We start from the raw sequence: 111,983 nt of genomic DNA, 5'->3' as shown, positions 1-111,983 counted from the left end.
GGAGTGCGTCGCCGGCAACATCCTCGTGCGTCAGCGCGGGACCAAATTCTATCCGGGTCGCAACGTGGGTATCGGCACCGACCATACCCTGTTCGCGCTCGTCGACGGTCGCGTGACCTTCGCGGTCGGCAAACTCGGTCGAAAGTTCTGTTCGGTCGAAATGGCGATTGCGGCCGAATAACATCGGGTAACTAGCCGGGTTGCCCACCAGGGTGACCCGGGTTCCGGCAACGGAACCGAACCAACAAGGGAGGCGGGTCATCCCGGCTCCCTTTTTTATTGCTCCCTCGGCCTCTGCTGTCTCGGGCGCGTCATGGTGACGTGCCAGCGCAGCGGAGCGATCATGCGAGGAGAGCGCCGATGTTCGCCCGGACGAGAAGACTGACGTTACGCCCCGGCTGGCCCGAGGATGCAGCGGTGCTGGCCAAGCTGGTCGCGCCTGGGGCGGTCGCGCCGCCCGGATCGAGCGATGGTGCCGAAATGGTCGAGCTGCTGATCTGCGCGCACGAAGGCGGCACGCCGCGACTGATCGGCGCGATCGCGCTCGCCCCGCAGAGCGGGTCGCACGAGCTGGCCTTCTGGCTGATCCCCGATACGTGGGGCCGCGGCTATGCGACCGAGGCCGCGCAGGCGGTCGTCGAGATGGCGCGCCATGCACTGCCGATCCGCCGGCTCTCCGCGACGTGCGCCGCCGGCGACACGGCGTCCGCGCGCGTGCTCCGCAAGCTCGGCTTCCGCGACACCGGTGCTCGGCGCGCGGACGGACCGGTCGTCTTCGAATTGGAGGTTGATTGCCAACCCACGACGATGCCGATCGCCGCCTGAGCGGGTCGGCGGTCGGGCCGTTTCGGCTTGCCGCCGCATGTCATCGAAGTTGGTGGACAGGGCTGGAGGTGAGCCCATTCCATACCTCTCTCCGTAAGCCTCTGCAGTCGCTTGTACATTTCATGCAATGTGTACCAAGGTATATGCCACATTTATTGATCGTATCTCGTAGCCAGCTGGCGACTACAGAGAAGATGATTCGCTCTATCTTGTCCGCCTTTTCCTATCTTGAGAGGCGAGCCGTGGTAGCAAATCTCGGGTGGATCGCCGCTCACGATATCTGCCAACCAGTGAGCTGAAAATAGCCTCACATTGTCTAGCCGACACGATCTTACAGCCTTGGTTGTAGCGTAGGAGCCTTAGGATTTTGAGGCATGATCGTGTTCGGGCCGCCTTGAGCGGCAACACGGCGCTGCTGGTACCCGGCGGGGCTGTGCAGGCATCGCCGGTGTACGCACGGTGGTGGGTCGTCCGGCAGGCCTAGATAGCTCGACCATCATTAGGATTGGAGGACAACAATGGCCTAGCCAGATTGGACGATGTTTGCAGCTGCGGAACAGGCCATCGTTGACGCGTTGCGCGCCGACACGGGGCAAGAAACGACCGCTCCAAATGTTACACGGAGTATCTCGCACCCTGCAAGCGCGTCGAGATTTTTTCGGCTAGCGCTGCCGTCAACGGCTCGTAAGCAGGCGTTGATGCCTCCCGCTCCCATGCCACAATGCACCATTGGCCTATGGCAGATTGCCAGCCGCTCCACCGTTTAGCGGGCAAACTCCAGCGCAGCGCGCCGCTTCGGCGTTTCGCTAATCGGCTGGCCGGCGTACTCGCGGATGCCCCAAGCGCCAGATTTCCCGATGGCGCCAGTTGCCGAATACAGCGTCGTCGTGTCTTTCAGGATCGTCTTCATGTCCGTTAGGTAGCGCTTGTAGATGTCATACATCATCGAGCTGCGCTGCATCTGCGCCGCTGTGTCGGCGTTCGCATCTGGCGGGATGATATGCTGACCGCCCTCGTAGGTGATGTAGCGAAGCCCGTATTTGTCGGCAGCAGCTTTGTTTTCGGCGGCCTTCGCGACCGAGTTGGCACGAGCCGCCTCCAGAGAGACGAAGAGCGTGAACAGGTCGGTGACACCTGCGTTGGCGCCGCTGAAGAAGCTGTGCCCGAAATATGGAGCCGTCGCCAAAGCATCAACCCACTGTGCGGTGTCGCGGAAAGCCAGAAGATTGCGCGCTAACCACGGGTTGTCGCTTTGGGAACTTACGACCCGCACCAGTCGTGTCGGATCGTCCGCGAACGCTGCAGTGAGGATCTTGTGCATCCACACCGATTTCTCGGCATAGCGAAGGAAGTTGTTGGAGTATTTGTCTGTCGATAGACCCTCGGCGATACCTTCGTTGAGCGCTTGGGTCGCGACTGGGAATGCGAAGTTCCACACCTCGTTCGACAGCTCGATATAGGCGCGGTGCCCCGGGGCGAGCCGATCGTGGATCAGCTTGCCCATGTTGCGGACATAGGTTTCGTCGGCATTCCACGGCACTGTGAACCAAGGGTCCGAGCCCGCCGCGTTTGCCAAATCGATCATCTGCTCCAGAGGCACGCCGTCCCAGCCCGTCGGCGACAGCCATCCTGGAACCGCGCGGGTATCCCACGTGACGCTAGCGGGATTGCCGTTGGTGTTAGACCAATCCAGGTAACGTAGCACGGCGTAGGGCTTCAGGTCGTCGACAGCGCGCTTGTCGAACTCGCCGACGACCTCGAGGCCTGGCTCGCGACAGTCGAGGTTCCTAAATGGATCGGTCGCGTTGGCATCCTGCAGATAGACCATGATGTTGGGTCGCCCGGTCGGGTTCTTGACCCGATCGAATGCCGGCCACGTAAACGACACACGCTTGTTGGATGCCCCTGCCCGCACATCGCCGTCGAGCCTCACAGCACCACTACCTTCCCAGGTGCAGGTGACTGCGGTCGCTACGCCGGACAGGACGGTTTGCGGCGCGTTGAGGTACAGCACGCCGCCGCTCGAGGGATTGCCTTCCTTGGTCAGCTTCTCCGCCGCCATGTTGGTCCAGCCGGCGCTCGGATCACGCCAGCCGCCGGAGCGGAGCGCGAGGTTCGCAAAGGTGCGCTCGGTATTGTAATAGATGCTCGGCGCGACGTTGATCGCGAGTTCGAACGCCGGTTTCGTCGGGATTCTAGCGGGCGTCAGGACCGCCGCGGGCGTTGGGGTCGGCGTCGGAGTCGGCGATGGCGTCGGCGTTGGCGCAGGTGTGGGCGTAGGCGCAGGCGTCGGCGCCGGCGTGGGAGACGGCGTCGGGGTGGGAGCTGGCGTCGGCGCAGGAGTCGGCGTGACCGTCGCGACCGGAGTCGGCGTCGGTGCCGGCGTTGCAGTGCCCGAGGGAACGACCGTCACCGATCCCGTTGTAGCCGGAGTGGAGGCGCCACCGCCGCCGCCACCGCAGGCTGCCAGCAGCGTCGCTCCCGACAAAGCGAACCATGTTCGCATATTGTGCTTCGCTGCGCCGAGACTTGTTGCGTTCGCGACGCCGAACATGCTCTTGCGATTCACCCGTTTGCTCCCGAATTTGATGAGAGCAGTTTACCCGCGGGTGGTAATCAAACGATGAAGTTGGAGGTCGATTGGGATGACTTGCGAATTTAATCCAGTAATAACCAAATATAAATCTTCCCTAAACCTTAATTACGACGTCGGTAACCATTATGCAATATTGAGCACTAGGTGTTATACTGGCTAATGCGGCCTTTGGTGTTAATGGTTAGCAGATCATGCCGATGGCAGGACGATGTAGGCCGAGAACGGCACTTGGCTATTCCGCTTCGTCGACGGCGTGATGACCGAGGTCGCTGTCGAACGGTGGCTGATTGGGGCAGAAGCGGTGCCCTTCACCGCAACCGGGCCGCAGAACGACTGCGGCTATGTAGTTGAGTTCAGTCGAAAGGAGGTTATCGCGATGGGATCGGGCGCGTGGCGGACGGGGGGAGTGGCTCGCGAGCACCTCGCCACAGCATCCGCTCGCCGGCTTCTAGCGCCACCGCATCAGATGGACCGAAATCTATCGGGCTTATACGGGGCGGTATGACACCAGGCGCCGGCCGCCACCCGATCAGATATCTGCCGCAACTTGATGGCCTGCGCGCCGTCGCTGTGCTCCTGGTTGTCGCCAGCCACATTATTAGCCTAGCGATACCGGGCGTATCTGGCGTGACTCTGTTCTTCTTCATCAGCGGCTTCATCATCACGCGCATGATGCTCGCGGAGCCGACTGGCCGGCTTCTCCCGTTCTAGATTCGTCGGTTCTTTCGCTTGTTCCCGACGCTACTCGCCTATGTGCTCGCATCGCTTGCGGTGATGCCCGCGTTCGGACACCCGCCGGCATGGCTCGGGGCTGCCGCAGCGCTGCTTTTTTTGACGAACTACTCGCCATTTGCCCCAACCGGCTACTTCACCCTGACGTGGAGCCTGTCGGTCGAGGAACACTCGTATCTGTTGTTCCCGTTGACGATGCTGGTGCTCCGACAGCGAGCGCAGATCGCGATTGTGGTATGCATCGTCGCCTGTCTAGCGCTGCGCTTGTACTTTGCGGGCACCATCCCCGACGGCACAATTCAAGGCGCCTCGCACTTCCGGCTAGACTCGATCGCATGAAGATGCCTGCCGTCGATGATGATACATCGGCATCACGAGCCGCTCTACGGCCGAACGTTAAACTTCATGAGCAGCCGCACGGGTGTGATTATTGGCTATCGCAGTTGCAAGACGCTTTTGTGCATCAGCATCCCTTTGCAATTAGCAGGCAAGTTCGATGTGGCATCTGTTCGCAGGCTGGTCCTGTGCAGCTTGAAGCGGGCCGCGGCCGAGAGATGCAAGGACCGGATAGTCACGCACGGTGCGAGGCTAGGAGGCGACTAGCCAGAATGGCGTTCCGCACCGTAAGGAGGCAGCGATGTTGAAACTCGCGATCTTCGTAAGCGTGCCGTTCTTTCTAGGGCTGTTCGCCTTCTACGTGGCGATCAGCCCCAGCTGGCGCTTGCCTGTCGTCAAACGACTCGCCTTCGTGGGCGCATATTGCCTAGGCGTCACGTTCTTCAGTCCCTCAGTGCCGATCCATCTGGCACTCTGCAGCCTGACCGTGCCGCTGTTCGCGCATCGACGGGAAGAGATCCCGCCGGTCTACTTGTTCGCGCTCCTCGCGCTTCCGAGCTTGCAGCTTACGATGGGCATCGGCTCCATCCAGCTCTTGCCGATCACGGGGTTCAGCGCTCTGGGGATCGGCGCACTGGTCTGGGCAACCGTCAAGGGTGAGCGGGGAGATACTAAATCATATCTTGCTGGGATCTGTATCGCTGCCCTCTTCTGCATGATCGTGTTTGGCGCCGCACGGGGCACTTCCGCGACCAACTACCTCCGGGTGATCGTCAACACATCGCTGTCGTTCCTCATGCCGTTCTACATCGTTCGGCGGTGCGTGAAGTCGCCGAACGATGCCCGGCTGCTCATCGTCGGGCTCATAGCGGTGACGGCCGCTCTATCCGCGGTGGCGATCTACGAGGCCAAGGCCGCCTGGCCGCTATTCCGCGGGGTTTACGATCACTACGGCATCACTCTTAGCAGCGGCGCCAGCGTCAAGATGCGTGGCGGGTACCTGCGTTCTCCGGGTACCTTCATCGAGCCGACGTCGTTTGCGCTCTGGCTTGCGATCGGCACGGGCGCGTTGCTGGCTGCTCCGTGGCTCTTCCGTTCTAAATTGAATTATACGCTTCTGCGCATCTTCCTTTTGGCGGGACTATTTGCTCCGCAGTCACGTGGAGCGTTCATCGGATTGATCGTTTTCTTCGCTGTTCATCAGCTTGTGAACGGACGATCCGTGAATGTCGTCAAACCGGCTATTTTTGCCGGCGGAGCGGCGTTGATGTTTTACTGCCTCGCGCTTTTCGTACCGGCGATCGGCAACATGGTCGGCCTCAACAGCACGGGCGCCATTAATCGTGATTATCGTCAGGACCTGTTCTCGCGAGGAATCGAAGAGGCCAAACATCATCTGATCCTCGGGACCGACTACGGATCGGTCACCTATGCTCTTCGCGACCTGGTGCAGGGTGAGGGCATTGTCGATTTCGTCAACAGTTACTTGTCGACCCTACTCGTCACCGGTCTTGTTGGCTTGTTCCTCTTCGTTTTCGCCCTGTTTGCTCCGCTGCCTGCGATGTACCGGCTTGCTCGTTCGTCGAGCGCGCAGGATCGAGCGGCGCCGGCATTTGTTGTCGCCGCGCTTGGTTCAATAATCGTCATGATTGCCTTCACCGCTCTTGGAGGGCGGACCATCAGCGGCATCTGCATCTTGATCGGCCTCAGCGGCTCTCTCTTGAACGCGCGCCGAAGCCCAGTGGTTCGTTCCGACGAACGCACATTAGGTCGCCGCGCTGGCGTGGTGCCGATCGGGGGCCCGCCCAGCCCCGACAAGCCGATCGTGCATCACACCGCCTAGCGACGCCGGCGCTGTTTTTCGCAGAAGCAAGCGAAGCACTGATCCTCATCGATAGGTTTCTGGTTCCCGCAAGCACAGATGCGGTCATCAGCATATTCGTCATCGCTGACGCGGCCCGCGATCCAAATGGCCTTCAGCCTGCTGACCGCTTTCAGCGCCGCGCCGAGAAGTGGGTATGACCTCATGCCTCTGGCTTCATGAAGAAGCCAGCACACGTCAAGGCGCGCGCGGTGAAGCATGCGTCGGCGAATCGGAGGGAACGTTCGCCGTTGGATTGTGCAGGTTGCTGAGCTAGCAGGAGGCTCGGCAGGGTGACGCTGTACTAGCCCGCGATCGCAAGGGCGTGATCGGCGGCGGGTTCGATGCGAGATGGGGATACGATGAGCAGAGCTGATGCGGCCAATCCAGAGGCTGAGAAACTGCGGGATTTCCCACTGCTCGACTGGTTGCGCTTCGTCCTCGCGTCGACGGTTCTTCTCACCCACGAGGGCATCAAGTACGGACCGATCAATGGCGGGCTTGCCGTTGCCGTGTTTTTGGCCCTGAGCGGGTGGCTGATCGGTGGCATCCTTTTCAAAAGCGATCGCGGCGACTTGCCCCGTTTTTTCTACAATCGGGCAACGCGGATCTGGGCGCCATACTTAACGGCGATCGTCCTTCTGTACGGGGCTGCGGCGGTCCGTGAGGGGGTGGATGCAAACTGGCTCAAGTACCTGTTCTACGATGTGACCTTCACGCATTACAATTTCGCCGAATTTCCCCGTGCGTCGCTCGAGATGCCGTTGAAGGGCACAGGCAACGCCTTTTGGAGCCTGTCAGTCGAAGAGCAGTTCTATCTCGCGGCCCCACTTCTGATGCTATTTACCCGATGGGGGAAGCGACTGGAAACTTGGGCGATCATCGCGGTTGCGCTACTGGCGCTCCAATCGATGTGGGCGCCGATCGCCGTTGGCGTGTTTGCTGCCGGGCTCAACCAACGGCGTGCAATAGTAGCAACGAGCACAAGCCGCTGGTTGGCAGCTGCTGGCGCGCTTGCCGCCCTTGCGGGCATCTTCTGGCACGACGTCGAGCCGTTTCGTTCGTTGTTTTCTATCGGCGTCGTTTTGGCCTTGACTGCGCCAGGGCGCAGAGGGCGCTTGGGGAAGTTTCTTGGCGGCATCTCGTTCCCGCTCTATCTGAACCAGTGGATTGGCGGCTTCACCGTTAACGCTGTTTCCCGCTACCTCCTGCCAATCCCGAGTGCGGTCGTCGTGCCGCTGATCTTCATCGTCAGCGTTGGCGCAGCGGTCGCCACCTGGCTGGCTGTCGACTATCCAGTAATGCGCTATCGTGACGCTTGGTACACGCCCGGGCGCGGTCGCTCACTCGGGATTGCAGCTTACATCATCGTCGGCGTTGGCCTCACAGGCGGGATGATCCTCAAGGCAATAGCGCGCTGATCGGGAGTGTATTCGGAAGGGTCAACCCGGCCGGCGATCCAGATAGCGCAGACCATACGCCGTGCCCCGCGGAACAGCCTTAGCGGCGCGTGATAGATTGCGAGCGCAATTTCCTTTCCCCACGTCGCCAACGCCCGAGCACATGTCAATTGACGAAGATCAGCGGACGGCGATCTCATCTAGGACAGTCCGACGCTTGCGCGTCTCGGCGTCAATCGGTTGGCGAGCGTTACGCCCGCCGGGTTGCCATTCCTATTTGACTAGTCGACGATCGGTTCATCGGCACCTTAACCTTTTCACAAATATTTAAGGGCTACTCAAAATTGCGGATGCTTCGGCTTTCTCCCAATCGTACGCGGCAGCCAAATTGCCTGACCTAGTTCATCCTGATAAATAGCTGGGTCGGGATCCGCTGCCGTCGTCGTGCTTCAAGCAAGTCGTCAAGCTCGCTCAAGCGTTCCCGCGAGAGCTCTAGCTGCTGCGCTATCTCGAAGTCCGGCCACTCAGAGCTAGCGATTTATGCTCCGCGACACTCCGCGTCGCGGATGCGATCCTCGAACCACCTTTGCACAAGCTGCCGGGCGGCGGCGCTATCAAGCTCAGCGCATTTGATCATATCGAACGCTTCCCGTACCTTAGCGGCAAGGATCACGGCCAACTTCTCGGCACCACGGAGGCCACAGTCGCTCAAGGAGCGACGAACCGCGCGAAGTCTCAAGCGGGGCCGAACATCCTCAGGCCCCCGCAGACGCAGGTGATAGATGCCGTTTCTGATTTGAAGGTGCGGGACACGGCTTCCGCTCATGCGGCGCGTCCCGGCCAATGACACCACGTCACTTGGGTCGACCCAGCCGATACGATTCCCTCGGCTGAACGGGCGCTGCAAGGAAGCGTGTACCACGTTGTGTACCAACGCGATCGCAGCCAGGGAAGCAATTTCCCGAAGCCATTGTAAGAATTGGAGAAATCGGCAGTTTGGTGGACAGGGCTGGATTCGAACCAGCGTACGCTTGCACGGGCAGATTTACAGTCTGCTGCCTTTAACCACTCGGCCACCTGTCCAGATGGGCCGCTTTTCAGAGCGAGGCGGCTCCATGGCGAAGCGGGACGCGGCTGTCAACGCGGGTCGGCACGCTTGGCTTCGCTTGCGTACCGCCGACCGCCCCCGTAGCACCGCGATCGACATCGATCGTTCGGGAGGTTCCATGCGCCGTTCACTGTTCGTCGCCGCCGCGGCGGTCGCCCTGATGCCCGTCCACGCAGGCGCGCAGGACAAGGCGGCGGTCAACCGGATCATCGACGAAGGCACCAACCACAGCCAGGTGATGATCACCGCCCAACACCTGTCCGACGTGATCGGCCCGCGGCTCACCAATTCGCCGGGCATGCGCAAGGCCGAGGATTGGACCGCCGGCAAGTTCGGCGAGTGGGGACTGAAGAACGTCCACAAGGAAGGGTTCGCATTCGGCCGCGGCTGGACCATCGAGCGCGCGTCGGTGCGGATGCTGACGCCGCGCCCGGTGCAGCTGACCGCCATCCCGATCGCGTGGACCCCGCCCACCAACGGCGCGCTGGCCGCACCGATCGTCGTCGCGCCGATGAAGCGCGAACGCGATTTCGACAAGTGGCGCGGGCAGCTGCGCGGCAAGATCGTGCTGACGACGCTGCCGGTCGCGGCGGCCGACTCCACCGAGCCGGTGACCAAGCGCCTCTCCAGCGAGGATCTGGCGAAGCTCGACCAATTCCAGCAGCCGGTAAACGATCCCGATGCCGCGGATCGGCGGCTGAAGCGGCTCGATTTCGCGGCCAAGCTCGACGCGTTCCTAAAGGCGGAGGGCGCGGTGGCGATGGCGACGATGGCGTACCGCGACGGCAATCTCGTCAGCGGCGAAGGCTATCTGTTCGGCAAGCGCGAGACCGCCACCCTCCCCGCGGTGCAGATCGGCCAGGAGGATTATCTGCGGCTCGCCCGGCTCGCGAAATCCGGACCGGCGCCGACGCTGGAGATCTTCAGCGACGTGCGCTTCGACGACACCGACGAGCAGGCCTACAACATCGTCGCGGAGATCCCCGGCACCGATCCGAAGGCCGGCTATGTGATGGCCGGCGCGCACCTCGACAGCTGGGTTGCGGGCGACGGCGCCGCGGACAACGGCGCGGGCAGCGCGATGATCATGGAGGCCGCGCGGATCATCGCCGCGACCGGGGTCCGGCCCAAGCGCACCATCCGCTTCGCACTGTGGGCGGGCGAGGAACAGGGGCTGCTCGGGTCGATGGCCTATGTCGAAAAGCACCTCGCGACCCGCGGCGCGCCCGCCGCCGCCGGCAGCCCGCCGGAAAACGGCATGAAGCGCTTCTACGGCTGGACCAATCGCTGGCCAGTGACGCCGCAGCCCGGCTATGGCGATCTCGCCGCCTATTTCAACATCGACAACGGCTCGGGCAAGCTGCGCGGCCTCTATGCCGAGCGCAACCCGGCGGTGGTGCCGATCTTCCGCGAATGGCTGGCGCCGTTCGCCGCGATGGGCGCGTCGACCGTGGCGCTGCGGCCGACCGGCGGCACCGATCACGTCTTCATGCAGGCGATCGGCGTGCCTGGCTTCCAGTTCATCCAGGATCCGCTCGATTACGGCAGCCGGGTTCATCACAGCGGCGTCGACACCTTCGATCACCTGAAGGCCGACGACATGCGCCAGGGATCGATCGTGCTCGCCTCGGTACTGGTTTCGGCCGCCAATGCCGAAAAGGCCTTGCCGCGTCCGCCGCTGCCGACCAAGCCCGGGGTCACCGATCCCTTCGCATATCCGGACGACGACGACTGATGGCCAAACGAGGACACCGACCCAGCACCGGCACCGCCGGACGGCCACGCTTCTGGGGGCGCCATGCGGTCACCGCGGCGCTCGCCAACCCCGAACGGATCGTCCGCAAGGTCTGGGGCACGCGGGAGGCGCTGGCGGCGCTCGATCTGCCGCCGGTGCTCCCGGTGACATTCGCCGACGTCGCCGATCTCGGCCGGCTGGTCCCGGCCGACGCGCCGCACCAGGGGCTGGTGGCCGAGGTCGATCCGCTCGAGGACATGTGGCTGGGCGATCTGCTGGCGCAGGGTCGCGACGATCAGCGTCCGCTGGTGGTGCTCGATCAGGTCACCGATCCGCACAATGTTGGCGCGATCCTGCGCTCGGCCGCCGCCTTCGACGCGCTCGGCATCGTCACTCAGGATCGTCACTCGCCGCCCGAATCGGGCACCGTCGCGCGTGCCGCGTCGGGGGCGCTGGAGACCACGCCCTGGGTGCGGGTCGTCAACCTCGCCCGCGCGCTGGAGGAGATCGCCGAGGCGGGCTTCTGGCGGATCGGGCTCACCGGCCATGCGACGCAGACGCTCGCCGAGGCGATGGGCGCGCAGCGGATCGCGATCGTTCTCGGTGCCGAGGGCGAAGGGATGCGGCAGAATACCGAGACGCATTGCGACGAGCTCGCCAAGCTGCCGATCAGTGGCAAGGTCGAAAGCCTCAACGTATCCAACGCCGCCGCGGTCGCGCTCTATGCGGTGGCCGCGCGCGGCTGAGGAGCGCCGGCAGTGACCGCGTTCATCCTCGATCTGATCGCGGCGGGCGGCTATTTCGGCATCTTCCTGCTGATGGCGCTCGAGAATGTCGTCCCGCCGATCCCCTCGGAGGTGATCATGGGGCTGGGCGGCATGGCGGTGGCACGCGGCGACATGGCGCTGGTGCCGCTGGTGCTGATCGCGACCGCGGGCACCACCGCGGGCAATTGCTTCTGGTACGTGATCGGGCGGCGGCTCGGCTATCATCGGCTGCGCCCGTTCGTCGATCGCCACGGCCGCTGGCTGACGCTCGAATGGAGCGATGTCGAGCGGCTCCACCGCTTCTTCGAACGCAATGGCGGCTGGGTGATCTTCGTGTTCCGCTTCATGCCGACCTTCCGGACGATGATCTCGCTGCCCGCGGGGATGACGCGAATGCCGGTCTGGCGCTTTCTGGCCTGGACCTATGCGGGCAGCCTGATCTGGAACACCGTGCTCGCCTGGGCGGGGATCTGGTTCGGGTCGCGATTCGACCGGCTGCAGGATTATGTCGGCCCGGTGGTGATCGCGATCAGCGTCGCGATGGTCGTCGCCTATCTTTGGCGGGTCGCGACCTGGCGGCCGCGCGGGTGAGCGCTCACGCCCGCGGATGGGCGTTGCGGTAGACGTCGAGGATGTGCGCGGCATCGACCGCGGTATAGATCTGGGTGGAACTCAGCGAGGCATGGCCGAGCAGCTCCTGCAACATGCGCAGGTCCGCGCCACGGCCGAGCAGATGCGTCGCGAAGCTGTGGCGCAGCGCGTGCGGCGTGGTCCGCGCCGACAGCCCCAGCCGCGCCCGCGCCGCGCGCACCGATTTGCGGATCACGCCGGGCGACAGCGCCCCTCCCCTTGCCCCGCGGAACAGCGGCGCCAGGCGATCCGCCGGCCACGGCGACTGTGCGACATACGCCTCGATCGCGCTGCGGACCTGGGGCAGCAGCGGCACGACCCGGGTCTTGTCGCGCTTGCCGGTGACGACCAGCGTCGCGCCGAGCGGCAGCGCCCGCCCGGTCAGCGCGAGCGCCTCGCCGATCCGCAGGCCGGCGCCGTAGAGCAGCATCAGCAGCGCCCAGTCGCGCGCGCCGATCCACGGCTCCGCGGCGTCTTCCGCGACATCGTCCGCCAGCGCCACCGCCTCGTCGGGTGAGATCGGCCGCGGTAGCCCCTTCTTCACCCGCGGGCCGCGCAGCCGCGGCAGATCCGCCTCGGGCACGGCCCACGCCAGGAACGCCCGCACCGCCGACAGCTCACGCGCCGCCGACGCATTGGTCAGCCCTTCCCCGCGGCGCCGCGCCAAATAGGCGCGCAGGTCGGTCGCCGACACCGCCGCCAGCCCGTCGCGATCGGCCGCCCGCCGCGCGTCGCCCCAATGACCGGCAAGGAACGCGATCAGCCGCTCGGCCGTGGCACGATAGGCGCGTGCGGTGTGCACGGAACGCCGACGATCGCGCACCAGATGCTGGGCGAACAGGATGGGCAGCGGGGTCGTCACAGGGCCACGCTAGGGTCCTCGATCGCGAAAAGCGAGCGACCCCTCGGTTTCTACTTAACACCGATGGAATCTTGGATATGGTGGGATATGTTGCCGATATCCGCTCGCATGTTCGACACCGAAGAAGGTCGCCGGTTGGCCGCGCTTTATGCGCTCGACCTGCTCGATACGCCCCCGGAGGCAGAGTTCGACGCGATCGTCACGCTCGCCACGCATCTGCTCGGCAAGCAGGCCGCGGTGCTGTCGCTGATCGATCAGGGTCGCCACTGGATCAAGGCGCGCAGCGACACCGGCGCGATCGGAACGTCCGGGCTGCGCATCCTGTGCGATGATCTGATCCAGGGTCAGGAAATGACGATCATCGAGGATGCCGCGGCCGATCCGCGCTTTTATACCGACGCGCGGCTGATGGCCGACGGCATCCGCTTCTATGCGGGCGTGCCGCTCTACGCCCCAGGCGCCGACGGCAGCATCCAGCCGGTCGGCACGCTATGCGTCGCCGATCCGAACCCCGGACGGCTCGATCAGGACAGCATCGGCGCGCTGCAACGCCTCGCGATTCTTGCCCAATCGCTGCTCACCGCCCGCCTGGCCGCGCGCTCCGCGCTCGATCTGGCGACGCTCGCCAAACGCCAGGCGACCGACCTGCTGCGCAAGGACCAGACCTTCAGCCAGGCCGAGACGATGGCGAAGATCGGATCGTGGCGCTATGTGCCCGCCACTGGGGACATCCAGTGGTCGGAGGGCGTCTTCCAGATCCACGGTCTCCCGCCGGGGGACCGCGCGGCGATCGATGGGCTGCTGGCGCGCTACCCGCGCAACCTGCGCCGGCTGCTCTATCGCGCCGCTCGCGCCTCGCTGCGCACCGGCGAGCCGTTCGAGATCGAGGTCGATTTCGTCGATGCCGAGGGCGACCGTCGCCGCATCCGGGCGATCGGCGCGCCGGAGATCACCCTCGACAACCCGGTCGCGCTGATCGGGCTGTTACAGGATATCACCGACCGGCACCGGATGGAGGAACGGCTACGTCGCACCGCCGATCGCGACGACCTGACCGGCATCGCCAATCGCGCCGCGTTCGACCGCGTGCTCGGCGCCGCGATCGCCCAGCCGCTATGCAACCGCGCGCCGCTGATGCTCGCGGTCGTCGATCTCGATTGCTTCAAGGAGGTCAACGACACGCTAGGCCACCGCGCCGGTGACGACGTGCTCCGCGCGGTCGGGCGACGGCTTCGCGAACCCTGGTTGCGGGGCAGCTACGCGGCGCGGATCGGCGGCGACGAATTCGCGCTGATCGTCGATCATCCCGGGCTGCTCGCGGATCCGGCGGCGTTCGTCCAGCGCCTGGAACACGAACTCTGCGTGCCGGTGACCGCGGGCAAGATCACGATCGCGACATCGGGCACGGTCGGCACCGCGACGCTGACCGATCACGACAATGTCCGCGACTTCGTCCATGCGGCGGATACCGAGCTCTACGCCGCGAAGCGACGGCGGATCGGCAACCGCCGGCGCACCGATCGCCACAGCGGCCCCCCGCGGCGACAGGTCGCGGCGGAATAGCGGTTCACCCGGGCGCTCCTGCGCCCCATATGGACGGCAATGTCACGCGCCCGCGTCCTCGTCCTGAACTCCGCCCTCGGCCCGCTCGACTACCGCGTGCCCCATGGCATGGCGGTCGAGCCCGGATCGGTCGTGGTCGCGCCGCTCGGGCCGCGCCAGCTGCTCGGCGTCGTCTGGGAACCCGATTACATGCCCTCGGACGCGGAGGTCGGCGACAACCGCCTCCGCCCGCTGCTCGCCGTCGCCGACGTGCCGCCGCTCGGCGCCGCACTCCGCCGGTTGGTCGAATGGACCGCGGCCTATTACCTCGCGCCGCCCGCCAGCGTGGTGCGGATGAGCCTCGCCTCCACCTCGGCGCTGGAGGGCGCGCGCACCGTCACCGAATACCGGATCGGCGGCACGATCCCGGCGCGGCTCACCCCACAGCGCGAACAGGCGCTGGCGCGGATCGGCGATCGCCAGGGGCTGATCCGTGAACTGGCGACCGCGGCCGACGTGTCCGACGCGGTGATCCGCGGCCTGGTGAAATGCGGGGCGATCGAGGCGGTCGAGGTGGACATCGACAGCCCCTATCCCCGCCCGGACCCCGCGTTCGGCCCGCCGATGCTATCGGACCAGCAGCGCGACGCCGCCGACACGCTGGTCGCGGCGGTGGCGGCGCGCGCGTTCCAGCCGACCTTGCTCGACGGCGTCACCGGATCGGGCAAGACCGAGGTCTATTTCGAGGCGATCGCCGAGGCGATCCGCGCCGGCCGCCAGACCATCGTGCTGCTGCCCGAGATCGCGCTGACGGAGCCCTTCCTGAAGCGCTTCCACGATCGCTTCGGGTGCGAGCCGGTGGCGTGGCATTCGGGCTTGCGGTCGACCCAGCGCCGCCGCGCCTGGCGCGCCATCGCCAGCGGCGAGGCGCTGGTGACGGTCGGCGCACGGTCGGCGCTGTTCCTGCCCTACCGCAACCTCGGCCTGATCGTGGTCGACGAGGCGCACGAGACCAGCTTCAAGCAGGAGGACGGCGTGCATTACCACGCGCGCGACGTTGCGGTGATGCGCGGCAAGTTCGAAGCCTGCCCGGTGATCCTTGCCTCGGCCACCCCCGCGATCGAGACGCGCCAGCAGGTCGCGCTCGGTCGCTATGCCGAGCTGAAGCTGCCGGCACGGTTCGGCAGTGCGGAGCTGCCGACGATCGAGGCGATCGACCTGATCGAACATCCGCCCGAACGCGGCCGCTGGCTCGCGCCCAAGCTGGTCGCGGCGCTCGGCGAGACGCTGGAGCGCCGGGAGCAGGCGTTGCTGTTCCTCAACCGTCGCGGCTACGCACCGCTGACGCTGTGCCGGACCTGCGGACATCGTTTCCAATGCCCCAACTGCACGGCCTGGATGGTGGAGCACCGCCTCACCCGGCGGCTCGCCTGCCACCATTGCGGGCACATCGAGCCGGTCCCCCGGCTCTGCCCGGAGTGCAAGAACGAGGATACGCTGGTCGCCTGCGGCCCCGGCGTCGAGCGCATCGCCGACGAGGTCACCGCGCTGTTCCCCGCGGCCAAGGTGGCAGTGGTCACCTCCGACACGATCTGGTCCCCCGCCAAGGCCGCGGAGTTCGTCGGGCGGATGGAGGCGGGCGACATCGACATCGTCGTGGGCACGCAATTGGTGACGAAGGGATACCACTTTCCCAACCTCACGCTGGTCGGCGTGGTGGATGCCGATCTCGGGCTCGAAGGCGGCGACCTGCGCGCGGCGGAGCGGACCTTCCAGCAGATCCGCCAGGTATCGGGCCGCGCCGGCCGCGGCGAGAAGCCTGGCCACGTCTATATCCAGACCCACAGCCCCAAGGCGCAGGTGATGCGGGCGCTGATCACCGGCGACGCCGACGCGTTCTACGAAGCCGAAACCGACGCCCGCAAGGACGCCGGCGCGCCACCGTTCGGCCGCTACGCCGCGATCGTGGTGTCCTCGGAGGACCAGGCCTGCGCGAACGACACTGCCAAGCTGGTAGGACGCACCGCGCCGCTGGTCGACGGCATGGCCGTCTACGGCCCCGCCCCTGCCCCGCTCGCGATGCTACGCGGCAGACACCGCTACCGCCTGCTCGTTCACGCCCGCCGCGCGCTGGACGTGCAGGACGTGATCCGCGACTGGCTCGGCGCGCTGGACTGGCCTGCCAAGGTGCGGGTCACGGTGGATGTTGATCCGTATAGTTTTTTGTGATGATGGGTGCGGCGAGTTTGCCGACCGCCCCGATCTGTCGCCCCTTCGCCCAACCCAGCGTGTGCTCCCGCGAAGGCGGGAGCCCAGTACTGGGTACCCGCCTTTGCGGGGACACATGGGGGGTAGATGTTCCGCGGGAACTGATGCCAACGCTCCCTCGAAGCGAGGTGGGGTACGAACACCGCTACCCGACCCTCACCACCACCCCGGCGAAGGCCGGGGCCCAATTGGTAGACGCTCTTGGCTCAGCGTAGCACCATCCAAGCGGCGTGTCTGAACTGGGCCCCGGCCTTCGCCGGGGTGGCGCTTAGAGGGTTTCGCGGCTCCAGTAGGCAAGGACTCGGGCGGACGGTTAGCCCCGCCCTACTCCGCCTGTTCGGCCAGCACCGTCAGCCCGGCCGCGTTCACCTCGGCGAAGCCGCCCTGGATCGCGATCGTCTCGGGCGTGGAGTTCTGCGTGGCGTAGATCGACAACGCCCCGTCGCGCACCGTCGACATCACCGGCGCATGGCCCTCGAGCACACCGAAGTCGCCCTCGGTGCCCGGCACCACGACCATATACACCTCTTCCGAGCGCACCAGGCGCTCGGGGGTGACCAGCTCGAAGCGCAGCATTACGCCTCCTGCGCCATCTTCTCGGCCTTGGCGATCACCTCGTCGATGCCGCCGACCATGTAGAACGCGCTCTCCGGCAAGTGATCGTATTCGCCGTCGACTACCGCCTTGAACGACTTGACGGTATCCTCGACCGCGACGAACTTGCCGCTGATGCCGGTGAAGACCTCCGCGACGTGGAACGGCTGCGACAGGAACTTCTGGATCTTGCGCGCGCGCGTCACCGTCAGCTTATCTTCCTCCGACAGCTCGTCCATGCCCAGGATCGCGATGATGTCCTGGAGCGACTTGTAGCGCTGGAGCAGCGATTGGACCGCACGCGCGGTGTCGTAATGCTCCTGGCCAACGACCCGCGGTTCGAGCACGCGCGACGTCGAATCGAGCGGATCGACCGCCGGGTAGATGCCCAGCTCCGAAATCGCGCGATTAAGCACCGTGGTCGCGTCCAGATGGGCGAACGACGTCGCCGGCGCCGGATCGGTGAGATCGTCGGCGGGCACGTACACCGCCTGCACCGACGTGATCGACCCCTTGTTGGTCGAGGTGATCCGCTCCTGCAGCGCGCCCATGTCGGTCGACAGTGTGGGCTGATAGCCCACCGCCGACGGAATACGGCCGAGCAGCGCCGACACTTCGGCGCCAGCCTGAGTGAAGCGGAAGATGTTGTCGACGAAGAACAGCACGTCCTGGCCCTCGACGTCGCGGAAATATTCGGCGATCGTCAGGCCCGACAGCGCGACGCGGGCGCGCGCCCCCGGCGGCTCGTTCATCTGGCCGAACACCAGCGCGACCTTCGATCCCTCCGACTGCGGATTGCCGTCGGCATCCTTGGCGATGACGCCCGCGTCGAGGAACTCGTGGTACAGATCGTTGCCCTCGCGGGTCCGCTCGCCGACGCCGGCGAACACGCTGGTGCCGCCATGCCCCTTGGCGATGTTGTTGATCAACTCCTGGATCAGCACGGTCTTGCCGACCCCGGCGCCGCCGAACAGGCCGATCTTGCCGCCCTTCGCATAAGGCGCGAGCAGGTCGATGACCTTGATCCCGGTGACCAGGATCGAGCTTTCGGTCGACTGGTCGACGAACAGCGGCGCGCTGGCGTGGATCGGCGAGGTCGTCTCGGCATTCACCGGACCGCGCTCGTCGATCGGCTCGCCGATGACGTTGAGGATGCGGCCGAGCGTCATCGGGCCGACCGGCACGCGGATCTGCGAGCCCGTATCGCGGACGTTCTGCCCGCGGGTCAGCCCCTCGGTCGCGTCCATCGCGATGGTGCGGACGGTGTTCTCGCCCAGATGCTGCGCAACTTCGAGCACCAGGCGGTTGCCGTTGTTGTCGGTCTCGAGCGCCGACAGGATCGCCGGGAGATTGTCCGGAAAATGCACGTCGACCACCGCGCCGATCACCTGAGAGATCGTGCCGATGTTGTTGGTCATGCCCTCGGTCGGGCGGATGTCTTCAGCGGCGGTTGCCATTGCGGTTCTTCCTGCTTTTGGAATTTAGAGGGCTTCGGCGCCCGAGATGATTTCCACGAGTTCGGTCGTGATCGCGGCCTGGCGGGTGCGGTTGTACTCGATCGACAGGCGGTTGATCATGTCGCCCGCGTTGCGCGTGGCGTTGTCCATCGCGTTCATCCGGCTGCCCTGCTCCGACGCCGCATTCTCCAGCATCGCACGGAATATCTGGATCGCGACGTTGCGCGGCAACAGGTCGGCGAGGATGGTCTCCTCGTCGGGCTCGTATTCGACCGCGGCGACGTTGCCGCCCGCGGGCGCCGCGTCGACGGGAATCGCGACCGGAATGATCTGCATGCCGACCGGCACCTGCACCAGCGCCGAGACGAACTTGGCGTAGAACAGGTGGGCGATGTCGAACTCGCCCGCCTCGAACCGCGCGACGAGATCCTGGGCAAGGCCCTGCGCATCGCTGAACGCGACCTTCTTGATCCCGCCGAGCTCATAGTCGTTGGCGACCTGGGTCGGATAGAAGCGCCTGAGCACGCGCCCCTTCTTGCCCGCCAGATAGAAGCGCACGGTCTTGCCCGCGGCCTCCAGCTCTTCCGCCTTCTTGCGCGCCGCCCGGACGATGTTGGTGTTGAACGCCCCCGCCAGCCCGCGCTCGGAGGTCGCGACGACGATCAGGTGCACCTGGTCCTTGCCGGTGCCCGCCAGCAGCTTCGGGCTGCTTTCGCTGACCGTGACGGTCGAGGCGAGGCTCGCCATCACGCGCTCCAGCCGCTCCGCATAAGGGCGACCGGCGACCGCCGCCTCCTGCGCGCGGCGCAACTTGGCGGCGGCGACCATCTTCATCGCCTTGGTGATCTTCTGCGTCGACTTCACCGAGCCGATGCGGATCTTGAGGGCCTTCAGGGATGCCATCTTCTGCCTTTTCGTGCTCCTGCGCGGGCAGGAACCCAGGATAATCTAGCGAGCCGTCCGTGGCTCTGGGCTCCTGCTTTCGCAGGAGCACCGGATCGCCTTACGCGAAGGTCTTCGCGAACGAGTCGAGCGCGCCCTTCAGCTTGCCCTTCGCATCGTCGCCGAGATCGCGCGTGTCGCGGATCATGCCGAGCACGTCGCTGTGGTTCGCGCGCAGATCGGCGAGCATCGCGTCCTCGTAGCGCGTCACCGCGTCGACCGGCACGGTGTCGAGATACCCCTGCGTGCCCGCGAAGATCGACACCGCCTGCTCCTCGAACGGCATCGGCGCGAACTGCTTCTGCTTCAACAGCTCGGTCAGACGCGCGCCGCGGTTGAGCAGCTTCTGCGTCGAGGCGTCGAGGTCCGACCCGAACTGTGCGAACGCCGCCATCTCGCGGTACTGCGCCAGCTCCAGCTTGATCGAGCCCGAGACCTTCTTCATCGCCTTGGTCTGTGCGGCGGAACCGACGCGGCTCACCGACAGGCCGACGTTGATCGCCGGACGGATGCCGGCGAAGAACAGGTCGGTTTCGAGGAAGATCTGGCCGTCGGTGATCGAGATCACATTGGTCGGGATGTACGCCGAGACGTCGCCCGCCTGCGTCTCGATGATCGGCAGCGCGGTCAGCGAGCCCGAGCCATTGTCCTTGTTCATCTTCGCCGCGCGCTCCAGCAGGCGCGAGTGGAGATAGAACACGTCGCCCGGATAGGCTTCGCGGCCCGGCGGACGGCGCAGCAGCAGCGACATCTGGCGATACGCGACCGCCTGCTTGGACAGATCGTCGTACACGATCAGCGCGTGCATGCCGTTGTCGCGGAAATACTCGCCCATCGCACAGCCGGTATAGGGCGCGAGAAACTGCAGCGGAGCGGGCTCCGACGCGGTCGCCGCGACCACGATCGAATAATCCATCGCGCCGTTTTCGGTCAGCGTCTTGACGATCTGCGCGACGGTCGAGCGCTTCTGCCCGATCGCGACGTAGATGCAGTAGAGCTTCTTGCTCTCGTCATCCCCGGCGTTTGCCGCCTTCTGGTTGATGAACGCGTCGATCGCGACCGCCGACTTGCCGGTCTGGCGATCGCCGATGATCAGCTCGCGCTGGCCGCGGCCGACCGGCACCAATGCGTCGATCGCCTTCAGCCCGGTCTGCACCGGCTCGTGCACGGAGGTGCGCGGGATGATGCCGGGCGCCTTCACCTCGACGCGGCTGCGCTGATCGCTGACGATCGGGCCCTTGCCGTCGATCGGATTGCCGAGACCGTCGACGACGCGCCCGAGCAGACCCTTGCCAACGGGAACGTCGACGATCGTGCCGGTCCGTTTGACGACGTCGCCTTCCTTGATCTCCGAATCCGATCCGAAGATAACGACGCCGACGTTATCGGCCTCGAGGTTCAGCGCCATGCCTTGCACGCCGTTGGAGAACTCGACCATTTCGCCCGCCTGGACGTTGTCGAGCCCGTAGATGCGCGCGATGCCGTCACCGACGCTCAGCACCTGCCCGGTTTCGGAGACTTCCGCCTCCGAGCCGAAATTGGCGATCTGGTCCCTGATGACCTTCGAGATTTCTGCGGCGCGGATATCCATTGTCAGCCCTTCCCAACAGCGTCTGCTGTCAGCCTTTCATTGCGTGCGCGAGTGAGTTCAAACGGGTGCGGATCGACGAATCGATCATCTGGCTGCCGATACGGACGACGAGCCCGCCGAGCAGCTGCGGGTCCACCGACAGATCGACCGCGACGTCGCGGCCGACGCGGGTGCGAAGCTGCTGCTTCAGCGCCGCGACCTGATCGTCGTCGAGCGGATGCGCGGAGACTACCTCGGCGGTGGTCTCGCCGCGATGCTGAGCGGCGAGCGTTCGGAACGCGCGGACGATCTTGGGCAGATCGCCCAGCCGGCGGTTCTGCGCGAGCACGCCGAGGAAATTGCGCGTGGTCGGATCGATCCCGAGCGAGTCCGCGCTCGCCGACACCGCCTTCGCGGCATCGGTGCGCGAGACCAGCGGGCTGGTCGTCAGCGTCTTGAAATCGGGCGATTGCGCGAGCGCGTCACGCACCGTGGCGAGGCTCGCCTCGACCGCGTCGATGCTCTTCGATTCGCGGGCGAGCTCGAATAGCGCCAGCGCATACCTGCCGCCTAAGCTCGCTTGAATACCGCCGGATGTCTCCACGCGATCGAAGTCCTCGTTCTCAACGGTTGATCCCGGACCGGCGGAGACAGCGCCTCCAGCCGATCGCTTGCCCCATGCGAACAGGTGCGCAGCGAGTGCGCGTCCGATGGGTGCCGGGCGGTTAGCATCGGGGCCGGATCGATGCAAGCCGTGCGACCCCCACCCCCGGTTCGGACCCAGCCGCTTGGCGAACCCGCACCCGCGGGTTACTCGGCCGCCAGCGAACCAAGGAGACGACGACGTGGCGAACGGCAGCATGGAAACGATGACGATGGCCGATGGCGCCGCGGTCGCGGTGTATCACGTCCATCCCGCGGGCGAACGCCGCGGCGGGCTGGTGCTGGTGCAGGAGATCTTCGGGATCACCGATCACATCCGCGAACTGTGCGACGATTATGCCGGCGACGGCTACGAGGTGCTCGCTCCCGCATTGTTCGACCGCGAGCATCCGGGGTTCGAGGCCGATTATACCGGCGACGGTTTCGCCGAGGCAGTGCGGCTGGCCCGCGAGGCGCATCCCTTCGCGCTGTCGCTGGCCGATGTGCAGACCTGCATCGACGCGCTGGCGCCCGCCGGCCCGGTGTTCGTGGTCGGCTATTGCTACGGCGGTTCGGTCGCCTGGTTCGCGGCGACCCAGCTGACCGGCGTCGCCGCCGCCAGCGGCTATTATGGCAGCCTGATTCCCGGCGCCGCCGACCAGGAGCCGAAGGTTCCGGTGATCCTGCACTTCGGCCGCTACGACACCGGCATCCCGATGGAGGGCGTCGAACAGGTTGCAGCCAAGGACTGGCCGAACGCCACCGTTCATGTCTACGACGCCGGCCACGGCTTCAATTCGGACCGCCGCAAGGATTACCACGAACCGAGCGCCGACCTGGCGAAGGAACGCACCCTGGCACTGTTCCACGCGAACGGCGGGTGAGGCGGGAGGCGGGGCGGTCCTCCAGCCCCCCCCCCGTAATTCTATGCTACCCCGGCGAAGGCCGGGGCCCAGCTACACCGGCTCCCGCAACGACGGTCAGCGCGCAATTACCTTCTACCCCCGACTGGGCTCCGGCCGCCGGGGTACGAGGATGGGGCAAAGCTTACGCCCTCACTCCCCCTTCTCCTCACCCGCCGTATCAAGCGCCTTCAGCGCCTCGGCGACCGCGGCGGGATCCTTCAGCGTGTCGACCATCGCGAGCAGCTTCGCCGCCGGATTGTCAGGCGCGGCGTGCGGATCGAACGCGAGCGGGCGGAGATAGGTGCGCGCCGCCGCGGTGTCGCCCTCGGTCAGCTTCTGCCGTACCAGCAACATCCTCAGATAGCCGTCCTGCGGGATCAGCTCGAACGCGCGTTCGAGCCCCTTGGCGGCGCTGGCGGAGGGTGTCTGGTCCGCCATCTGGAAGCTCTGGTAGAACAGCACCAGCGGCGCGGCACCGTTCGGGTCGACCCGGTTCGCCTTGATGATCCAGCTCCGCGCCTCCGCCCAGACCTTCTTGTCGGTGGACTTGGCGGTCTCCGCGCGGCGTAGCCGGACCTGCGCCTTGTAGAGCAGCGCCTGCACCGATTTGGGATCGGTCGCCAGCGCGCGGTCCGCCGCGGCTTCGGCATTGTCGTCGCGCTTTGCGTCGAATGCCATCTCCGCGAGCCAGGATTGCGCCAGCGCATCCTCGGGCAGCCGCGCGACCGCCGCCGCCGCCTTGGCGTAGAGCGGCAGCGCGGTGGTGTCGTTCACCCCGCGAACCGACCGCTCGCGGAACGGCATCAGCGCGCGTGCCGCCGGGGGCAGCGAACTGACGGTGACGTTGATCGCGGGCAGCGTCGAATACGGGATCGCCACCGCCGGCAGCGTGTTCGCGCCCAGATAGCGGTCGAGCTCGCGATCGAGCTTCTTGAGGTCGCCGAACGCCTTGGTTGCCGCCTCGATCGGCGGCGTGCCGGTATTGATCAGCTTCAGATACTCGGTGAACTTGGCGTGCCGCGCGCTGTCGAACGTCACCCAATGCGTCATCAGCCAGCCGCGGCCGTACAGCGCCTCCCGCTCGACGTCCGACAGCTTGTACGGTCGCGGATCGAGCAGCCGCTGGATGCTGATCCCGGTGGTCTGGGTCAGGCCATAGGCACGGTGCTGCGCCGCGACCCCGATCATCGCCGACGTCTTGTCGAACCGGGTCGTCGAGACGAACTCCGCATAGCCTTCGCTGAACCAGCTCGGATAGGCGATCGTCGAATTGCCGAGCAGCAGGTGATGGCCATATTCATGGAACAGCACGAGCTGCGGCTGCAGGCTGCCGGCGTCGCCGCGCGCCGGGGTGAACGCCACCGATCCGCTCGCGCGCGGCACGTAGAAGCCGGCGATCCCCCGATCATTGCCGTAGAGCCGCTGGACCGCGTCGCTGTTCGGCAGGACGAACACGGTCAGCGGGTTGCTCGCCTGCCCGTCGACCTGCTCGAGCTTGTGGAGCCGGCGCACCAGCGCGTCGAACCGTTCCAGCCGGGTTGCGAGATCGCGGATCCCCGCCTCGCTGTCGTCGGCATAGACGATGAAGTGCGACGATCGCGCCTGACGCCATTCCGCCGACGCGGTACCGCTTGCCATCGCCGCAACTGCGGCCAGCATGCTCGTGCCTTTGGCGAACCATGACATCATCTATGCGACTCCCCCGCGTCAACTTGGCCGACGTCGGCGCGCTTTGTCAAAGACTTGTCGTTGCCGGACGAAGTATGCGCGTGGTTTGATCGCAAGTCCCGGGGTGCGGCCACGCAATCGGCGGGCTAGACGGGGCGAATGGAGACCCCTGCCCCCCTCGACGAGACCCCCGCCCCCCTTGACGAGAGCAGCGCCTGGGCTGCGTTCGCGGCGCGCGATCGGAATCAGGACGGGCGTTTCGTCGTCGCGGTGCGAACCACCGGCATCTATTGCAAGCCGAGCTGCCCGGCGCGGCACCCCCGGCGCGAGAACGTGGCGTTCCACGCCGATCCCGCCTCCGCCCGCGCCGCTGGCTTTCGCGCCTGCCTGCGCTGCAAGCCCGACGAGGTGGGGCGCGACCGGGTCGCGGTGGGGGCGGCGCTCGCGCTGCTGGCGACCGAGGACGCCCTGGTTGGGCTCGACGCGCTCGCCGCGCGGGTCGGCTATGCCCCGCATCATTTCCACCGGTTGTTCAAACGCGCGACCGGCGTGACCCCCGCCGCCTATGCCCGCGGCCTGCGCAGCGCGCGCGCTGCGGACGCCCTGTCGAAGGAGAGCAACGTGACCGACGCGATCTACCAAGCCGGCTATTCGGCGCCCAGCCGCTTCTACGCAGACGGCGCCCGGCGGCTCGGCATGGCGCCGAGCGCCTGGGCCAATGGCGGCGCCGGGGAGACGATCCGCTGGACCGTCGTCGACACCAGCCTCGGCGCGATGTTCGTCGCGGCGACCGCGCGGGGCCTGTGCCGCGTCTCGTTCGACGAGGACGAGGGCGCGCTACGGGCTCGTTTTCCTGCCGCCGAGATCGTCCCCGGCGACGCCGCGCTCGCCGATCTGGCGGCCAGTGTCGTCGCGGCGGTGGAGTCGCCCGATCGCGATCATGATCTGCCGCTGGACGTGCGCGGCACCGCCTTCCAGGAGGCGGTGTGGCAGGCGCTACGGACGATTCCGCGCGGCGAGACCCGCACCTACAGCGAACTCGCCGCGATCGCGGGCAATCCCGGCGCGGTCCGTGCCGCTGGATCGGCCTGCGGGCGCAACCCGGTCTCGATCGTCATCCCCTGCCACCGTGCACAACGGACCGACGGCACGCTGGGCGGCTACGCCTATGGGCTCGATCGCAAGCGAACGCTGCTGGCGCGCGAGGCTCAGTCCGCCGATCGGCAGGAATAAACCAGCTTCTCGTTGGGCAACGGCGGCAACGCCGCGCGGACCGCGGCCTGCTGCTGCGTCAGCCGGTCGAGCGGCACCGGATCGATCGTGCAGCTCTTGGGTGTCCCCGTCACCCGCAGCTTGCGCATCGCCTCCATCGCGGCGGCCGACAGCAGGTAGCGCGTATTCGAATAGGTCCGGGTCGCGGGATCGAACGACAGCAACGATACCGTCTGCTCGACATCGGGCACCAGGACCCGGTCCCACCGCCCGTTCGCCTGCAGATACTGCGTACGGTCGTTCATGCACCCCGCGCGGTTCCAGGTCAGCGGCACGTCGGTGGTGGGGGAGATGGTCACCCGGCTGCGCTCGGGCTGGAACACGCACAGCAGCCGCCCCGCGGGCAGGTCCTGCACGCGCACCGTCGACGCCGGCATGTCCGCGACCTTCACCTCGCCCGAAGGCCGCAACACGAACACCACGATCGCCGCGATCACCCCCACGACGCCAGCCACCGCCGCCCAGATCGCCCCGCGCCGCTCGCCGCGCGATTCGAGCAGCCCGGCGCCGCCGATCACCAGCGCTCCCGCTACCAGCAGCAACCCCGCTATCGCCATCACGTTCTCGCGCGCATGCTCCGCGGCATCGCGCGCCCGCGCGAGCGCATCCTCCCGGTCCGCCTGTGCCCGCGCCGCGGCATCGCGCCGCGCACCCGCGGCGTCGGCCTGTGCGCGCGCCTCCACCGCGGCATCGTCGCGCAGCCGTTCCTCGATCGAGGTGCAGGCGGTGCCGACCGTCGCGAACTCCTGCTTGGCCTCGCGCAGGAACGCCGCGACCTCGGTATCCGCGATCGCAAAGCCGAAGGTCGAGTCCCCTTCCTCGCCGCGAGTGATCGCCGAGTTGATCCCGATCACCCGACCGCAGCGATCGAGCAACGGCCCGCCGGAATTGCCACGCGCGATGCTGGCGGTATGGAGCAGCACCTCGATGCCGGTCAGGCTGCGCCGTCCCGAGAAGACGCCCTCGCTGCGCACCGGCGACATCGGACGGATGTAATCCGCGGCCGACCGCGCGGTGGCGAGATCGACGTTGCCCGGATAGCCGAGCGCCACCACTGCATCGCCCTCGGTCACCGGGCCGGTATAGAAGGCCGCGGCGGGTAGCCCCGCGCCCGCGAACTCGATCAGCGCCAGGTCGCGCTGCGAATCATACGCGATTACCTTGCCTTGGTACGATTTGGTGCCCTCCGACGGCACCACCCCGATCAGGACATTGTCGGGATAGCGTTCCGCCAGCTCCATCACGTGCGCGTTGGTGACGACGCGGTTCGGCGAGACGGCGACGCCGCTGCCATGCCCGAACCCGACCACCTTGTCGTCGACGACCGCGATCGTCACCACGCGCACGACGCCGCGCCCGGTCGCCGAGATATCGTCGGCGGCAGCAGGCACCGTCCACGCCAAAAGGGCCAGCGCCACGAGGAACCGCGGGATCATCCCGCCCCCATCGTCGAGGGCGCCGGGTTGGGCAAGCGGGTTCGGGTTCCAGCCCCCTTCACCTCCCAACATTTGGTTAGTCAAATCTCAAACTCTCACCCCTACCCCTCGACCGATCTTGAAAGGTGCCATGGCATGAGTGCGTTCGGACGTCGCAGTGGAGTGGGGAGCGGGCAGTCGAGCCGTCCGGCGTTCGGCGTCGCCCGCCCGATGCAGGGCGGCGGTGGCCAGCGGCCCGACGGCGACGCCGGCGGTTCGCAATTTCCGCCGATCGAATCGTTGCCGATGCCGGGCGAGACCCCCGCGCCGTCGCTCGACAATGGCAGCGGCATCATGGGCGTCACCACCGGCGACGCGATGCAGCGGCTCACCGAGCGGCAGAACGCCAGCGGCGATGCCGGCAACAGCCGCGTCGAGGGTTTCGAAAGCTCGATCCACAAGATCAAGGAACAGGTGCTTCCGCGCCTGCTCGAACGCGTCGACCCGGAGGCCGCGGCGACGCTCGGCAAGGACGAGCTCGCCGAGGAATTCCGCCCGATCATCGGCGAGGTGCTCGCCGAGCTGAAGCTGACGCTCAACCGCCGCGAACAGTTCGCGCTGGAAAAGGTGCTGGTCGACGAACTGCTCGGGCTCGGGCCGCTCGAGGAGCTGCTCGCCGATCCGTCGATTTCCGACATCATGGTCAACGGCCCCGAACAGACCTTCATCGAACGCAAGGGCAAACTCGAACTCGCGCAGATCCAGTTCCGCGACGAGGAGCATCTGTTCCAGATCGCGCAGCGCATCTGCAACTCGGTCGGCCGCCGCGTCGACCAGACCACCCCGCTCGCCGACGCCCGCCTGAAGGACGGCAGCCGCGTCAACGTCATCGTGCCCCCGCTGTCCCTGCGCGGCACCGCGATCTCGATCCGTAAATTCTCCGCCAAGCCGATCACGCTCGACATGATGGCGGGCGGCGGGTCGATGAGCCCGAAGATGGCGACCGCGCTGAAGATCGCGGGCGCCAGCCGCTTCAACATCGTCATTTCGGGCGGCACCGGCTCGGGCAAGACGACGATGCTCAACGCCCTGTCGAAGATGATCGACCCCGGCGAGCGCGTGCTGACGATCGAGGACGCCGCCGAACTCCGCCTGCAACAGCCGCATTGGTTGCCGCTCGAGACCCGCCCCGCCAATCTCGAGGGCCAGGGCGAGATCAGCATTCGCGATCTCGTCAAGAACGCACTGCGTATGCGCCCCGATCGCATCATCCTCGGCGAAATCCGCGGCAGCGAGTGTTTCGACATGCTCGCCGCCATGAACACCGGTCACGACGGATCGATGTGTACGCTCCACGCCAACTCCCCGCGCGAGGCGCTCGCGCGAATGGAGAACATGGTGATGATGTCGGACATCAAGGTGCCGAAGGAGGCGATCAGCCGCCAGATCGCGGATTCCGTCGAACTCATCGTCCAGGTCAAGCGCCTCCGCGACGGTTCGCGCCGCGTCACCAACGTCACCGAGGTGATCGGCATGGAAGGCGCGGTGATCGTTACGCAGGAACTCTTCAAGTTCGAATATCTGGACGAGAGCGCCGACGGCAAGATCATCGGCGAATATCGCGCAATGGGGCTGCGCCCCTACACGCTCGACAAGGCCAAGCAATACGGCTTCGACCAGGCGTATCTGGAAGCCTGTCTGTAGAGCCCGACGAGGTGGAGCAGACCCAGTCAGCCTCGTCGTCGTTCCGGAGCCGGCGGACTGTCCACGAAAACTCCTCCGTCACCCCGGGCGCGACCCGGGGTGCCGCTGCACGCTGGGCGATCGAGGCGATGCTCTCACGCGCCCACCCGCTCGCGCTGCTGCTGAGCTTCGCGGCGGTGCTGCGGATCGCCGCGGCGTTCACGCCCGGCTTCCATCATCCCGACGCGATCTATCAATATCTGGAGCCCGCCCACCGGCTGCTGACCGGCGAGGGGCTGATCACCTGGGAGTGGCGGCTCGGCATGCGCAGCTGGCTGCTGCCGACGCTGCTCGCCGCGCCGATGGCGCTCGGCCGCTGGATCGACGCCGCGGGAGACCTGCCGGTGCTGCTGCCGAAGCTCGCTGTCGCACTCGCCTCCTTGTCGATCGTCTGGTCGGCTTGGACGATCGCCGAGCGGCACTCCCGTCAAGCCGGGTGGCTGGCAGGGTTCGTCGCCGCCGGCTGGTTCGAATTCATTCATTTCGCCGCGCAGACGCTGGCCGAGCCGGTCGCGGTCGCCGCCTTTCTTCCCGCCGCCGCACTGCTGACCGCCACCGACCCGCGCCGCCGCGCACTGGTGACCGCCGGCGCGCTGCTCGCGCTCGCCGTCTGCCTGCGTCCGCATTATGCGCCGGCCGCGCTGGCGCTCGTGCTGACGGCACGGCGTGGCGATCTGCTGCGCGCGCTGCCGCCGTTGGTGATCGGCGGCCTGATCGTCGCCGCGATCGGCGGCGCGATCGACCTCTACAATCACGATGTGCCCTTCCTGTGGATGGTCGAGAACATCCGGCAGAACATCGTCGAACATCGTGCCGATGCGTTCGGCGTCGATCCGCCGCTCGCCTTCGTCACGTGGTATCTCACCATGTGGGGCTGGTTCGCGATCCCGATCGTGGTGGGCGTGCGCTTTGGATGGCGACGCTGCGTGCCGCTGCTGGTCGCCGCGGCGGTCAACCTCGTGCTGCACAGCCTGATCGGACACAAGGAATACCGCTTCGTTTTCCTGACCACCGCGTCGCTGGTGATCCTCTCGGCGATCGGCTGGGCGGAACTGCTGCGGCTCGCGGCGCTGCGCTGGCCCGACCGGCGCACGCTGGCAAGCGGGGCGGTGTTCGCCCTGTGGGGCTTGGGCTCGGTGGCGCTGGCGTTCAGCCCGGCAATGACCCGCGCCAAGGCCAATGGCCGGGCCGGAACCCTGTTGTTCGCCGATCTCCGCAACGATCGCGCGGCCTGCGGGGTCGCGGCGGTCGAGGGCGCGACCTTCGCCGACGTTCCCGGCGTCGCGTCGCTGCGGGACGGAGTGCCGTTGTCGGTGTTCGCCGCCTACGACCCGGCATATCGCGGCGGCGATGCTCGGCTTTCGCTGCGGCGGTGGAGCCCAGGCTTCAACCGCATCGTCACCAGCGTGAAGACCGCTTCCCTGCTCCCGCCCGGCTATCGAGCCACGCGCTGCGAGGCGTGGGACGGCACTCGACTCTGTGTCTATACGCGCCCCGGCCGCTGCGCGCCGTCAGCACGCTCGCCGTTCGCCGCCAATGCCGCGCTAGCGCGGTTGAACTTCTAGACCGACTTTGTTGCAGCGCGGTGGTCGCGGTGCAGCGAAGCCGCTAGGCGCAGACCATGTTCGCGTTGCTGCTCCTCGCCGCCGCCCTCCCCGCCGCCGGGCCCTCGAACGGCGTTGCGACGCTCGCCGTCGATGCCGAGGCGAGGTGGGTCCCATTCGATCTCACCCCCGGCAACCAGATCCGCTTCGCGATGACGCTCGACGGCAAGCCGATCGTCGCGGTGCTCGATACCGGTGTCAGCTATTCGGTGCTCGCGGCCGACTCCGCCGCCACCGATCGGGCACGTGTCACCAAGGGCGGCACCGCCACCGCGATCGGCGGCACGGTCGGGATCGGCTGGATGCAGACCACCGAACTCACCATCGGGGGGCTGACCCGCCGCGGTGGCCGCGTCGCGGTGGCGCCCCTCCCCGCAGTCGCGACCGGCAGCGCCGACGCGGTCGACATGCTCGTCGGCCGCGACGTCACCGGCGCGCAGGCGATCGACATCGACTATGCGGCGCGGCGCTTCCGCCTGCTGCCCTCGGGCCGCATGCCGTTCGTCGGCAAGGTCGCGCCGCTGTCGATCTCGGCACGGCGCCGGATCTACGAAAGCGCGATCGCGCTGGGTGGGCGCCGCCTAGCGCCGATCGTCGTCGATACCGGGGACGGCGCCGCGGTGACGCTGTCTGCCGCGTCGTGGCGTGCGACCGCGCCGCATCCGGGCGCGACCACCACCACGATCTCGTTCGGGCTTGCCGGATCTACCACCAGCACGCTGACGATCGTGCCGACGCTGACGATGGGCGACCTCAAGACCGGGCCCACCGAGTTGCGGGTGGAGAATGCCGGCGGCTTTTCCGACGGCATCGGGGTCGCGGGCCGGATCGGCTCGGGCTTCCTCCAGCGTTACCGCGTGCTGCTCGATCCCGCTGCGGGCCGCATGGTCCTGCAACCCGGCCCCGACGCCGATCGCCCGCCGCTTCGCTCGACCAGCGGCCTGCTGGTCCGCGTCGAACCCGATCGCCTCGATGTGCTGCACGTGATGCGCGGCAGCCCCGCGGCCGACACCGGCTGGAAGGCCGGCGAGCGGATCTGCGCGATCGACGGCGCTGCGGTCACCGCTGCCTATACCGGCAGCCCGCTCGCCGCCTGGTCGATCGGCACGCCGGGTCGCATCGTCGCGCTACGCCTTTGCGACGGCACCGCCCGCACCCTGACACTGCGGCATTTCTACTAAATGCCTCGGGCTATCGACCGCCTGCATCTTCCCCCCGTTCGTGCCGAGTAGAGATCGAGTAGCTCCTGCAAGGAGCGTATCGAGAACTCGTATCGAGGTACAGGTTACAAGCGCCGAACGGACGAAACCGAACGGACTCGCTCAGCCGGCGAGATGCACACCCAGGCTGAAGCAGATCGCCGCGGCGAGCAGCGCCGCCATCTGCACCGATCGCCAGTCCACCACCCCGACCCGGTCCGGATCGACACGACGTCGCCGGCGGCGTTCACCCAGCCCGGCGACAACCGCCACCGCGATCGAGGCGCCGGCGGCGACGAACGGCAACGCCATGGTCAGGCGAGCTTCTCGACCTTGTCCTGCAGTCGCGACAGCTCGCTCTTCAGCGCGGCGATTTCGTCGTCCTTGCTGCTGCCGCCGCTCGCCGAGGACGGCGCGGCGGGGGGCGTCGGCACCACGCCCGGCGCACCGGCGCCGCCGGGCTTGAATGCCTGGGTCGCCGCCTCGAACATCGCCATGTTGCGTTTGGCCATCTCCGCAAAGGGGGAATTCGCGAAGGCACCCTCGACCGCCGACTTGAACTGTTCCTGGTTGCGGCGGAAGCTGTCCATCGACGCCTCGAGATAGCCCGGCACCATCGCCTGCATCGAATCGCCGTACATCGAGATCAGCTGGCGCAGGAAATTGACCGGCAGCATCGTCTGACCGCGGCTCTCCTCCTCCATGATGATCTGGGTAAGGACGTTGTGCGTGATGTCGTCGTCGGACTTCGCGTCCACCACCTTGAAGTCGCGCCCCTCGCGGGTCATCGTAGCGAGGTGGTCCAGCGTGATGTAGGACGATGTTTCGGTATTGTAGAGCCGGCGGTTGGCGTATTTCTTGATGATGACGACCCCGTCACCGTTGATCTGCTTCTTCATATGGCCACCCCCAGCGTGAATGCTAACGATACTACAGGCTTTCATACCGCACCGCAACACGGCCCCAGGCCGCTGCCGCTGTTCCTCGACATGCTGCGCAGCGAAACCGCAGCATCGCCGGAGCGCTTGGCGGCGGCAATGGCGGGATTGCAGGCCTATCAATCGGCTCCACGCCTACCGGTCGAGCCGCCGCCCGCCGCGCCGCACCGCGCCAGCCGTGTCTGCTTGCGCGACTACGGCCTGCCCGGCGCGACCGGGCGCCACGTCGTCGTCGTACCGTCGCTGATCAACCCGCCCGACATCCTCGATCTGGGCCCCGATCGCTCCCTGCTGCGATGGCTCGCCGGACGCGGGCTCCACCCCTGGCTGGTCGACTGGGGCATGCCCGGCGACGCGGACCGCGGTCTCGATATCGTCGCGCATGTCGAACGGCTGCTGGTGCCGCTAATCGAAACGCTCGACGCGCCGCCCGCGCTGGTCGGCTATTGCCTAGGTGGAACTATTGCGCTCGCCGCCGCCTCGATCACCCCGGTCGCTGGGCTCGCCACGATCGCTGCGCCGTGGCGCTTCGCGGGCTATGGCGACGCGCGCCGGGCTATCGCGGCGATGTGGGCCAGCGCCCGGCCAGGGTGCGAGGCGTTGGGCGTGGTGCCGATGGAGGTGCTGCAGGCGGGCTTCTGGCAGCTCGACCCCGCGCGTACCGTTGCCAAGTACGAACGCTTCGCCACGCTCGATCCCGACAGCGACGCGGCACGCAGCTTCGTCCGGCTCGAGGATTGGGCGAACGCCGGCGCGCCGCTGCCCTTCGCCGCGGGCCGCTCGCTGTTCGAAGATCTCGTCGCCGCCGACCTGCCCGGCCGCGGCGAATGGCTCGTCGGTGGCCGCCCGGTCGATCCGGACGCGCTCGACTGCCCCGCGATCGAGTTCGTCTCGCGCACCGACCGGATCGTGCCCGCCGCCACCGCCGCCGGCCTCCGCGACCGCCGCGACCTGTCGATCGGCCATGTCGGGATGATCGTCGGCGGCCGCGCGCGTGACCAGCTATGGACGCCCCTAGCCGACTGGATCGATGCGCTCGCCTAGCCTATGGGAGCGCCAACCATTCAAGAAGGACCCGTGATGACCGACATCGTGATCACCGCCGCCAAGCGCACCCCGGTCGGCAGCTTCCTCGGCGCCTTCGCCGCGACCCCCGCGCACGAACTCGGCCGGATCGCGATCGAGGCGGCGCTGGCGCAGGCCGGCATCAGCGGCGACGAGGTGTCGGAGGTGATTCTCGGCCAGGTCCTGACCGCGGCGCAGGGCCAGAACCCCGCGCGCCAGGCGTCGATGGCCGCCGGCATCCCCAAGGAGGTTCCCGCCTGGGGCGTCAACCAGGTCTGCGGCTCCGGGCTGCGCGCCGTGGCGCTCGCCTGCCAGGCGGTCGCGACCGGCGACGCCACGATCGTCGTCGCCGGCGGTCAGGAATCGATGTCGCTCAGCGCCCATGCGCAGACGATGCGCGGCGGCCAGAAGATGGGCGACCTCGCGCTGGTCGATACGATGGTGAAGGACGGCCTGACCGACGTCTTCAACGGCTATCACATGGGCATCACCGCCGAGAACCTCGCCGAGCAGTATCAGGTGACCCGCGCCGATCAGGACGCCTTCTCGATCCGCTCGCAGAACCACGCCGAAGCCGCCCGCGCATCGGGCCGCTTCAAGGACGAGATCGCCCCGGTGACGATCAAGGGCCGCAAGGGCGACACCATCGTCGCCGACGATGAATATATCCGCGCCGGCGCGACGTTGGACAGCGTCTCCGGCGTGCGCCCGGCATTCAAGAAGGACGGCACCGTCACCGCCGCCAATGCCAGCGGCCTCAACGACGGCGCCGCCGCGCTGGTGATCATGAGCCGCGAGGAGGCCGAGCGCCGCGGCAGCCCGATCCTCGCCACGATCAAGAGCTGGGCCAGCGCGGGGGTCGACCCCTCGATCATGGGCATCGGCCCGGTCCCCGCCACCCGCCGCGCGCTCGAAAAGGCCGGCTGGACGATCGCCGATCTCGACCTGATCGAAGCCAACGAAGCCTTCGCCGCCCAGGCCCTTTCGGTCGGCAAGGAACTCGGCTGGGATGCCGACAAGGTCAACGTCAACGGCGGCGCGATCGCGATCGGCCACCCGATCGGCGCCAGCGGCGCGCGGGTGCTGACGACGCTGATCTACGAAATGCAGAAGCGCGACGCCAAGAAGGGCCTGGCGACGCTGTGCATCGGCGGAGGCATGGGCATCGCGATGTGCGTGGAGCGGTGAGCATGCAAAACGTCCGCCTTCGAATCTTGCGCATATGCATCGAAACAAAATATTTCTGCAAAGTCGCATGCTTGGCAGGTCCAAACGTGTGACATTTCCACGACAGAGCCCTCGAAAATGAACATCTGCTTAATGTTTTGCTTGCTCGTCGTTAGCCTCTGAACCCATTCTGGACCCCAGACCGGCCGCGAAGGCTGGCTTACGTTATTGGGGTATTCAATGAAGTTCACTACCTTGCTATCGGCGACGGCGCTGGCCGGATCGCTCTCCCTGGCGCCCGCTGCCTTCGCGCAGACCGCGCCTGCCGCTACGCCTACGCAGGGCGATGTCGCTGCTCAAGCAGCGACGCAGGACAGCACTGGCGCAACGGTCGCGACCTCGGACGCGCCAGGCACGTCGGACGCTAGCGACAATGGCGACGTCGTCATCACCGGGTCGCGCATCCGTCGACCCAACCTCGATTCAGGTGCACCGATCACCACCGTTTCGGGCGCAGAATTCTTTCAGACCGGCAAGATCTCGGTCGGCGACATTCTGAACGAACTTCCGCAGCTTGCCACCACCTTCAGCCAGCAGCAGTCGACGCGCTTCCTCGGTACGCGCGGCCTCAACTTGATCGATCTGCGTAACCTTGGCACTCAGCGCACGCTGGTGCTGGTCAACGGCCGTCGCCATGTCGCTGGCGACGTGCTGAACAGCGGTGTCTCGCCCGACATCAACACGCTGCCGACCGACCTCATCGAGAGCGTCGACGTGCTGACCGGCTACGGCTCGGCAGTGTACGGGTCGGACGCGATCGCGGGCGCGGTCAACTTCAAGCTGAAGCAGGATTTTCAGGGCTTCCAGGTTCGCGGTCAGTCAGGCGTCAGCCAGTATGGCGATGGCGGCAACCAGTATGTCTCCGCACTCGCCGGCACCAACTTCGCCGAGGGTCGCGGCAACATTGCCGTCAACCTGGAATACGCGCACCAGGGCGATTATTTCGCATCGGGCCGGCCCAAGCTCCGTCAGGCGAACGGCCTGGTCGTGGTTGACTCCGACACCGGCGCTACCTCCAGCGACGGCAATCCCGACCGCGTGTATCTGAAGGACATCCGCTCCTCGACGATCTCGCTCGGTGGCCTGTACAATGTCGCAAGCCCCTCGGGTGCCTGCGGTCGCGACGCCACCGGCGCGGCCTACAACTGCATCTACTTCTTCCAGCCCGACGGCTCGTTGGTCCCGCAGACGGGCCAGCGCGTGGGCCTCGCGCCGAACGGCAGCTTCCTGGGCGGCAACGGCTATTCGGGACGTGAGGGCGCGCTGGCGACGCTGTCGCCGAACCTCGAGCGCATCTCCGCGAACGTCCTCGGCCACTTCGAGGTTTCGAATGCCTTCGTGCCGTTCTTCGAAGCCAAGTACGTCAAGTCGACCGCACAGGGTTCGCAGAGCGGTCCGTTCTTCGCGCAGGGCACCACCCTTGGCGATCCGGGCACCCCGCTCGGTAACCGCGAGACGATCCGCCTCGATAATCCCTACCTGAGCGCCCAGGCGCGTGCCCAGATCGTGGCGCTTCGCACGGCGGGCGGATCGGCATCGACGGATGCCACCCGCATCGCGGTTCGCCGGAACTGGCTGGACTTTGGCATTCGCGACGAGCGCATCATCCGCGAAACCTATCGTGGCGTTGCAGGCGTCCGCGGCGAGTTCAACGGCGACTGGAGCTACGAGGTCTCGGCGAACTACGGCGAGCATCACGAGAAGAACAAGATCATCTCGAACGTAAACGTCCAGCGCTATCTGCTGGGCATCGACACGACGCGGAACGCTGCCGGCCAGATCGTTTGCCGGTCACAGATCGATCCGACCGCTGCGGTCGCCTATGTGCAGGACGCTGACGGCAACGCCGCAAATCCGGCGCTGCTCGCGGCGGACATCGCAGCTTGCCAGCCGATAAATCCGTTTGGCCAGGGCACGCTCAGCCAAGCCGCGCGCGACTATGTGACGGTCAATTCCCGCGCCAGCGGCAAGATCACGCAGTTCGTCGCCAACGGCTTCGTCTCGGGCGATCTTAGCCAGTTGTTCGAGCTTCCCGGCGGGGCCATCGGCTTCTCGTTCGGTGGCGAATATCGCCGCGAAACGCTTAAGTATGAGCTCGATGACCTGACCCAGCAGGGTTACGCCTTCTACAACGCGATTCCTTCTTTCAACGCACCGTCGTTCGAAGTGAAGGAAGCGTTCGGCGAGGTCCGGATCCCGCTGCTGAAGGACATGCCCTTCTTCAAGGAACTGACGATCAGCGGCTCGGGTCGTATCTCCGACTATAAGGGCGCAACCGGCACCGTTTACTCCTATGGCGGCGAAGCGGTGTGGCGTCCGATCGAGGACATCACGTTGCGCGGCAGCTACACCCGCGCAATCCGCGCACCGAACCTGACCGAGCTGTATTCGGCCCAGGGGCAGAACTTCGCTCCGGCGCCGAACGATCCCTGCGCGGCCCGTAACTTGAATGCCGGTTCGGCGAACCGAGCTGCCAATTGCGCCGCAGCCGGGCGTCCCGCCAACTACGACTTCGTCTATACGCAGTCGTTGGACATCCTGTCGGGCGGCAACCCCAACCTGACCGAGGAATCGTCCGACAACTACACGGTCGGCGCGATCCTGGCACCGCGCTTCATCCCCGGCCTCTCGCTCACGGTCGATTACTTCAACATCACCGTGAACAAGGTCATCGCTTCGATCGATGCGCAGACCATCCTCAACAACTGCTACGACTCGTCCGATCTCAACAACCCGTTCTGCAACCTCTTCACCCGCGCCGGCGCTGGCGGCGGACCGCGTGGCGAGATCGCGTTCCAGGTTCTTGAGAGCTCGCTGCTCGCGTCCACCTTCAACTTCGCGAAGTTGAAGGCGCGCGGCATCGACGCAGAGCTGGCCTATCGCCACAGCTTCGGCCCGGTTCTCGCGAACTTCCGTGCGAACTACACGCGCGTCCTGCAGCGTGACGACTTCACCGACCCGACCGATTCGAGCTTCTCGGATCGGATCATGAGCGAAGCCGGCACGCCGAAGGATCGCCTGACTGCCAATTTGGACGGCACCGTAGGAAGCTTCACCTTCGGCTACCAGTTCCGCTGGATCGGCAAGCAGGTGTTCGGTGCGGCCGAAAATACCTATTCGGTCAACGGGCAGCCGCCGCAGAACCCCGACTATTCGGATCCGCGCTTCTACCCGAACGTCTACTATCATGACGTCCGTGCCGAAGTGGCCATCAACGATGCGTTCGCCATGTACGGCGGCATCGACAACCTCACCAACAAGTTCGGGCCCTATGGGTCCACTGGTATCGGTGCGAGCTCGGACAACATCGGCAACACCGGTCTGTTCGAGAACAAGGGTCGTTCGTTCTACGTTGGGTTCCGCGCCAAGTTCTAAGACTTGCCGGATTGCGATCGAAGGGCCGGGGGAGCGATCCTCCGGCCTTTCCTTTTGGCTGCTACCGGGGCTAACCTGCAACGATGCGATCAGATCCAGCCGACGCCGTGACCGCAGATGGCCTGATGCAAGCAGCGGTCGACACGATGGTCGCGCGGGATTTGAAGGCAGCGCGTGCACTGATCCGTCGAGCCGTGACGATCGGGCATGTGGACGGCGCACTCATTGAAGTGGCGATGACCGCCAACGGCAGCGGCTCACCTGCCGATTGGCGCGGCGCACTGGCTCTCCTCCGCAAAGCGGCCGTCGCCGACCCGGTAGCGGAGCGCCAATTAGCGCTGGTGGAGGCGATGGCAATCGATCCGGACGGCGCCCCCAAGACATTCCCGTCACTCGAGCGGCTCAGCGACACGCCCGACGTCGTCCGGTTGCCCCGGCTATTGTCGCGCGACGAATGCACTCATCTCGCGGGCGCGGTGCAGGATATTCTCGAGCCTTCGCATGTCGTCGACCCCGCTACCGGTAAGCTGCGCGAGCATCCGATCAGGACCTCCGATGGCGCGGTGATCGGGCCAACCCGCGAGGATCTGGTCGTCCGCGCGATCAACATGCGTGTTGCCGCGGTCAGTGGAACGCAAGTCGACCAAGGCGAGGCACTGTCAGTGTTGCGATATCGGCCGGCGCAGCAATTCCGGCTGCATCACGACGCGATCGGCAGCGCCAAAAACCAGCGGATCAAGACCGTTTTGATTTACCTGAACGACGGGTTTGTCGGCGGAGAGACCTACTTCCCGAAGCCGGACCTAACGATCGCGCCTGCTGCCGGCGATGCGATCATGTTCGTCAACATCGACGCAGCCGGCCGGCCTGATCCCAGGGCAGATCACGCCGGGCTACCCGTCACGCAGGGCGTGAAGTGGCTCGCCACCCGCTGGATCAGGGCGCGACCGTTCGACATGTGGGCCGGCCCCGAAGCGGCCTGATCGCGCGCTACCGCCACACGCGAGCGAAGCGCGCGCCTAAACCCGTGAGCAATTCATACTGCGACATACCCGACAGCGCCGACGCCGACGGTAAGGCATAGTCGAGCGCTACCCACTGCCCCTCACCGAGGTCCGGCCTTGCGGTGACGTCCACTGCAAGCAGATCCATCGACACCCGCCCGAGTACCGCGAGCGTGCCCTCTTCGGCAGTTCCGCCATCGGAAAACGCTCGTCGATACCCATCCGCATAGCCGATGTTGAGGATCGCGACTTCGGTCGGCGCGGCGGCGGTCCAGGTGGCGTTGTAGCCGACCGTCTCGCCCGCGGCGACGCTGCGGCGCTGGAGGATTTGTGCCTCGGGCGTCACGACCTGGTGGAGCACGCCCGCGAACGCCGCACGCGGCACCCCGCCATATAGCGCGAGACCGGGGCGAACGAGGTCGAACGCGTACGCCTCGCCCAGCCCGATGCCCGCCGAATTGGCAAGGCTCATCCGCTGTGCGCCCGTCACCCCGGCCAGCGCGGCGAAGGCGGCGCGCTGGCGTTCGTTCATCGCGCTGTCCTCGTCGGCGCAGGCGAGGTGGCTCATCAGCGTCTCGATCTCGAGCCCGTGGAGCAAACCGCCCGCGACCGCCGCGGGCGACACGCCGAGCCGGTTCATGCCGGTATCGACCATCACGTCGCACGCGCCGCCCCCGGCGGCCCGCCAGCGCGCGACCTGCGCCTCGGTGTCGAGTACCGGCCGCGCGATGCCGGTCGCCGCCGCCGCCATGTCCTCGGCGCGGACGCCGTGCAGCACCGACACCGTCAGGCCCAGCGGTGCCAGCGCCGCCGCCTCTGCCCAGCTGGCGACGAAGAAGTCGCGGCAGCCGGCCACCGCCAGGCGCCGCGCCACCTCGATCGCGCCAAGCCCATAGCCGTCGGCCTTCACCGCCGCACCGCACGCCGCCCGGCCCGCGAGCCGATCGAGCGCGCGCCAGTTCCCGGTCAGCGCGGCGGAGTCGAGGCGAAGGCGAAGTGGCGAAGCGACGGTCACCGCGTCCCGATAGTCGCCTCTGCGGCGAGCGTCGATGGCGCTGCGATCAGCGGACGAGTTCCTTCTCGTTCAATCCGATCACCGTCACCACCAGCGCCATCGCCACCACCGCCATGGTGTACCACAGCCCGGCGAAGGGATCCCCGGTCCGCGCGACGATGTACTGGCTGATGAACGGCAGGAACCCGCCGAAATATCCGGTGCCGATATGGTAGGGAATCGACAGCGAGCTGTAGCGGATCGCGGGCGGGAACATCTCCGACAGCAGCGCCGCGACCGGCCCAAAGGTGACTCCGCACAGCGCCCCCATGACCAGGATCGCGAGGAAGATCACCAGGATGTTGCTGGCCGACGGCGTGACCTTGGTCAGGTCGTATCCCGCGCGCGTCAGCGCCGCATCGAGCGCGGCGGGGCGGTGATCCGCGATCGGCTCGCCTCCGATCGACACCATCGTCACCGGGGTGACGCGCTTGGTGTAGGGAACGCCCTTCTTCGAGAAATAGTCGAGCAACTGCCCGCATTCGTCGGCCTGCTTGGTCGCGAACGGGCTGTAGGCGCAGTGCGGTCCCGCGACGATCACCGGCGCGCGGTCCGCCGCGCGGGCCAGCGCCGGGTTCGCGGCGGCGCCGATCGTCCAGAAGATCGGGAACAGCAGCAGCAGCGTCATCGCATAGCCGATCACGATCGGCGTCTTGCGCCCGACCCGGTCCGACAGCCAGCCGAACAGCACGAACCAGCCGAGCCCCGCCAGCGCTCCCGCCCCGGTGATCAGCTGCGCCACCGTCTCGTCGACCCGCATCGTCGTCTGCAGGAACGACAGCACCGTGAACATCGCGGTGTACCAGATCACCGTCAGCCCCGCCGCGATCCCGAATAGCGCGACGATCATCCGCCGCAGATTGCCCGGATAGGTGAAGCTCTCGATCAGCGGATTGCCCGCGCGCTCGCCCGCCGCGCGCATCTTCACGAACACCGGGCTTTCCGACAGCTTCAGCCGCATCCACAGCGAGACCGCGAGCAGCAGGATCGAGAACAGGAACGGAAAGCGCCAGCCCCCCGCGGTCCACGCCGCCGACGACAGCACCCCCCTGGTCGCCAGCACCACCCCCAGGCTGAGGATGAAGCCGCCGACGACGCCCGCCTGGATGAAGCTGGTGTAGAACCCCGATTTGCCGCGCGGCGAATGTTCGGCGACGTAGATCGCGGCGCCGCCATATTCGCCGCCCAGCGCCAGCCCCTGCATGATCCGCAGCAGCAGCACGAGCGCCGGCGCGGCATAGCCGATCGTCGCCGCCGACGGGACCAGCCCGACCCCCGCGGTCGCGACGCCCATCAGCGTGATCGTCACCAGGAACGTGTATTTGCGCCCGAGCCGATCGCCGAGATAGCCGAACAGCACGGCGCCGAGCGGGCGAAAGCCGAAGCCGACCGCGAAGCCCGCCCAGGCGAGCAGGGTTTGCACCACCTCGTTACCCGCGGGGAAGAAGGTCCGCCCGATGATTCCCGACGCGGCGAGCGTGCCGTAGATGAAGAAGTCGTACCATTCGAACACGGTGCCGAGCGACGACGCGCCGATGACGAGGCGGATGTCCTTCGCCGACGGCGGCGGTGCCGCGGCCTCCCCGTCGACCATGATCGTATCCGCCATATGCCCGCTCCCCTTGCCTGGCAGGTCTAGCGCGATCGCGGGGTTCGGCAAGCCTCGCTACCCGCGCAGCATCCGGATCAGCGCCGAGAAGTCGAGCCCGCCTTGACCCTGCTCGGCCAGCCGCTCGTACAATCCGCGTGCCTTTGCGCCCATCGGCGTGGACGCGCCGCTGTCCTCGGCCGCGGCCATCGCGAGCCGCAGGTCCTTCAGCATCAGCGCGGCCGCGAAGCCGCCCTGATAATCATGGTCGGCAGGTGTGTCCGGCCCGACCCCGGGCACCGGGCAATAGCTCGTCATCGACCAGCTCTGCCCCGACGATACACTGGCGATATCGTAGAACTTCTGCGCGTCGAGCCCGAGCTTCTCCGCGAGCAGGAACGCCTCGCACGTCCCCGCCATCGTCACCCCGAGCAGCATGTTGTTGCAGATCTTCGCCGCCTGCCCCGCACCGGAGGCGCCGGCGTGGATCACCGCCTTGCCCATGTCCGCCAGGAACGGTTCGGCGCGCGCGAAGCCCTCCGCGCTGCCACCGACCATGAAGGTCAGCGTCCCCGCATTGGCGGCGCCGATCCCGCCGGACACCGGCGCGTCGACCGCGGTCAGCCCCTTGGCGAGCGCCGCCTCCGCGACCCGCTTGGCGGTGGCGACGTCGATCGTCGAACAGTCGATCAGGATCGCGGTCGGCGCGGCGCTGCCGAACACCGCGTCGGTGTACACGCTCTCGACGTGCGTGCCCGCAGGCAGCATCGTGACGATCGCCTCGGCGCCCGCGATCGCCGCCGAAGCGTCGTTGGCGGCAAGACACCCGGCCGCCTCCGCCCGCGCCAGCGCATCGGCCGACAGGTCGAAGGCACGGACGTCGTGCCCCTTCTTCGCGAGGTTGGCGGCCATCCCGCCACCCATGTTGCCGAGCCCGATGAATGCGACACGTGCCATATCTAAAACTCCCCTCCCGCTTCGCGGGAGGGGCTGGGGGAGGGCCTGTCCGCGAGCGAGGATGTTGTTGCGAGGGACAAGCCCTCCCCTAACCCCTCCCGCAAGCGGGAGGGGAATGATGTCAGCTACCGGTCCAAACGCCCGCGCGCTTCTCGACGAAGGCCGCCATGCCTTCCTTCTGGTCCTCGGTCCCGAAGAGCCCGTGAAACAGCCGCCGCTCGAATTGCACGCCCATTGCCAGGCCGGTCTCGAACGCCGCGTCGACCATCTCCTTGTTGGCGAGCACCGCGAGCGGCGCCATCGCCGCGATCGTCGCGGCGGTCTTCACCGCATCCTCGACCAGCTCGGCAGCGGGCACGATCCGGCTGACCAGCCCCGCGCGTTCGGCCTCGGCGGCGTCCATCATCCGCCCGGTCAGGCACATTTCCATCGCCTTCGCCTTGCCGACCGCACGGGTCAGCCGCTGCGACCCGCCCATGCCCGGCGAAACCGCCAGCTTGATCTCGGGCTGGCCGAACTTGGCGGTGTCCGCCGCCAGGATGAAATCGCACATCATCGCCAGCTCGCACCCGCCGCCGAGCGCATAGCCCGCGACCGCCGCGATCACCGGCTTCCTCGTCTGCGTGAACCGGTCATATCCTGCGAAGAAGTCGCCGCCGTACATCGCCGCGAAGCCCTGCGACGACATCTCCTTGATGTCCGCGCCAGCCGCGAACGCCTTCTCGCTGCCGGTCAGCACCGCGCAACCCCGCGACGGGTCCGCATCGAAGTCGGCGAACGCGGCGAGCAGATCCGCCAGCACCTGCGAATTGAGTGCGTTCAGCGCCTGCGGCCGATTGAGCGTGACGAGTGTCACCGCCCCGCGCTGCTCGACGAGGATGGTTGCGTAATCGGTCATCGGTCGTTCCTGTTCGGTCATGCGGGCGTCCACGCCTCGTCGGGCGAGAGCGGGGCGAAGATCTGGTCGATCACGTGGTCGGTCACGCCCTCGGGCTCGGCGGGGTCCCAGCGCGGTGCATTGTCCTTGTCGACGATCACCGCGCGCACCCCTTCGAGGAAGTCGTGGCGCTGCACGACGCGCGTGCCGACCGCATATTCATGCGCCATCTCGTCGGCGAACGTCGCCATCCCCGCCCCGTCCTTCAGCAGCCGCAGCGACACCTTCATCGTCTGCGGCGATTTGGTGCGCAGCGTCGCGAGCGTCGTCGTGGCGAAGTCCGAGCCATCGGCTTCCAGCGCCGCGTAGATCTCCTCCAGCGTGTCGCTCGCGAACAGCCGGTCGATCGCTTCGCGGTTCGCCAGCAGCTTCGCCTCGCCCGCGGGCACGGCCAGCGCATCCAGCGTCGCCGCGATCTCCTGCGGCGCTTCGCCGATCCGGTGCTTCGCCTCGTCGAGCGACGCGGCATCCAGAAAGTGCGTCGCCAGCCCCAGCGCGCGGCACTCGGCGCCGTCGAGCCTATAGCCGGTCAGCGCCAGATACTGGCCGATCCGACCCGGCAGCCGCGACAGATACCAGCCCGCACCGACATCGGGGAACAGCCCGATCCCGGTCTCGGGCATCGCCAGCCGGGTGTTGGCGGTCGCGATCCGGAAGGTGCACGGCAACGCGAGCCCGACCCCGCCGCCCATCGTGATCCCGTCCATCACCGCGACGACCGGCTTGGCATAGGTGAACAGCCGGTGGTTCATCCGGTATTCGGTGTGGAAGAACGCCCGCGCCTCGACACCGTCCGCCGCGCCCGATTCCGCCAGCATCCGGATGTCGCCACCAGCGCAGAAGCCGCGCCCCTCGGCATGGTCGATCACCACTGCCTCGACCGCGAGATCCTCGCGCCAGGCCTCCAGTGCATCGAGCACCGCGGCGCACATCGCGGTCGTCAACGCGTGCAGCGCCTTCGGCCGGTTGAGCCGGATCCTGCCGATGGAACCGTCGACCGATACGAGCAGGTCGTCGATCATCGTAACTCCTCCCCTGCAAGGGGAGGGGGACCAGCCGCAGGCTGGTGGAGGGGGCTCTCCCCGCACGCTGCCGCCTGAGGCACGCCCCCTCCACCCCTCGCTGCGCGAGCGGTCCCCCTCCCCGTTACGGGGAGGAATTGCGCCACCCCGCTCACTGCCGGGTCAGCTCGCGGCCGACGATCATCCGCATCACCTGGTTGGTGCCTTCCAGGATCGAATGCACCCGCAGGTCGCGCCAGAAACGCTCGATCGGATAGTCCATCAGATAACCGTAGCCGCCGTGCAGCTGCAGCGCCCGGTCGACCACTGACGAACCCGTGTCGGTCGCCAGCCGCTTCGCCATCGCCGCGAACTTGGTCTTGTCGGGCGCGTTCGCGGTCACCTTCGCCGCGGCGACGTAGAGCAGGTAGCGTGCCGCCTCCAGCTCGGTCGCCATGTCGGCGAGCATGAACTGGGTGTTCTGGAAATCTGCGATCGGCTTGCCGAACTGCTTGCGCTCCTTGGTATAGGCGATCGCCTCGTCCAGGCAGCGCTGCGCGCCACCCAATGAACACGCCCCGATGTTGAGCCGGCCGCCGTCGAGCCCCATCATCGCGATCCGGAACCCCTCGCCCAGGCCACCGACGAGGTTCTCGCCCGGCACCCGCACGCCGTCGAAGATAACCTGGCGCGTCGGCTGCGAATGCCAGCCGAGCTTGCGTTCGTTGGCGCCGAACGACACGCCGGCCATGTCCTTCTCGATCACCAGCGCGGAGATGCCCTTCGGCCCCTCCTCGCCGGTACGGACCATGGTCACATAGACCTCGTTCTCGCCCGCGCCCGAGATGAACTGCTTCGATCCGGTGACGATCCAGTCGTCGCCGTCGCGCACCGCCTTGGTCTTCAGTGCCGACGCGTCGGAGCCCGAACCCGGCTCGGTCAGGCAATAGCTCGCCAGCCGGTCCATCGTCACCAGGCTCGGCAGATACTTGTCCTTCACCGTTTGCGATCCGAACCGGTCGATCATCCATGACGCCATGTTGTGGATCGAGATGAAGGCGCTGGTCGACGGGCAGCCATAGGCCATCGCCTCCATGATCAGCGCCGCCTCCAGCCGCCCGAGCGCGATCCCGCCGCTCTCCTCGCTGACGTAGATCGAAGCGAAGCCGAGCTCCGCCGCCGCCTCGATCGTGTCGCGCGGAAAGATGTGTTTCTCGTCCCATTCCGCTGCGTGCGGGCTGATCCGATCGGCGGTGAAGCGCCGCGCCAGATCCTGGATCTCGCGCTGGTCGTCGGAAAGGTCGAACTGGTCGGTCATGGCTGTTTGGATCCGTCGTTGAGCCAGGTTTCGGCTTCGTCCATCGTCAGGAAGATACGCGTTCCGGACGATTTCAGCGTCCGTTCGGCCTGTAGCTTGTTCATCATGCTGCCTACCACCACCGCGGTACGCCCCTGGCGCATCGCCCGGCTGGCATCGTCGATCTGGCCCAGAGCCTCGCTGACGTCGCGCGGCTGCACCTTGAAGTCGCGTGAATCGCACAACCCGTCATAGTCGAACGGCGGCGCGCCCAGCGGCGCCACCGCCGCCCGCAATGCGCCGACGAACCCCGCGACATCGGCCATCGTCCACAATCCGCGCATCGTCCAGTACAGCCGCCGCCGAAGGCGATCGTAGCGAACCTCGAACGGCGGCGGCGACACGCTTGGGCTAGCCCATCGTCGGGATGACGAACGCGTCGTTGTTGCGCGCCGGGCCGCCGTCCTCGGCCATCGCCGGCAGCGCCGAACCGTCCGGCCAGCGCTGGGTGATCGTCTTGACCTTGGTCCAGAACTTGACGCCTTCCATGCCGTGCTGGTTGGTGTCGCCGAACGCCGACCGCTTCCACCCGCCGAAGCTGTGATACGCCACCGGTACCGGGATCGGCACGTTGATCCCGACCATGCCGACGTTCACCCGCGCCGCGAACTCGCGCGCCGCATGGCCGTTGCGGGTGAAGATCGCGACGCCGTTGCCGTACTGATGCTCGCTCGGCAGCCGCACCGCATGGTCGAAGTCGGTCGCGCGGACGATCTGGAGCACCGGCCCGAAGATCTCCTCCTTGTACGCGCTCATCTCGGTAGTGACATGGTCGAACAGCGTCGGGCCGATGAAGAAGCCCTCCTCGTGCCCCTGTAGCGAGAAGCCGCGTCCGTCGACGACCAACTCGGCGCCCTCGTCGACCCCGGTCTGGATCCAGTTCTCGACCCGCGTCTTGTGCGCAGCATTCACCACCGGGCCGTAATGCGCCTGATCATCGGTCGATACCCCGACGCGCAGCGCCGCCATCGCCGGGATCAGCTTCTCGCGCAGCGCATCCGCGGTCTTCTGGCCGACCGGCACCACCACCGGCAGTGCCATGCAGCGCTCGCCGGCCGACCCGAATGCTGCACCCGACAGATCGGCGACGACCTGGTCGAGATCGGCGTCGGGCATGACGATGCCGTGATTCTTGGCGCCGCCCATCGCCTGCACCCGCTTCCCCGCCGCAACCCCGCGGCGGTAGACATAATGCGCGATGTCCGACGAGCCGACGAAGCTCACCGCACTGATCGCCGGATGATCTAGGATCGCGTCGACCATCTCCTTGTCGCCGTGCAGCACCTGCAGGATGCCCTCGGGCAGCCCCGCCTCGCGGAACAGCTCGGCGAGCCGCACCGGCACCGAAGGATCGCGCTCGCTGGGTTTCAGGATGAACGCGTTGCCGGTCGCGATCGCCACGCCGGACATCCACAAAGGGATCATCGCCGGAAAGTTGAACGGCGTGATCCCGGCGCCGATGCCGAGCGGCTGGCGCATCGAATAGACGTCGATCCCCGGGCCGGCGCCTTGTGTGTATTCGCCCTTCAGCACGTGCGGGATGCCGCAGCAGAACTCGATCACCTCGAGCCCGCGCTGGATATCGCCCTTGCTATCCGCGATCACCTTGCCGTGTTCGGACGAGAGCAGCCGGGCCAGCTCGTCCATATTGGCTTCGACGAGCGCCTTGAAGTTGAACATGACGCGTGCGCGCCGCTGCGGGTTGGTCGCCGCCCAGGCCGGCTGCGCCGCCTGCGCCGCCGCCACCGCGCGGTCCAGATCGGCCTGCGTACCGAGCGTCACGCTCGCCTGGACCTTGCCGGTGTTGGGATCGAAGATCTCGCCGGTGCGGCCGCCGCCGCCACCGCCGTCGGCCGGATTCCCGACGATGTGATGGTCGATGATCCGCATTACACTCTCCAGGCTCTATGGCTGGCGCGTCTATCTCACCGCGACCTTCACGGTACAACCCCCGGGAGCGGCGGTCGGACCCGCCCGGTCGGCACCAACCGCGCCCGCCCGTCGGCATCCGCCACCTCGACGACGGTCACCCCGAACACCTCGGCGACGACCGCGGGCGACAGCTCGGTGGAGACCAGCCTTCCCGCGTCGAGCACCAGTACATCGTCCGCGATCCGCGCCGCATGCGCGAGGTCGTGGAGCACCATCACCACCCCCGCACCCGCCCGCGCGACGTCCCGCAGCCGGTCGAGCAGATCGAACTGGTGCGCCGGATCCAGGCTGGCGAGCGGCTCGTCGACCAGCAGCCATCGGGGTTCGCCCGCCAACACCCGCGCCAGCAGCACCCGCGCGCGTTCGCCGCCCGACAGCTCTGCGACCGGACGATCCGCGAAAGGCGCGGTATCGGTCTCCGCCAGCGCTCGCGCGATCGCCTGCGCGTCTTCTGTTGGCGAGGCGACATGCGGCATCCGCCCCAGCGCGACGACCTCGCGCACCAGGATGTTCCAATGCACCACCGCGTCCTGCGGCAGATACCCGATCGCGCGCGCCCGCGCCCGCGGGTCGAGCGTCGCCACGTCGTGGTCGCCGAGCCGCACCCGCCCCCGATCCGGCACCACCAGCCCCGCCGCGGCCTTCACCAGCGTGCTCTTGCCCGCACCGTTCGGCCCGAGGATCGCGGTCACCCGGCCGGGCCGCAGCGACGCGTCGATGCCCGACAGCACCGATCGGCCGCCGAGCGTCACCCCGACATCGTCGAAGGTCAGATCCACGCCCGCCCCCGTTCCTTCAGCAGCAACGCGAGGAAGAACGGCGCGCCGATCAGCGCCATCGCCACCCCGAGCCGCACCTCGCCCGCGCCGGGCGCGAGCCGCACCAGGCTGTCCGCGGCGAGCACCAGCGCGGCACCGCCCAGTGCACTCGGCACCAGCAACGCCGCGGGGCGATGGCCGAATATCGGGCGCAGCAGATGCGGCACCACCAGCCCGACGAACCCGACTATCCCGGTCACCGCGACTCCGGCGCCCACCACCAGCCCGGTACCTGCGACCACCAGCAGCCGCGTCCGGCCGAGGCTTACCCCTAGCGTCCGCGCCGCCGCCTCGCCCAGCGACAGCGCGTCGAGCGAGCGCGCGGTCAGCAACAGCAGCGCCGCGCCGACCACCATCGGCGGCAGCGCCATCGTCACGTCGCTCCAGCCGCGGTCGGTCAGCGCGCCCATCAGCCAGTCGATCACCTCGGCGACCATATAGGGGTTCGGCGCGATCGAGATCAGGAATGCAGTCAGCGCCCCCGCGAGGCTCGCGAGCACCGTCCCCGCCAGTACGAAGCCGATCGCGCTGCCCGATCGCCAGGTCAGCGCTGCCAGCAACGCCATCGCGCCGCCCGCCCCGACCATCGCCGCCGCGAACACGATCGGCCCGGTCGTCACCCCAGCGACGATCGCCGCCACCGCACCGAGCGCCGCCGCCGACGACACGCCGACCACCGCCGGGTCCGCGAGCGGGTTGCGCAGATAGCCTTGCAGCACCGCTCCCGACAGCCCCAGCGTCGCACCCAGCGTACAGCCGAGCACTGCCCGCGGGAGGCGCAGTTGCAGGATGATCCACCAGCGCGGATCGTCCGAGAAGAACGCGACCGGCGGCACCCACGTCTTGCCGCAGAGCAGCGACATCGCGAACAGCATCGCCACCAGCGTGGCGAGCATCCCGAGCCGGATCGTCCGGCTCATGGTAGCGTAGCCCTGATCGCCGCCAGCCGTCCGAGCGCGGGCACGATCGTCGGTCCGCCGCAATTCACCAGCTGCCGGTTGAAGGCGACCTCGGGCGTCCGCGACAGCAACGCGCGCCGCAGCGCCGCCGCGCGGCCGTCACCCGGCGGCGCGATCACCACCGCAGGCGGACGCGCGACGATCGTCTCCGCGGGCAGCGTGCCGGTATAGGCGAGCCCATAGGACGCCGCGGCGTTGGAGAAGCCTGCGAACGTCATCATCTCGTCGAGCAGCGTCCCCGATCCGTTCGCCAGATCGCCGCCGATATACAGCAATGCGGCGGGTCTGCCGCGCAGGGTCGGCCGCGCTGCGCGCACCGCCGCGTCGATCCCGGCGACCATCGCCCGCCCCTTCGCCGCCGCGCCGACCGCGTCGGCGATCTCCATCACCTGTGCCTCGCTTGCGGCGATGCTGGTCGGCGATCCCAGCACCAGCGTCTTCAGCCCCGCCCGCGCATAGGCTTCGCGCGTCGCGATCGGGGTGAAGCTGCTGGTCAGCACCAGCGACGGCCGAAGCGCGATGACCTCCTCCGCCGTTCCGGCCGTGGCCCGATAGCGCCGCGCCACCGCCATCGGCAGCGATCCCGCCACCGGATCGTGCGAATAATGGCTGATCGCCGCGATCCGCGACGCCGGCACCAGCCGCACCAGGATCGCGTCGGCGCAAGGATTGGTCGACACGATCCCCTCGGCGGGCACCGGCGACGGCTGCGCGCAGCCCGCCAACGCCGACGCCAGGAGGATCGCGCCGCGCATCAATCGAACCGGAACCGCACGCCGCCATACGCCGCACGGCCATAGGTGCCGTAGCCACGCACGACCTCGTATCGCTCGTCCGCCAGGTTCTCGACGCGGCCATAGATCGACAGCCGCTCCGCGATCGGCATTTCGGCCCGGACGCTCGCCAGCACATAGCCGTCGAGGCGCACGGTATTCGCCGCATCGTCGAAGCTGTCGCCGACATGGCTCACGGTCCCGCCGACCGACAGGCCGAACGGGAAGCGGTAATCGACGTTGGCGCTGACCGTCTGACGGGGCCGTCGCGCGAGATCGTTGCCGAAATTCGCGCCCGCGGACCGGTTGCGACTGCCGATATAGCTGTAGTTCGCCGAGAAAGTCAGCGCCTCCGCCGGCCGCAACGCCAGCGTCAGTTCGACGCCTTCGGCCCGCGCACGCGCGATGTTCGCATAGGTGAACGTGCCGAGATCGAAGTCGATCTGGTTGCGCGTCCGACGGTTGAAATAAGTCGCCGACGCAACTGCCCGGCCGCCGAGCAGCGCCTGCTCAACGCCAACATCGTAGTTTCGCGCGGTCTCCGGCTCCAGCGTCCGCGTGCCGTACGGGCCGTAGAGTTGGTACAGCGTCGGCGCCTTGAAGCCCTCGCCATAGCTCGCCCGCACCGTGGTGCCGGTCGCGAGCGCCAGCGCTGCGTCGGCGCCGAATGTCGTGTGGTTGCCGAACGCGTCGTGATCGTCGTTGCGCACCCCGCCGGTGATCGTCAGCATCTCCAGCGGCTTGACGATGGCCTCACCGTAGAAGCTGGTGATCCCGACATCGAACCGGTCGGTGCCGTCGGCATAGCGGCTGGTCTCGTGCTCCGCCCCGACCACTAGCCGGAGACGATCGATCGGGCGGAGGTCGCCCTGATATTCGTAACGCTCGGTACGCCCGCGGCCGATGAACGACGGCTCGTCGCCGAAGGTCGGGTCGTAATTGTCGCGGTTCACGTCGGCGATCGTGAACGCCACCCGATTGTTGAAGCGGCCGTCCGCGGTGTTCGCGTGGATACCGGCATAGCCGTACAGCTCCTGCGTGGTCGAATATTCCGGCGTGTCGGCAATAGTGTAGGTGGGCGCCGGAAAGCCATCCAGATCCGTCCGGCTGTCGGAGGCATAGCCGCGCAGGTCGATGCCGATCCCCGGCGTCACCTCGTAGCCGATCCGCCCGCTCGCGCCATATTGGCGATACCCGTCGCGCTCGCTGCCGTCAGCCGCAACGGAGATGCCGTCGGTGCGCAGGTAACCACCGCTCAGCGACCCCGACAGACCGTTCTTGGCGCCCGAGATCGCGGCGTTGGCAAAGGCGGTATCCGCATAGCCATATTCGGCGCTCGCCCGCGCCTGCGCGCCTTCGCGCGCCTGGGCGGTGATGATGTTGACCACGCCGCCGATCGCCTGGCTGCCCCACGGCACCGAATTCGGGCCGCGCAGCACCTCGATCCGCTCGACGCTGCTCGACAGCAGATTGGCGAAGTCGAACCCGCCGCCCGGCGACGACGGATCGTTGACGCGGATGCCGTCGATCACGACCAGCGTCTGTTCGGCCTCCGCGCCGCGGATCCGCACGCCGGTGAAGCCACCGAGCCCGCCGTTCCGCGTGACGGTGACGCCCGGTGTGGTGGCGAGAAGCTCCGCGATCACGGTCGTCTGGCGGCGCTCGATCTCGTCGCGCCCGATCACCGTAACCGCCTGGCCGACCTCGGCGGCGGACTGTTCGACGCGGGTCGCGGTCACCACGACATCGTCGTCGGCGGGCAGGGTCTGCGCCGAGGCGGCGCTCGCGATCAGCGCGGCGGGTAGAATCAGGTATTTCATCACGACACATCCTTCATGTGCCGCCCGCGACCATTCGCGAGCGGCGGATGTCGCTCGCTCGAGGAGGTCCCTCGTCCGCCCGGGAGCTCCCGCCCGCGCAGTGGATCGACCGTGAAAGGCAGGTCTCCTGACTTCCGGGTCGTCGCGAGCCCCCTCGCCTTCCCAGGTCGAAAGGACCCAGTGGCTGATTGAGGAGACCGCTCGCCGGTCACAGTTGCGGGTACAGCGCCGGTCTTGCGGACGTTAGCCCCGCGCACCGGCTTCCCATTTTGACCCCTTTGACGGGGACCGTTCACCCGGCGGCGCTTAGGGCCGGTCCAGGATCAGGTCAATGCGGCCGCGGGCGGTCGGCGTCGATCGTCAGCTTGGGGCTGCGGCGGTCCGCCTCCAGCTTCGGCGGCTTGCGCAGGTCCGCGACCAGTCCCCCGGATTCCAGGTCGGCGGCCAGGATCTGCGGCTTGACCGGCCTGGTCGGCTTCGCCGCGAGCAGCTTCTCGTCCTCGAGCAGCATCGGCGTCCCCGCTTGGCCTAGCGCCGTCGTGCCCGGCGCCCCCACCTTGGTCCACCGCGCGATCGAGGCGCTGATGTCGGGCTCGATCCCGGCATAACGTTGAAAAAACGCACGCGGCGTTCCCCAGCCGCCGCTCCACCGGTAGAAGATGTGTACTCCGATCGTCGCCGCGCGATCCAGGCTGCTCGCCCAATAGGGCACCACCCAGTTCGCGTGATAATGCGTCGAGACGCCGACCGGTTTGAACACATACCCCTTCAGCGCCTCGCTCGCGATCCGGCGCGCGCGCTGCCAGCCGCGCGCGGACGGCACCCGCAGCAGCGCGCCGTCGCACGCGAAGGTGAACTGGCACCCCGTCGTCCGCTCCGCGCCCTGGTAGACGACCCCGCAGACCGAGGCCGGGAACGCCGGGTGACGCACTCGGTTCAGCACTACCTGCGCGACCGCACGCTCGCCGTCGTCGCCCTCGGACGCCGCCTCGTAATAGACCGCGCTGGTCAGGCAATCGAGCGCGGCGCCCGGACGCGCCACCAGGAACGGCCGCGCTGCTGGCCCGGCGCGCTCGGGCACGACGGGCTCGGCGTTGATCTTCAGCGCCTCGTCGACCGTGACCGGGCGGTATTCGACCGGCGCGATCACCGGCACCGGCTGCGCGATCGGCGCGGGCACCGTGCGCTCGACCCGCTCGCGTGCCGGGGCAGGCTCGCTCCGCTTGCAATTGGTGAGGCCGGTCAGCGCCGCGAGCGCACATGCAACCGCCGCCGCATTGCGGCGGAACGGATGCGGGCGGGCAACAGACACGGCGGGCATCCTGCTCCCTTCAATCGACGACATGCGTCCTTAGCGGCTTGCCACCGCCGTGGAACCACCGGTTGCGATCCCGCTTCGGTACAGCCGGCCGGCCGCCATCCGCGAATGCGACGAGCCGTGAACGCTTCGGCGCACCACCGGGAACCCGGAACCGACGGACGCTTTCTATTCTTCGTGTTGCGTATGAATGTTCCGGAAAAGAAGCGCTCGAGAGCAGCTCGCCTACGTCATGAGGCGTCCAATTGCGTGGCGCTCGCGGTGAGCACGGCCCAAACCACCTTTGCCGCGGAACTGATCGACGAGGCGCTAAAACTCGCCAAGCGATCGCAGGAGATCGGCGCCGGCGAGCGCTGACCTCCCGCTTGGCAAGGCGGGGTACAGGCGCCACCTTCCATGCAGCCGCGATGTCGTACGTCCAGCCTTGTCCCGACGGATCGGACCGGCGCGAGAGATTGCGCGGGCTGGCGCTCGCGGTCACGGCGCACCTGTTGCTCGGCTATGCGCTGGTCGTCGGCCTGCGGGTGACGCTGCCGACCACGATCGACCGGGCCTTGACGCTGGTCGATCTCCGCCCGCCGCAGCCCCCGCCCCGTGTGACGCCGCCCCCGCCACGGCAACGTCCTCACGCGCGCCGCGCCGGCGCGGCGTCGGCACCGAACCTGGTTGCCGACCCGACCCCGCTCGTCGCACCCGTGCCGGTGATCACGCTCCCGACCCCGCCGGTGATGGTGACAGCACCGATCGCCGGGAACGGCGCCGCCCCATCGGCCGGCGCGGCGCCGGTGGCGGGTCCGGGCACCGGCAGCGGTGGCGAGGGGGACGGGCGCGGTGGCGGCGGCGCGGGCGATGGTGACGGCGGCACCCCGCTGCGCCTGGTGTCGGGAAGCCTCGAGGACCGTGACTACCCCCGCGCCGCGCTCGCCGCGGGGATCGAAGGGGTCGTCGGCCTTCGCTTCGTGGTCGGCATCAAGGGCCGCGTCAGCGACTGCGTCGTCACGAGGTCGAGCGGCGACCGCGGTCTCGACGAGGCGACCTGCCGCCTGATCGAGCAGCGTCTGCGCTACCGCCCGACGCTGGACTCACGCGGAAGGCCGATCCCCGATATCGTCACCGGCGAGCACCGCTGGACGCTGCACCGGCGCGACGATGACCGCGACGACGACGGGGAGCGTTAGGGTCGAATTATCCAAGTGCGGCCGCCGTCGATCCTCCCCTGCAAGGGGAGGTGGCTGGCGTCAGCCAGACGGAGGGGTGACCCGCTATCCGGATAGGTGTCCCCCCTCCGTCAGGGCTATGCTCTGCCACCTCCCCCTGCAAGGAGAGGATCACCCGATGCGTACGATCCCGACCGAAGGCGACCCGGTCCCCGCGTTCAGGCGAACCGCACCGTGATCCGCTCGCGGCGACGCAGCGCCGTACCGACCAGCCCGAAGCCCACCAGCATCATCGCCCAGGTCGCGGGTTCCGGCACGGTCTGTGCGATCGCGGTCACGAACCCGGACGATACCCGAAGAACCGACGTGTCACCCACATCCTGGCCACTGACGGCAACGAAGAACAGGCTATCGGCCTTGGTGAAGTCGGGCAGCAAGATACCGTCGAAGATGCTTGTCGGGATCGGCTCGATACCGAAAAGCTGGAAGGTATATGCATAGCGGTCGGCTTCGTCGAAGAGCCGGAACGTCAAGGATCCGTCGACACTGTCGATCGACTGCTCGCTGGATACTCCGGTCAGCACGGTCGGCGTCACGCCACTGCTTGCGAAGGTCAGCTTGATGAAATTCTTGCCGCTATACAACGCATCGGGCGGCGTCGCGCCATTGGCCCCCGCCAGCGCGGTGTCGATGATGAGGCTGCCCGACACGTCCTGGGGGCCGGTGTCGATCGAGGTCGAGGAGCTTCCGTCCGATGCGGTCACTTCCTCGTAGGATCCGATCTGCGGCTGGCTCGGGTCGTACGCGAAGGTCACGCCGGAGAAGTTGATCGTCACCGCCGCCTGTGACGCGGTGGGCACGAAGGCCAGTGCGGCCGCGAGGAGCAAGTTCTTCATGGGACCTCCGATACCCGACGATCGGCCGGGACTTACATCCTAGGTGAATTAACTGTTAACCAAGATGCGTCCAGCTAAAAATAAGCTGGGCCGACGTCGGTTCGTCGCACGATCCGAATGGTCAGCTAATTGACTATTTGCGTTCGCGGTCGGACGGTGCCGTTCCTCTGGCCGGATTTCCGAATGAGCGCCGAAGCCGCGACCGCCGTGCCGACCCCCGCACCGATCACGCCAGCCACCGCCCCCGCGACCCGCCTGTTGCTGTTCGGCCTGCTCGGCTTCTCCGCGGGCCTGCCCTATTACATGTTCTCCACCGTGCTCTCGGCGCGGCTGACCACGCACGGCGTCGATCTCGTGATCATCGGCTTCTTCGGCTGGGTGCAGCTGCTGCCGACCTTCAAGTTCGCCTGGGCGCCGCTGCTCGATCGTTATGCGGTGCCCGGCTTCGGTCGCTTCTTCGGCAAGCGGCTCGGCTGGATCATGGTCGCACAGCTCGGCATCTTCGCGTCGATGGTCGCGATGGCCTTCACCTCGGGCGACGCCAGCCTGCCGGTCACCGCGCTGTTCGCGGTGCTGCTCGCCTTCTGGACGACGACGCTGGAGGTCGCCGCCGATGCCTGGCGGATCGAGCTCGCGCCGACCCCCGCCGAACAGGGCCCGCTGGTCGCCGCCAACCTATGGGGATACCGCAGCGCGATGGTCGCGGCGGGCAGCGGCGCGCTGATCGTCGCGGATCATGCCAACTGGACCTGGGCCTATCTCGCGATCGCCGCGGGCGCGTTCCTGCCATTGCCGATCCTCGCTGCGATGCGCCCCGCCCCCGATCGCATCGGCAGCCGCAGCGGCGCGCTCGCGACCGGCCTCGGCGCGGCGGCGGCGCTGCTCGGCGGCTCGCTGATCATCACCGCGGTCGTCGGCTATCTGGTCCTGGGCCTCGCCGACGCTGCCGGCATCGGTGCCAAGACCGACGCCACCCGCGCGGTGCTGGTCGTCTGCCTCCTGCCCTTCGTCGCGATGGCGGTGGCGCTGCCCCGGATCGTCCGCCTGCCGGAGACCGCCTTCGCGCGCCGCTCGACGATCATCGGCCCCTATGTCGATATCTTCTGGCGGTTCGGCTACCGAGCTCTGCCGATCCTCGGCTTCGTCACCTTCTACCGGATGGGCGACGTGCTGACCCTTGCGCTGTCGAAGCCATTGCAGATCGCCGCGGGCTACGACCTGACGACGATGGGAATAGCCGACGGCGCGGTGGCACTGCCGTCGAGCATGGCGGGGGTCGCGCTCGGCGCCTGGCTTGCGGTGCGGCTGAGGCTGTTCTGGGCGCTGGCGATCGGCGCGGTCGGATCGGCGTTGGGCAACTGGATCTTCGTGTGGCTCTGGTATGCCCCGCCTGCCGGCCATGTCATCTACATCGCCACCGCGCTCGATCAGTTCGCGCACGGGCTCGAAGGCGCGGTGTTCGTCGTCTATTTGTCGATGCTGGTGAACCCGCGCTACCCCGCGGCACAATATGCGTTCCTGTCGGGCTTCGCCTTTCTGCTGCCGCGGTTGCTCGCGGGCGCCGGAGGCAGCATCCAGAGGCAGATCGGCTGGGACGGATTCTTCACCCTGTCGGGCACGCTGAGCCTTGCGGCGGTCGTTTTCCTCCCCTTCATCGCTCGCGCCGCGCCCCGAACTGCACCCCGCACAACGCCCTGACCGCGGATCGCAATTGCCCGCGCGCCGCTAAATCCCTAGGCGCACCGCGATGTTCACCGCGCCCCCGGCCGATCAGGCCGCTCCCCCCGTTACGCGACGGCGGCGATGGCCTTCGATCCTTGCGATCCTGGTCGGAATCGCGCTCGTCCTGCTGCTCGCGATGACCAGTCGGTCGCCCTGGGTCGCGGCGCGCGGCACCGTGATCGCGGAACAGGTCGGCGCCGGCCGCGCCGCGGTCGCGCAGCTCCAGCCCGGCGGAGTCCCGCTGCCGCAGGGCAATGCGGTGCGCTTCGGGCGCGCCGAGCTCGACGGCATCGGCGCGCTGGTCAGCAACGGCTTTGAGCCCGATCGGCTGGCGCTGGAGGTACGCGGCGGGGTGATGACCGTCACCGCCAGCCGCCCCCTGTGGTTCGGCCGCTGGCTCAACCTGCAGCTGGTGACCGACGGCACCAGCAAGGGTTTCCCGCCGATCCGCCTCCGTTTCGGATCGATCGACCTGTCACCGGCGATGAGCCGCCGCGTCGTCGACCTGCTTCGCTACGCCGCGAATCGCCGCGGGTTGGCGCTGCCGCCGCTCGACAAGCTGGTACGGTCGGTGACGGTCGGCCGCGACGCGGTCGGCGCGATCATCGCGCTGCCGCCGCGCGACATGCTGGCCAACCGCATCGCCAAGCTCGAAAAGGACCCGGTCGACAGCGTTGCGGTGAAGCGGCTCTATTGTGGCCTCGCCGCCGCGCAGCGCCGCTATCCCAGCGACGATCTCGCCCGCCACGTCAACCGCGCGTTCGCCGGCGCCGCGGCCCAGGCGAACCCCGCCGCCTATAACCGCGCCGCCTTCGTCGCACTGGCGATGCTGCTGGTCGATCCGCGCGCAGGCGATCTGGCGGGGGGCGCACAGGCCGCGACCGCGAGCTGCCGGATCGAACCCGTGGTCGTCGCCATCCACGGTCGCGCCGACCTGTCGAAGCATTGGGCGTTGTCGGCCGCGCTGTCGGCGGGCGCCGGCGGGCAGTTGGCGCAGGCGCTGGGCGAGTGGAAGGAACTTGCCGACAGCCTGGCGCAGCAATCCGAATTTGCGGTCGGCGATCCGACTGGCTTCTCCTTCGTCGATCTTTCCGCCGATCGCTCGGGGTTCACGATCGCGCAGGCGGCGGCGGACCCTGACAACGCCGCACGGATCGGCGCGCTCCTCGCCCGCGCGACCCCCGCGAACATCCTGCCGGAATCCCTGCTGAGCCGGCGCGAGCGGCTGACCAATGCCGACTTTATCAAGCGCTACGGCAGCGTCCAGGACCCACGCTACGCCGCGATGGTCGCCGGCATCGATGCGGTGCTGGCGCGGGAGGCTATTCGCTAGACCGGCTCGGTGATCATCCTCCCCTGCAAGGGGAGGTGGCAGGGCGCAGCCCTGACGGAGGGGTGACGCCTTCTCCGGATGGCGGTTCACCCCTCAGTCTGGCTGACGCCAGCCACCTCCCATGCAGGGGAGGACGCGCCGAATGGGCCTTCAAGCAGCCGCGCGGGTCTCGCACGCGAGCAGCCAGCGCTCGGCGTCCTGCATCCGCTCGAACGCGCGGGCGGTGTCGCGGTGGACCATCCGCCGGATCTGCATCTTGGCGGGTGAATTGCCCGTCACGAACGCGATCCGCCGCGACATCAGTGCCGGATCCTCAAGCAACCGTCGAAACGCATCGACCACCTCCTGCAACTGGATCTTGCAGGCGGAGATGTCGCACAAGGTCAGGTGGCGCTCACTCGTCTTCGGCAGCGCTGCATAGGCCTTCATCTGCGCCTCGGCGAAGCTGGTGACGTCGGCGGCGCCGAAGAAACCACTTAAGGTGATGCGGACCACCGACTGGGCGGGGTCGATATCGATGGAGAAGTTTGCGAGCATGTCCCCGCTGTCGAGCCCGCTGGGATAACGACGAGTTAAAGAGCCAATGCGGGTGAGTATCGCCCCGAATTAGTTGGTTGGCCCCGCCGTGCGCGTCACGCGACCTGCAACGCCGCGGTCGCCATTGGCGCTGCTTCCCGCACCTCGAGCAGGCCGTGCCGCTTGGCGACGATCGTCGGCACCAGCGCCTGCCCCGCGACGTTCACCGCGGTCCGACCCATGTCGAGAATCGGGTCGATCGCGAGCAGCAGCCCCGCCCCCTCCAGCGGCAGGCCGAGCGTCGTCAGCGTCAGCGTCAGCATCACCACCGCCCCCGTCAGGCCGGCGGTCGCCGCCGACCCGATCACCGACACCGCGACGATCAGCAGGTAATCGGTCACGTGCAGCGGAACATTGAAATATTGTGCCACGAACAGCGCCGACACCGCCGGGTAGATCGCCGCGCAGCCGTCCATCTTGGTGGTGGCCGCGAACGGCACTGCGAACGCTGCATAGCTGCGCGACACCCCGATCCGCTCGACCGCTTCCTCGGTGACCGGCAACGTCCCGATCGAGGATCGCGACACGAAGCCGAGCTGGATCGCGGGCCATGCGTCGGCAAAGAACTGCCGCACGCCGAGCCCCTGGCTCCGCAGCAGCAGCGGGTAGACCACGAACAGCACCAGCGCGAGGCCGATATACACCGCCCCCGCGAACGCCCCCAGCGCCGATAGCGACGCCCAGCCATAGGCGACGATCGCATGCCCGATCAGCGCCGCGCTGCCGATCGGCGTCAATGCGATCACCCAGCGCAGGATCCGGCGGAAGATCGCCAGCGCGGAGGCGTTGAAGGTGAGGAACGGCGCACCGGCATCGCCGACCTTCACCGCCGCCGCGCCGACCGCGATCGCGATCACGATCAGCTGCAGCACGTTGAACGACAGCGCGGTGGTCGCCTCGCCGTCGACGATCTTGGTCGACGCGCCGATGCCCAGGATGTTGGCGGGGATCAGCCCGCGCAAGAAATCGAGCCAGGAGCCCGTGGTCGACGGCCGGACCGCTGCGGCCGTCTCGATCCCGGCGTGGAGGCCCGGCTGGATGATCGTGCCGAGCGCCAGCCCGATCGTCACCGCGATCAGCGCGGTGATCGCGAACCACAGCAGCGTGCTGGTCACCAGCTTGGCCGCGTCGCCGAGATCACGCAGCGCCGCGATCGACGCGACGATCGCGGTGAACACCAGCGGCACCACCATCGCCTTCAGCAACTGGACGAAGCTGTCGCCGACGATCCGCAAGCCCTCCGCGATTCCCATGGCCGCGGGGCTGGCGGGATCGAGCGAGCGGGCGAAGAAGCCGAGGGCGAGCCCGACGGCCATGCCGACGAGCACCTGTGCGGAGAACGGAAAGCGCCTGGTCATCTGCATACCCTAGCTCGCTCGATCGACTTGGCCAGCTATCAAGGCTGTCCTACGTAGAAGCCGTAATTGGGAACGCGCCCGACCTGCTGTAAGAGGGGTGCCGTATTCCGAGCGCGACAAGGATTGACCGCATGATCGACCGACTGCTGTTCCAGCACCCCCGCAGCGTTGGCGAAAGCTATGCCGAGCACGCGGTGGCGGCGTCGCGGATCGGCGCGCGGATGATGCTCGGCGGCGTCGCCTGCCTGGTCCATGCGGTCCTCCCCTCGCTCTGCGTCCGCACCGGCAGCACCACGATCAAGCGGCTCTACGCCGAGATGAAGGCGCGCCAACCCAACCACGCCACCCGCCGCCCCGCCTTCGACGAACCCGACTGGCAGCTCGAATACGAGATCTGAGGGGTTAGGCAGCACGGGTACATTGCTCGTCCGCTCAGTTGTGCTCCCGCGAAGGCGGGAGCCCAGTACTGGGTCCCCGCCTTCGCGGGGACACAATGAGCGCACGCACCCGATTGGACGCCCCCGCCCCCACCCGCTAGAGCCGCCCCATGCCAAAGGACGCTTACGACGCCATCATCCTCGGTGCGGGCGCCGCGGGCCTCATGTGCGCGGCGGTCGCCGGCCAGCGCGGGCGGCGCGTGCTGCTGGTCGATCATGCCGATGAGGCCGGCAAGAAGATCCTGATCTCGGGCGGCGGCCGGTGCAATTTTACCAACCTCCACTCCGCGCCCGATCGCTACCTTTCCGCCAACAAGCATTTCGCGAAATCGGCGCTCGGCCGCTACACCGCGCAGGATTTCATCGGGCTGGTCGATCGTCATCGCATCGCCTGGCACGAGAAGACGCTCGGCCAATTGTTCTGCGACGGATCGGCGCGGCAGATCGTCGCAATGCTGCTCGACGAATGCACCGCCGGCTCGGTCGACCTCATGCTCGGCCACCCGATCGCCGACGTCGCGCACGACGGCACCGGATACCGCGTCGCGTTCGGCGATCGCCAGGCGAGGGCACCGGCGTTGGTGCTCGCGACCGGCGGGCCGTCGATCCCCAAGATGGGCGCGACCGGTTTCGCCTACGACGTCGCGCGCCGGTTCGGCCTCAAGATCGTCGAGCCACGCCCCGCTCTGGTGCCGCTGACGCTCGGTGCCGACGACCTGCTGTTCCGCGAATTGTCGGGGGTCGCCGCGCCCGTCGTGGCGTCCGCGGGCAAGACCCGCTTCCGTGAAGCCGCGCTGTTCACGCACCGCGGCCTGTCCGGCCCCGCGATCCTGCAGATCTCCTCCTATTGGCGCCACGGCGACGCGATCGCGATCGACTTCGTCCCCGATGCCGCGCCCGACTGGCTGGTGACCGCCAAGCGCACCGCTCCCCGCACGACGCTGCGCCGAACGCTCGCCGGCGCGCTGCCCGATCGGCTGGCGGAAACGCTCGCCGATCGGCTTTCGCTGCCCGGCGAACTCGGCGCGCAGACGGATCGTCGCCTCGCCGACGCCGGCCGCAGCCTCGCCGCCTGGTCGTTCACCCCCAACGGCAGCGAAGGCTATGCCAAGGCCGAGGTCACCAGCGGTGGCATCGCCACCGCGGACCTGTCGTCGCAGACCATGGCCGCGCGGCGCATGCCCGGCCTCTACGCGATCGGCGAAGCGGTCGACGTCACCGGTTGGCTCGGCGGCTACAACTTTCAATGGGCCTGGGCGAGCGGCTGGGCCGCGGGGCAGGCATTGTGACCGGCCCGATCCGCATCCTCGTCGACGCCGACGCCTGCCCGGTGAAGGACGAGATCTACAAGGTCGCGTGGCGGCACGAGGTGCCGGTGACGATCGTCAGCAACAGCCATTTCCGCGTGCCGGTCCACCCGCTGATCGACCGCGTCGTCGTCAGCGACGGGTTCGACGCGGCCGATGACTGGATCGCCGAGGCGGCCGATCCGCGTGCGATCGTCGTCACCGCCGACATCCTACTCGCCGATCGCGCGCTGAAAGCCGGCGCCACAGTGCTCGCGCCAACCGGTAAGCCGTTTACCGCCGCCTCAATCGGCGGCGCCATCGCGACTCGCGCGATCATGGCCGATCTGCGCGCCGGCGGCGACATCGTCGGCGGCCCGGCACCGTTCGCCAAGACCGATCGATCGCGCTTCCTCTCCGCGCTGGACGCTGCCCTAGTTCGGCTGAAGCGAGGATGAGGGCGTGTCAGACCGGCACAAACCCATTAGGGAGGGCACAATGTTGCGGGTGCGAACAATGGCGGATACGCTAGAAGCGTCACTCGATCGGTGGGACGATAGATGAAGCGGATCTGGTGCTCTTTGTTCGGCCACAAGCCGATTCGCTCGCGCGGCAAGACCGGCCCGTATAGCGGCTGGACCACCTGCGGACGCTGTAAGAAGCTGATGGTGCCCGATTATTATGGCTATCGCCGTGCCACGCCCGAGCAGGAAAAGGTTTTCAAGCGCTGGCGCAAGCGCCAGGCGGCGCAGGAACTCGGCGGCGCGGAATAGGTCGCCGGGCTGGAGTCGCTAGATCGATACAATTCGTCACCCCGGCCTCGAGCCGGGATCGCGCTGCTCTTGGCTTCGCGGCCTCAACCGTTGAGCAACGCCTGTTCGCCCAACAGGATCGCGCCGAGCGGCCCGGCGTTCCCGCCAAGCGCCGGCGGCACCACGAAGGTGTCCGCCAACGCGACCTCCGGCAGCGCGACATAGCCGGCCAGGCTCTTGGTCATCGCGGCGCGCACGCGCGGGAACAGGTGCGTGGTGCCGACCATGACACCGCCGCCCATGACGATCCGCCTCGGCACCCCCGTCAGCACCAGCGTGTGGAGCAATTGTCCCAGTGCATGCGCCACGCCGTTCCAGGCCGGATGGTCCGCACCTAATTCGGATGCCGGCTGGCCGGTCCGCGCGGCGATCGCGGTGCCCGCGGCAAGGCCCTCCATGCAGGCGCCGTGGAACGGGCAGTTGCCGACCCAGTCGTCGCCCGGTGCGCGGACCGGGCGGATATGGCCGAATTCGGCGTGGGTCAGCCCGTCGACCGGTCGACCGCCCGCGATCAGTCCGACCCCGATACCCGTGCCGACGGTGACATAGGCGACGTCCGCCAGCCCCTTCGCCGCGCCCCATCGCGCTTCCGCCAGCGCCGCGCCGACCACGTCGGTGTGGAAGCCGGTCGGCACGCCCGCATGCCGCTCCAGCCGCCGCGCGACGTCCGTCCCCGCCCAGCCGGGCTTGGGGGTCGAGGTGATGTGACCGTAATCGCCCGCGCTGTGATCGATCGATACGGGGCCGAAGCTCGCGATGCCCAGTGCGACGAAGCCGCGCCAGCGGTCCAGCACCGCCTCCACCGCCGCCAGCGTCTCGTCGGGCCGGGTCGTCGGGATGCGTACCTCGTCGAGGATGTCCTCGGGCCCGCGCGCGAGGATGCAGTTGATCTTCGTACCCCCGAGTTCGATCCCGGCGATCAGCGGCGTTTCGACCATCGGGTCGCAATCCTCTTCAGCGCGCGACGATCGGTCCCGCTCGGCGGGTCCGATGGCAAAGTTTGCGCGATGGGTAAAGCCGCGGATGCCGCAGCGTCAGCCGCCGGCGGGCGACTCGGACCGGGAGAGCAGCGTCTCGATCGCTCCCTCGAGCTGCGAGCGATCGAACGGCTTCTGCAGCAACAGGCTGTTCGGCACCCCCTCCTCCGACCAGGAAAGCGCGCTGTCGCCCGTGACGTAGACGATCGGCAGGTCGGGGATGATCTCGCGCGCGCATCGCGCGATCTCCCAGCCGTCGAGCCCGTCACCAATGCGGATGTCGGCGACCAACAACGAGAAGTCGCTGAGCCCGTCGCCCAGGATGTTCAACGCCTCGCCGCCGCTCCGCGCGCTGACCACGCCGTAGCCACCCTCCGCCAGCGCCTCTTCGAGAAACATCAGGACGGTGGGCTCGTCCTCGACGACCAGTATCGTTCTATCCATGACGGTATCCCATCGATCTAAATCGCGTCGCGCGGGACTATCGAGAAAAGATCGCGAAAATCCACCGAAAAGATCGACAGCCGATCTGGAACCACGATGAACCCCGTTACGGTTCCATAACCCTTGTTTAAGCATGCGCGCGCATCTCCGGCACGACGGGTGTCGAGAGGGGCGGACAAAGTGTTGGAAGGCCGGGGTTTTCGAAACGCGTGGCGGTGCCTGATGCTGCTCGCCGGCACGACGGTGGCCGGCACCGCGCACGCTGCGTGCGGCGTCGCGGCGACCACCAGCGGCGATCTGGGTGGCCAGTCCCCGGCAGCGCTGAAGGCCGGCGCACCGCCCTATATGGGCGTGTCCGGCGGCTTCTCCTGCCCCACGCCGCCGGTCGCGACGCTGCTGGCGGGCGATTATCTGAAGGCGACCGTCGCATCGGGATCGACGCTGAAGCTCACCTCCACCACGACCACGGACAGCGTCGGCTACACGCTGTCCGCCGGATCGACCGGCGGTTCGCCGCTCGTGCCCGGCACCGCCTTCTATTACGTCAACGGCACCGTCCTCAATGTCCTCGGCCTGCTGGGGCCCGGCGCGGTCAACGTACCGGTCTATGTCAAACTGTCCGCCGGCCAGACGATCGCGCCCGGCACCTATACCGGCAGCGTCACGATCAAATGGGACTGGTATTTCTGCTCGCTGATCGGCGCGCTGAACGCCTGCATCGGCACGCTCGACAGCGACAGCAAGACCGCGACGATCAACTTCAAGCTCGAGGTCGCGGCGAAGCCCGCCACGGTGACGATCTCCTCGGTGACCACCTGGGATCCCGTCTCCGCCACTACCGCCCCCAAGGCGATCCCGCTCAGCCGCCGCCGCACCGCGCTGACCGTCGTCAACCCGGACATCGTCGCGCTCGATCTCAATACCCTGCGCCTCGCATTGCCGACCGGCGCAGGCACGATCCTGGCGCTCGACGGCGACGGCACCGGGTCCGGCGCGGTGGTGCAGACGACCCAGGGCAGTACCCCGTCCGCACTCACCGTCAGCTATGTGAGCCCGTCGACTCTCACCGACGACGTCGAATTCTCGTCCGATGGCGGCGCGACCTGGGGCTATGTGCCGGTCGTCGGCAACACCGCCAGCCAGGGCGCGGTGACGCATGTGCGCTTCAGCCCCAAGGGGAGCATGGCGCCCTCGTCGTCGCTCAGCATCTCGGTTCCCTACCTCGTGAAATGACCATGGCGGACGGCGACGCGCGACGGGACTAGGTCCGGCATCATGACCTTGCAGGTTGACGGTGATTAGCATCGCCCCCTATCGGGCCCCCACCGATCCTGCTCCTGGCGGGACGAGCGCAACCGACGCGAAAGTGGCCATGATTACCGATTCCGACCGTCGTCGCGTGGCTATCCTGATCCTCTCGCTCCACGCGATCCGGCGCGACCAGTTCAAGGCGTACAGCGTCCTCGATCACCCGCTCGAAATCCTGCTCAACCTGTTCGTCGCGCATGCCGAGCACGGCTCGGTCGACCGCACGACGATCCTGACGATCGGCAACAGCAATCCCGCGGTCACCGGCCGCTGGCTCAACCACCTCGAAGGTGTCTCGCACATCGGCATCGAGGGCGACCGGGTGAAGCTGCGCGCGCTGGGGCTCGCCGCGGTGCGCAGCTTCCTCGGCAAGTCGCTGCACCTGATCGAGGATTTCAGCCAGGGCGACACGCCTGCCTCGCCGTCATGAGGACGGTGTCGGATGCCGTGTCGGTCCGGCTCTATCACCTTGCCGAGGCGCAGGGCGGCGGTGCCACGACGCTGATGTATGGCACGATGGCCGAGGCCCTCGCCATGGCGGCGCGGCAGGACGAGGATACCCAGGCGGCGCTCTTCCTGCAGACCAGCGACGACGTCGTGCCGTACCTCGACTTCATCGACTGAGGCGCGGGTGCGAGCCCGGCATTGCTACTCCACCGTCACCGACTTCGCCAGGTTTCGCGGCTGGTCGACGTCCGTGCCCTTCAGCACCGCGACGTGATAGGCGAGCAGCTGGACCGGCACCGCATAGACCAGCGGCGCGATCAGCGGGTGGACCTTGGGCATCGTGATCGTCGCGATGCAGCCCTCGCCCGCGGCCTGGATGCCGTCATAGTCGCTGATCAGCACCACCTTGCCGCCGCGCGCCTGGACCTCCTGCATGTTCGACACGGTCTTGTCGAACAGCGGCCCCGACGGTGCGATCACGATGACGGGCACATGTTCGTCGATCAGCGCGATCGGGCCGTGCTTCATCTCGCCCGCGGCATAGCCTTCGGCGTGGATGTAGCTGATCTCCTTCAGCTTCAGCGCGCCTTCGAGCGCCAAGGGATAGTCGGTCCCGCGGCCGAGATACAGCACGTCGCGTGCGCTCGCGATGGTATGCGCCATCGCCTCGATCGCCTCGTCATAGGCGAGCGCACCGTTCAACGCGGCGGGCGCCTCGCCCAGATAGCGCACGATCGCGCGCTCCTCGACGTCGCTCAGCCGTCCCTTGGCCTTTGCCAGATTGGCCGCGAGCGCCGCGAGCACCGCCAGCTGGCAGGTGAACGCCTTGGTCGACGCGACCCCGATCTCCGGGCCCGCATGCGTCGGCAACAGCAGATCCGCCTCGCGTGCCATCGAGCTGGTCGGCACGTTGACGACCACCGCGATCGTCTGCCCTTCCGATTTGGCGTGGCGCAGCGCGGCCAGGGTGTCGGCGGTCTCGCCCGATTGCGAGATGAACAGCGCCAGCCCGCCCGGCTCCATTACCGGCGCGCGGTAGCGGAACTCGCTGGCGACATCGAGGTCGACCGGCACCCGCGCGAATTGTTCGAACCAGTATTTGGCGACCATCCCCGCATAGAAGCTGGTGCCGCAGGCGACGATGGTGACGCGCTTGATCGTCGACAGATTGAAATCGGGAATCGGCAGCGTGATCCGCTCGTCCATCCGCTGGAGGTATGAGCGCAGCGTCTGCGCGACGACGATCGGCTGTTCGTAGATCTCCTTCTGCATGAAGTGGCGGTGATTGCCCTTGTCGATCAGCGCGCCGGTGACGCCCGAGATCGTCACCGCGCGCTCGACCGGCTGGTTGTCGCGATCGAACACCTCGGCGCCGTCCCGGGTGCAGACCACCCAGTCACCCTCGTCGAGATACGCGATCCGTTGGGTCAGCGGCGCCAGCGCCAGTGCGTCCGACCCGAGATAGGTCTCGCCGTCGCCATGCCCCACCACCAGCGGCGATCCTAGCCGCGCGCCGATCAGCAGCTCGGGATGATCGCGGAACAGGATCGCCAGCGCGAACGCACCGTGGAGCCGCGGCAGCACGTCGCGCACCGCGTCGGCGGGGGCGGCGCCCGCCTCGACTTTCTCGCTGATCAGGTGCGCGACGACTTCGGTGTCGGTGTCGCTGGTGAACACCCGGCCGCGCGCGATCAGTTCCTCGCGCAGCGGCTTGAAGTTCTCGATGATGCCGTTGTGGACGACCGCGACGTGATCGGTGGCGTGCGGATGCGCATTGTTGGTGGTCGGGCCGCCATGCGTCGCCCAGCGGGTATGCGCGATGCCGGTGGTGCCGGGCAGCGGGTTGGCGGCGAGCTCGCGCGCCAGGTTGACGAGCTTGCCCGAGGCGCGCCGGCGATCGATCGCGCCGTCGACGTCGGTGGCGATACCGGCCGAATCATAGCCGCGATATTCGAGCCGCTTGAGCCCATCGAGCAGACGATCCGCGACGTCCTCGCGACCCACGATCCCGACAATTCCACACATTTCAACGTCTCGTCAGCCAGAGGTGCCAGTTACTATTAACTCAGTCCCGCTTCTTGCGGGCGAGCATCGTTTCGCGGAACAGCTTCGCCCAACCTGCCCGCTCGGTCTGCGGCGGTCGGACCAGCGCCAGCGCATCGGCCGCGACGTCCTTGGTGATCACCGATCCTGCGCCGACGATCGCACCCGCGCCGATCGCGACCGGGGCGACCAGCGCGCTGTTCGATCCAATGAACGCGCCCTCGCCGATCACCGTGCGATATTTGAAATATCCGTCGTAATTGCAGGTGATCGTCCCCGCACCGATGTTCGCGTTCGCCCCGACTTCCGCATCGCCGAGATAGGTCAGGTGGCTCGCCTTGGCACCGTCGCCGAGCACCGCCTTCTTCATCTCGACGAAGTTGCCGACCTTGGCCTTGGTGCCGAGCACCGCACCGGGGCGGAGCCGCGCATATGGTCCGACTTCCGCCTTCGTGCCGATGGTCGCGCCCTCGATATGGCTGAACGCGTGGATGGTGGCGCCGTCGGCGACCTTGGTGCCCGGCCCGAACACGACGTTGGCGCCGATCGTCACGTCGCGGCCGATCACCGTGTCGTGCGCGAACCACACCGTCTCGGGCGCGATCAGCGATGCGCCGTCGTCCATCGCCCGCTGCCGCCGAGCCGCCTGCCAGCTCGCCTCGAGCGCGGCGAGTTCGCTGCGGCTGTTGACGCCGGCCACCTCCGCCGCCTCGGTCTCGATCACCGTCGCGACACGCCCGTCACCGGTCGCGAGCATGACGACGTCGGGGAGGTAATACTCGCCCGCCGCATTGTCGTTGCCGACCCGCGCCAGCAGCTGCCAGCAATCGGGCGCCCGCAGCGCCATCAGCCCCGAGTTGCACAAGGTCAGCGCGCGCTCGGCATCCGAGGCATCCTTGTATTCGACCATCTTGGCGATGCGACCCTCGCCGTCCGCGACGATCCGGCCATAGGCGGCAGGATCGACGGGCCGGAAGCCGAGCACCACCGCCGCCGCCCGCGGGTCGCGGTCCAGCACCGCGAGCATGCGCGCCATCGTCGCCGCCGACACCAACGGCACGTCGCCGTAGAGGATGAGGACGTCGCCGGAGTATCCCGCCAGCGCCGCCTCGGCCTGGCGCACCGCATGCCCGGTGCCGAGCTGCTCCGCCTGCTGGACGGTCTCGAACCCGAGCGGCGCGACCTCGCGCTCGACCTGCTCGCGCCCGGCGCCCGTGACCACGACGATCCGCTCGGGGTTCAGCGCCGCCAGCGTGTCGATCAGATGCAGCAGCATCGGCCGTCCCGCGATCGGGTGGAGCACCTTGTGAAGGTCGGACTTCATCCGCGTGCCCTTGCCGGCAGCGAGGATGATCACGGCTAGGGGGTTCGTCATGCCGGCCGACTGCCACGATTGAATTGGCAATTCCATAGGTGCGGTGGCAGTTGCCGCCCACATGACCGATTTTTCATATGCGGTCGTCGGCTTCGATCTCGACGGCACCCTGCTCGATACCAGCGGCGATCTCACCGCCGCGGTCAATCACGCGCTCGCCGCCGCCGGCCGGGCGCCGCTGTCCGTGGCGCAGGTCAAGCCGATGATCGGCGGCGGTTCGCGGCACATGCTCGCCCAGGGCCTCTCCGCGAGCGGCGGTTACGACGAGGCGATGCTCGATGATCTCCAGGCCAGGCTGCTCGCCTATTACGAGGCCAATATCGCGGTCCTCACCCGGCCCTATCCGGGCTGCCTCGACGCGCTCGACGCGATCGTCGCGCGCGGCGCCAGGGTCGCGATCATGACCAATAAGTTAGAGGCGCTCGCCCGCCGGCTGCTCGGCGAACTCGGGCTGACCGATCGGTTCGCGGCGATCGTCGGCGGTGATTCGCTCGGACCCGGCAACGCCAAGCCCTCCCCCGCCCCGATTCGCGCGATGGTCGAGCGGGCGGGCGGCGGCCCCGCGGCGTTCGTCGGTGACTCGATCTACGACGTCCAGGCGGGCCAGCGCGCCGGGCTGCCGGTGGTCGCGTGCAGCTTCGGCTTCCTGATGCAGCCGGTCGCCGAACTCGGCGCCGACGCGATCATTGATCATTACGACGAGCTGATCCCGACGCTGGAGCGCCTCGCCGCGCCTTGATCCACAGATGCCGCGCCAGCATCGCGGGCGGCATGCGCAACCAGTGCGAGCGGACGTAGAAGGCGAGCCGTGTCGCCGGTCGGGTCGGCCGCCCCCATCCGTCTCGCGCCAGCACCCGGCGCCGGATCAGCCGATCGCCGAGGGTTGGGCGTGTCCAGTCGGTCGGGATCGCGGTCCCGAACAGCTGATGCGCCAGCCTTGCTACCTGCCGCACCTGCACCCCGAGCCCGTGCGACCGCGCCCGATTGTCGAGACCGTCCGTGCCGAACTCCTCGATCAGGCAGTGGACGTCCCACAGATTGCGCAGCCCCCCGGCGAGGTCGCCGTCCGCCAGCAGGTGCGCGGCGGCGTGGACGATCATGTCGGCGGGCGCGAGCGTGTACAGCCCGTTTCCGAGATCCCGTGCGTCGCCCAGCAGCGCCGCGGCATCGGGGGTGATCCGCGCGGTCAGCGGCAGGATCGTGTGGTGGACGTCGATCATTCGGTCACGATCGCGGTGGATCAGCGGCGGCAGCTCGTGCATGTGATCGCGGTAATAGGCGTCGTCATACGGGTCGGGCTTGACCCATTCCCACCCGCCCGCGAGCAGCGCCGCCTCGACCGCCGGCAGCGCCGAACGCGGCACTAGAATATCGAGATCGCCGATCGCGCGACCCTGCCCCGCCGACAGCCCCGCGGCGACGAACGCGGTCCCCTTCAGCAACACGACCCGGCACCCGATCGGCGCCAGCACCCGCCGCGCCATCTCCGCCTCCCACAGCGCGGCGCGACGCCCCGCCTCCGCCGATGCGCGCGCGTCGTGCAACGCCGCCGCGACTACCTCGGGCATCGGTAGTCCGGCGAGCCGATGCGCCAGCGTGCCGATCAGCTGCTCGGCGCGCGCGATCGTCAGCAGCGCGATCCAGTCGGTCTCGAGCGGCAGCCCGGACGGATCGCGCAGCGCGCGGACCAGCAGCGCGGCGTCGGTCACAGCGCGCGCCACAGCTGCTCGACCTGATCGATTGCGGTCGCGCCGTCGGGATAGTCGATCGCGATCGACGGCACGCCGCGCACCAGGCCCGTCAATGCCCCGAACCCCGCCTCGCCGAGCGCGACATAGTTGGTCGACGCTTGGGTCAGCCGCACGAACGCCTCGCTCGGCGGCACCGCGCGGATTGCGGGCGCGAAGCCGTATCGCGGGAACAGAATCGCGGCGGGCTGCGCCGCCTCGTCCATCGCCGCGATCGCGCGCGCATCGGGCACCATGTGGCGGATGTCCCCCTTTGGGGTTCCCGCCAGCAGCGGGCCGAAGCGTCCCTCCGGCCACGCCGCCCGCGCCGCCGCGATCGCCTCGTTCTTCAGGCTGATCAGCCGCGGGAACGCGTGGACCGCGCCCGTCGCGACGTCGACCAGCGCGAACTCGTCCCCCATGAACCGCCATCCCGACGCCGCGAGCAGGGTCGCCAGCGTCGACTTGCCCGCCCCCGACTCGCCGGTCATCAGTACCGCCCGTCCGTCGCGCTCGACCGCGGAGGCGTGGAGCAGCAGATAGCGTCTGCCACCGAGCGCGAGCTGGAGGTTCATCCCCATCTCCGCCGCCAGCAACCCCTGCGCAAGTGGCAGTGGCGCCGCCTCGGGCAGCATATAGTCGCCGCCGATCGTCACCGACGGCCTCACCCAGCGCCGCCACGGTCGCGCGGCGGAGAGGCGCACGGTGAAGTCGGCGATGTCGGGCGTGGGATAGCCGCGGTAGAGATCGCGCAGCGCCGCGATCGGCTGTGCCCAGTCCGATCCGATGCGGAAACCGATCGGGCCGATGCGGATCGCGATGCCGTGCCTCATGCCGCGCGCAGCAGCCCCGCCGCGACCAGCTCGTCGACCCGCGCCGCCAATGCCGCAGGATCGGCATCGGCCAGGTCGTAGTCGCGGGTCAGCGCGGCGAGCAGCGCGTCGAGCGACAGCGGCTCGGCGGTCAGCGCGGCGACGATCTCGGGCGCGGGACTGACCAGCATGTGGGTGATCCCCGACGCGCGGTGGAACAGCGCGGTGAACGCGTCGAGATCCGCCGCCAGGATCGCATCGGCAGGCGGTGCCGCATACCGCACCGGCACGAGCTCAGCCGCGCGGCATCTGCAACGACGCGAAGCAGGTGAAGCCGCCCTGCCCGCGTTGCAGCCGGCGGATATAGTTCACATAGGCGCGGTTGCTCTCCCACGTCGTGCCGGGCAGCTGCGCGCCGTTCAGCGCGCGCTTGATCTCTTCCGCCTTGAACGGCCGCGGTGACGGCGCGAACGCGCCCTGCGTGCCCGACGGCACCAGTGTCCCGTCGGCGGCGATATAGCGCCCCGCGCGGCCGGCGTCGGGCACCGCGATCTGGCAGTTCATCACCGATCCCGCGGTTTGCGCCAGCGCCGGGCGGATCGACACGATCGCCCCGGCCCCGACCGCGCCGAGCTGCAGCACGCGGCGGCGCGTCGCCACGCCCCCACTCTCACCCACAGCCTCGCCCGGCTCATCGGATCGCGTCTCGTCGGTCATGCAGGCCCCTTGCGCCGCATTCCTTTCACAAAGCGTTATCGTGGGCAATCGCGGGTTAAGTACCGCGACGGGACGAACCCCGGTGTGACCCGCGACGATTTCGCGTAGGGGCGGCGACATGACCTCCCGATTCGCCCAGCGCCTGACGGGTGGCCTGATCATCGCCGCGGGCGCCGCGCTCGCGGTGTTCCTGGTCGACGGGCGGCTGGACGGCGCCGCGATCACGCTGGTCGGCGGCATCGCGGTGCTGCTCGCCGCGATCGGCACCCGCGAGGACAGCCCGCCGCCCGTCCCCGCCGAAGACGCCGATGGCAGCGTCCTCGTCCGCGAGGTGCTCGACGCGATCGTTGAACCGGTCCTGCTGGTCCGCGCCGGCACCGTCACCTTCGGCAACGGCGCCGCGCGCGCGTTGCTCGGCAGCCACATCGTCGGCGAGGACGTCCGCGTCGCGATCCGCCATCCCGCGGCGGCGGACCGGCTCGCCTCCTCGGCGCCCGCCTCGGATCGGCCGGTCGAGCTGGTCGGGCTCGGCTCGCCGGATCAGCGCTGGGAGATGCGCACCGGCAACGCCTCGGACGGCGCGCGGATCGTCCACCTGATCGACCAGACCGGCAACTACGCCGCCGAACGGATGCGGGTCGATTTCGTCGCCAATGCGAGCCACGAGCTGCGCACCCCGCTGGCGTCGATCCTCGGCTTCATCGAAACGCTGACCGACGAGGCGGGCGACGACGCCGCGGTCCGCACCCGCTTCCTGAAGGTGATGTTCGACGAGGCGCGGCGGATGCAGCGGCTGGTCGAGGATCTGATCTCGCTGAGCCGGATCGAGGCGGAGAAATACCGTCTGCCTGCCGAGACGGTCGACCTCGCGCTGCTGATCGCCGACGTCCGTTCCGAGCTGCTCGATGCGGCGGGCGACCGGGCACGCGACGTCGTCGCGACGATCGATCCGGGCGTGGCCGGGATCGTCGGCGACCGCGCGCAGCTGTCGCAGATGCTCCACAACCTGATCGGCAACGCGATGAAATACGGACGCGCCGGCACGCCGGTGACGATCAGGCTGGCGGCGGACCGCGCGAACACGATCCGTCTGTCGATCGCCGACGAGAGCGAGGGGATTGCGCCCGAACATATCCCGCGGCTCACCGAGCGATTCTACCGGGTCGATGCCGGACGCAGCCGGTCGCTCGGCGGCACCGGGCTCGGTCTCGCGATCGTCAAGCACATCGCCGAACGGCATCGCGGTCGCCTCGACATCGCCAGCCGGGTCGGGGTCGGCACCACCGTTTCGGTCACCCTGCCCGCGGCGGAGGCGATGTCATCAAAGGGTAACGCGGATGTCACACAGGCTCGGGTGTAGCGGCCCGGCGGCCGCCGGCGGGGTATCGATGCGCGTTCTGCTTCTCGGGATCGGGCTGGTACTGGCGGGGTGCCGGGACCAGGCCAATGGCGGCGGCGCCGGATCGCGCGACCAGATCACCGCGGTCGGATCGTCGACCGTCTACCCCTTCACCACCATCGTCGCCGAACAGTTCGTCGCGAGCAACGCCGATGCCCGCGCGCCGGTGATCGAATCGACCGGCACCGGGGCGGGGATGAAGCTGTTCTGCGCCGGCATCGGTGCCGCGCATCCCGATATCGAGGACGCGTCGCGGCGGATGAAGGCGGTCGAATACGCCGCCTGCGCGCGCAACGGCGTCCGCGACGTCATCGAGATCCAGGTCGGGATCGACGGCATCGCCTTCGCCGAATCGAAGCGCGGTCCGGCGATGTCGCTGACCCCCGCCGATCTCTACCGCGCGCTGGCGGCGACGCCCGGCGGCCGCCCTAATACCGCGCAGACCTGGCGCGACGTCAACCCAGCGCTGCCCGCAACCGCGATCCAGGTCTATGGCCCTCCCGCGACCAGCGGCACCCGCGACGCGCTGACCGAGCTGATCCTCACCCGCGGCTGCGAGGAGAGTGACCCGCGCGCCAAGCCGCTCGCCGCCACCGACCCCGACGCGCACAAGGCGCTGTGCACCCGCATCCGCGAGGACGGCGCCTATGTCGATGCCGGGGAGAACGACAACCTCATCGTCCAGAAGCTCGCCTCGAACCCCAATGCGATCGGCGTGTTCGGCTACAGCTACCTGGAGGAAAATGCCGCCGCAGTGAACGGCGTGCGGATCAACGGCGTCGTCCCGACCTATGCGACGATCGCGAGCAACCGATATCCCGGCTCGCGCCCGCTCTACATCTACGTGAAGAAGGCGCATCTGACCGCGATCCCCGGCCTGCGCGACTTCGTGAAGCTCTATGCGTCGCTATGGGGCGCCGACGGCCCGCTGGTCCGCCGCGGCCTGATCGCGGCGCCCGACGCGGTCCGCGCGCGATCCGCCGCGATCATCGCCCGCGAACTGCCGCTCGACCCGATGACGCTGTCGTGAGCCTTTGGTCGAACCACACGCTTCGACCACCCCGGCGAAGGCCGGGGCCCAGTCGCGAGACGAGCGTAACGGCGGGTAGCGCTCCGTTACCCTGGCTTGCCCAGCTGGGCCGCGGCCTCCGCCGGGAAATAGAAGCATGGCGTTCGCCGGTCTCGACTGCGGAACAGCCCTAGCATGAGCACGCTCGGCCTGTTCTTTCTCGTCATCGGCTTCGCGCTGATCGGCTGGCTCGCCGCACGTATGCGCGCGACCACGTTTCGGGTCGGCAGCACCGCGCGGTTCAGTTCGTTGCCGGTGCATCATGGCTGGTTCGTCGCGCTGTGCACGATCGTTCCGCCGCTCCTGTTTCTCGGCATCTGGTCGCTGACCTCGCCCGCGTTGGTGACCGACGCGGTGCTCCGCACTCCCGCGGCGATGCTGCTGCCGCCACCCGGCTTCGATCGCGCGTCGATCCTGTCGGAGGCGCGCAGCCTCGCCCAGGGCCGCAGCTACGGCGCCTTCCACGAACTCGCGCGGACGCTGGCGCCCGCCTATGCCGCCGCCCAGCAACGCTATGACTGGATCGCGAGCGCGGTGGCGTTGCTGCTCGCCTTTGCGGGTGGCGCGCTCGCCTTCACCCGGGTGCGTGCCAGCTTCTCCGCGCGGACCCAGGTCGAACGGCTGGTCATGCTGCTGCTGCTCGGCGCCTCGCTGATCGCGATCCTGACCACGGTCGGCATCGTCGCGTCGCTGCTGTACGAGGCGACGCGCTTCTTCCAGATGGTGCCGATCACCGATTTCCTGTTCGGCACCCACTGGAGCCCGCAGGTGATCGATCCGCGCGATCCCGGCGCGAACCTCGGCGTGGTGCCGCTGTTCTGGGGCACCTTCTTCATCGGCGCGGTGATCGCGATGATCGTCGCGATCCCGTTCGGGCTGATGAGCGCGATCTACCTTACCCAATATGCGCGCCCCGTTACCCGCCGCTGGATGAAGCCGATCCTCGAGGTGCTCGCCGGCGTCCCGACCGTGGTCTATGGCTATTTCGCGGCGTTGACAGTGGCGCCCGCGGTCCGCGATCTCGGCGTCTGGCTGGGGATCAGCTGGGCCTCGTCCGAGAGCGCGCTGGCTGCGGGGCTGGTGATGGGCATCATGATAATCCCGTTCGTGTCGTCGATGGCCGACGATTCGATTGCCGCGGTGCCGTCGTCGATGCGCGACGGCAGCCTGGCGATGGGCGCGACCCCGTCCGAGACGATCCGCAAGGTGCTGCTGCCCGCGGCGCTCCCCGGCGTCGTCGGCGGCGTGCTGCTGGCGATCAGCCGCGCGATCGGAGAGACGATGATCGTGGTGATGGCTGCGAGCGGTGTCGCGACGCTGACGGCCAATCCTTTCGCCAGCACCACCACCGTCACCAAGCAGATCGTCGACCTGCTGACCGGCGAAGCGGAATTCGACAGCCCCAAGACGCTCGCCGCCTTCGCCCTGGGGCTGACGCTGTTCATCGTCACGCTGCTGCTCAACATCGTCGCGCTCTCGGTCGTGAAACGCTACCGTGAAGCCTATGAATAGCCCCCGTCCCGTCACGCATCGGGCGCCGACCGACTGGCGCACCGCGGCGCTGCAGAAGCGGATCCGTGGGCGCTACGCGGCCGAGCGACGCTTCCGGCTGATGGGGCTGGCGGCGGTGTGGCTGTCGGCGGCGTTCCTCGCCTTCCTGCTCGGGTCGATGCTGCTGCAGGGCGCGAGCGGTTTCCGCGAGACCCGGATCGCGCTGCCGATCGATCTCGCCGCCGCCCGGCTGCCGATCGAGCGCAACCGCCTCCAGGGCCGCGGCGCCGATCTCGCGCTGGCGGGCGCGGGGCTCGAGAACGCGGTCGATGCCGCCGCCGGCAAGGCGCTGGGCCCGGACGGAGCCGATCTGATCTCCGACGGAGCCTGGCTGGTGGTCCGCGACGCGGTGAAGCGCGACCCATCGCTGCTCGGTCGCCGAGCGGTGATCGAGGTCCCCGCCGCCAGCCCGATCGACATCGCCGCTAAGTATGACGGCGACTCCGCCGCCGAAGCCGCGGTGGCCCGGCTGAAGGCGCGGGGGATGCTGACGTCGGGCTTCGACACCGGCTTCCTCACCGGTGCGGATTCGACCGACGCGACGCGAGTCGGCATCTGGGGCGCGTTCAAGGGATCGCTGCTGACGATGATCGTCACGCTCGCGCTCGCCTTTCCGATCGGGGTGCTGTCCGCGCTCTATCTCGAGGAATATGCGCCGCGGAACCGCTGGACCGACCTGATCGAGGTGTCGATCAACAACCTCGCCGCGGTGCCCTCGATCATCTTCGGCCTGCTCGGTCTCGCGGTGTTCCTCGGCACCTTCCACCTGCCGCGGTCGGCGCCGCTGGTCGGCGGGCTGACGCTCGCGCTGATGACGATGCCGGTGATCGTGATCGCCGGGCGCAACGCGATCAAGGCGGTGCCGCCCTCGATCCGCGACGCCGCGCTCGGGATCGGCGCCTCGCCCGTGCAGGTCGTCTTCCACCACGTCCTGCCGCTTGCCCTGCCGGGTATCCTGACCGGCACGATCATCGGCATGGCGCGCGCGCTGGGCGAAACCGCACCGCTGCTGATGATCGGCATGCGCGCCTTCATCGCGGCGCCGCCGGGCGGCCTCGCCGATCCCGCGACCGTGCTGCCGGTGCAGATCTTCCTCTGGTCGGACGAGGTCAGCCGCGGCTTCGTCGAGAAGACCTCCGCCGCGATCATCGTCCTTCTCGTCTTCCTCCTCGCGATGAACGGGCTGGCGATCTACCTCCGCAACAGATTCGAGACCCGCTGGTGATGTCCTCTCCCAAGATCACCGCGCGCAACGTCAGCGTCTATTACGGCGCCACGCGTGCGATCGACGATGTGTCGATCGACGTCACCCAGGACGAGGTGGTGGCGTTCATCGGACCGTCGGGCTGCGGCAAATCCACCTTTCTGCGCACCCTCAACCGCATGAACGACACCGTCGCCAGCGCCCGCGTGGAGGGCGAGATCCACCTCGACGGCGAGGACATCTATTCGCCCGCGATGGACGTCGTGCAGCTCCGCGCCCGCGTCGGCATGGTCTTCCAGAAGCCCAATCCCTTCCCGAAATCGATCTACGAGAACGTCGCCTATGGCCCGCGCATCCATGGGCTGGCCGCGTCGAAGGGCGATCTCGACGGCATCGTCGAACGCTCGCTGCGTCGCGCCGGCTTGTGGGACGAGGTGAAGGACCGGCTCACCGACAGCGGCACCGCGCTCTCGGGCGGGCAGCAGCAGCGGCTGTGCATCGCCCGCGCGATCGCGGTCGATCCAGAGGTCATCCTGATGGACGAGCCGTGCAGCGCGCTCGATCCGATCGCCACCGCCAAGATCGAGGAACTGATCCACGAGCTGAAGGGCCGCTACGCGATCGTCATCGTCACGCACAACATGCAGCAGGCGGCGCGGGTCAGCCAGCGCACCGCCTTCTTCCACCTCGGCAGTCTGATCGAATTCGGCGCGACGTCGGACATCTTCACCAATCCGCGGCAGGAACGCACCAAGGATTACATCACCGGCCGCTACGGCTGAGCAGGACCCAATCATGGAACACACCGTAAAGGCCTTCGACGCCGATATCGGCCAGCTTCGCGGGCTCATCTCGCAGATGGGCGGGCTGGCCGAGGATGCGATCGCGCAGTCGATGAAGGCATTGCAGCGCCCCGATCCCGAGCTCGCCCGCAAGGTCCGCGCCGACGACAAGGCGATCGACGCGATCGAGGCCGAGGTCGAACGGCTGGTGGTGCGGATCATTGCGCTCCGCGCGCCGATGGCGGTCGACTTGCGCGAAGTCGTGGCCGCGCTGAAGATCGCCGCGGTGGTCGAGCGGATCGGCGATTACGCCAAGAACATCGCCAAGCGCGTGCCGCTGATCGAAAGCGAGCACCGGATCGAACCGATCTCCACCCTGCCCGCGATGGCATCGATCGCGAGCGCGATGGTTCGCAGCGCGCTCGACGCCTTCGCCGCGCGCGATCCGGAGGCGGCGGTGCGGGTATGCGAAAGCGACGCCGCGCTCGATGATTTCTACGACAGCATCTTCCGCACCCTGGTCACCTACATGGTCGAGAATCCGCGCACGATCAGCCAGGTCGCGCACTTGCTGTTCGTCGCCAAGAACCTCGAACGGATCGGCGACCACGCCACCAACGTCGCCGAGATGGTCTATTTCGCGGCGACCGGAACCCAGATGGCCGACCGCGACCGCGGCGGCAACGACCACCGGGAGTAACGATCATGGCCCGTGCCCGCATGCTTCTCGTCGAAGACGACGCCGCCCTCGCGGAACTGCTCACCTATCATTTCAAGCGCGAGGATTTCGAGATCGTGCAGACCCCCGATGGCGAGGAGGCCCTGCTGCTCGCCAAGGAGAATGCGCCCGACATCGTGCTGCTCGACTGGATGGTCGAGGGGCTGTCGGGAATCGAGGTCTGCCGCCGGCTGCGGCGGATGACCGAGACCGCCAACGTGCCGATCATCATGCTCACCGCGCGCGGCGAGGAGGAGGATCGGGTCCGCGGGCTGGAGACCGGCGCCGACGACTATGTCACCAAGCCATTTTCCCCGCGTGAGCTGGTCGCGCGGGTCGGCGCGGTGCTGCGGCGGGTGCGCCCAGGTCTTGCCGGCGAGGCGCTGATCTATGCCGACATCGAGATGGACACCGTCGCGCACAAGGTCCGCCGCTCGGGCGAGGTCGTGCCGCTCGGACCGACCGAATTCCGGCTCCTGAAGCATTTCCTGGAACATCCCGGCTGGGTCTTCTCGCGCGAACGGCTCCTAGACGCCGTCTGGGGCCACGATAGCGACATCGAGAGCCGCACCGTCGACGTGCACATCCGCCGGCTGCGCAAGGCGATCAACATCGGCGACCGGCCGGACATGATCCGGACAGTGCGATCCGCGGGCTACGCGCTCGATTCGGGGGCATGACGTCACCGCTGGTTTGAATCGGCTGCGAAACGACGGAGCCATCCGGCGCGACGTGCGTTGGGCGGGGGCGCAGACGCTTTCGCGCAAGAGATTTAGGAGACTGGCATGAAGTTCATCCTGCTTGCCGCAGCAGCCGTTATCGCGGTCCCGGCGATCGCCCAGACGACGCCTGCGGACCCCGCCGTGCAGACCGCCCCGGCCGGGCAGACTGCACCGACCACGGCCGATCCCGCCGCCGATCCGGCGCAGGCTGCACCGCCCGCAGACGCAGCCGCCCCGGCCCCCGCTGCGGATGCAGCGCCGGCCCCCGACGCGGCACAGGCGACCGATCCGGCGATGACCGCACCCGCTGCATCGACCGCACCCGCGGCGGCCGACGCTAACGCGCCGACCCCCGCGGGCGGCTACGCCCCCTCGGGCTCGGCGATCACCGGCACTGCGCAGGCGGGCGTGACCCCGACGTTCCGCCCCGCGCCGACCCCGGCAGAGGCGTATCCGGCGCCGGCGCCGCTGGCCAAGTACCCGGTGTGCAAAAAGGGTCAGTACGACAAGTGCATGCAGCGCGGCGGCCGCTGAAGCACATCACGGGCGGCGGTTGCACGCCGCCCGTTAGCGACTAGGAAAGGCGCTCCCTCTTCGCGTGAAGGAGCGCCTTTTCCTATGCCCAACCATTCCGACGCCATCAGCTTCGAGGGGCGCGTCGCCATCGTCACCGGCGCCGGCGGTGGCCTCGGCCGAGGCTATGCGCTCGAACTCGCACGCCGCGGCGCCAAGGTGGTCGTCAATGATCTCGGCGGCGCACGCGATGGCACCGGCCATTCCGACGCCGCGCTTAAGGTCGTCGAGGAGATCGAGGCGGCGGGCGGCACCGCGATGTCGAATGGCGGCAACGTCGCCGAGTACGACCAGATGGCGGAGATGGTGGCCAGGGCCAAGGAGGCCTGGGGCGGCGTCCACGTCCTGATCAACAATGCGGGCGTGTTGCGCGACAAGAGCTTCGCCAAGATGACGTCAGAGGATTTCGCCTTCGTCGTCCAGGTCCACCTGATCGGCTCCGCCAACGCCACCAAAGCGTGCTGGGAAACGATGCGCGAGCAGAATTACGGCCGCATCCTGATGACCGCGTCGTCGACCGGCCTGTTCGGCAATTTCGGCCAGGCGAACTACGGCGCCGCCAAGCTCGCGCTCGCGGGGCTGACCAAGACGCTCTACCTCGAAGGCGCGAAGAACAACATCAAGGTCAACACCCTGGCTCCCGTTGCCGGCACCCGGATGACCGAGGACCTGTTCCCCGCCGAGGCGTTCGCCGCCTTCGCCCCCGAAAAGGTGATGCCCGCAGCGCTGTTCCTGGTGTCGGAGGACGCACCCACCAACGCGATCGTGGGCGCCGGCGCGGGCGTGTTCCAGGCGTCCTACGTCACGCTGACCCAGGGCACGCTGCTGACCGGCGACGACCTGTCCCCCGAAGGCGTCGCCGCCCACTGGGCCCAGATCACCGACCGCACCGGCGAGATCGTCCCGCAATCGGGTGCGGAACAGGGCATGTTGATCGGCAAGCTGCTAATGGGCGGATGAGGCGGGAAGGAAAGCTCCACGCTTACCTCCCCCTCCGTCAGCCTGACCGCTGCCACCGCCCCCTTGCGGGGCAGCGGGATCGCATATGGGAAATCGTTGCTGGGGCAGGCGGCGTTCGCGTCACCAACCCCATTTCTTTCGTCACTCCGGACTCGTTCCGGGGTCCACGGTGCCGCAAATCAGCGGCTTGTGAGTGTGCGGAACGGTAGACTCCGGAACAAGTCCGGAGTGACGGAAGGAACTGCTATTCAAATGCGATAGCCCTGCCCTTGCGGGGGAGTATCTAATTCCTCCCTCGATTCGGCGGGGGAGGGGGACCGCGGCCGCAAGCCGTGTTGGAGGGGGCGCCGCCGCGAACGCGAGGCTAGGTGTTAAAGGCTCCTAGTCCTCCACCACCTTCATCAACCGCCGCTCCACTGGGGCTAGCACCGGCCCGAGCTCATGCCCACGCTTCAGCACCGCGCCCTGTTCGCCGATCAGCGCCCACATTCCCTGCTTGTTGCGCAGCGCCGGGCGCTTCTCGATCCGGAACTCGGGCCGCTCCGCCGCGCGCCGGAACGCCGCGAACACCGCGGCGTCGCGCCCCAGGTCGATCGCATAGTCGCGCCAATGCCCCGCCGCGACCATCCGGCCGTACAGGTCGAGGATGCGGGTGAGCTCGGCGCGGTCGAACCCGGTCTGGCTGGGCTTGCCGGCGGCGGCGGCGGGAAACGGTGTGACGGTTCCCATCAGGCCCGATCACGCTCCCGATCCCCGTCCGCAGCGTTCTCGGCAAGCAGCGCGTCGAGCCGTTTGCGCATGGTCTCGAGCTCGCAGCGCATCAGCTCCATCTTCTGGGTAGCCGGATCGAACATCTCGCTGCACGACGTCCCATAGGGCAGGAACCGGGACGGCGCCGCGGTGCCCTCGACCATCGTCGCGCGCGCCGGGATCCCGACCATCACCGCGCCCTCGGGCACGTCCTTGGTGACGACCGCATTCGCCCCGACCCGCGAGCGGGGACCCACGAAGATCGGCCCGAGCACCTGCGCGCCCGACCCGATGATTACGCCGTCCGCCAGCGTCGGATGGCGCTTGCCCGCGATGCCGTTGTCGGGGCTGGTGCCGCCCAGCGTCACGCACTGGTAGATGGTAACGTCGTTGCCGATCTCGGCGGTCTCGCCGATCACCACGAAGCCATGGTCGATGAAGAAATTGCGCCCGATCGTCGCACCCGGATGGATGTCGATCGCGGTCAGCATTCGTGACAGGTGGTTGACCAGCCGCGCGAGGAAGAACAGCCGCGACTTGTAGAGCCGGTGCGCGACCCGGTGCCACGCCAGCGCCCAGACGCCGGGATAGGTCAGCACCTCGAGCCGCGAATGCGGGGCCGGATCACGCGCGCGGATCGAATCGAGATAGGCAGTCAGACCAGTCGCCATCGGCGTTCCCCTACGCGCAGGCGCGAAATCTAGGCGCTCGCCGGCAGGATTACTAGAAGCAGGCGTCGCCGAGGCACGAACGGGTAAAGTCTATCTTTGTTGTCGGATTTGCCTGCGTGCGGCACATCGGCCGCGTTACCGGGAGAGCGACTTGGACGCGCTGAGCAATTTTGACCTTACCGCCCTGTTGCCGTTCATCGCGGTCGGTTTCCTCGCGCAGGTCGTCGACGGCGCGCTGGGCATGGCGTTCGGGGTGATCTCGAACACCATGCTGCTGTGGATCGGCGTGCCCCCCGCCGCCGCGTCCGCCGGTGTCCATACCGTCGAGACCTTCACCACCGCGGTATCGGGGATCAGCCACGCGCTCCACCGCAACGTCAACTGGACGCTGTTCCTGCGGCTGATGATCCCCGGCGTGATCGGCGGCATCTGCGGCGCATACCTCTTGTCGAACATCGACGCCGCGATCGCGAAGCCGTTCATCCTCGCCTATCTCGCCGGGATCGGCGTCTACCTGCTGTGGCGATCCTTTCGCTATCCGCCGACGATGCGCGAACCGAAGATCGTCGAGCCGCTCGGGCTGATCGGCGGCTTCCTCGATGCCGCGGGCGGCGGCGGCTGGGGGCCGGTCGTGACCTCCAATCTGCTCGTCCAGGGCGCCTCGCCGCGAACCACGATCGGCACCGTCAACACCGCCGAGTTCTTCCTGACCCTGACCATCTCGATCACCTTCATCACCCAGCTCGGCTGGGCGGCGTTCACGATGGCGACGGTCGGCCTGCTGATCGGCGGCGTGGTCGCCGCTCCGGTGGGGGCGATCCTCGCCAAGCGGATCGCGCCCAAGCGGCTGATGTTCATGGTCGGCGTGATCCTGACGATCACCAGCCTGTTCGGGCTGTGGAACGCGGTGATGCGCTAGGGCGCCTGCCTGTCGATGCTGCGCCAACGCAACTATCGGGCACGTCGCGCCGTATCTGCACACGCTAGGCGCGAAGACGCCGGCGACCAATGGAGATCTGCGATGATGTCGACCAAGCACGTTCTTGCCCTGACCACCGCCATGGCGCTCGCCGCCTGCTCGACGATGGGCACCAAGGAAACCGCGACTTCGGCCCCCGCCGCCGACAGCAGCATGCCCGCCGCGCCTGCGGATGCGACCACCAACACCGCGTCTGCCAGCGGCAACCCCACCGTCGGCGGCGCTGCGATGCTGTCCACCAAGACGATCGTCGAAAACGCGTCGGCCGCGCCGAACCTGACCACGCTGGTCGCCGCGGTGAAGGCGGCCGGCCTCGTCGAGACGCTGTCCGGCCCCGGCCCGTTTACGGTGTTCGCCCCGACCAACGACGCCTTCAGCCGCCTGGCGCCGGGCACCGTCGAGAACCTGCTGAAGCCCGAGAACAAGGCGTCGCTGGTGAAGGTCCTCACCTACCACGTCGTCGCCGGCAACGTCTCCGCCGCGCAGCTGATCGAGCAGATCAAGGCCGGCAACGGCACCGCGACGCTCACCACCGTGGCCGGCCAGCCGCTCACCGCGACGATGACCGGCAACGTCGTCACGCTGACCAGCGCGACCGGCAACAAGAGCTATGTGGAAGTCGCCGACGTCCGCCAGTCGAACGGTGTCGTCCATGTCGTCAACGGCGTGCTGGTGCCGACGCTCTGAGGTGGTGGGGGGCGTCGCTTGGCGCTCCCCCAAGTCGCTCGTGCCCCACGATGGCGGAGCCTCAGTACTGGGCTACCGCCGTCGTGGGGATGCAATCGGCAGAGCGCCCGCTACGTCACTCCCACCGGGCCGCCGCCGCCACGTCGCCCTCCCGCGCCTCGACCCACGTCGCGCGGTCGCTGCGGGTTTCGCGTTTCCAGAACGGCGCATCGGTCTTCAGCCGGTCGATCAGATAAGCACAGGCCTCCAGCGCCGCGCCGCGGTGTTCGGCGACCGCGGCGACGAACACGATTCGCTCGCCCGGGCGCATCGGCCCGACGCGGTGGACGATCGTCGCACCGGCGAGAGACCAGCGCGACACCGCGCCCTCGCCGACCGTGCGCAGCGCCGCCTCGGTGGCGCCGGGATAATGTTCGAGTTCCAGCGTCGCGACGCCGTCGTCGCCCCGCACGATCCCCGTGAAGGTCGCGACCGCCCCCGCCCCCGCCTGCTCGGCCGCGGCAACCTCCGCCGCCAGGTCGATCGGCGCGGTCTGCACCACGATCCGGATCATCCGCCGGTCACCGGGGGGAAGATCGCGATCTCGCGCGCGCCCGCGATCGGCGCGTCCATCCCGACGAAGCTCTGGTCGACCGCCGCGCGCAGCCGCGTCCGATCCGCGAACGCCGTCGCATGCGCTTCGTCCCGAGCAGCGAGCCAATCGACCAGCCCGCCGACGTCGCCGATCGTCACGGGCGGATCGATCGTCTCTTCACCGACGCCGATCCGCTCCCGGACCCACGCGAAATACAGCATCCGTATCGCCATGATCAGTCCATATGCTGCACGCCGGCGCGCAGGTAATCCCAACCCGTCAGCGCCGTCAGCACCGCGGCGCCCCACAGGCAGACGAGCCCGACCAGCTTGATCCACACCAGCACCGGCAACGCCCCGGCAAGGATCAGCGCGCCGAACGCCACCAGCTGCAACGCGGTCTTCCACTTGGCCAGCTTCGACACCGGCAGCGACACCTGCAACCCAGCCAGGAACTCGCGCAGCCCCGATACCGCGATCTCGCGCAGCAGGATGATCAGCGCCGCGATGACGTGAACGCCGGTGATCGACGCGGTGTCGTCGTGGCGCGCCGAGACCAGCATCAGGATCACCGCCGCGATCATGATCTTGTCCGCGATCGGATCGAGAAACACGCCCAGCTTCGATACCGTGCCCTGCGCGCGCGCCAGATAGCCGTCGAAATAATCGGTGATGCCCATCAGGCAGTAAAGCGCGAACGCGATCCCGAACCCCACCTCCCAATGCGGCCACCACAGCAGGCCGACCAGCAGCGGCACCGCGACGATGCGCGACAGGGTCAGCAGATTGGGAAGCGTCCACATCGTCCCCCCTTACCCGCCCGCCGTGCCGGCGGGAACCGCTTTTGGCCGCCAGGTCGCCGCCCGCTTTTGGACATTGGTTCACCACCCAAGCTCGGCTATGCCGTGGCCCAATCCTGCCACGACCAAGGCCGTTTCCCGTCATGATCAACGCCTTAGGGTTGCTGAAGCAACGCCGCTTCCTGCCCTTGTTCACCACGCAATTCTTCGGCGCGTTCAACGATAATCTCTTCAAGACCTCGATGGTGCTGTTCGCGACTTACGAAATCTTCAACGATCCGAAGGTCGAAGCCAATTTCAACGCGCTGGCGACGGGCATCGCGATCCTGCCCTTCTTCCTGCTCTCCGCGCTCGCGGGGCAACTCGCCGACAGCCACGACAAGGCGCGCATCATCCGTATCGTCAAGACCGCGGAGATCGCGATCATGCTGCTCGGCGCCGCCGGGCTTATGGCGGCGAAGTCGGGACACACCAACCTCGGCCTCGCGCTGATGCTCGGCGCGGTGCTGCTGCTCGGCACCCATTCGACCTTCTTCGGACCGATCAAATACGCGATTTTGCCGCAGCATCTGCCCGCCGGCGACGTGCTCGGCGGCACCGGGCTGGTCGAGGCGGGCACCTATCTGGCGATCCTGATGGGCACCGTCGTCGCCGGCTGGGTCTCGATCGAGATCGCGGCGGGGCTGGTGATCCTAATCGCGGTGATCGGCTGGTTCATCGGCCGAATGGTGCCCCTCGCCCCGCGCGAAGGCCCGCGACTGAAGATCAACTACAACCCCTTCACCGCATCTTGGCGGCTGATCGGCGCGACCATGCACATCCCGCGGCTGTTCCTCGCGATTTGCGCGATCAGCTTCTTCTGGACGATCGGCGCGATGCTGATCATCGTCTTCCCGCCGCTGGTAAAAAACGTGCTGAGCGCCGACGAACGCGTCGCCAGCCTCGCGATCGCGGTGTTCTCGGTCGGGGTGGCGATCGGATCGGTGGTGATCAACACGATGCTGAAAGGCCGCATCTCCGCGCGATATTCGCCGGTGTCGGTGATCGCGATGGGCGGGTTCATCGTGCTCTTCTCGGTACTGGCACGGGCGTGGACCCCGGCGCCGGCGGGCACCTATTACGGGCTGGTACAGTTCATGTCCCAGCCCGGCGCGGTGCCGATCATCCTCACCCTCGCCGCGATCGCGATCACCGGCGGAATGTTCGTGGTGCCGCTCTACGCCTTCCTGACGACGACGGTCGAAAAGGACCAGACCGCGCGCACCGTGGCGGCGAACAACGTCGTCAATTCGGGCGCGATGACGATCGGATCGATCGCGGTGATCGGCATCGGTTCGCTGGGCGTCACGCCCGAGAACATGCTGCTGGTGGTCGCGGCGATGTGCCTGGTGTCGGCCTGGATCGCCCAGCGCCTCCACCTCGCGTGCGACTGATCAGGCGATCAGCGTGTAGAAGCAAGTGAAGAACGCGGCGAAGCTCAACAGGAACAGCTTCCAGTCGCCGTCGTCGTCGCGCCGGCCGCGCGCGGTGGCGGGTGGCGGCAGCGACGCACGAAACGGATGGCGGGCAGCTTCGTTGGAGAGGACAAGGCGTCTGGTCATGGCAAGATGTTAACGCCGCGTTTACGAAATCGACCAGCGTTAATGATGGTTAAGATCGTCCTGTCCGAAGATGGGACGATCGTGGACGACACCTTCACAGGGGCACCAGGACATGAGCGTGGCATTTCGCCGGGAGAGCGACGAGGAGCATAAGGAGCCGCGCTTCGAACTGCCGATCCCCGCCGGCCCCAATCTCGTCACCGATCGCGGGCTGGCGCTGGTTGGGGAGCGCATCGCAGCGCTGGAGACGGCGCGCGACGCCGCCGAGGGCAAGGATCGCGACCGCATCACCCGTGACCTGCGCTACTGGCAGACCCGCCACGCGACCGCACAGCTCACCCCCGCGCCGACCGACGGCAGCGCCGGCTTCGGATCGGTCGTCGACATCCTACTCGCCGGCAAGCCGCGGACGATCGCGATCGTCGGCGACGACGAAGCCGATCCGAAGGCCGATCGCCTCGCGTTCTCCGCCCCGCTGGCGCGGGCGCTGATCGGCGCGGAGGCGGGCGAGACCGTCGCCTTCGCGGGTCGCGAGGATGCGGTGACGGTGGTCGCGGTTCGCTAGCCGGCATGCGCCACCGCCGCCGCCCGGCCGAGTTCCATCGCTACACGCTGCGGCGGCGGGACCGCACCCCCGCCTGGCTGGACCTGTCGTGGCGGATCATCCTCGCCTTTGCGCTGATCGGCATTGCGCTGATCGTCCATTGGTTCGACCGCGACGGGCTGCGCCAGGCGAACGGCGCGCCGATCACCTTCGCCGACGTGCTCTACTTCACGATGATCACCGTCACGACGGTCGGCTATGGCGACATCGTGCCGGTGACCCAGCAGGCGCGGATGTTCGACACCTTCGTGGTCACCCCGATCCGCCTGTTCGTCTGGCTGATCTTCCTCGGCACCGCATATAATTTCCTGCTGAAGCGGGTTTGGGAGAAATGGCGCATGACCGTGATCCAGCGTAATCTCGACGGCCATGTCATCGTCGCCGGCTATGGCCTCAGCGGATCGGAAGCGGTCGGCGAGCTGATCAAGCGCGGCACCGATCCGAAGACCATCGTCGTCATCGACGAGGATGCCGCCGCGCTGCGTGCCGCGGAGGCGTGCGATGTCACCGTCATGGAAGGCAACGCGACCCGCAACGCGGCGCTGGAGGCGGCGCAGGTCGCCCGCGCGCGATCGATCATCGTTGCCGCGGGGCGCGACGACACCTCGATCCTGATCGTGCTCACCGCCCGCGGCCTCGCCCCCGACGTCCCGATCAGCGTCGTCATCCGGTCCGAGGACAACGAGCCGATCGCGCATCAGGCGGGCGCCAGCACCGTGATCAACCCCGCCAGCTTCGCCGGGCTGCTCCTCGCCGGCTCGACCCAGGGGGCGCACATCGCCGAATACATGGCCGATCTCGCCGCCGCGGGTGGCGACGTCGCGCTACGCGAACGCCGCGTCACCGCTGACGAGATAGGCCGGCCGCTCGCGCAGATCGGAACCGGCCTCGGCCACCGCATCTACCGCGGCGATCGCAGCTACGGCTTCTGGGAGATCGAGGCCGGCAAGCTGGAGAGCGGCGACCTGATCGTCGAGGTCGTGCCGCGCCGCTGACCGGCCACGGACGTTCAGTCCTCGAAGCCCACGAACACCGCCGCTTCCGCGACCGGCTTGCGCTCGGAGACCACCGCGTTCGCGGGAAAGTCGTGATCGGGCCAGCCCAGCGCGATACTCTTCATGATCACCTGATCGTCGGGAATGCCCGCATGCTCGCGCACCACCGGCGACTGCATGATCCCCTGGCTGTTGATCACCGCGCCCAGCCCGCGCGACCAGGCGGCGTTGACCAGCGTGGTCGCAGCCGCGCCGCAATCGAACGGCGTGTCGTCGCTGCCGTCGAGCACCCGGTCGTAGGTGATGATCACGCACACCGGCGCATCGAACTGCCGGAACCCGCGCAGCACCCAATCGTCGCGCCGCGCCTTATCCTCCCGGGCGATCCCCATCGCCGCGAACAGCTGCTTGGCCACCCCGATTTGCCGCTCACGATGGTGGCCGCCGAACGCCTCTCCGGTACGGAACTCGCGCGATTGCGGCACCCCGGCGATCATTCGCTCGGTGTTCCCGGCGCGAATCCGGTCGAGCGGCTCGCCGGTGAGGACGTAGAAGCTCCAGGGCTGGGTGTTCATCGACGAAGGCGACCGCATCGCCAGCCCGATGATCTCCTCGATCAACGCACGCGGGACCGGGTCGGGCTTGTAGCCGCGGATACTCCTGCGGCCGAGGATCACGTCGTCGAATGTCATCCCGGCCATCGCGCGCCCCTCGAATCACAAGCTCGCGACACCCGTGGCCGCAAGGCGCGGCGGGAGCAAGTCGCGGAAGCAGATGCGTCGGACGCAAACCCGAAGGTCTGGTCGGGACAGATTATATCGGGAAAGTCACGGGATGGTGGAGCCGAGGGGGATCGAACCCCTGACCTCTGCAATGCCATTGCAGCGCTCTCCCAGCTGAGCTACGGCCCCCAACCTTCCCGGGAAGGCGCGTCCCCTAGCGAGGCGCGCCGGGCTTGGCAAGCGGCGCGAACGCCGCCTGCGCAGAACCCTGGATTAGAACGAACCCTGGATCGGAACGAACCCCGGATCAGAACGATCTCAGTGCTCGTCCTCGTCGTTCGACGTTTCGACACCCAGGTCGTCGTCGCCGCCCAGATCGACCTCGTCGTCCGCCGACGGCTCTTCGTCCTCGGCGGGAACCTGCAGATCCTCGTCCTCGCCTTCCAGATCGGCATCCGGCTCCTTGTCCGGCTTGGCGACCTCGAACGGCAGCGGCTGCTTGGATTTCAGGATCGGTTCGGGCTGCCATGCATAACCGCAGTTGATGCAGGCGACCGGGTCGTCCTTTTCGAGGTCATAGAAACGCGTCGCGCATTTCGGGCACGTACGCTTCGTGCCCCATTCCGGCTTGATCATGCCGTGTCGTGCCTTTCGGAATTGGGTTTCGACAGGATAGGGGAACCCCTGTCCTGCGAAGTGGGGCGCGCCTTGCCATAGCGCAAGCCGGCTGTCAAAGCCCCGCCGCAATGCCGCACCACACCCCCCGCCCCCTCGATCTCGCCCCGCGCGGCGCCCTTACCGGCCGGGTCACGGTGCCCGGCGACAAGTCGATCAGCCACCGCGCGCTGATGCTGTCGGCGCTCGCGGTCGGCGAAAGCCGGATCGAAGGATTGCTGGAGGGCGAGGACGTGCTCGCCACCGCCGCCGCAATGCGCGCGATGGGCGCGCGGATCGAACGCGGCGGCGACGCGGTGTGGCGGGTCTCCGGCGTCGGCGTCGGCGGGCTGCTCCAGCCCGCGACCGCGCTAGAGATGGGCAATTCGGGCACCTCGACGCGGCTGCTGATGGGGCTGGTCGCGTCGCACCCGATCACCGCGACCTTCACCGGCGACGCCTCGCTCTCCGGGCGCCCGATGGGCCGGGTGATCGAACCGCTCGCGCTGATGGGCGCAGATGTAAGCGCGAGCCCGGGCGGGCGACTGCCGCTGATGGTGCGCGGGATCTGCCCCGCGGTGCCGATCGCCTACACCCTCCCGGTCGCATCGGCGCAGGTGAAGTCCGCGGTGCTGCTCGCCGGCCTCAACACCCCCGGCGTCACCCGCGTGATCGAGCCGATCGCCACCCGCGACCATAGCGAGCGAATGCTGCGCGGCTTCGGCGCGACGCTGACCGTGGAGACCGCCGATAGAGGTCGCATCATCTCGCTGACCGGCGAGGCCGAGCTGAAGCCGCAGTCGATCACCGTCCCTGGCGACCCCTCCTCCGCCGCCTTCTGGCTGGTCGCCGCGTCGATCGTGCCCGGATCGGACATCGTCGTCGCCAATGTCGGGCTCAACCCGACCCGCACCGGGCTGATCGCCGCGCTCCGGATGATGGGCGCCGATATCGTCGAGCTCGACCCGCGGGAGGTCGGCGGCGAGCCCGTCGCCGATCTCCGCGTCCGCTACGCGCCGTTGACCGCGATCGAGGTGCCGCACGATCTCGCGCCGAGCATGATCGACGAATATCCGGTGCTGTTCGTCGCCGCCGCCTTCGCGAACGGCCGCACCTTGGCGCGTGGCGCGCACGAGCTGCGGGTCAAGGAATCGGATCGCATCGCGGCGATGCACGCGGCGCTGACCGCCTGCGGCGTCGCTTGCGAGGAATATGAGGACGGCATGGCGATCACCGGCACCGGCGGCGACGCCATTCCCGGCGGCGCCCGGATCGCCTCGAAGCTCGATCACCGCATCGCGATGAGCCTGAGCGTCGCCGGGCTCCATGCGCGCGCGCCGGTCACGATCGACGATATAGGGCCCGTGGCGACCAGTTATCCGGCGTTCTACCGGTCGCTGGACGCGTTAACGACCGGAGTGGAAGCGTAACGTGATCATCGCAGTCGACGGCCCCGCGGCGAGCGGCAAGGGCACCATCGCCCGGGCGCTCGCGCGCCATTACCAGTTGCCGCATCTCGATACCGGGCTGCTGTACCGCGCGGTCGCCGCCACGGTGCAGCGCATGGAGCTCGATCCGTCGAAGGAGGCTGACGCAGTTGCCGCGTGCGGTTTCGACGACCTGCTGCTCGCCGATCCGTCGTTGCGCGACGATGAGACCGGACAGCTCGCCTCGATTGTGTCGGCGCACCCATTGGTCCGCGCGGCGCTGATCCACCGGCAGAAGCGCTTCGCCAACCAACCCGGCGGCGCGGTGCTCGACGGGCGCGACATCGGCACCGTGATCGCGCCGAAGGCCGATGCGAAGCTGTTCGTGAAGGCGACCCCGCAGATCCGCGCGCGGCGGCGGCACACCGAGCTGCACGCGCATGGCTCGACACTGAGCTTCGACAAGGTCCTGGCCGACATCCGCGCCCGCGACGCCCGCGACAGCGGCCGGTCGACCGCACCGCTGGTCATGGCACCCGATGCGGCACTGCTCGACACCAGTTTCCTGTCGATCGAGGCGTCGGTGCAGCGCGCGGTGGCGCTGGTCGAGGACCGGATCCGGCAGAAACCGGCCGCGGGTTGACGCAGCGACGCTTCGACCCCGCGCTTCCCCGTCCGTGACCACGACGAGCCCCGCCGAACCCGACGGCGCGCCCCGCATCGCGGTGCTCGATATCCTGCGCGGGCTCGCGATCCTCGGCATCCTATTCATGAACGTCGCCGACATGGGCGGATCGATCGTCGCCGCGTCGTTCGACGTCCGCCATCTCGGCTGGTCGTGGGCGGATCGCGTCGCCTGGTGGTTGCGCGAAGTGCTGGTCGGCGGCACCGCGCGGGCGATGCTCGAGCTGCTGTTCGGCGCCGGCATGGTGATCCTCACCGATCGCGCCGACCGGCTGATGGACGATCGCGCGGTGCGCCGAAGCTATGGGTCGCGCAACCTCGTGCTGTTCGCGTTCGGCTTGATCCATGTCTTCGTGTTGCTGTGGCCGGGCGACATCCTCCACACCTATGCGATCGCGGCGACGATCGCGGTGCTGTTCCGCCGCCAAACCGCTCGCGCGCTGATAGCAATCGGCTTCGCCTGCGCGCTGTGGCAGCTGACGATATCGGGCATCGCCTATCAACAATCGCAAGCCGAACGCGCCGAAGCAGCGCTGGTCGCGACGAAGCGCGACGCCGGAACCGCCCTCACCCCGGCCGATCGCCGCATCGCCGCTCTCGCCATCGAACGGCAACGTGCCGCCGCCGTCGTCCGCGCAGACACCCGCGCCGAGATCGCCCGCGAAGACGAGGCGCGGACCGGGAGCGTCGCCACCTGGGCCCGCGCGGCGTGGCGGTACTTCGTCGACCTCCAGCGTGACGGCATCGAGGCGCTGTTCGTCTGGCAGTCCGCCAGCGTGATGCTGATCGGCGCCGCGCTGTTCAAGCTCGGCATCCTGCAAGGTGGCCGATCCCGCCGCTGGTATGTGGCCGCGATGATGGCGGGCTATGCACTGGGGCTTGCCTTGCGCATCGTCGGCGCCGCCGAGACCATCGCCCCCGACGATGCGCCGCGGACGATCTGGGCGACCTACGAGATCGCGCGGCTCGCGACCGCGCTCGGCCACCTCGCGCTGGTCAATCTGCTGGTCTCCACCGCCACCGGCGCTCGCCTGCTGCGGCCGTTCGCCGCCGCGGGTCGTGCCGCGCTCACCATCTACATCGCGCAGACGCTGATCTGCCTGTGGATCCTGTTCCCGCCCTTCGCGCTCGGCTGGTACGGCCGACTCGGCTGGGCGCAGCTGATGCTGGTCGCATTCGCGGTCGATCTCCTGCTGTTGCTCGCCGCGATCGTCTGGTTCCGCCGCTTTGCGATCGCGCCGATCGAGTGGGCGTGGCGCTCGTTGGTCGAGACCCGCCCGCTACCCTGGCGATAAGCGGCGCAACCACCCGCGCCATCTTGCTTTATCGCACGCTCCGGCGTATGCGCCGCCGGTCCGACGGGCCGGTGCCCGCGGAGGAAGGCGCAGAGCTGTACCCTCGCGCGCCCTTTTCGCCACCAGCGTCGAGGTCCTCCGCCCAGCCGTCCGTTCGGATGTCGCGTGCGGTATTCGGCCGTCGCGACCGTTTAGGCCAAGACCGCCGGATTCAACCGGCTGGCCGGAAATAACGTCTAGGAAACACCTCTTCTATGGCTACCCAAGCCCTTCCCACCCGTGATGATTTCGCTGCGATGCTCGACGAGATGTTCGGCGGCGCCGACAGCTTCGAAGGCCGCGTCGTCCATGGCACCGTCACCGCCATCGAGAACGATCTCGCCGTCATCGACGTCGGCCTGAAGTCCGAAGGCCGCGTGCCGCTGCGCGAATTCGCCGCACCGGGTCAGAAGGCCGAGCTGAAGGTCGGCGACGAGGTCGAGGTCTATGTCGATCGCGTCGAGAACATGCACGGCGAAGCGATGCTGTCGCGCGACCGCGCCCGCCGCGAAGCCGCCTGGGACAAGCTGGAAACCGAATTCGCCAAGACCGCACGTGTCGAAGGCGTGATCTTCGGCCGCGTGAAGGGCGGCTTCACCGTCGATCTGAGCGGCGCCGTGGCGTTCCTGCCCGGCTCGCAGGTCGACATTCGCCCGGTCCGCGACGTCACCCCGCTGATGGATATCCCGCAGCCGTTCCAGATCCTGAAGATGGATCGCAAGCGCGGCAACATCGTGGTGTCGCGTCGCGCGGTCCTGGAAGAGACCCGCGCCGAGCAGCGTTCGGGCCTGATCCAGTCGCTCCACGAGGACCAGATCATCGACGGCGTCGTCAAGAACATCACCGACTACGGTGCGTTCGTCGACCTTGGCGGCATCGACGGTCTGCTCCACGTTACGGATCTGAGCTACAAGCGCGTCAATCACCCGTCCGAGATGATCAACATCGGCGACACGGTGAAGGTGCAGATTATCCGCATCAACAAGGACACCCAGCGGATCTCGCTGGGCATGAAGCAGCTCGAGAGCGATCCGTGGGACGGCGCGTCGACCAAGTATCCGGTCGGTGCCAAGCTGTCGGGCCGCGTCACCAACATCACCGAATACGGTGCGTTCGTCGAACTGGAAGCGGGCATCGAGGGCTTGGTCCATGTCAGCGAGATGAGTTGGACCAAGAAGAACGTCCATCCGGGCAAGATCGTGTCGACTTCGCAGGAAGTCGATGTCGTGGTGCTCGAGGTCGATCAGGAAAAGCGCCGCATCTCGCTCGGCCTCAAGCAGGCGCAGGCGAACCCGTGGGATGCCTTCCTCGCGGCACACCCGGTCGGCTCGACCGTCGAAGGCGAAGTCAAGAACGCGACCGAATTCGGCCTGTTCATCGGCCTCGACAACGACGTCGACGGCATGGTCCACATGTCCGACATCGCCTGGGGCGTGTCGGGTGAGGACGCGCTCAACCTCCACCGCAAGGGCGAGACCGTCCAGGCCGTGGTGCTCGACATCGACGCCGAGAAGGAGCGCATCTCGCTCGGCATGAAGCAGCTCGAGCGTGGCGGCCCAGCGGCCGGCGGCACGGCGGCGGCAGGCGATCGCCTCAACAAGAACGCGACCGTCACGGTCACCGTTCTCGAGGTTCGCGACGCGGGTCTCGAAGTGCAGCAGGGCGACGATGGCGCGACGGGCTTCATCAAGCGCACCGATCTCGGCCGCGACCGCGACGAGCAGCGGCCGGAGCGCTTCCAGGTCGGGCAGAAGTTCGACGCGATGGTCACCGGCTTCGATCGGTCGAAGAAGCCAACCTTCTCGATCAAGGCGATGCAGATCGCCGAAGAGAAGCAGGCGGTCGCGCAGTACGGGTCGTCCGATTCAGGCGCCACGCTCGGCAACATCCTCGGCGAGGCGCTGAAGGCGCGCACCGAGGCCGACAAGAAGTAATCGATTGGGGGCCGGTGCGGGATAGGCTCGCATCGGCCCTTTGGTTGCGCTAGGCCGACGATGTCGGTTCGATCCTATCCGCCACGGGGGGTGGCGCGTACGATCTTCACGTCAACAACCGGCGGGGGCCTTCCGATGATTCGTTCTGAGCTGATCCAGAAACTGGCGAGCGAACATCCCGATCTTGCAGCGCAAGACATCGAAGCCATCGTCACCACTTTCTTCGACGAGATCACGCGGCGGCTCGCGGCCAACGGCCGGGTCGAACTACGCGGCTTCGGCGCCTTCTCGACCCGCGCCCGCGACGCCCGCACCGGCCGCAACCCGCGCACCGGCGAGATCGTCGATGTCGACGCCAAGCGCGTCCCCTATTTCAAGCCCGGCAAGGAAATGCGCGCGCGCCTCAACGTGTGACGATGGTTGCCGCCCTAGCCGATCGTTTCGACAACGCGGCTTGACCTGCCCTACCCGCTCGTCTTCGTAGCGCGGGTGTGCGGACGTGGCGAAACCGGTAGACGCAGCGGACTTAAAATCTGCTTCCCCTGGAGTGCGGGTTCGAGTCCCGCCGTCCGCACCATCGCGTTCGCGGCACTTGCCGGCCTGAGCCTCGCCAGCTGCAACCGCCGCCCCGATTCGGGGCCTGTGATCGTCAGCGCGATCGGCGAGCCCCCCGCCCTGATCGATCCTGCGCGCGAGGTCGCGGGCACGCCCTCGCGGCTGCTGGCGGACGCGACCGCGGAGGGGCTCGTCCGCTACGACGCCGGCGGGCAGATCGAGGCGGGCCTGGCCGAGCGCTGGATCGTGATCGACAATGGCGCCAGCTACATCTTCAGGCTGCGCGAGGCGCAGTGGGCGGACGGCAAGCCGGTCACCGCGGCGCAGGTCGTCGACATTCTCGAGCGCCAGATCGCGTCGCGATCGGACAACCCGCTCCGCCCGTTCTTGAGCGCGGTCGACGAGATCGTGGAAATGACCCCGCAGGTGATCGAGATCCGCCTGAAGCGGCCCCGTCCCGACCTGCTCAAGCTATTCGCGCAACCCGAACTCGCCCTGTTCCGCCACCGCGCGAACAGCGGCGGCGGGCCGATGCGGATCGCGGTGGCCGGGCGCAGCCCACTCCTCCGCCCCGCCTTCGATCCCAACCGTGCCGATCCCGAGGACCGCCGCGAGACTCCGCCCGAAGAGGATGTCCGGCTGATCGGCGAGCGGGCGTCGCGTGCCATCATGCGCTTCGCCATACGCGACTCGGATCTGGTAGCGGGGGGCAGCTTCGTCGATTGGCCGCTGCTCGCCTACGCCACCATCGCCCCCGCCAACATCCGGGTCGATCCTGCCGCAGGCATCTTCGGGCTGGCCATCGAAGCGCGGGCTGGCTTCCTTGCCGATCCCGCCAACCGCGCCGCGCTGAATGGTGCGATCGACCGGGCCGCGATCACCCACGCAGTGCGCGGGGACTGGGACCCGACCGATCGCCTGCTGCCGGAAGCGCTCGACTCCGCCGAACCGCCGATCGTCCCGCCCTGGACGCTGCTGCCCTACGAGGACCGTCTCGCCGCCGCGCGGACCCGGGTCGCACGCTGGTCTGCCGGCCCGGTGACGTTGCGGGTCGCAATGCCGGTCGGCCCCGGCGCGACGCTTGTATGGGGGCAGATCGCGCGGTCGTTGATCAGGATGGGGATCGCACCGGTACGCGTCGATGCCGATGCTGCGGCCGACCTGCGCCTGGTCGATAGGGTCGCCCCCTATGATAGCGCGCGCTGGTATCTCGCTACCGCCTGCGCGCCGTGCGGCGAGGAGGCCCAGGGGCTGGTCGACTCGGCGCGCGATGCGCCGACGCTCGGCGAGCGCGCCCGCCTGATCGCTGCGGCGGACCGCGCCGTCGCCGACGATGGCGCCTTCATTCCAATCGCGCGTCCGCTCCGCTGGTCGCTAGTCGCGGGGCGACTGCGGCAGTGGCGACCGAACGTCCGCGCGTGGCACCCGTTGAACCGGCTGCGCGACGACACCAAGTGACTCGCATGAACCACGACGCTACCCGCCCCTTCCCGGGCACCGCATCGCTCCCCATCGGCCGCGACGCCGCCTCGGTCCGCAAGCGCGTCGAGGCGGTCGAGGCACTGATGGAGCGGATGTTCGTCATCCCCGGCATCAACCGTCCGGTCGGGCTCGACGCGCTGCTTGGCTTGGTCCCGGTCGTCGGAGACATCGCCGCGGCGGGGATCGGCACCTGGATCGTCTGGGAGGCACGCAACATCGGCATGTCGCGCTATCAGCTCGCGCGAATGATGGGCAATGTCGGTTTCGATGCGTTGCTCGGCATGGTGCCGCTGGTCGGCGACGCCGCGGATTTCTTCTTCCGGTCGAACACCCGCAATCTGAAACGGATTAAGCGCCACCTCGATCGCCACCACCCAGACACGGTGACGATCGACCGATGACCGCGGTCAACGCGCGCCGCCGCGCCAGATCTTGATCGCGGAACCCGGATCCACCCCGCCCGCATGCGGGGCGCAGCGCGCATAGCGAAGGCGCTTGTCGAGACACAGCCAGATCTCGTCCAGCCACCCCTGACGGTCGGCGGTGATCCGCATCATGTCCGCCCCGATCCCCGGATTGGCGCGCGCCAACGCTGCCGCGAGGCGCCCAGCCGTCAGCGGCGCCCGCGACAGCGCGTCCATGTCGGGAAAGCGCAGCGCGTCGTACAGCCCCCGCGACCGCGCGAAATACTGCGCGGGACGCCCTGTCATGCAGGTGCCGTGCTTCGCCCATTCATGCTGGAGCAGCTGCGCCGACGGCGTCGTGCACAGCATGCCGCGGATCACCGGCGCAGGCAGCAGCGCAGTGCGGCGGCAATATTGCGGCCACTCCTTGCCGATCCCGTCGGGCCACAGCCCATGCAGCGTAAAGCCGAAGCGATTGCCCGCCCCGCATTGAAACCGCGCAGAGGTATCGCGCGCATGCTCCCGGCAATATTGCGGACTCCAGCTGATCGCGAGCGTATAGCCGCCGATCGGCAGGTTCCGCTGCGGCTCGCGCGCGGAGGCGAGATCCGGCCGCACCCGAACCGGCGCGCTTCCGACAGCGCATTGCATTGCCTGCGCGTCGGCAAGGGAGGGTGCGGTCAGCGTCCCCATCGCGAGACCGATCGAACAAAGCGTGCGTTGCATGCGGTCACTCCTGCGGCTGGAGCGCGACGCTACCGTCAAGCCGGCGCGAAATCGAGACCGATGTCGGCCGCGGGTGCCGACTGAGTCAGGCGTCCGACCGACACATAGGTCACGCCGGTCTCGGCGATCGCGCGGATCGTGTCGAGCCGTACTCCGCCCGACGCTTCGGTCGGCACCCGTCCGCCGATGAATGCCACCGCGTCGCGCAGCGTCGGCGGGTCCATGTTGTCGAGCAGCAGATGCGTTGCCCCTGCCGCGAGCGCGGGCTCGATCTGGTCGACGCGATCGACCTCGACGATGATGCGCGCGATCCCGGCCTCGCGGGCGCGACGCACCGCCTCGCCGATGTCACCCGCAACCGCGACGTGGTTGTCCTTGATCATCGCCGCATCCCACAGCCCCATCCGGTGGTTCTGCGCGCCGCCCATCCTAGTCGCGTATTTCTCGATGACGCGCAGGCCGGGGATCGTCTTGCGGGTGTCGAGCAGTGTCGCGCCGGTGCCGAGGATCCGATCGACATAGCCGCGCGTCATCGTGGCGATGCCCGACAGATGCTGCACTGTGTTGAGCGCGGACCGTTCCGCGGTCAGCATCGCCCGCGCCGCGCCTTCGATCCGCATCAGATCGGTGCCGGCGGCTACCGCAGTGCCGTCCTCGACCAGACGATCGATGCGGACATCGGGATCGAGCGCGCGGAAGAACGCCTCCGCGATCGGCAAGCCGGCGACCACGATCGGATCGCGCGCATCCATCACCCCGGTGAACCGCGCCGCCGCCGGGATCACCGCCGCCGAGGTGATGTCCCCGGCCTCGCCCAAATCCTCCGCCAGCGTCGCGGCGACGAACGCGGCAAGATCGAAATGCTCAAGCAAGAAAACCATCGACACGCTCCGCTCGGCCCGCCGCATCGTCTATGATGCAGTTACAAGTCGCCCGTAGCGCGTCGCCGCGCGTCGCGGTAGGAAGCACTCGCATCGGCGCGACAGGCGCCACAGGAACGGGGTCGTGCATGACGGATCGCAGCATGATTGATCTGGCGGCGCTGGAAGGTTTGCTGTCGCAGGCGCTGGATCTGGCCGACCGGCTCGACCTGACGATGGTCGCGATCCACATCGATGAAGCCCGCGCCCTATTGGCGCCCGTGCGGGAAGAGGCGGCTTAAGGCCACCATGATCCTGCGCGCACAGGAGCACGGGGCTACAGTCATGCCTGATCAGCTTCCGTCGCAACCGACTCAATCGCCCGTAACCACCCCGGGCCGTGGGCCGAGATCGCCCTGCCCGACCGTCGCCGATGCCATCGCCAGCATCGCATCGAGGCTCTTCTTCGCCTTCAACCGCAGCCCTTCCTCGATCTCGATCCTAGGGGTCAGGTCGCGCAGCGCGAGGTAGAGTTTCTCCAGCGTGTTCATCGCCATGTACGGGCAGATGTTGCAGTTGCAGTTGCCGTCCGCACCCGGCGCGCCGATGAAATGCTTGTCGGGCAGCGCCTTTTCCATCTGATGGATGATGTGCGGTTCGGTCGCGACGATCAGCGTGTCGCCAGGCATCGCCATCGCATATTCCAAAATACCGCGCGTCGACCCGATATAGTCGGCATGGTCGAGGATCACCGGCGGGCATTCGGGATGCGCCACCACCGGCGCGCCAGGGTGCTGCGCCTTCAGCTTCATCAGCTCGGTTTCGCTGAACGCCTCGTGGACGATGCACACCCCCGGCCACACCAGCATCTCGCGTCCGGTCTTGCGCGACAGATAGCCGCCGAGATTACGGTCCGGGCCGAAGATGATCTTCTGGTCAGCGGGCAGCTGCGCCAGGATTTTTTCCGCCGACGAACTCGTGACGATCACGTCGGACAGCGCCTTCACCGCCGCGGAGCAGTTGATGTAGGTCAGCGCGATGTGATCGGGATGTGCCGCCCGGAATGCCGCGAACTCGTCGGGCTGGCAGCTGTCCTCCAGGCTGCACCCGGCGTCCATATCGGGGAGGATCACGATCTTCTCGGGCGACAGGATCTTCGCGGTCTCGGCCATGAAGCGCACCCCGCAGAACGCGATCACGTCCGCATCGGTCGCCTGCGCCTTGCGACTGAGATCGAGACTGTCGCCGACGAAGTCCGCCAGGTCCTGGATCTCGGGCTTTTGGTAATAATGCGCGAGGATGACCGCGTTGCGTTCCTTGCGGAGGCGATCGATCTCGGCGCGCAGGTCGACGCCGGCGAGGTTGGTCACTGGTTTCATGTGCACCAGATGGCCCGCGCGGTTTGCGCGATCAAGCGCCGCGGTTAATCGGCCGCGACATCGGGGTAGATTTCGTCCAGCGAGCGCGACACGTCCCACTGCTCCGCGGTGAGCGATGCGGGACGCTCCTCGCCCGGCATGCGGATCACGACGCGCACGCCGTCCTGCCCGGCGGCCGCGAGCGGCGCCTCGATCAGCCGCGCCACCGCCGCCCGTGCCGCGTCCTGCGCCTTGGCGATGTTCTCGGGCTTGGCGGCTTCGCGGGCGGCGACCGCATCGAGCCGCCTGACCACGATCTGCTGTAACTTCTGCCCTGCGCGGCGGCTGATCCACACCCCGCTCTGGTCGGTCTCGGCGCGGGTCATGTCGATCGACGGCTTGCCGACCGCCACCGCGGGGATGCGCACCGTCATGATCCGGTCGCGTTGGTTCCAGCGATAATCGGACTTGTCGATCCGCCGCAGGTCGATCGTGTAGACCGCGGAGAAGGGCGCGCGCGTCGTCTGCCGCGATTCGAACAGTCCTGGCACCACCGATTGCGCCGACGCCCGGCCGTTCAGTGTCGCGACCTGCAGCTTCGCGGTCCGTTCGAACACGCTGTCGAGCACCCGCGCCGACGCCAGTCCCGCCTCGGTCTCGGCGGTCGAGGCGCGGCGATCGGCCCGCCACACGAACAGCGCACCGACGATCGCGACGATCGCCAGCCCGAGGAGGATCAGTCTGCGATCGACCACCGCTCGCCCTCCTCCAGCACCAGCCCGCGCCCGCGCAAATCGTAGAGGTGCGCGAGCACGGATCGCTCGGCCGCCGCCACCAGCCGCGGATCGAGCCCGACATACATCCGTGCGATCATCGCCGGGATGTCGCACGGTGCCTCGCGCAGCAGCCGCAGGATCTGCCCCTCGCGCTGCTTGCGATGCCCGAGCAGCCCGCGCACCAGCCGCTGCGGGTTTTCGACCGCCTCGCCGTGCCCGGGATAATAGATCCGGTCCTTGCGCGGGATCAGCTTGGCGAGGCTCGCCATATAGGCGGTCATGTCGCCGTCGGGCGGCGAGACCACCGTCGTCGACCAGCCCATCACGTGATCGCCCGAAAACAGCGCCGACGTCTCGCGCAGCGCGAAGGCGAGGTGGTTGGAGGTGTGACCCGGCGTCGCCAGCGCCTCCAGCGTCCATCCCGCGCCCGTCACCGTATCGCCCTCGGCGAGCACCCGGTCCGGCGCATAATCGGCATCGAACGACGCATCCGCACGCGGCCCGGCGTCGCTCGGCGCGAATGGCGCCGCGCCGACGATCGGGGCGCCGGTAATCGCCTTCAGCGGCGCCGCGGCGGGACTGTGATCGCGGTGATGGTGAGTGATCAGGATCGCGGTGACCGGACGACCGTCGATCGCCCGCACCAGCGCGGCGAGGTGATCGGGGTCGTCGGGCCCCGGATCGATTATCGCGAGATCGACGGCGCCGACGAGATGGGTCTGCGTGCCGCTGCCGGTGTAGGGCGATGGATTGGGGGCGAGGACGCGGACCACGAGCGGCTCGAGCTGGATCGCTATGCCGGTCGGATGCTCAGCCATCCGGGCCTAGTGACGGTTCGCACGCCGGGGTGCAAGGCCTGCCGCCCGCCTTAGTCGGGCTCCGCCATGTCCGCTTCGACCTCGACGATACCGCGGTCGATCCCCGCCAGCGCCTCGGCGCGTTCGGCGTCCGCCATCGCACGGGTCCCTTCGACCTGGACGCGCGCCGTGCGCAGCCCCGCCAGCGCACCCTCACGGGCGTGCCGCGCGATCTCCTTGCCGTTCGCGGCCATCGCTGCGCCCTCCGCAGCCACCCGAGCGATGCGGTTGGTGCAGACGATCGTCACCTCCCTGTGGCCATCGTGGCGGTGCAGCACGATCTCGCGATCGGCGCCGTCTTTGCCCGCATCGCAGTTGCGCTCACGAACGTCGGGGATCTCGTCCAAATCGATCCGGTCCTCGATCCGCTTGCCGTCGCGGATGACGACGACATGCTTGCGGATCGTCCGGCCGTCGCGGACGATCGTGGTGCTGACGTTATGGCCGCGGGCAACCGGCAGCGGGGGGGCGGGCGGAGCGGGCGGTGCGGGCGGCGCGACCGGATGCAGGTCGAGCCCGGTCACCGTCTCGACCCGGCTGGTGATCGCGGTGGCCGCACTGGTGCCCGAGGCGGTCAGCCCGAGGCCCGCCACCACGACCGACGACACGATCAGGCTGCCGACCGCCAATTGCCGGCCCGACGCACGCTTTTGCTTGAGCATCCTCAATCTCCCTTTCAGATCGTCGATGGTATGAAGGTGGCACGCGGCCGATACCGCGCCGCCATGCGCGGCCTTGATGATCGCGCAGGCATAGGCGTGGCGCTCGAGCGCCGATCGCCCGGCGAGCACCCGCGCGTCGTTCGCGAGTTCCTGATCGGCGCGGAAGGCGCGAAAGGCGCGCCACGCCAGCGGGTTGAACCAGTGCAGCGCGAGCACGCCGAGTGCCGCCCAGTTCGCGATCAGGTCCCCGCGCTGATGGTGGCCGATCTCGTGCGCCAGCGCGAGTGCGCGCTCCTCCGGCTCGTAGCGTTCGTCGAAGTCGCGCGGGAAGGCGACGTAGCGGCGCACCACCCCGAAGGCGAGCGGCCCCGCGGCATCGTCGCTGGCGATCACCCGCACCCCGGCCAGCCGGTCGATCACCTCGGACGATCGCAGCATCCGCCGGCAGTAATGCGTATGGCGGACGAGGTGCCACAGCAGGAACGCGCCCGCGCCGGCCGCCCAGAGCAGCGCGAGCATCGGCCCGAACGCCAGGTCGGACGCGGCGGCGACCGGTGCGGCGGCAGTGGCCGCGCCCGGATCGACCATCAGCACCGTGATCGTCTCGCTCGCCCGCGTGATCGGCGTGACCGCCACCTCGCGCCACGACGCGGGCAGCGGCGGCAGCATCAGCCGCAGCAACGGCAATGCCCAGAGCGCATAAGCGACCTGCGGCCCGAACCCGCGCCGCACCGGCACCCTGACGAGCAGCACCAACGCCATCAGCAACGCCGACGCGACGATCGCCTCGACGATCCAGCCGACCGACACCGCGGTCACTGCTTCAGATCCTTCAGGATTGCCTCGATCTCGGCGATGTCCTGCGCGGTGAGCTGGTCGCGCTCGGCAAGGTGCGCCACCAGCGGGGTCAGCTTGCCGCCGAACAGCCGATCGATCAGACGCCGCGATTCGCCCGAGACATAATCCTCGCGCGCAACCGCCGGCCGATAAAGGTAGCGGCGCCCCTCCGCCTCATGGACGATCGCGGACTTGGCGAGCAGCCGCCCGAGCAGCGTCTTGACGGTATTGGCGCTCCAGCCGCGCGAGGGATCGACCCGCTCGGACACGTCCTGTGCGGTGAGCGGGCTCTCGTCCCACAGCACCTCCATCACCGCATGCTCGGCATCGCTGATACGTTCGACCACGACTCGCTCCCTGCTGACTACAACCGTAGTCGCATTGACTACGGTTGTAGTCAAGAGCGGCCGATCAGCTCAATTACCGCCGTGCTCCTGCGAACGCAGGAGCCCAGAGCCACAGCCGATGCACGTCGTAATCCTGCGCTCCTGCGTTCGCAGGAGCACGGGCAGCGCTAAACTAGTCCGCCGTATCGTCCGCCACGGTCTCGTCAGACACGGCCACCGCTTCGTCACCCGCAGCGGGCCGCTCGAACCAGGCCTCGACCTCGCCGGACAGCTTCAGCGTCAGCGCATTGCCCTTGCGATCGACCTTCTTGCCGAGCGCCACCCGGATCCAGCTCTCCGAAATGCAGTATTCCTCGACGTCGCGACGCTCGACGCCCTTGAAGCGGATGCCGATCCCGCGCTCGAGCAGCGGCTGGTCGAAATAGGGGCTCGACGGATTGATCGAGAGGCGGTCGGGGGGCGTGTCGGTCATCGCCGCGCCCTAGCCGCTACCCGCCCGGCCGCGCCACAAAAAAGCGGCGCGGGAAGATCGCTCCTCCCGCGCCGCGCCCACGTGACCTCGTCGCGTCCGTCAGTTGCAGACCCGCACCCGGACCGGCCGGCCGTAATAGGGATCCCATTGCCGCTGGGTCCAGCAACGCGGGCGATAGTCGTAACCATCCCCATAGCCATAGCCATTCCCGTAGCCGCGATCGTAATAGGCGCGCGGCGGCGGTGCATAGCCGTAGCCGCCCCGATCGTAATAGCCGCGATCATAACCGCCACGATCATAGTAACGGTCGCGATTGCTGCTCGCGATCGCCGCGCCGACGCCGAGCCCGACGATCCCGCCGAGCAGAGCCCCGGCCGCAGCATTGCCGCCACCGCGATGATAGTGCCGCCCGCCGCGCCACCGTTGCGCATCCGCCGGTGCGGCTGCGGTAATGGCCGTCGCCGCGAGCGCAATCCCGAGGCCCGCCTTCTTGATCAATCCAGTCATCATCGAACCTCCAGTTACAGATACGCCCGGTTCAGTCACAACCACCGCAATGCAAACGCATCGGTTGCGAGCGTGTTGCATGCTTTGCCCGAGTCGGGCTGAACGGGCGAGGAATGGCCCGTTAAGCAGAGGTTTAGGTGATGATGACGGTTCGCTGACTGTTCGATCCGGGATGGTGATGCAGCTGGCTTCAACCTCATCCTCCCCTGCAGGGGGAGGTGGCTGGCGCCAGCCAGACGGAGGGGTGACGCGCTATCCGGTCGGGTGATCACCCCTCCGTCAGTCCTGCGGACTGCCACCTCCCCTTGCAGGGGAGGATCGGTTCAGCTCACGGTTGGGTGATCTTCCCCGGACGGAAAAGACCAGATCACGCCGCCTGCTTGGCGCGGCTGGCGCGCTTGCGCTCGTTGGGATCGAGGTAGCGCTTGCGCAGCCGGATCGACTTCGGCGTCACCTCGACCATCTCGTCGTCGTCGATATACGCGATCGCCTGTTCCAGCGTCGCCTTTTTCGGCGGCGTCAGCCGGATCGCGTCGTCCTTGCCCCCGCTCGCGCGGAAGTTGGTCAGCTGCTTCGCCTTCATCGGATTGACCTCGAGGTCGTCCGGCTTGGCGTTCTCACCGACGATCATCCCCTCGTACAGCACCTCGCCGTGACCGACGAACAGGATCCCGCGCTCTTCCAGCGGGCCGAGCGCGTAGCTGTTCGCCTCGCCCGAACCGTTGGAGATCAGCACACCGTTCTTGCGGCCTTCGATCTTGCCCTTGTGCGGCCCGTACTTCTCGAACAGCCGGTTCATGATGCCGGTGCCGCGGGTGTCCGACAGGAACTCGCCGTGGTAGCCGATCATCCCGCGCGACGGCGCCGAGAAGGTGATGCGGGTCTTGCCGCCGCCCGACGGGCGCATGTCGGTCAGCTCGGCCTTGCGGATCGCCATCTTCTCGACGACCGTGCCCGAGTATTCGTCGTCGACGTCGATGATCACGGTCTCGTACGGCTCGGTCTTGTTGCCCTGCTCGTCCTCGCCGAACAGCACGCGCGGGCGGCTGATGCCGAGCTCGAAGCCCTCGCGGCGCATCGTCTCGATCAGCACGCCGAGCTGCAACTCGCCGCGGCCCGCGACTTCGTAGCTGTCGCGGTCGGCCGCCTCGGTCACCTTGATCGCGACGTTCGATTCGGCTTCGCGGAACAGGCGATCACGGATCATCCGCGACGTCACCTTGCTGCCCTCGCGCCCCGCCATCGGCGAATCGTTCACCGCGAAACGCATCGACAGCGTCGGCGGATCGATCGGCTGCGCGTGGAGCGGTTCGGTCACGCTCGGATCGCAGATCGTGTTCGACACCGTGGTGGTGGCGAGGCCCGCGATCGAGATGATGTCGCCCGCATTCGCCTCATCGACCGGCACGCGCTCCAGCCCGCGGAACGACATGATCTTGGACGCACGGCCGGTTTCGACGACCTTGCCGTCATTGTCGAGCGCGTGGATCGGCATGTTGGTCTTCACCGAACCCGAGAACACCAGGCCGGTCAGGATGCGGCCGAGGAAATTGTCGCGATCGAGCAGCGTCACCAGGAACTTGAACGGACCGTCCGGATCGGCGCTCGGCGGCGGCACATGGTCGATGATGGTTTCGAACATCGGCGTCAGCGTGCCTTCGCGCGCGTCCATGTCGGTGCTGGCATAGCCGTTGCGGCCCGATGCGTAGAGCACCGGGAAGTCGAGCTGTTCGTCGCTCGCTTCCAGGCTGACGAACAGGTCGAACACCTCGTCGAGCACTTCCTGGATGCGCGCGTCGCTGCGATCGACCTTGTTGACGACGACGATCGGACGCAGCCCGAGCGCCAGCGCCTTGCCGGTCACGAACTTGGTCTGCGGCATCGCGCCCTCGGCCGAATCGACCAGCAGGATGACGCCGTCGACCATCGACAGGATGCGCTCCACCTCGCCGCCGAAATCGGCGTGGCCAGGTGTGTCGACGATGTTGATCCGGGTGTCGCCGTCCTTGCCGTGCCACTCGACCGAGGTGCACTTGGCGAGAATCGTGATCCCGCGCTCCTTTTCCAGGTCGTTCGAATCCATCGCGCGCTCTTCGACGCGCTGGTTGTCGCGGAAGGTGCCGGACTGGCGGAACAGCTGGTCGACGAGGGTCGTCTTACCGTGATCGACGTGGGCGATGATCGCCACGTTGCGGAGGCTCATGTTATTTCCCGAAAGCGCTGGAGAGCGGATTGGCGGCGCCCATAGCGCAAATGGTGCGTTGCGGGAAGCCTTGCGAGCACGCAAGCGCGTGTTACATACGTAACACGGTTGATCGGGACGGCGGAAGCGCCGATGGTCGGCCGCGAGGACTGCGAGGGAGCTACCGATGGCGACGACTGCCGAGACGATCACCGCCGAAAAGGACCTGGTCCTCACCCCACCCGATCCGGTGCCCGTGGTGACCGCGGCGAGGGCATCGGGGCTGGTGCCGGTCGACGATACCAAGAAATCGGAGCTGGAGGCGCGGGTCGACAGCTTCGTCAGCCAGCTGGTCGAACAGGACGTCAACTCGCCCGAATTCGGCAAGCGCGTCGATGCGATCACCGCGATGGGGCAGAAGGAGATCCGCGATGCCGCGGGCCAGTCCAACCGCTTCCTCGATCGCCCGGTTAAGGCGATGGATCAGGAGACCGGCGTCGGCAAGGATCTCGCCCAGTTGCGCCGCGTCGTCGAGGATCTCGATCCCGGCAAGCGCGGCAACCTCACTGCGCCCCAGAAGCTGTTTGGGATCATCCCGTTCGGCAACAAGATGCGCAACTATTTCGACACCTACAAATCGTCGCAGACCCATATCAGCGCGATCCTGAAGAGCCTCGCCGGCGGCAAGGACGAGCTGCTGATGGACAACGCCGCGATCGACACCGAGCGCGCCAATCTGTGGACCGCGATGGGGCGGCTCGAACAGATGATCCATCTGTCGAAGACGATGGACGCCAAGCTCGAGGACAAGGCGAACGAACTCGACGCGACCGATCCCGCGAAGGCGAAGGCGATCCGCGAGACCGCGCTGTTCTACACCCGCCAGCGCACCCAGGACCTGCTGACCCAGATGGCAGTGACGGTGCAGGGCTATCTCGCGCTCGATCTGGTCAAGAAGAACAATGTCGAGCTGGTGAAGGGTGTCGATCGCGCCTCCACCACCACCGTGTCGGCGCTGCGCACCGCGGTGACCGTGGCGCAGGCGCTGACCAACCAGAAGCTGGTGCTCGAACAGATCACCCAGCTCAACACCACGACCGCCAACATCATCGATTCGACCGGCAAGCTGCTGAAGAGCAACACCGCGCAGATCCACGAACAGGCCGCCGCCGCGACGATCCCGCTGGAGACGCTGCAGCGCGCGTTCCAGAACATCTACGATACGATGGACGCGATCGACAGCTTCAAGCTGAAGGCGCTCGATTCGATGAAGACCACGGTCACCGCGCTCGGCAGCGAGGTCGAGAAATCGAAAGGCTATATCGCTCGTGCCGAGGGCGCGACGCAGAACGCCATCAAGGGGCCTAGCGACCAATACCGGCTGGAATCGCTGTGAGCCGTAGTCGATGAGCGACGTCGACGACGCCATCGCCGCGGCCCGCGCCTCCTGGGGCCGGATCGCCGACACCCGCGGCGATCCCGGCGTGTCGCGCGCGCGCCGCCGCACCACGCAGGCGATCGGCAAGCGGCTGACCCGCATCGCGGTCGCAGACGCCGCGATCCTGGTCGGCGCGGTGGTGGTCGGGATGATCGTGCCGCTCGGCATCATGGGCGCGCTGCTGGTAATGGGACTGCTGGTCGCCGCGACGATCCTGTTCGCGGTCTGGCCGTCCGAGGGCCGCCCCCCGCCCCCTGAAAAGCTGCGCACCGTCGACATCAAGGCACTGCCCGCGCAGACCGAGCGCTGGCTCGGCGCTCAGCGCCCCGCGCTCCCCGCTCCTGCCCGCACCTTGGTGGACCAGATCGGCGTGCGATTGGAAACGCTGTCGCCGCAGCTCGGCCGGCTCGACGACGGCACGGAGGACGCGCACGAGGTCCGCCGTCTGATCGGCGAACAGCTGCCCGCCTTCGTCAACGACTATGCGCGCGTCCCCGACACCCTCCGCCGCGTCGAACGCAACGGCAAGACCCCCGACGCCGAACTGGTCGACGGACTGAAACTGATCGAACGCGAGATCGCCGAAATGACCGCGCGGCTGGCCCAGGGGGATCTGGACAGCCTCTCGACGCGCGGGCGCTTCCTGGAAATGAAGTACCGCGACGGGGAAGAGGCGTCTTCCTGAAGTAGATGTGCCGTCAAGCCGTGTGTACTTGCGAAGGCGGGGACCCAGTACTGGGCTCTCGCCTTCGCGGGAGCACAATAGGCGCGGGCGCTACTGCCTAAGCTACCCCACCAACGCCCGAGCCCGCTCGCTTAGCCGAGCCACCGCCGCCGCATGGATCGCGGGCGCGCTCACCAGCACGCCGAACGCCTGCGGATCCGGCTTGTTGAACGCCAGCCGCCCACCGAGCGCGTCGCTCACTCCCGCGCCGGCTTCGCCAGCGATCAGGACCGCGGCCGCGATGTCCCATTCGGATCCCCAGCGCAACGTCGCCACCAGATCGGCTTCGTCGGCGGCGACCATCGCGATCCGCAGCGCGATCGAGTTGGGCTTGTGCACCGCGACCAGATCGCGATCAGCCTTGGGTAAAGCATCGGTCGGCACCCGCGCGCCCGGCAGCGTGTCGCGCGCGCCTGCCTGCAGCCGCACACCATTGCGCCACGCACCCTCGCCCGCGATCCCCGTCCATGATTCGCGGCGTGCAGGCGCATCGAGCACCGCGATCGTCGGCGCGCCGCCCTCGACCAGCGCGATCGACACCGACCAGCCTTCGCGTCCCCGGATGTAATCGCGGGTGCCGTCGATCGGATCGACCACCCAGATCCGCTCGCACGCCAGCCGCGCGGGGTTGTCCGCGGTCTCCTCGGACAGCCAGCCGGCGTCGGGCAACAGCCCCGCCAATCGGGCGCGGAGCATGCGGTCGACATCGAGATCGACCTCGCACACTGGGCTGCCGGGCTCCTTCTCCCAGCGGCGGAAGTCGGTCCGCCACCGTGCCAGCGCCATCTGCCCCGCCTCGGCGGCAACCGCAGCGACCGCGGCGGCGAGCCGCGCGCGCTCAGCCACCCGCCACCGTCATCCCGTCGATCCGGCAGGTCGGCACGTTGGTGCCGAAGCGGAATTCGAGATCGTTGGCGGGCGTCAGGCCGAGGAACATGTCCTTCAGATTGCCCGCGATCGTGAACTCCGCGACCGGGCCCGCGATTTCGCCGCCTTGGATCCGGAATCCCGCCGCCCCGCGGCTATAGTCGCCGGTGACTCCGTTGACCCCCTGCCCGATCAGCTCGGTGATATAGACCCCGTTGGCGATGTCGGCGATCAGCGTCGATGCCGGCACCGCGCCGGGTTCGAGGTACATGTTGCTGGTCGACACGCCCGGCGACCCGCCGACCCCACGCGC

General features: G+C 67.8%; 112 protein-coding genes, 3 tRNA genes and 1 riboswitch (2 of these 116 running past the window's edge). Of the genes, 57 read left to right on the top strand and 58 right to left on the bottom strand.

All coding sequences use genetic code 11. From position 1 onward, the window contains the following. A protein-coding gene (gene rpmA, locus ACT009_RS16835; RefSeq protein WP_445192200.1) for a 50S ribosomal protein L27 crosses the window boundary here: on the top strand, positions 1-181 show its 3' portion. 86 nt of this gene lie to the left of the window's left edge; only the last 181 of its 267 coding nucleotides appear in the window; its start codon lies off the left edge, out of view; its stop codon occupies positions 179-181. Positions 182-360: 179 nt separating this feature from the next. Beyond that, positions 361-825, top strand: a complete 465-nt coding sequence (locus tag ACT009_RS16830; protein ID WP_445192199.1) for a GNAT family N-acetyltransferase — start codon at positions 361-363, stop codon at positions 823-825. A 763-nt stretch (positions 826-1,588) separates the two neighbouring features. Here the strand turns inward: ACT009_RS16830 and ACT009_RS16825 are convergent. Further along, a complete protein-coding gene (locus ACT009_RS16825) occupies positions 1,589-3,394 on the bottom strand; it encodes a hypothetical protein (protein WP_445192198.1) in 1,806 nt (601 codons plus the stop codon). Between the two features lie 528 nt (positions 3,395-3,922). Here ACT009_RS16825 and ACT009_RS16820 point away from each other — a divergent pair. The 4 genes from ACT009_RS16820 (at position 3,923) to ACT009_RS16805 (ending at position 7,771) form a co-directional block, all read left to right on the top strand. Beyond that, positions 3,923-4,132, top strand: a complete 210-nt coding sequence (locus tag ACT009_RS16820) for an acyltransferase family protein (RefSeq protein WP_445192197.1) — start codon at positions 3,923-3,925, stop codon at positions 4,130-4,132. A gap of 18 nt (positions 4,133-4,150) precedes the next feature. Continuing rightward, a complete protein-coding gene (locus ACT009_RS16815) occupies positions 4,151-4,492 on the top strand; it encodes a hypothetical protein (RefSeq protein ID WP_445192196.1) in 342 nt (113 codons plus the stop codon). A 298-nt stretch (positions 4,493-4,790) separates the two neighbouring features. Further along, on the top strand, positions 4,791-6,332 hold the full coding sequence (locus ACT009_RS16810; RefSeq protein WP_445192195.1) for an O-antigen ligase family protein: 1,542 nt from the start codon (positions 4,791-4,793) through the stop codon (positions 6,330-6,332). 380 nt (positions 6,333-6,712) lie between these two features. Beyond that, positions 6,713-7,771: an acyltransferase family protein gene (locus ACT009_RS16805; protein WP_445192194.1), complete on the top strand. Its 1,059-nt coding sequence runs from the start codon at positions 6,713-6,715 to the stop codon at positions 7,769-7,771. A 517-nt stretch (positions 7,772-8,288) separates the two neighbouring features. Here the strand turns inward: ACT009_RS16805 and ACT009_RS16800 are convergent. Continuing rightward, a complete protein-coding gene (locus tag ACT009_RS16800) occupies positions 8,289-8,576 on the bottom strand; it encodes a DUF6538 domain-containing protein (RefSeq protein ID WP_445192193.1) in 288 nt (95 codons plus the stop codon). A 171-nt stretch (positions 8,577-8,747) separates the two neighbouring features. Further along, positions 8,748-8,833 (bottom strand) — tRNA-Tyr (locus ACT009_RS16795). 143 nt (positions 8,834-8,976) lie between these two features. Between ACT009_RS16795 and ACT009_RS16790 the strand changes: the two genes are divergently transcribed. The 3 genes from ACT009_RS16790 to ACT009_RS16780 are packed head-to-tail and all read left to right on the top strand — an operon-like array spanning position 8,977 to position 11,951. Then, entirely contained in the window at positions 8,977-10,593 is a 1,617-nt protein-coding gene (locus ACT009_RS16790; protein WP_445192192.1) for a M20/M25/M40 family metallo-hydrolase, read from the top strand. After that, entirely contained in the window at positions 10,593-11,339 is a 747-nt protein-coding gene (rlmB, locus tag ACT009_RS16785; RefSeq protein ID WP_445192191.1) for a 23S rRNA (guanosine(2251)-2'-O)-methyltransferase RlmB, read from the top strand. Before ACT009_RS16790 ends, rlmB begins: the two co-directional genes overlap by 1 nt. 12 nt (positions 11,340-11,351) lie before the next feature. After that, positions 11,352-11,951: a DedA family protein gene (locus ACT009_RS16780; protein ID WP_445192190.1), complete on the top strand. Its 600-nt coding sequence runs from the start codon at positions 11,352-11,354 to the stop codon at positions 11,949-11,951. Between the two features lie 4 nt (positions 11,952-11,955). Here the strand turns inward: ACT009_RS16780 and ACT009_RS16775 are convergent, their stop codons facing one another. Beyond that, the gene (locus ACT009_RS16775; protein ID WP_445192189.1) at positions 11,956-12,852 is read right to left on the bottom strand and encodes a tyrosine recombinase XerC; all 897 of its coding nucleotides are present in this window, start codon (positions 12,850-12,852) and stop codon (positions 11,956-11,958) included. A gap of 108 nt (positions 12,853-12,960) precedes the next feature. On the opposite strand from ACT009_RS16775, the gene ACT009_RS16770 reads away from it, so the two are divergent. Beyond that, positions 12,961-14,415: a diguanylate cyclase domain-containing protein gene (locus ACT009_RS16770; protein ID WP_445192188.1), complete on the top strand. Its 1,455-nt coding sequence runs from the start codon at positions 12,961-12,963 to the stop codon at positions 14,413-14,415. Positions 14,416-14,454: 39 nt separating this feature from the next. After that, positions 14,455-16,623, top strand: coding sequence for a primosomal protein N' (locus tag ACT009_RS16765; RefSeq protein ID WP_445192187.1), 2,169 nt, complete (start codon positions 14,455-14,457; stop codon positions 16,621-16,623). Positions 16,624-16,986: 363 nt separating this feature from the next. Here ACT009_RS16765 and ACT009_RS16760 read toward each other — a convergent pair whose 3' ends face one another. The 5 genes from ACT009_RS16760 to ACT009_RS16740 all read right to left on the bottom strand — a co-directional run bounded on the left by ACT009_RS16760 (position 16,987) and on the right by ACT009_RS16740 (position 21,829). Further along, positions 16,987-17,238 (bottom strand): ATP synthase F1 subunit epsilon, encoded by a 252-nt coding sequence (locus ACT009_RS16760; protein ID WP_445192186.1) that lies wholly within the window; start codon positions 17,236-17,238, stop codon positions 16,987-16,989. After that, positions 17,238-18,713 (bottom strand): F0F1 ATP synthase subunit beta, encoded by a 1,476-nt coding sequence (gene atpD, locus ACT009_RS16755; protein WP_445192185.1) that lies wholly within the window; start codon positions 18,711-18,713, stop codon positions 17,238-17,240. The genes ACT009_RS16760 and atpD overlap by 1 nt, the downstream gene beginning before the upstream one ends. A gap of 24 nt (positions 18,714-18,737) precedes the next feature. Further along, a complete protein-coding gene (locus ACT009_RS16750) occupies positions 18,738-19,616 on the bottom strand; it encodes a F0F1 ATP synthase subunit gamma (protein ID WP_445192184.1) in 879 nt (292 codons plus the stop codon). 100 nt (positions 19,617-19,716) lie between these two features. Next, positions 19,717-21,246 carry a F0F1 ATP synthase subunit alpha gene (gene atpA, locus ACT009_RS16745; RefSeq protein ID WP_445192183.1) on the bottom strand — a complete coding sequence of 510 codons (1,530 nt, stop codon included), beginning with the start codon at positions 21,244-21,246 and terminating at the stop codon, positions 19,717-19,719. 28 nt (positions 21,247-21,274) lie between these two features. Continuing rightward, complete coding sequence (locus tag ACT009_RS16740) at positions 21,275-21,829, bottom strand: F0F1 ATP synthase subunit delta (RefSeq protein WP_445192182.1); 555 nt, start codon at positions 21,827-21,829, stop codon at positions 21,275-21,277. Between the two features lie 241 nt (positions 21,830-22,070). Between ACT009_RS16740 and ACT009_RS16735 the strand changes: the two genes are divergently transcribed. After that, positions 22,071-22,751: a dienelactone hydrolase family protein gene (locus ACT009_RS16735; protein WP_445192181.1), complete on the top strand. Its 681-nt coding sequence runs from the start codon at positions 22,071-22,073 to the stop codon at positions 22,749-22,751. A gap of 171 nt (positions 22,752-22,922) precedes the next feature. On the opposite strand, the gene ACT009_RS16730 is transcribed toward ACT009_RS16735, so the two are convergent. Then, positions 22,923-24,461: a hypothetical protein gene (locus ACT009_RS16730; protein ID WP_445192180.1), complete on the bottom strand. Its 1,539-nt coding sequence runs from the start codon at positions 24,459-24,461 to the stop codon at positions 22,923-22,925. A 138-nt stretch (positions 24,462-24,599) separates the two neighbouring features. On the opposite strand from ACT009_RS16730, the gene ada reads away from it, so the two are divergent. Further along, complete coding sequence (gene ada, locus ACT009_RS16725; RefSeq protein ID WP_445192179.1) at positions 24,600-25,673, top strand: bifunctional DNA-binding transcriptional regulator/O6-methylguanine-DNA methyltransferase Ada; 1,074 nt, start codon at positions 24,600-24,602, stop codon at positions 25,671-25,673. Here the strand turns inward: ada and ACT009_RS16720 are convergent. Continuing rightward, the gene (locus ACT009_RS16720) at positions 25,649-27,148 is read right to left on the bottom strand and encodes a S1C family serine protease (protein WP_445192178.1); all 1,500 of its coding nucleotides are present in this window, start codon (positions 27,146-27,148) and stop codon (positions 25,649-25,651) included. The two genes, ada and ACT009_RS16720, sit on opposite strands and share 25 nt — an antisense overlap. 135 nt (positions 27,149-27,283) lie before the next feature. On the opposite strand from ACT009_RS16720, the gene ACT009_RS16715 reads away from it, so the two are divergent. The 3 genes from ACT009_RS16715 (at position 27,284) to ACT009_RS16705 (ending at position 31,655) form a co-directional block, all read left to right on the top strand. Further along, the gene (locus ACT009_RS16715) at positions 27,284-28,831 is read left to right on the top strand and encodes a CpaF family protein (protein WP_445192177.1); all 1,548 of its coding nucleotides are present in this window, start codon (positions 27,284-27,286) and stop codon (positions 28,829-28,831) included. A 128-nt stretch (positions 28,832-28,959) separates the two neighbouring features. Next, positions 28,960-30,435 carry a hypothetical protein gene (locus tag ACT009_RS16710; protein WP_445192176.1) on the top strand — a complete coding sequence of 492 codons (1,476 nt, stop codon included), beginning with the start codon at positions 28,960-28,962 and terminating at the stop codon, positions 30,433-30,435. Between the two features lie 56 nt (positions 30,436-30,491). Then, entirely contained in the window at positions 30,492-31,655 is a 1,164-nt protein-coding gene (locus ACT009_RS16705) for an aspartyl protease family protein (protein ID WP_445192175.1), read from the top strand. A 141-nt stretch (positions 31,656-31,796) separates the two neighbouring features. On the opposite strand, the gene ACT009_RS16700 is transcribed toward ACT009_RS16705, so the two are convergent. Both ACT009_RS16700 and phaR read right to left on the bottom strand, forming a co-directional pair. After that, positions 31,797-31,985, bottom strand: coding sequence for a hypothetical protein (locus tag ACT009_RS16700; RefSeq protein WP_445192174.1), 189 nt, complete (start codon positions 31,983-31,985; stop codon positions 31,797-31,799). Positions 31,986-31,987: 2 nt separating this feature from the next. After that, positions 31,988-32,572 (bottom strand): polyhydroxyalkanoate synthesis repressor PhaR, encoded by a 585-nt coding sequence (phaR, locus tag ACT009_RS16695; protein WP_445192173.1) that lies wholly within the window; start codon positions 32,570-32,572, stop codon positions 31,988-31,990. A 90-nt stretch (positions 32,573-32,662) separates the two neighbouring features. Between phaR and ACT009_RS16690 the strand changes: the two genes are divergently transcribed. The 4 genes from ACT009_RS16690 (at position 32,663) to ACT009_RS16675 (ending at position 39,261) form a co-directional block, all read left to right on the top strand. Then, the gene (locus ACT009_RS16690) at positions 32,663-33,655 is read left to right on the top strand and encodes an alpha/beta hydrolase (RefSeq protein WP_445192172.1); all 993 of its coding nucleotides are present in this window, start codon (positions 32,663-32,665) and stop codon (positions 33,653-33,655) included. A gap of 36 nt (positions 33,656-33,691) precedes the next feature. Then, positions 33,692-34,864 carry an acetyl-CoA C-acetyltransferase gene (locus ACT009_RS16685; RefSeq protein ID WP_445192171.1) on the top strand — a complete coding sequence of 391 codons (1,173 nt, stop codon included), beginning with the start codon at positions 33,692-33,694 and terminating at the stop codon, positions 34,862-34,864. A 219-nt stretch (positions 34,865-35,083) separates the two neighbouring features. Then, a complete protein-coding gene (locus tag ACT009_RS16680; RefSeq protein ID WP_445192170.1) occupies positions 35,084-38,278 on the top strand; it encodes a TonB-dependent receptor domain-containing protein in 3,195 nt (1,064 codons plus the stop codon). Positions 38,279-38,361: 83 nt separating this feature from the next. Next, positions 38,362-39,261: a 2OG-Fe(II) oxygenase gene (locus ACT009_RS16675; RefSeq protein ID WP_445192169.1), complete on the top strand. Its 900-nt coding sequence runs from the start codon at positions 38,362-38,364 to the stop codon at positions 39,259-39,261. A 7-nt stretch (positions 39,262-39,268) separates the two neighbouring features. Here ACT009_RS16675 and alr read toward each other — a convergent pair whose 3' ends face one another. The 13 genes from alr to ACT009_RS16610 form a co-directional block, all read right to left on the bottom strand. After that, on the bottom strand, positions 39,269-40,297 hold the full coding sequence (gene alr / locus ACT009_RS16670; protein ID WP_445192168.1) for an alanine racemase: 1,029 nt from the start codon (positions 40,295-40,297) through the stop codon (positions 39,269-39,271). 46 nt (positions 40,298-40,343) lie between these two features. Next, positions 40,344-41,945, bottom strand: a complete 1,602-nt coding sequence (locus tag ACT009_RS16665; RefSeq protein ID WP_445192167.1) for an MFS transporter — start codon at positions 41,943-41,945, stop codon at positions 40,344-40,346. A 57-nt stretch (positions 41,946-42,002) separates the two neighbouring features. Beyond that, on the bottom strand, positions 42,003-42,881 hold the full coding sequence (gene mmsB, locus ACT009_RS16660; protein ID WP_445192166.1) for a 3-hydroxyisobutyrate dehydrogenase: 879 nt from the start codon (positions 42,879-42,881) through the stop codon (positions 42,003-42,005). Between the two features lie 121 nt (positions 42,882-43,002). Further along, positions 43,003-43,779, bottom strand: a complete 777-nt coding sequence (locus ACT009_RS16655) for an enoyl-CoA hydratase (protein WP_445192165.1) — start codon at positions 43,777-43,779, stop codon at positions 43,003-43,005. 17 nt (positions 43,780-43,796) lie between these two features. Further along, complete coding sequence (locus tag ACT009_RS16650) at positions 43,797-44,840, bottom strand: enoyl-CoA hydratase/isomerase family protein (RefSeq protein ID WP_445192164.1); 1,044 nt, start codon at positions 44,838-44,840, stop codon at positions 43,797-43,799. Positions 44,841-44,991: 151 nt separating this feature from the next. Next, complete coding sequence (locus tag ACT009_RS16645) at positions 44,992-46,137, bottom strand: acyl-CoA dehydrogenase family protein (protein WP_445192163.1); 1,146 nt, start codon at positions 46,135-46,137, stop codon at positions 44,992-44,994. Further along, positions 46,134-46,520 (bottom strand): hypothetical protein, encoded by a 387-nt coding sequence (locus ACT009_RS16640; protein WP_445192162.1) that lies wholly within the window; start codon positions 46,518-46,520, stop codon positions 46,134-46,136. The genes ACT009_RS16645 and ACT009_RS16640 overlap by 4 nt, the downstream gene beginning before the upstream one ends. 7 nt (positions 46,521-46,527) lie before the next feature. Next, on the bottom strand, positions 46,528-48,066 hold the full coding sequence (locus ACT009_RS16635) for a CoA-acylating methylmalonate-semialdehyde dehydrogenase (protein WP_445192161.1): 1,539 nt from the start codon (positions 48,064-48,066) through the stop codon (positions 46,528-46,530). A gap of 47 nt (positions 48,067-48,113) precedes the next feature. Next, positions 48,114-48,887 (bottom strand): ABC transporter ATP-binding protein, encoded by a 774-nt coding sequence (locus tag ACT009_RS16630; RefSeq protein ID WP_445192160.1) that lies wholly within the window; start codon positions 48,885-48,887, stop codon positions 48,114-48,116. After that, entirely contained in the window at positions 48,878-49,846 is a 969-nt protein-coding gene (locus tag ACT009_RS16625; protein WP_445192159.1) for a FecCD family ABC transporter permease, read from the bottom strand. The genes ACT009_RS16630 and ACT009_RS16625 overlap by 10 nt, the downstream gene beginning before the upstream one ends. After that, positions 49,843-50,640: an ABC transporter substrate-binding protein gene (locus ACT009_RS16620; RefSeq protein WP_445192158.1), complete on the bottom strand. Its 798-nt coding sequence runs from the start codon at positions 50,638-50,640 to the stop codon at positions 49,843-49,845. Before ACT009_RS16620 ends, ACT009_RS16625 begins: the two co-directional genes overlap by 4 nt. After that, a complete protein-coding gene (locus tag ACT009_RS16615; protein WP_445192157.1) occupies positions 50,640-52,478 on the bottom strand; it encodes a TonB-dependent receptor plug domain-containing protein in 1,839 nt (612 codons plus the stop codon). The genes ACT009_RS16620 and ACT009_RS16615 overlap by 1 nt, the downstream gene beginning before the upstream one ends. A gap of 100 nt (positions 52,479-52,578) precedes the next feature. Further along, positions 52,579-52,786: riboswitch (cobalamin riboswitch) on the bottom strand. A 20-nt stretch (positions 52,787-52,806) separates the two neighbouring features. Next, positions 52,807-53,790 carry a cell wall hydrolase gene (locus tag ACT009_RS16610; RefSeq protein WP_445192156.1) on the bottom strand — a complete coding sequence of 328 codons (984 nt, stop codon included), beginning with the start codon at positions 53,788-53,790 and terminating at the stop codon, positions 52,807-52,809. Between the two features lie 126 nt (positions 53,791-53,916). On the opposite strand from ACT009_RS16610, the gene ACT009_RS16605 reads away from it, so the two are divergent. Together ACT009_RS16605 and ACT009_RS16600 are read left to right on the top strand one after the other, a co-directional pair. Next, positions 53,917-54,153, top strand: coding sequence for a hypothetical protein (locus ACT009_RS16605; protein WP_445192155.1), 237 nt, complete (start codon positions 53,917-53,919; stop codon positions 54,151-54,153). Between the two features lie 50 nt (positions 54,154-54,203). Continuing rightward, positions 54,204-54,974, top strand: coding sequence for an energy transducer TonB (locus ACT009_RS16600; protein WP_445192154.1), 771 nt, complete (start codon positions 54,204-54,206; stop codon positions 54,972-54,974). 197 nt (positions 54,975-55,171) lie between these two features. Here the strand turns inward: ACT009_RS16600 and ACT009_RS16595 are convergent, their stop codons facing one another. Further along, the gene (locus ACT009_RS16595; RefSeq protein ID WP_445192153.1) at positions 55,172-55,849 is read right to left on the bottom strand and encodes a PEPxxWA-CTERM sorting domain-containing protein; all 678 of its coding nucleotides are present in this window, start codon (positions 55,847-55,849) and stop codon (positions 55,172-55,174) included. A 183-nt stretch (positions 55,850-56,032) separates the two neighbouring features. On the opposite strand from ACT009_RS16595, the gene ACT009_RS16590 reads away from it, so the two are divergent. Continuing rightward, positions 56,033-57,547 carry a permease gene (locus ACT009_RS16590; protein ID WP_445192152.1) on the top strand — a complete coding sequence of 505 codons (1,515 nt, stop codon included), beginning with the start codon at positions 56,033-56,035 and terminating at the stop codon, positions 57,545-57,547. A 49-nt stretch (positions 57,548-57,596) separates the two neighbouring features. Continuing rightward, positions 57,597-58,904: a hypothetical protein gene (locus tag ACT009_RS16585; protein WP_445192151.1), complete on the top strand. Its 1,308-nt coding sequence runs from the start codon at positions 57,597-57,599 to the stop codon at positions 58,902-58,904. A 150-nt stretch (positions 58,905-59,054) separates the two neighbouring features. Here the strand turns inward: ACT009_RS16585 and ACT009_RS16580 are convergent, their stop codons facing one another. Continuing rightward, positions 59,055-59,441: a hypothetical protein gene (locus tag ACT009_RS16580; protein WP_445192150.1), complete on the bottom strand. Its 387-nt coding sequence runs from the start codon at positions 59,439-59,441 to the stop codon at positions 59,055-59,057. 95 nt (positions 59,442-59,536) lie between these two features. Beyond that, positions 59,537-60,838, bottom strand: a complete 1,302-nt coding sequence (locus ACT009_RS16575; RefSeq protein WP_445192149.1) for a dicarboxylate/amino acid:cation symporter — start codon at positions 60,836-60,838, stop codon at positions 59,537-59,539. A 131-nt stretch (positions 60,839-60,969) separates the two neighbouring features. Between ACT009_RS16575 and ACT009_RS16570 the strand changes: the two genes are divergently transcribed. The 4 genes from ACT009_RS16570 to ACT009_RS16555 all read left to right on the top strand — a co-directional run bounded on the left by ACT009_RS16570 (position 60,970) and on the right by ACT009_RS16555 (position 63,334). Beyond that, positions 60,970-61,236, top strand: a complete 267-nt coding sequence (locus tag ACT009_RS16570) for a DUF6356 family protein (protein WP_445192148.1) — start codon at positions 60,970-60,972, stop codon at positions 61,234-61,236. A 149-nt stretch (positions 61,237-61,385) separates the two neighbouring features. Next, positions 61,386-62,564: an NAD(P)/FAD-dependent oxidoreductase gene (locus tag ACT009_RS16565; protein ID WP_445192147.1), complete on the top strand. Its 1,179-nt coding sequence runs from the start codon at positions 61,386-61,388 to the stop codon at positions 62,562-62,564. 8 nt (positions 62,565-62,572) lie between these two features. Next, positions 62,573-63,019 (top strand): YaiI/YqxD family protein, encoded by a 447-nt coding sequence (locus tag ACT009_RS16560; RefSeq protein WP_445194129.1) that lies wholly within the window; start codon positions 62,573-62,575, stop codon positions 63,017-63,019. Between the two features lie 102 nt (positions 63,020-63,121). Next, entirely contained in the window at positions 63,122-63,334 is a 213-nt protein-coding gene (locus ACT009_RS16555; RefSeq protein ID WP_445192146.1) for a hypothetical protein, read from the top strand. 83 nt (positions 63,335-63,417) lie between these two features. Here the strand turns inward: ACT009_RS16555 and ACT009_RS16550 are convergent, their stop codons facing one another. Continuing rightward, positions 63,418-64,311, bottom strand: coding sequence for an ROK family protein (locus tag ACT009_RS16550; protein WP_445192145.1), 894 nt, complete (start codon positions 64,309-64,311; stop codon positions 63,418-63,420). 96 nt (positions 64,312-64,407) lie between these two features. Beyond that, on the bottom strand, positions 64,408-64,794 hold the full coding sequence (locus ACT009_RS16545; protein ID WP_445192144.1) for a response regulator: 387 nt from the start codon (positions 64,792-64,794) through the stop codon (positions 64,408-64,410). Between the two features lie 222 nt (positions 64,795-65,016). On the opposite strand from ACT009_RS16545, the gene ACT009_RS16540 reads away from it, so the two are divergent. From ACT009_RS16540 to ACT009_RS16530, 3 genes are all read left to right on the top strand, one after another. Beyond that, positions 65,017-66,027 carry a spore coat protein U domain-containing protein gene (locus tag ACT009_RS16540; protein ID WP_445192143.1) on the top strand — a complete coding sequence of 337 codons (1,011 nt, stop codon included), beginning with the start codon at positions 65,017-65,019 and terminating at the stop codon, positions 66,025-66,027. 166 nt (positions 66,028-66,193) lie between these two features. After that, positions 66,194-66,532, top strand: coding sequence for a hypothetical protein (locus tag ACT009_RS16535; RefSeq protein WP_445192142.1), 339 nt, complete (start codon positions 66,194-66,196; stop codon positions 66,530-66,532). Further along, positions 66,529-66,726 carry a hypothetical protein gene (locus ACT009_RS16530; protein WP_445192141.1) on the top strand — a complete coding sequence of 66 codons (198 nt, stop codon included), beginning with the start codon at positions 66,529-66,531 and terminating at the stop codon, positions 66,724-66,726. The genes ACT009_RS16535 and ACT009_RS16530 overlap by 4 nt, the downstream gene beginning before the upstream one ends. A 24-nt stretch (positions 66,727-66,750) precedes the next feature. Here the strand turns inward: ACT009_RS16530 and glmS are convergent, their stop codons facing one another. Both glmS and glmU read right to left on the bottom strand, forming a co-directional pair. Continuing rightward, positions 66,751-68,574: a glutamine--fructose-6-phosphate transaminase (isomerizing) gene (gene glmS / locus ACT009_RS16525; protein WP_445192140.1), complete on the bottom strand. Its 1,824-nt coding sequence runs from the start codon at positions 68,572-68,574 to the stop codon at positions 66,751-66,753. Between the two features lie 40 nt (positions 68,575-68,614). Then, complete coding sequence (glmU, locus tag ACT009_RS16520; protein ID WP_445192139.1) at positions 68,615-69,967, bottom strand: bifunctional UDP-N-acetylglucosamine diphosphorylase/glucosamine-1-phosphate N-acetyltransferase GlmU; 1,353 nt, start codon at positions 69,965-69,967, stop codon at positions 68,615-68,617. Between the two features lie 61 nt (positions 69,968-70,028). Here glmU and ACT009_RS16515 point away from each other — a divergent pair, with 61 nt between their 5' ends. Further along, on the top strand, positions 70,029-70,706 hold the full coding sequence (locus ACT009_RS16515) for an HAD-IA family hydrolase (RefSeq protein ID WP_445192138.1): 678 nt from the start codon (positions 70,029-70,031) through the stop codon (positions 70,704-70,706). Here the strand turns inward: ACT009_RS16515 and ACT009_RS16510 are convergent. From ACT009_RS16510 to ACT009_RS16495, 4 genes are read right to left on the bottom strand one after another with little or no spacing between them, the layout of a single operon-like run. Further along, positions 70,651-71,676 carry a nucleotidyltransferase domain-containing protein gene (locus ACT009_RS16510; RefSeq protein ID WP_445192137.1) on the bottom strand — a complete coding sequence of 342 codons (1,026 nt, stop codon included), beginning with the start codon at positions 71,674-71,676 and terminating at the stop codon, positions 70,651-70,653. The two genes, ACT009_RS16515 and ACT009_RS16510, sit on opposite strands and share 56 nt — an antisense overlap. Beyond that, complete coding sequence (locus tag ACT009_RS16505) at positions 71,673-72,527, bottom strand: HprK-related kinase A (protein ID WP_445192136.1); 855 nt, start codon at positions 72,525-72,527, stop codon at positions 71,673-71,675. Before ACT009_RS16505 ends, ACT009_RS16510 begins: the two co-directional genes overlap by 4 nt. Further along, the gene (locus ACT009_RS16500; protein ID WP_445192135.1) at positions 72,524-72,796 is read right to left on the bottom strand and encodes an HPr-rel-A system PqqD family peptide chaperone; all 273 of its coding nucleotides are present in this window, start codon (positions 72,794-72,796) and stop codon (positions 72,524-72,526) included. The genes ACT009_RS16505 and ACT009_RS16500 overlap by 4 nt, the downstream gene beginning before the upstream one ends. 4 nt (positions 72,797-72,800) lie before the next feature. Then, on the bottom strand, positions 72,801-73,223 hold the full coding sequence (locus ACT009_RS16495) for a hypothetical protein (protein WP_445192134.1): 423 nt from the start codon (positions 73,221-73,223) through the stop codon (positions 72,801-72,803). A gap of 118 nt (positions 73,224-73,341) precedes the next feature. On the opposite strand from ACT009_RS16495, the gene ACT009_RS16490 reads away from it, so the two are divergent. The 9 genes from ACT009_RS16490 (at position 73,342) to ACT009_RS16450 (ending at position 82,201) form a co-directional block, all read left to right on the top strand. Continuing rightward, positions 73,342-74,583, top strand: a complete 1,242-nt coding sequence (locus tag ACT009_RS16490; protein ID WP_445192133.1) for an ATP-binding protein — start codon at positions 73,342-73,344, stop codon at positions 74,581-74,583. A gap of 28 nt (positions 74,584-74,611) precedes the next feature. Further along, on the top strand, positions 74,612-75,652 hold the full coding sequence (locus ACT009_RS16485) for a substrate-binding domain-containing protein (protein WP_445192132.1): 1,041 nt from the start codon (positions 74,612-74,614) through the stop codon (positions 75,650-75,652). Between the two features lie 174 nt (positions 75,653-75,826). Beyond that, positions 75,827-77,203 carry a phosphate ABC transporter permease subunit PstC gene (pstC, locus tag ACT009_RS16480; RefSeq protein WP_445192131.1) on the top strand — a complete coding sequence of 459 codons (1,377 nt, stop codon included), beginning with the start codon at positions 75,827-75,829 and terminating at the stop codon, positions 77,201-77,203. After that, positions 77,196-78,467 (top strand): phosphate ABC transporter permease PstA, encoded by a 1,272-nt coding sequence (gene pstA / locus ACT009_RS16475; RefSeq protein ID WP_445192130.1) that lies wholly within the window; start codon positions 77,196-77,198, stop codon positions 78,465-78,467. The genes pstC and pstA overlap by 8 nt, the downstream gene beginning before the upstream one ends. Continuing rightward, complete coding sequence (pstB, locus tag ACT009_RS16470; RefSeq protein WP_445192129.1) at positions 78,467-79,228, top strand: phosphate ABC transporter ATP-binding protein PstB; 762 nt, start codon at positions 78,467-78,469, stop codon at positions 79,226-79,228. Before pstA ends, pstB begins: the two co-directional genes overlap by 1 nt. A 10-nt stretch (positions 79,229-79,238) precedes the next feature. After that, positions 79,239-79,928, top strand: coding sequence for a phosphate signaling complex protein PhoU (phoU, locus tag ACT009_RS16465; protein ID WP_445194128.1), 690 nt, complete (start codon positions 79,239-79,241; stop codon positions 79,926-79,928). A 5-nt stretch (positions 79,929-79,933) separates the two neighbouring features. Next, positions 79,934-80,626: a phosphate regulon transcriptional regulator PhoB gene (phoB, locus tag ACT009_RS16460; protein ID WP_445192128.1), complete on the top strand. Its 693-nt coding sequence runs from the start codon at positions 79,934-79,936 to the stop codon at positions 80,624-80,626. Positions 80,627-80,731: 105 nt separating this feature from the next. Beyond that, positions 80,732-81,202: a hypothetical protein gene (locus ACT009_RS16455; protein ID WP_445192127.1), complete on the top strand. Its 471-nt coding sequence runs from the start codon at positions 80,732-80,734 to the stop codon at positions 81,200-81,202. Positions 81,203-81,286: 84 nt separating this feature from the next. Next, on the top strand, positions 81,287-82,201 hold the full coding sequence (locus ACT009_RS16450; protein ID WP_445192126.1) for an SDR family NAD(P)-dependent oxidoreductase: 915 nt from the start codon (positions 81,287-81,289) through the stop codon (positions 82,199-82,201). A 381-nt stretch (positions 82,202-82,582) separates the two neighbouring features. On the opposite strand, the gene ACT009_RS16445 is transcribed toward ACT009_RS16450, so the two are convergent. Together ACT009_RS16445 and epsC are read right to left on the bottom strand one after the other, a co-directional pair. Beyond that, positions 82,583-82,930 (bottom strand): DUF2794 domain-containing protein, encoded by a 348-nt coding sequence (locus ACT009_RS16445; protein WP_445192125.1) that lies wholly within the window; start codon positions 82,928-82,930, stop codon positions 82,583-82,585. Then, positions 82,930-83,622: a serine O-acetyltransferase EpsC gene (gene epsC / locus ACT009_RS16440; RefSeq protein ID WP_445192124.1), complete on the bottom strand. Its 693-nt coding sequence runs from the start codon at positions 83,620-83,622 to the stop codon at positions 82,930-82,932. The genes ACT009_RS16445 and epsC overlap by 1 nt, the downstream gene beginning before the upstream one ends. Positions 83,623-83,773: 151 nt before the next feature. Here epsC and ACT009_RS16435 point away from each other — a divergent pair, with 151 nt between their 5' ends. After that, positions 83,774-84,541: a sulfite exporter TauE/SafE family protein gene (locus ACT009_RS16435; RefSeq protein ID WP_445192123.1), complete on the top strand. Its 768-nt coding sequence runs from the start codon at positions 83,774-83,776 to the stop codon at positions 84,539-84,541. A 105-nt stretch (positions 84,542-84,646) separates the two neighbouring features. Next, positions 84,647-85,288, top strand: a complete 642-nt coding sequence (locus ACT009_RS16430) for a fasciclin domain-containing protein (protein ID WP_445194127.1) — start codon at positions 84,647-84,649, stop codon at positions 85,286-85,288. A gap of 115 nt (positions 85,289-85,403) precedes the next feature. Here ACT009_RS16430 and ACT009_RS16425 read toward each other — a convergent pair whose 3' ends face one another. The 3 genes from ACT009_RS16425 to pgsA are packed head-to-tail and all read right to left on the bottom strand — an operon-like array spanning position 85,404 to position 86,664. Continuing rightward, positions 85,404-85,841 (bottom strand): molybdenum cofactor biosynthesis protein MoaE, encoded by a 438-nt coding sequence (locus ACT009_RS16425; protein WP_445192122.1) that lies wholly within the window; start codon positions 85,839-85,841, stop codon positions 85,404-85,406. After that, positions 85,838-86,095 (bottom strand): molybdopterin converting factor subunit 1, encoded by a 258-nt coding sequence (gene moaD, locus ACT009_RS16420; RefSeq protein WP_445192121.1) that lies wholly within the window; start codon positions 86,093-86,095, stop codon positions 85,838-85,840. The genes ACT009_RS16425 and moaD overlap by 4 nt, the downstream gene beginning before the upstream one ends. Positions 86,096-86,097: 2 nt before the next feature. Next, complete coding sequence (pgsA, locus tag ACT009_RS16415; protein ID WP_445192120.1) at positions 86,098-86,664, bottom strand: CDP-diacylglycerol--glycerol-3-phosphate 3-phosphatidyltransferase; 567 nt, start codon at positions 86,662-86,664, stop codon at positions 86,098-86,100. Positions 86,665-86,804: 140 nt separating this feature from the next. On the opposite strand from pgsA, the gene ACT009_RS16410 reads away from it, so the two are divergent. After that, positions 86,805-88,094 carry an MFS transporter gene (locus tag ACT009_RS16410; RefSeq protein WP_445192119.1) on the top strand — a complete coding sequence of 430 codons (1,290 nt, stop codon included), beginning with the start codon at positions 86,805-86,807 and terminating at the stop codon, positions 88,092-88,094. On the opposite strand, the gene ACT009_RS16405 is transcribed toward ACT009_RS16410, so the two are convergent. Further along, entirely contained in the window at positions 88,095-88,262 is a 168-nt protein-coding gene (locus tag ACT009_RS16405) for a hypothetical protein (protein ID WP_445192118.1), read from the bottom strand. It abuts the gene before it with no gap. 112 nt (positions 88,263-88,374) lie between these two features. Here ACT009_RS16405 and ACT009_RS16400 point away from each other — a divergent pair, with 112 nt between their 5' ends. Both ACT009_RS16400 and ACT009_RS16395 read left to right on the top strand, forming a co-directional pair. Continuing rightward, the gene (locus ACT009_RS16400) at positions 88,375-88,827 is read left to right on the top strand and encodes a GreA/GreB family elongation factor (RefSeq protein WP_445192117.1); all 453 of its coding nucleotides are present in this window, start codon (positions 88,375-88,377) and stop codon (positions 88,825-88,827) included. Positions 88,828-88,832: 5 nt separating this feature from the next. Beyond that, entirely contained in the window at positions 88,833-89,861 is a 1,029-nt protein-coding gene (locus ACT009_RS16395; RefSeq protein ID WP_445192116.1) for an NAD-binding protein, read from the top strand. A 14-nt stretch (positions 89,862-89,875) separates the two neighbouring features. Here ACT009_RS16395 and ACT009_RS16390 read toward each other — a convergent pair whose 3' ends face one another. From ACT009_RS16390 to ACT009_RS16380, 3 genes are all read right to left on the bottom strand, one after another. Further along, on the bottom strand, positions 89,876-90,553 hold the full coding sequence (locus ACT009_RS16390; protein WP_445194126.1) for a nitroreductase: 678 nt from the start codon (positions 90,551-90,553) through the stop codon (positions 89,876-89,878). Positions 90,554-90,696: 143 nt separating this feature from the next. Beyond that, positions 90,697-90,772 (bottom strand) — tRNA-Ala (locus tag ACT009_RS16385). A gap of 129 nt (positions 90,773-90,901) precedes the next feature. After that, entirely contained in the window at positions 90,902-91,219 is a 318-nt protein-coding gene (locus ACT009_RS16380; protein ID WP_445192115.1) for a TIGR02300 family protein, read from the bottom strand. A gap of 110 nt (positions 91,220-91,329) precedes the next feature. On the opposite strand from ACT009_RS16380, the gene aroA reads away from it, so the two are divergent. From aroA to ACT009_RS16340, 8 genes are all read left to right on the top strand, one after another. Beyond that, a complete protein-coding gene (gene aroA / locus ACT009_RS16375) occupies positions 91,330-92,667 on the top strand; it encodes a 3-phosphoshikimate 1-carboxyvinyltransferase (protein WP_445192114.1) in 1,338 nt (445 codons plus the stop codon). 1 nt (position 92,668) lies between these two features. Beyond that, positions 92,669-93,307 (top strand): (d)CMP kinase, encoded by a 639-nt coding sequence (cmk, locus tag ACT009_RS16370; RefSeq protein WP_445192113.1) that lies wholly within the window; start codon positions 92,669-92,671, stop codon positions 93,305-93,307. A 34-nt stretch (positions 93,308-93,341) separates the two neighbouring features. Continuing rightward, complete coding sequence (locus ACT009_RS16365; protein WP_445192112.1) at positions 93,342-94,643, top strand: DUF418 domain-containing protein; 1,302 nt, start codon at positions 93,342-93,344, stop codon at positions 94,641-94,643. Between the two features lie 254 nt (positions 94,644-94,897). Beyond that, on the top strand, positions 94,898-96,616 hold the full coding sequence (rpsA, locus tag ACT009_RS16360; RefSeq protein WP_375420815.1) for a 30S ribosomal protein S1: 1,719 nt from the start codon (positions 94,898-94,900) through the stop codon (positions 96,614-96,616). Positions 96,617-96,751: 135 nt separating this feature from the next. Continuing rightward, a complete protein-coding gene (gene ihfB / locus ACT009_RS16355; RefSeq protein WP_375420816.1) occupies positions 96,752-97,030 on the top strand; it encodes an integration host factor subunit beta in 279 nt (92 codons plus the stop codon). A gap of 79 nt (positions 97,031-97,109) precedes the next feature. Beyond that, positions 97,110-97,193 (top strand) — tRNA-Leu (locus ACT009_RS16350). A gap of 65 nt (positions 97,194-97,258) precedes the next feature. Further along, complete coding sequence (locus ACT009_RS16345) at positions 97,259-98,629, top strand: ABC transporter substrate-binding protein (protein ID WP_445192111.1); 1,371 nt, start codon at positions 97,259-97,261, stop codon at positions 98,627-98,629. Between the two features lie 5 nt (positions 98,630-98,634). Next, positions 98,635-99,054, top strand: a complete 420-nt coding sequence (locus tag ACT009_RS16340) for a DUF4112 domain-containing protein (protein ID WP_445192110.1) — start codon at positions 98,635-98,637, stop codon at positions 99,052-99,054. Between the two features lie 6 nt (positions 99,055-99,060). Here the strand turns inward: ACT009_RS16340 and ACT009_RS16335 are convergent, their stop codons facing one another. Beyond that, entirely contained in the window at positions 99,061-99,783 is a 723-nt protein-coding gene (locus ACT009_RS16335; RefSeq protein ID WP_445192109.1) for a ribonuclease T2 family protein, read from the bottom strand. A gap of 35 nt (positions 99,784-99,818) precedes the next feature. Continuing rightward, positions 99,819-100,664, bottom strand: a complete 846-nt coding sequence (nadC, locus tag ACT009_RS16330) for a carboxylating nicotinate-nucleotide diphosphorylase (RefSeq protein ID WP_445192108.1) — start codon at positions 100,662-100,664, stop codon at positions 99,819-99,821. 143 nt (positions 100,665-100,807) lie between these two features. Here nadC and ACT009_RS16325 point away from each other — a divergent pair, with 143 nt between their 5' ends. Further along, entirely contained in the window at positions 100,808-100,945 is a 138-nt protein-coding gene (locus tag ACT009_RS16325) for a hypothetical protein (RefSeq protein ID WP_445192107.1), read from the top strand. A gap of 72 nt (positions 100,946-101,017) precedes the next feature. On the opposite strand, the gene nadA is transcribed toward ACT009_RS16325, so the two are convergent. The 8 genes from nadA to typA all read right to left on the bottom strand — a co-directional run bounded on the left by nadA (position 101,018) and on the right by typA (position 108,662). Further along, positions 101,018-102,022 carry a quinolinate synthase NadA gene (gene nadA / locus ACT009_RS16320; protein ID WP_445192106.1) on the bottom strand — a complete coding sequence of 335 codons (1,005 nt, stop codon included), beginning with the start codon at positions 102,020-102,022 and terminating at the stop codon, positions 101,018-101,020. A gap of 44 nt (positions 102,023-102,066) precedes the next feature. Beyond that, the gene (locus ACT009_RS16315; protein ID WP_445192105.1) at positions 102,067-102,756 is read right to left on the bottom strand and encodes a DUF4230 domain-containing protein; all 690 of its coding nucleotides are present in this window, start codon (positions 102,754-102,756) and stop codon (positions 102,067-102,069) included. Beyond that, positions 102,738-103,595: an MBL fold metallo-hydrolase gene (locus ACT009_RS16310; RefSeq protein ID WP_445192104.1), complete on the bottom strand. Its 858-nt coding sequence runs from the start codon at positions 103,593-103,595 to the stop codon at positions 102,738-102,740. Before ACT009_RS16310 ends, ACT009_RS16315 begins: the two co-directional genes overlap by 19 nt. A 50-nt stretch (positions 103,596-103,645) precedes the next feature. Then, positions 103,646-105,115 (bottom strand): M56 family metallopeptidase, encoded by a 1,470-nt coding sequence (locus tag ACT009_RS16305; protein ID WP_445192103.1) that lies wholly within the window; start codon positions 105,113-105,115, stop codon positions 103,646-103,648. Then, complete coding sequence (locus tag ACT009_RS16300) at positions 105,112-105,480, bottom strand: BlaI/MecI/CopY family transcriptional regulator (RefSeq protein WP_445192102.1); 369 nt, start codon at positions 105,478-105,480, stop codon at positions 105,112-105,114. Before ACT009_RS16300 ends, ACT009_RS16305 begins: the two co-directional genes overlap by 4 nt. Before the next feature lie 172 nt (positions 105,481-105,652). Next, positions 105,653-105,952 (bottom strand): DUF3297 family protein, encoded by a 300-nt coding sequence (locus ACT009_RS16295; protein ID WP_445192101.1) that lies wholly within the window; start codon positions 105,950-105,952, stop codon positions 105,653-105,655. Positions 105,953-106,051: 99 nt separating this feature from the next. Next, positions 106,052-106,462, bottom strand: a complete 411-nt coding sequence (locus tag ACT009_RS16290) for a hypothetical protein (protein WP_445192100.1) — start codon at positions 106,460-106,462, stop codon at positions 106,052-106,054. A gap of 364 nt (positions 106,463-106,826) precedes the next feature. Beyond that, positions 106,827-108,662 carry a translational GTPase TypA gene (gene typA / locus ACT009_RS16285; RefSeq protein WP_445192099.1) on the bottom strand — a complete coding sequence of 612 codons (1,836 nt, stop codon included), beginning with the start codon at positions 108,660-108,662 and terminating at the stop codon, positions 106,827-106,829. Between the two features lie 166 nt (positions 108,663-108,828). Here typA and ACT009_RS16280 point away from each other — a divergent pair, with 166 nt between their 5' ends. Both ACT009_RS16280 and ACT009_RS16275 read left to right on the top strand, forming a co-directional pair. Next, positions 108,829-110,037, top strand: a complete 1,209-nt coding sequence (locus ACT009_RS16280) for a toxic anion resistance protein (RefSeq protein WP_445192098.1) — start codon at positions 108,829-108,831, stop codon at positions 110,035-110,037. Between the two features lie 10 nt (positions 110,038-110,047). Continuing rightward, a complete protein-coding gene (locus ACT009_RS16275) occupies positions 110,048-110,764 on the top strand; it encodes a hypothetical protein (RefSeq protein ID WP_445192097.1) in 717 nt (238 codons plus the stop codon). 102 nt (positions 110,765-110,866) lie between these two features. Here the strand turns inward: ACT009_RS16275 and ACT009_RS16270 are convergent, their stop codons facing one another. Then, a complete protein-coding gene (locus tag ACT009_RS16270) occupies positions 110,867-111,649 on the bottom strand; it encodes a 3'(2'),5'-bisphosphate nucleotidase CysQ (RefSeq protein ID WP_445192096.1) in 783 nt (260 codons plus the stop codon). Continuing rightward, positions 111,642-111,983, bottom strand: partial view of a TldD/PmbA family protein gene (locus ACT009_RS16265; protein ID WP_445192095.1) — the final stretch only. It continues 1,008 nt past the right edge of the window; the window shows 342 of its 1,350 coding nt (coding positions 1,009-1,350); its start codon lies off the right edge, out of view — the gene reads right to left on this strand; its stop codon occupies positions 111,642-111,644. The genes ACT009_RS16270 and ACT009_RS16265 overlap by 8 nt, the downstream gene beginning before the upstream one ends.

This window comes from Sphingomonas sp. Tas61C01 (assembly GCF_052567495.1).
The sequence above is the reverse complement of the archived record's forward strand: the minus strand, read 5'-3'. Positions and strand labels throughout refer to the sequence as shown.

Bases quoted from the DNA above. Each gene is read 5' to 3' on its own strand.
- ACT009_RS16830 (WP_445192199.1), top strand. From the start codon at position 361: ATGTTCGCCCGGACGAGAAGACTGACGTTACGCCCCGGCTGGCCCGAG.
- ACT009_RS16820 (WP_445192197.1), top strand. From the start codon at position 3,923: ATGACACCAGGCGCCGGCCGCCACCCGATCAGATATCTGCCGCAACTT.
- ACT009_RS16810 (WP_445192195.1), top strand. From the start codon at position 4,791: ATGTTGAAACTCGCGATCTTCGTAAGCGTGCCGTTCTTTCTAGGGCTG.
- ACT009_RS16805 (WP_445192194.1), top strand. From the start codon at position 6,713: ATGAGCAGAGCTGATGCGGCCAATCCAGAGGCTGAGAAACTGCGGGAT.
- ACT009_RS16800 (WP_445192193.1), bottom strand. From the start codon at position 8,576: ATGAGCGGAAGCCGTGTCCCGCACCTTCAAATCAGAAACGGCATCTAT.
- ACT009_RS16790 (WP_445192192.1), top strand. From the start codon at position 8,977: ATGCGCCGTTCACTGTTCGTCGCCGCCGCGGCGGTCGCCCTGATGCCC.
- rlmB (WP_445192191.1), top strand. From the start codon at position 10,593: ATGGCCAAACGAGGACACCGACCCAGCACCGGCACCGCCGGACGGCCA.
- ACT009_RS16770 (WP_445192188.1), top strand. From the start codon at position 12,961: ATGTTCGACACCGAAGAAGGTCGCCGGTTGGCCGCGCTTTATGCGCTC.
- ACT009_RS16765 (WP_445192187.1), top strand. From the start codon at position 14,455: ATGTCACGCGCCCGCGTCCTCGTCCTGAACTCCGCCCTCGGCCCGCTC.
- ACT009_RS16760 (WP_445192186.1), bottom strand. From the start codon at position 17,238: ATGCTGCGCTTCGAGCTGGTCACCCCCGAGCGCCTGGTGCGCTCGGAA.
- atpD (WP_445192185.1), bottom strand. From the start codon at position 18,713: ATGGCAACCGCCGCTGAAGACATCCGCCCGACCGAGGGCATGACCAAC.
- ACT009_RS16750 (WP_445192184.1), bottom strand. From the start codon at position 19,616: ATGGCATCCCTGAAGGCCCTCAAGATCCGCATCGGCTCGGTGAAGTCG.
- atpA (WP_445192183.1), bottom strand. From the start codon at position 21,246: ATGGATATCCGCGCCGCAGAAATCTCGAAGGTCATCAGGGACCAGATC.
- ACT009_RS16730 (WP_445192180.1), bottom strand. From the start codon at position 24,461: ATGATGTCATGGTTCGCCAAAGGCACGAGCATGCTGGCCGCAGTTGCG.
- ada (WP_445192179.1), top strand. From the start codon at position 24,600: ATGGAGACCCCTGCCCCCCTCGACGAGACCCCCGCCCCCCTTGACGAG.
- ACT009_RS16720 (WP_445192178.1), bottom strand. From the start codon at position 27,148: ATGATCCCGCGGTTCCTCGTGGCGCTGGCCCTTTTGGCGTGGACGGTG.
- ACT009_RS16715 (WP_445192177.1), top strand. From the start codon at position 27,284: ATGAGTGCGTTCGGACGTCGCAGTGGAGTGGGGAGCGGGCAGTCGAGC.
- ACT009_RS16710 (WP_445192176.1), top strand. From the start codon at position 28,960: ATGCTCTCACGCGCCCACCCGCTCGCGCTGCTGCTGAGCTTCGCGGCG.
- ACT009_RS16705 (WP_445192175.1), top strand. From the start codon at position 30,492: ATGTTCGCGTTGCTGCTCCTCGCCGCCGCCCTCCCCGCCGCCGGGCCC.
- ACT009_RS16700 (WP_445192174.1), bottom strand. From the start codon at position 31,985: ATGGCGTTGCCGTTCGTCGCCGCCGGCGCCTCGATCGCGGTGGCGGTT.
- phaR (WP_445192173.1), bottom strand. From the start codon at position 32,572: ATGAAGAAGCAGATCAACGGTGACGGGGTCGTCATCATCAAGAAATAC.
- ACT009_RS16690 (WP_445192172.1), top strand. From the start codon at position 32,663: ATGCTGCGCAGCGAAACCGCAGCATCGCCGGAGCGCTTGGCGGCGGCA.
- ACT009_RS16685 (WP_445192171.1), top strand. From the start codon at position 33,692: ATGACCGACATCGTGATCACCGCCGCCAAGCGCACCCCGGTCGGCAGC.
- ACT009_RS16680 (WP_445192170.1), top strand. From the start codon at position 35,084: ATGAAGTTCACTACCTTGCTATCGGCGACGGCGCTGGCCGGATCGCTC.
- ACT009_RS16675 (WP_445192169.1), top strand. From the start codon at position 38,362: ATGCGATCAGATCCAGCCGACGCCGTGACCGCAGATGGCCTGATGCAA.
- ACT009_RS16665 (WP_445192167.1), bottom strand. From the start codon at position 41,945: ATGGCGGATACGATCATGGTCGACGGGGAGGCCGCGGCACCGCCGCCG.
- mmsB (WP_445192166.1), bottom strand. From the start codon at position 42,881: ATGGCACGTGTCGCATTCATCGGGCTCGGCAACATGGGTGGCGGGATG.
- ACT009_RS16655 (WP_445192165.1), bottom strand. From the start codon at position 43,779: ATGACCGATTACGCAACCATCCTCGTCGAGCAGCGCGGGGCGGTGACA.
- ACT009_RS16650 (WP_445192164.1), bottom strand. From the start codon at position 44,840: ATGATCGACGACCTGCTCGTATCGGTCGACGGTTCCATCGGCAGGATC.
- ACT009_RS16645 (WP_445192163.1), bottom strand. From the start codon at position 46,137: ATGACCGACCAGTTCGACCTTTCCGACGACCAGCGCGAGATCCAGGAT.
- ACT009_RS16635 (WP_445192161.1), bottom strand. From the start codon at position 48,066: ATGCGGATCATCGACCATCACATCGTCGGGAATCCGGCCGACGGCGGT.
- ACT009_RS16625 (WP_445192159.1), bottom strand. From the start codon at position 49,846: ATGAGCCGGACGATCCGGCTCGGGATGCTCGCCACGCTGGTGGCGATG.
- ACT009_RS16620 (WP_445192158.1), bottom strand. From the start codon at position 50,640: ATGCGCGGCGCGATCCTCCTGGCGTCGGCGTTGGCGGGCTGCGCGCAG.
- ACT009_RS16615 (WP_445192157.1), bottom strand. From the start codon at position 52,478: ATGAAATACCTGATTCTACCCGCCGCGCTGATCGCGAGCGCCGCCTCG.
- ACT009_RS16600 (WP_445192154.1), top strand. From the start codon at position 54,204: ATGTCGTACGTCCAGCCTTGTCCCGACGGATCGGACCGGCGCGAGAGA.
- ACT009_RS16595 (WP_445192153.1), bottom strand. From the start codon at position 55,849: ATGAAGAACTTGCTCCTCGCGGCCGCACTGGCCTTCGTGCCCACCGCG.
- ACT009_RS16590 (WP_445192152.1), top strand. From the start codon at position 56,033: ATGAGCGCCGAAGCCGCGACCGCCGTGCCGACCCCCGCACCGATCACG.
- ACT009_RS16585 (WP_445192151.1), top strand. From the start codon at position 57,597: ATGTTCACCGCGCCCCCGGCCGATCAGGCCGCTCCCCCCGTTACGCGA.
- ACT009_RS16580 (WP_445192150.1), bottom strand. From the start codon at position 59,441: ATGCTCGCAAACTTCTCCATCGATATCGACCCCGCCCAGTCGGTGGTC.
- ACT009_RS16575 (WP_445192149.1), bottom strand. From the start codon at position 60,838: ATGACCAGGCGCTTTCCGTTCTCCGCACAGGTGCTCGTCGGCATGGCC.
- ACT009_RS16570 (WP_445192148.1), top strand. From the start codon at position 60,970: ATGATCGACCGACTGCTGTTCCAGCACCCCCGCAGCGTTGGCGAAAGC.
- ACT009_RS16565 (WP_445192147.1), top strand. From the start codon at position 61,386: ATGCCAAAGGACGCTTACGACGCCATCATCCTCGGTGCGGGCGCCGCG.
- ACT009_RS16555 (WP_445192146.1), top strand. From the start codon at position 63,122: ATGAAGCGGATCTGGTGCTCTTTGTTCGGCCACAAGCCGATTCGCTCG.
- ACT009_RS16550 (WP_445192145.1), bottom strand. From the start codon at position 64,311: ATGGTCGAAACGCCGCTGATCGCCGGGATCGAACTCGGGGGTACGAAG.
- ACT009_RS16545 (WP_445192144.1), bottom strand. From the start codon at position 64,794: ATGGATAGAACGATACTGGTCGTCGAGGACGAGCCCACCGTCCTGATG.
- ACT009_RS16540 (WP_445192143.1), top strand. From the start codon at position 65,017: ATGCTGCTCGCCGGCACGACGGTGGCCGGCACCGCGCACGCTGCGTGC.
- ACT009_RS16530 (WP_445192141.1), top strand. From the start codon at position 66,529: ATGAGGACGGTGTCGGATGCCGTGTCGGTCCGGCTCTATCACCTTGCC.
- glmS (WP_445192140.1), bottom strand. From the start codon at position 68,574: ATGTGTGGAATTGTCGGGATCGTGGGTCGCGAGGACGTCGCGGATCGT.
- glmU (WP_445192139.1), bottom strand. From the start codon at position 69,967: ATGACGAACCCCCTAGCCGTGATCATCCTCGCTGCCGGCAAGGGCACG.
- ACT009_RS16515 (WP_445192138.1), top strand. From the start codon at position 70,029: ATGACCGATTTTTCATATGCGGTCGTCGGCTTCGATCTCGACGGCACC.
- ACT009_RS16505 (WP_445192136.1), bottom strand. From the start codon at position 72,527: ATGAGGCACGGCATCGCGATCCGCATCGGCCCGATCGGTTTCCGCATC.
- ACT009_RS16495 (WP_445192134.1), bottom strand. From the start codon at position 73,223: ATGACCGACGAGACGCGATCCGATGAGCCGGGCGAGGCTGTGGGTGAG.
- ACT009_RS16490 (WP_445192133.1), top strand. From the start codon at position 73,342: ATGACCTCCCGATTCGCCCAGCGCCTGACGGGTGGCCTGATCATCGCC.
- ACT009_RS16485 (WP_445192132.1), top strand. From the start codon at position 74,612: ATGCGCGTTCTGCTTCTCGGGATCGGGCTGGTACTGGCGGGGTGCCGG.
- pstC (WP_445192131.1), top strand. From the start codon at position 75,827: ATGAGCACGCTCGGCCTGTTCTTTCTCGTCATCGGCTTCGCGCTGATC.
- pstA (WP_445192130.1), top strand. From the start codon at position 77,196: ATGAATAGCCCCCGTCCCGTCACGCATCGGGCGCCGACCGACTGGCGC.
- pstB (WP_445192129.1), top strand. From the start codon at position 78,467: ATGTCCTCTCCCAAGATCACCGCGCGCAACGTCAGCGTCTATTACGGC.
- phoB (WP_445192128.1), top strand. From the start codon at position 79,934: ATGGCCCGTGCCCGCATGCTTCTCGTCGAAGACGACGCCGCCCTCGCG.
- ACT009_RS16455 (WP_445192127.1), top strand. From the start codon at position 80,732: ATGAAGTTCATCCTGCTTGCCGCAGCAGCCGTTATCGCGGTCCCGGCG.
- ACT009_RS16450 (WP_445192126.1), top strand. From the start codon at position 81,287: ATGCCCAACCATTCCGACGCCATCAGCTTCGAGGGGCGCGTCGCCATC.
- ACT009_RS16445 (WP_445192125.1), bottom strand. From the start codon at position 82,930: ATGGGAACCGTCACACCGTTTCCCGCCGCCGCCGCCGGCAAGCCCAGC.
- epsC (WP_445192124.1), bottom strand. From the start codon at position 83,622: ATGGCGACTGGTCTGACTGCCTATCTCGATTCGATCCGCGCGCGTGAT.
- ACT009_RS16430 (WP_445194127.1), top strand. From the start codon at position 84,647: ATGTCGACCAAGCACGTTCTTGCCCTGACCACCGCCATGGCGCTCGCC.
- ACT009_RS16425 (WP_445192122.1), bottom strand. From the start codon at position 85,841: ATGATCCGGATCGTGGTGCAGACCGCGCCGATCGACCTGGCGGCGGAG.
- moaD (WP_445192121.1), bottom strand. From the start codon at position 86,095: ATGGCGATACGGATGCTGTATTTCGCGTGGGTCCGGGAGCGGATCGGC.
- pgsA (WP_445192120.1), bottom strand. From the start codon at position 86,664: ATGTGGACGCTTCCCAATCTGCTGACCCTGTCGCGCATCGTCGCGGTG.
- ACT009_RS16410 (WP_445192119.1), top strand. From the start codon at position 86,805: ATGATCAACGCCTTAGGGTTGCTGAAGCAACGCCGCTTCCTGCCCTTG.
- ACT009_RS16405 (WP_445192118.1), bottom strand. From the start codon at position 88,262: ATGACCAGACGCCTTGTCCTCTCCAACGAAGCTGCCCGCCATCCGTTT.
- ACT009_RS16400 (WP_445192117.1), top strand. From the start codon at position 88,375: ATGAGCGTGGCATTTCGCCGGGAGAGCGACGAGGAGCATAAGGAGCCG.
- ACT009_RS16395 (WP_445192116.1), top strand. From the start codon at position 88,833: ATGCGCCACCGCCGCCGCCCGGCCGAGTTCCATCGCTACACGCTGCGG.
- ACT009_RS16390 (WP_445194126.1), bottom strand. From the start codon at position 90,553: ATGACATTCGACGACGTGATCCTCGGCCGCAGGAGTATCCGCGGCTAC.
- ACT009_RS16380 (WP_445192115.1), bottom strand. From the start codon at position 91,219: ATGATCAAGCCGGAATGGGGCACGAAGCGTACGTGCCCGAAATGCGCG.
- aroA (WP_445192114.1), top strand. From the start codon at position 91,330: ATGCCGCACCACACCCCCCGCCCCCTCGATCTCGCCCCGCGCGGCGCC.
- rpsA (WP_375420815.1), top strand. From the start codon at position 94,898: ATGGCTACCCAAGCCCTTCCCACCCGTGATGATTTCGCTGCGATGCTC.
- ihfB (WP_375420816.1), top strand. From the start codon at position 96,752: ATGATTCGTTCTGAGCTGATCCAGAAACTGGCGAGCGAACATCCCGAT.
- ACT009_RS16340 (WP_445192110.1), top strand. From the start codon at position 98,635: ATGAACCACGACGCTACCCGCCCCTTCCCGGGCACCGCATCGCTCCCC.
- ACT009_RS16335 (WP_445192109.1), bottom strand. From the start codon at position 99,783: ATGCAACGCACGCTTTGTTCGATCGGTCTCGCGATGGGGACGCTGACC.
- nadC (WP_445192108.1), bottom strand. From the start codon at position 100,664: ATGGTTTTCTTGCTTGAGCATTTCGATCTTGCCGCGTTCGTCGCCGCG.
- ACT009_RS16325 (WP_445192107.1), top strand. From the start codon at position 100,808: ATGATTGATCTGGCGGCGCTGGAAGGTTTGCTGTCGCAGGCGCTGGAT.
- nadA (WP_445192106.1), bottom strand. From the start codon at position 102,022: ATGAAACCAGTGACCAACCTCGCCGGCGTCGACCTGCGCGCCGAGATC.
- ACT009_RS16310 (WP_445192104.1), bottom strand. From the start codon at position 103,595: ATGGCTGAGCATCCGACCGGCATAGCGATCCAGCTCGAGCCGCTCGTG.
- ACT009_RS16295 (WP_445192101.1), bottom strand. From the start codon at position 105,952: ATGACCGACACGCCCCCCGACCGCCTCTCGATCAATCCGTCGAGCCCC.
- ACT009_RS16290 (WP_445192100.1), bottom strand. From the start codon at position 106,462: ATGATGACTGGATTGATCAAGAAGGCGGGCCTCGGGATTGCGCTCGCG.
- typA (WP_445192099.1), bottom strand. From the start codon at position 108,662: ATGAGCCTCCGCAACGTGGCGATCATCGCCCACGTCGATCACGGTAAG.
- ACT009_RS16280 (WP_445192098.1), top strand. From the start codon at position 108,829: ATGGCGACGACTGCCGAGACGATCACCGCCGAAAAGGACCTGGTCCTC.
- ACT009_RS16275 (WP_445192097.1), top strand. From the start codon at position 110,048: ATGAGCGACGTCGACGACGCCATCGCCGCGGCCCGCGCCTCCTGGGGC.